Here is a 111416-nt window from a genome sequence, read left to right as displayed (position 1 = left end):
CGGCACCCACGGATTTGACGATCCAGTTGGGCAGACTCAGAGCGTAATCCGACTGCTGATTTTCGCTCATGCGCAATAACCAGCATTCTAGATTATGGCTTTTCCGTCAGAATATTGGTCAGTCTGACCGACGGGATCGATTCGCGGCGGGGCTCATACGACGGTCCTGGCCTGAACATCGTATGTCCGTGAAATCCAGAGCTCAGGTCGCCGACTAGTACTCCTTGTGCCAGCATTGCCAGCAGTGGCTCGAATGGATCGACGGCGCGATGGGATTGGAAGGCTTGGAGAAGAGATTGCATCGCGATCCCTTCAACCTTAGAGCCGGCAGCCTCGACGGCGAGGTATTTGACCAACGGATCAACGACTGTGCGCTTGTGCGCCCAGATAGCTCTCGCGGTAGAGTGCAGGGGTTCAGTAGTCAGTTGCGAGCGCCTGACCTTGAGGACCGCATGTCCGAACCGGTCTACCGGCAATCTGCCGTTCAGCTCGGTTATCACTAAAGAGAAAGTCGCGGTCGCGATGGTGACCCTGAACGCGAACTCGATGTCTGGCATCATCCAGATTGTCGGATCAAGGGGGCCGACGGCCGTGACCGTCGGGTCCAAAGCCGCTTGGATCAACGCATCCCTCTGCCATCGGCGCGGGTAATGGATTGGCTCGCTACTCTTGAAGCAAACGAAGCCAGGGAATTTCGACAAATCTGGTGGATTGGCGGAAGCAATGTACATCAGCAAACCTCGAAAATTACGAAAGCGCAAAGATCGAAGGCCTGCTGCATAGGCCTTGGCCCAATATAAGTACCCGACACGCAAGTCAGTCAACAGATATCTAGATATCTTGGCATCCCTCGGACTTAAATGTACCCATGTGGCGATGACAAACGGCGGCACCGCCTTGACTGCGCCTTGCGATAAGAGGCGGGCGTGCTATGAAGTGATATGCAGTCGAAGTCCGAAGCGAGTGTGGCGAAGGCACGTCCCGACGGCCGCAAGCCCTTGCTGCTCTACATTGATCCCGCCGTCATCCAAGCGCTAAAGGTCGAAGCGCTCGGAGCGAACACTCATGCCTACCTGATCGTCGAGAAGCTTCTCAAAGAGCATCAGGCAACCCAGGCACCCAAGAGCCGGTAGGGTCATCTCCAACACTGACGGTCGTAGCGTAACCAGCTCGTTCCGCATTGCGACGTTCGACCCGTTGTAACCTTTTGTGATGCGCAGCGGTCAATGTTGTAGGGATTTGAGATCGGACCGCTATCGGCCGTTGTAACCAATTGAGATGACAAGGCTCACTGGTTGTAAGCATTTGAGGTCGGGACCGAGCGCTGCGGTGTAAAATTCAGGGATAGGTTGTATGATTTTGGGGTAGGCGACAGGAGTCACAATCTCAGCCAAGCGCGCCATAGAAGCGTCGTTCGCATAATATATATTATGGAACTTGTGCGTGAGTGGCTTCTTTATTTCAGCTCGTCGTCGTTCGTGGAATCGTGTGCGACCGGGATTCCGCAGCAATGTCCGAGGATCAGTGCTGCCTCGGGTCGAACGTATCATATGCTGACGGATGGCACATGGCGCAGCACCTCTCGCATCTGTGCAGCATATCTGCTGCTGCATCTCAGACCAAGGTCTGCCCGTTTCCGTACGTCTCATCTGCGATCATAGACTGCAATCTATGCGCGAGGATAACTGCGATGTTTCGTTACATGATAGCTGCTGCAACCGTCTTTGGGTTGAGCGCCACGGTCTCCGTACAAGCACAAGCCCCGACCGATTATCTCGGTGTTCCGGGTCCCATCACCGTTGCCGGCACAGATTATGCGCTAGCCTGGTCATCCAACCCGAACGAGGATTACTTTAAGCAGGAATATCTGCCGGCCGGCGCGTCTGCCGAACAGTACGAGAGCATGGTCCTGGTGGAGTTTCTAGGCACCGACATGGCCCTGCGGGATGTGGTTGCCGCTCAGGTCCAGATGATCGAAGCGCGCAAGGCTACGGATCCGGTCGCCAATTTCGCCGTCCTGCAGAATGACAGCACTGGAGAATATGTACTCGACTTTCTTCTATCCACTAAGGACGAGAACGGCGAGTTTATCCTCGAATGGAACGCATATCGCTACATCGAGGATAAATTGGACGGCACCCGCGGCACCGCGATTTTCGCGATTAGTGAGCGCGCTTACGGCGACGAAGCTTCTGAGGCGTTCTTGCGTGGCTTGGGTGAGTTCAAGTCCCAGCGCATCCTTGATCTGACCCAGACCGCGCTTCCGGATATCCAGTGATCGGATTGATAATGATGCAGTTTATGACCAGAACATCAAAGCTGTCCTTCGTTGCCTTTGTCCCCCTCGCCCTGTTGGTGCCCCCTGCTCTTGCCAGTTGGGAAGGCACGGAGTGGGACATGTCTCCTTCCGAAGTGCTCGCTGCCGTCGATGGGGCAAGAGAGCACAGTCCGGCTTCGTCCGAGGCCTTCGTCTATGATGGGCGGAGTTTCGCGCCTCTGGTGAAGGCCGAGCACGAGATTGCCGGCATCGCAGGAGAGGCAGCGTTGCTGTTCGATGCAAACGAGGCGCTGAGATTTGTCGTGTTTTCTCCGGCGCAGATCGACGCGTGCGCGACACTCGGCGAGGCACTGACGGAGCGCCATGGGGCAGTTGAGACAACCGGCTTTGGCTCGACCGAGATCTTCAATTGGGAAGACACCGAGAACACGATCAGCTTCACCAGTTCAGCCGATCTCGGTATCTGCAATCTCTCATACGCTGCGCCGTGAGCGCATGGGTCGAGGCAAATGCCTCGACCCACTGCGAGGTGCTTCAGCTTTCCCCAATCTGCAGCGGTCCGGGTTCGCCGCGGACGAACGGCTCGATCAGGCTGCGATAACTGGGATTGTGCTCCGGGGCGTCGGCGCTCGTAAGGGCGTTGATCGTTGCAGCACAGAGGCCACTTTCTCCTTCCACCGTGCCCGTCGTGATATCGCCCCCGCTCGTTTCTTCCCAACGCTGCGCGACCGCTTCGGCGGCCTGCTCAGCCATGGCGCAATCAGGATAAGCCAGCGCAATGGTCGCGCCGGGGCTATCATGCTGCACATCGGCAATTATGCCGCCGAGGTAAGGCGGAATGCCCTCTGAGAGCGCCGCCATCTGCTGCTCGGCTTGCTCGCGGATCTCTTCGACGCTTGCCGAAGGCGAGATGAAGGCTGCGGGGTCGAGGCCCGCCATGCCGAAGAACGGAGAGATGACGACGGCCTGCATGATCGAACCCTCGCCGACCGCTTCACCAAGCCCGGCAACGGCCATCTGGACGATCTCGTTTTGGCCGATAGCAGGCTGATCGACAGCCACCAGCATCGCCGATTGTGGTGTGCCGGTCTGCACGACAGTGCTGCCTTTCAGCGCTGCGAATTGCGCTGCGCCGATCCTGGTCCGCCAAGGGTCGGTCGGGTCACGCATGTCTAAGGCAGCGGCCATGGGTTCGCCGTTCCCGACAACGCCTGTTTCGCCAAATGGCTCGAAGCCCTGCGTCTCGAGTGAGGCAATTAAGTCGGAGGCTGCTGCTTCATCGCTCAGGCCCCAAAGACTTACCCCATTTGGCGGGCGGCCATAACTGGTGAAATAGCGCAGTTGGTCGAGGCTTGTGCCAGACTTGGCCTCCCAATCAGATCGCTCGGAGCGAAGCAGGGTTTCGAGGCCATTCATGTCCGCACCCAGCATGAGGCGCGTTCCCGGCATTTGACCGTCATTGCTTTGGGCCAGCGCCGTGAGCGCCTGCACATCCACGAAATAGGCGAGATCGCCATGCTCTTGTACGAAGATGGTTGCGGGCAAATGGTCGAGGCTGTCGCGCAATGCGTCGAGGTTTCCGGCGAGTGTTGAGGCTGACGTGGTGAGCAACAGACTGGCGGCTAGAACGCTACGGCGCATGGAGGTCTCCTTTTAGTTTTCCCTCATTGGACGACAGGCGCATCCGGAACCTTGGTTCGAACTTGGCGATGCGGTCTTTTTCACACCGGCACCAAGGTATTCCGATCCCCGCGCGTCGTATGGAAATAGTTTGAGAGGATCACGGCCATGAAGCGACTGCTGCTGTCCCTTTTCTGCGCAACGGCGTTGTTGTCACCGTCCCTGGCTCAGGACGCGACTGACGTCGCCGATATGAGCAATGCTCAAATCGCGGCGCAGGCCCGGGATCTTCACCCCGCCGCGCTCTACTTGCTGGCTTCGCGCCTTCTTTATGAAGGTAAGGGGCAAGAGGCAGCGAACTGGATGTATGCAGGTCAGCTCAGATATCGCTTTTCAATCACGGCGGGTGGCGACGAAGCGCGCGACGATCAGATTCTCTTCAGCGCTCTCAGCGAGCAAGTTGGACGTCCGGTCAACGAATATATCGCGGGCGATGTCGACGAATGGCTTGCAGCCATGGCCTGGGCGCTCGAATGGGACGCGCAGACCCCCAACAATGTCACGTCGAAGTCGGAAAATGCCGAAGCCCTGGCGAATGTGCGATCGGGCCTCGAGCGGCTCATTGCAGACGTTGAAACCAATCGGGAAACGATCCCGCAAGAGCGCGAAGCCAACGGGCTGGAGAATCGGTGACGAGACCTGCTTTCGGAGTCCTACGGTTTGGCTCGACATACAGCGATAACAACAGAAAGATGTGGGCAGGGAAATCCTGGGAGGATTGTCGTGACAGCGTCTCCGGCGCTGGTCTTCGCAAATGTTTCCACCCGCTCAGGAAAATCTCAATTTCGCCACAACCATTCTGCTTCTCTAGCATTACTGCTGAGGGCAATGGGGGAGATTCCGACAGGGTGCGACTTGTTGACGGGGAGATATCCGAACCGTCCGACACGACCGAATATCTCATCAAGGAGGTCAAGGCGGGCGATACGAGAGCATTCGAGAAACTGATCTCGGAGCACTATCGCTTTATCTACAAGACCGCATTTCGGTGGCTTGGCCACAAGAGCGATGCCGAAGACGTCACACAATCGGTGTGTATGCGGCTGGCAGATGCGCTGATCCGCTTCGACGGCCGATCCAAGTTCACCAGCTGGCTTTATGCGGTGACGCTGAATGCGGTGCGTGACCTGCAGCGCACGCACAAACGACACGGCAAGCATATTGAGGCGGCATCTGCCGTAGCGCGCGACGAGGCATTCCCTGATCAGGAAGACCAGCTTCGCGTCGACGACATCTGGCGGATCGTTCGTCAATTGCCTGATAAGCAGCGCGATGCTGTGCTTCTGGTTTTCGGCGAACAACTTTCGCAGGCTGAAGCTGCGACAATCATGGGGTGCAAGGAAGTCACGGTTTCCTGGCACATCCACAATGCGCGCAAGTCGCTGAAGGACTTGCTATGACAAGGGAGCGCGACCCGTTCGATCGTCTAAGCGAATTCGTGGACCCCGAACCGGATCCTGTTGTGATGAAAGCCACAATCGCTCAGAGTCGCGGAGCATTCATACGGCAACGCGTTGAGCAGTCCGGAAGGGCTGGTTCACCTGTCGGCAGGTGGTTGAGACAATCACGTGGTTGGTTCGTGCCTGCGGGAGCGGGCGCTTTCGCGCTCGTTCTGGCCGTTGCCATCGGATTGGGTGTGATGCGCCCCGTCCATGAGGGTACTGCAGGGCGTGATATGATGGCTGACCGGCCCCAAGTCGATGCGCCGGCCGAACCCACAACTGAGTTGTCGCGAGCCCCCTCCCCCCAATCCAGCACCGGCACGCGTCTGGGTGCTCAGCCCGCTCCTGCAGATCAGCCGACAAACGCGGCGCCTGGCCCTGTCTCGATCGTCGAGGGTGATGGCGTGCGGGTGGAGACTCGTGCGAGCGGATCTGAGCTTCAATTTCTCCTGCCGGACATTTCAGGCGAGCAAGTTATAGACTCCCAACTGCTTTTCTCAGGGGAAGAGTTGACGGTGATAGGTGCATTCCGTCTGCCTGAGGCGGACATGATCGCGGTCGAGTTCGAGACGGCTGAAAGTCGCTTCTGGCGCATCTACCAACCGGCAGATGGCGTCTACGCGCGAGATCAGGAGCTTTCCGCATTGGTGTCAGGCGCAGTGGACAGAACTGATATAGAGACACGCTTGCGTCTTCACGGTGCTTTCAACTGATGAGGATTAGCGCACCGGCGCCCGGTAGTCGCCCATCAAAGTGTCGATGAGACGGTGGGTGACGGTCATGTCCCACCAGCGCTGATCTGCGTCATCTATCATTCCCGTCAGGGCAAGGGTCTCTCGGCACGCTGGCGCAGGTATCGGTCAAGCAAACCGGTCAGCGGGCTGTGCAGCAGATTTCCGTTGAGCCTTGGTGGCGGGTCGTAGCTAAACTTGAAGTCATACTTGCCGCTTCGCTCGACAGTGAGATCGAGGATCGTCCAAGGCCCCTGCACTTCGTCCGCCATGGCATCACGCAATGCAAGGATGGCTTCCTTGCTTTGCGGGCTCAGTCTGAAACTCAAACCTTCCAGTTCGCCGTCAGGTAGATGGGCCAGCACCGAGGTTTGGCTGCTCGACCTGCGGCCCTCCTCCACAAGCACCTCGTGGTTGACGGCAAGATAGACCCATTCCCTTCCCTCCCACTCTCCATCCGGTAGGTCGGTGATATCCCCGGCCACACTCTTGACGATCGCCTCCTGAAGCGCCACGCGGTCAGGCACTGGCTCGTTGCGCTTGAAACCTGAAAACAATTGCTTGAACATTGGCGTCTCACTTGAGTTCGGGTGAGCGTTTGGGGTCGGGGCGGCACACGCAAACATCATCAGCATTGCAGCGACGAGCCATGCGGACACTAGGAGTCCGTCGCTCCCTCGGCATAGACCGTTTCCAGCCGGTCAAGCGCTGCATCCAGGGTTTCCCGCAGGGCTGTCGTGGATTGCTCGTGGAATGTCAGCATTTCAGGGGTTGTGATCGCCTCGACAAGCTCACTCATCTGCTCATCGTCCAGCGCACTGTAGATGGCAGCAGTGACCGCGAAGGAGTTTTCGACGTAGCCGCTACGTACCTCTTCGGCACTCGCCGCCCACTGCCGGGCGCCATCCATGCCGAGCGCAGGCTCGGCAGCGATCAGCATCGCACGATGATAAACGTCCACGGTGTTATGCGCGACAGCAGGACCGGAGAACGCTTCGAAGAGGTCGACCAAAAGGGCTCTTTCCTCGGTGGAGGCGTTTTCGATCAAGGATCTACCGGAAGCGATCACGTTCCCCTGGTCGAGCGGATGAGCCGACGCCAAGACGGCTCGGCTCTGCTGCCCAATGGGCGTTTCGAAGAAGTCCAGCGCCGATTGTCTTGCCTCGTCCGAGAGATGCTCATCGAGGTTGGCTAGAAAATCAGTCTCAAGCTGCTCCGCCTCGAACGCTGCATCCACAGCGGTCGCCCACTGGTGAACCGAATCCGATGAAAAGCCATATTGGGGATCAACAAGCACCTTTAGCTCTCGTGCCATGGCGGTCAGGCTGTCGACGCCCCTCAGCTTGTCAGCAAGGTCCGCCGTGGTGCTCTCCATTGCCACAACGGGTAAAGCTGTCATCATCAGCCCGGCCAAAGCTGTAGCGGCACAAAGATGCGGACATTTCAGCGCAATCATCGGAATCTCCCAACGTCCAGTTTGACTATGAGACGTCAGGAGCGGCGCGGACCTTGGTGCGAAGTGCGTTTCAGCACCCGGCGCTCGGGCGCCGGGGCTCATTCTAGCGCAACCGCCCCGGCATATTTGCCACGGCCGCCTGGCTGTCGCTCACCGATCCCGCAGCGTCGCGGCGACCAAAGGCAGCCTCAAGCGCTGCACTACCAAGATTGGCGCCGAACTGCGCGAGAACCGAAAGGGCGCCGCGGTGCGACGGCATGAACCAGGCAAAAAACAACACGCGGATGACCCAGGCAAGCCGTCCGGTAAACTGCAGGCCCCAGAGCTCGGTGATCCCACTTTGCCCAGCAAGGCCAGCGGCTTGACCCAGACCACGGAAGTTGAACGCCTTGAGAGATTGCCCCCTGAGCTGCCGGGCGATATTGCGGCCAACGCAATCCCCCTGTTTCATCGCCCAGAGTGCATTGGTCGGGCAAGGCTCGCCGGTTCCGGGATGCGCGGCCGCTGCGATGTCACCTGCAACCCAGATATTGTCGAACCCGCGCACGCGCAGATTGCGGTCGGCAACGATCTGCCCCGCCGCGTTGCGCGGCAAGGCTTCGGTGCCCTGTAAGGTTTGGAAGCTCACGCCGGCCGCAACGATCGACAGATCCGAACCTATCACCTGTCCATCATCTAGAACGATATGGTCGGCTTCGATCATGGCAACGCGATTGCCTGACTTGATGGAAACCCCCTGCCCTTCAAGCGTCTGGACCGCGCGGTCGGCAATGTGGCCGAATGCAGGTCGAAGCGCCGGCAGAAGCTCTTTGCTCGACGACACAAGCCGCACATTGACCTTGCGCCCGCCAAGCCTGGCATAGCGCGCAGCGAGCGCCGAAACAGTTTCCACCCCCGCTAGTCCACCGCCGATGACGACCACGTTGCGAGGCCGCAAGTTCGAAGCGTCGAGATCTTCAAGCCAGGTGACCAGCTTTTGCATGTCGCGGGTGTTTTTGACGCACCATCCATTCTGCGCCAGACCGGGAATGCGGTCGAACGGATCTGTGGATCCGGCAGCCATCACGAGGTGATCATACGCGATCACCTGATCACCGTTTTCGGTATCAACCGTAAGCGTCCTGCCCTCGAGATCGGCAGAAAGCACATTCCCCTTGATAAAGGCGTTGCCAAGCAGCGGCTGCAACTCGGTCAGCGTGCTGCGCACTGGCAGATCGCCTGCCAACACCTCTCCGGTCCAGCCGTGATAGGTGTGATGCCCGTCGCGGGAAATGAGGGTTAGCCCAATCTCCCCGCGCTTGATCTGGGCACCCAACCGCGCACGCAGGTTCGAGAAGGCGTGAAGGCCAGCATAGCCGCCGCCAAGGACGACTATGCTGCGCATGAGACCTGCTCTTGGACAATGGCTGCACTGAATGCGTGTTCCTTTCCGATCTTGCGTCCGAAAGAGCGGAATGGGGCAAGATGAAAGCCAAGATGCTGATGATCACGGGCAAGCTTGAGAATGTGCTCCGCCTGCTCGACCTTTGCATCGCCCATGCAGAAGTGCCCCTTGTGACCTGAAAGCGCGAGAAGCATGGTTTCGGCGAGGCACGCATAAGCAAGCTTGGGCGCAAGCGCGATCGAGCCGCGAAGATGAAAGCCTGGAACTTCGACAAGTCCGCCATCGACAATGAGAACGTCGGGCCGCTCGGTAAGGAGGCGTTCGTCGGTATTGCGCGGCACAGTGTCGTCGAGAACGATTGCTCCTGGCTTGAGGTGCTCGCTGCGCAGCAGCGCGTCAGGAGAAGAGGTCAGCAGAACGACCAGATCCGCCGTTGCCACGTCGGCCATGTCGGTGCTGATCGTTGCCTCCACACCGTCGCGACGTACGTCGCTTGCAAGCGCCTGCAACCGCATCTCATTGCGCGCAACGAGCAGCAGACGGCCCGAATGCTGACGAGCGTAGAGCCGGGTGAGACACGAACCGACACTGCCGGTCGCGCCAACGATAGCGATCAGCGGATCACGTCCCAGGGTGGGGACGAGTTTCTCGATCGCCTGGAGTGTCATCGCGGCAGTGAACGCGTTGCCATTGGTCACGCCAATATCAGTGCGCTTTGCGAAGGCCTTGCCGCCCACCGAGGCCGGCGCGGTCAGGGCGCCCAGACCGACCACCGATGCGCCGAGATCGCGCGCCTTGTCGATGGCTTGCGAAATACGGCCTTGAACCTGGTTCCGGGGCATTGTCAGCAATTGCGTCGGCGTCAGCGGCACAGTGATGATCCGGCCGACAACTTTACCAGGAGCATCGAGAAGCGACATCTTGCCGGTGACCATCGGGGGCACCGGCAAGTGCTTAAGCGCAGAGCGCCAAACCGTTTCGGGCACGAGCGAGAACGGCTGCCCGAAAAGGATGCCCATATCTTCGCGCAGTGTATTCCGTGGATGTACGAGAAACGCAAATTCAGACTGCATGATAACCCCAACCCTTCGCGTCGCGACCCGCAACGCCCGCAGGATGGGATTTAACACAATTTTAAGGAAAGTTTAATCAAGTGTTAGCAAGTCTTTAAACTTGGTTAACGCCCTGGGTGTGCTTTAAGGCCTTGGCGGCGGTCAGTCAAAAGCGCCGGGGCTCTTCAACCATCGTTTAAGTGTTTGCCCTTATGGTGCTATTTTGGAGCAAGTCCGTAGCACGTCGTGTGTCTGTCGTTGGCAAGTGGCAGAGATCTCTGCCTCTCGCGAAATGTTCAAACCGCTCGGCGAGTTGGGAGCTGGGGTAACATGAGCGCAGGCGACGACCGTTTCGACATCAAAGGCCTTACCAAAGCCTTGGACGAAGGCGCTGACTCCTCGCTTCGGCGAGCGCTTGAAGCTGTGCGTGAGCATCTTGGCATGCAGGTTGCTTATGTCTCGGAGTTCGTTGGCGATCGAACGATCTTCCGTGAGGTCGATGCGCCGGGGCTAGAGCATGTGGTCAAGCCTGGCGACTCCATGCCCCTCGACTATGTTTATTGCCGCCACATCCTAGAAGGCCGACTGCCAGAGCTGATGCCTGATGTGCTCGGCGTACCCTTTGCGGTCGACATGCCATTTACCCATGACATGGGCGTCCGCGCGCACATGAGCGTGCCGATCAAGCTCCGGGATGGCAAGGTTCATGGCATGTTCTGCTGCATCAGCACGGAGCCGCAACCCTCGCTTAATCCGCGAGATCTGCGGATGATGCGCGCCGTTGCCGAACTGGCCGCTATCCTGATCAGTCGCGAGATCGACGCAACGACGGAACAGCGCGTCAATTTCGACCTGATCCGGCGTGTTCTCGACAATGATGAGCTTGCCGTTGTGGTTCAGCCGATCTTTCGCATCGCCGACAACCGACTGCTTGGTTTCGAGTGTCTCTCGAGGTTCTCGGGCCCCGAGCAGTGGACACCAGATGTCTGGTTCACCATGGCAGCATCGGTCGGGCTTGGAACGGAGCTTGAGATGCGGGCCGTCGAAAAGGGCCTTGCTCTGCTCGATATGTTCCCTGACGATATCTACCTGACGTTCAACGTGTCTCCGGACACGGTGATCTCCGGCTCTTTGGCAGAGGCCCTGCCCGCCAAACATGCTGGGCGTGTCGTCGTGGAAATCACCGAGCATGCCAGCGTCCAAGACTATGGCACTCTCGTGGCAGCTTTGAACGACATGAGAGAAAAAGGCGTTCGGCTGGCTGTCGACGATGCCGGTGCAGGATATGCCAGTCTCCGTCACATCCTCACGCTTCAGCCCGACATCATCAAGCTCGACATCAGCCTGACCAGAAACATTCAGGACGATCTTGCCCGCCATGCGCTCGCTGCCGCGCTGGTTCACTTCGGTCGCGAAACTAAGAGCCAGATCCTCGCAGAAGGCGTGGAAACGGCCGTGGAACTCAGCGTGCTTGGCGAGCTGGGCGTAGAGACGGCACAGGGCTATTTCCTCGGTCGCCCCATGCCGACAGCTGAGGCTTGCCTGCTTGTGGCTCAACGTCAGCTCGCCGATCGGGCTCGTCCCAAGATCGTGGCGTCTAACGCGAAGGTTTCCGGCCGATAACGCAGCATGACCTGGGCAAGATTATTTTCTTGCCTCTGTCTGGAACCGGGCGCTTCATCCGTCGCCAAGGCATAGTCCTTGGAGGATGGTCGGGATGGAACGCCATTACGGTTGGGTTATCGTCGCTGCCGGTGCAGTGATCACATGTCTTGCCATGGGCGCGATGTTCGCCTTGCCCGTCTATCTCCAACCTATAGCCGATGAAACCGGTTGGACCCGCGCGGGCATATCAGGCGCCATGACGGTGGGATTCATTGTCATGGGCGTCGCCGGTTTTATCTGGGGTACGCTGACTGACCGGATCGGCGCGCGGCCTGTGGTGTTGATCGCCGCCATTATGCTCGGATTAGGTTTGTTCGTCGCGAGCCGCGCCACGGATCTGATTGTGTTCCAGCTCGCCTATGGCGGACTGGTGGGCGCTTCCGGCGGAGCTTTCTTCGCGCCTCTGATCGCCACTACACTGGGCTGGTTCGACAAGAACCGTAGCCTTGCAGTTTCCCTTGTGTCCCTCGGTGGCGGCATCGCGCCGATGATCGTCACCCCTTTGGCAACGGTGTTGATTGCTACCTATGGCTGGCGCAACGCCATGCTGATGACTGCCGTCGTCGCCGCCGTGCTGATCATCCCTGCTGCCTTCCTGATCCGCCGCGCACCGGCAGCCGTTGCTGCGGCACCTACACCGGCGAGCGACGTCGCGCCGGCCGAGCCGCAGCCTGCAAATGTGGGCGCCATTTTCCGCAAGCCGCAGTTCTTCATTCTGGCTGGTGTCTTCTTTCTGTGCTGCGCGGCGCATTCCGGGCCGATCTTCCACACGGTGAGCTACGCGATGCTGTGCGGCGCTTCGGCTCTTGCGGCCGCCAGCATCTATAGCGTCGAAGGCATTGCAGGCCTCTTCGGACGAGTTATCTTCGGTGTGCTGGCAGACAGGATAGGGGTCAAGCGCATCATCGTCGCTGGTCTCGCGCTGCAGGCGGTCGGTATCTATAGTTATATCTATGTCAGCCAATTGCCTCATTTCTACGCTCTGGCGGTCGTGCTTGGACTTGTCTATGGCGGCGTGATGCCGCTCTATTCGGTGCTTGCGCGGGACTATTTCGGTCCAAACGTCATGGGCACCGTGCTGGGCGGCATCACCATGACATCCTCGATCGGAATGGCCTTTGGTCCCGTGGGCGGGGGATGGCTCTACGACACTTATGGGGACTATCACTGGCTTTACGTCGCTTCCGCCGCGGTCGGATTGGCGGGTGCGGCACTTGCCTTGGCTTTCCCGCCGAGAACCGTGACCCAGCCGCCCGCAGACGCAGTGGCAGCGTGAAAGCGTTCAGGCGGGGTGCGCCACGCTCGCCCCGCCGCTGCTGTCATCATCGTTATTGGTTCTATAAGCCTCGGATAGTGCCCGATATTGCCGTGAGTTAAAGGCGATGATCGTCACCATCAGGCCAACAAAGCCCGCGATCGTGAAAACCAAGGCCATGCCGCGTGCCGGTCCCGTGCCGAACCACGAACCAATTGATCGCGCCCCTGCTCCATCCGTCATGAACGGGATGACGACAAACTGGGTGAGCGGGCCGATCAGAAAGGCAGTGAGCGGAGAGGCCGACTGCTCGACCGACTGAGCGAAACCGAAAACGCGCCCCTGCCGCTCGAGCGGAACCACCTTCTGTAACGTCGTGTGCTCGGCTGCCTCGGCATAGGGCCCAAGAAGCATCCAGACAAAGCACCCTGCGGCAAGCAGCCAGAACGACGCCTGAACCGTGAAGAGGCAGCAGACCGACCAGGTGATGGCATTGACAAGTAACAGCGTGCGTAGCGGATTCTTGCCGAGACCGGTTTTCGAAATGACGATGCCGCTCAAAATGAAGGCCGTCGACAAGACACCAAAAGTCAGCCCCCAAACCTCGACGGACACGAGCGAGAGCCCATAGGCATCGAGCAATGCCATGAAGATCCCGCCCAGGAAATTGTTGAACGTGGCAAAGAAGATCAACGCAAAAAGGCCGGGCACAGCACTGACGACCCTGATCGTGCCGGCGAGATCGACGCGTTTCGGCTCCGACGGCGCTTGCGGATCAGAGGGTGCCCTGCCCTCATCGACCTGAACCGTCATCAAGTGGAAAAAGGCAAGCAGCGATGCGCTGAGAGCCAGCACGAGGACGCCAAGCATGCCTGTATAGGCCACCAGAAATCCCGATAGCACCGAGGTCGTCAGAAAGCCGATGCCGGAAACCATGCCAACCAGGCCATTGGCACGGTCGCGCCTATCCTCAGGAATAAGAATGGTCACCAGCGTCGGCAAGGCGATAGAGCGGATATTGCCGGCGATCACGCCGAGCATGATGACGATGACAAAGACCCAGAGATAGGCTCCGTACGGGTTGAGGAAGGCACCGTTGGGTTCAAGCAGCAGCAGCACCAAGCCGGTTGCGTAACAAAAGGCTGACGCAATGCTGGAGCCGAGCATGGCGAGTTTCTTGCTGTTGTGGTCCACGATTGAGCCGAACCAGATGCCGAAACTGGCAGTGAAGACCAGGAAGATTCCGGCAATCATGCCCGTGGCAAAGACCGAGTCTGTTTCGAGGAATATCCAAAAGGTTACCGCAAACCACACTGTGAAATTGACGACGTTGGCAACGAGGTTGTTGGCGAGTATCTGGTGGAATGGGGTCATGAGACGATCCTCACACGTGGCCATCAGGAGCCGTCTCGCGTGGAAGGTGACCTCCCATCGCCCGTCAGGTGTCCTCAGCCGGTTTCCACTCTAGAACGTTTGGCGCCGCTCGTCTTCGACATGCTTGCAAAGAAAAGGCCCCACTTGGGGGCCTGGTTTGGGAGGTCGCTTTAGTTCAGGCAATGGGTGCCAGCAGCGCCTGACCAGTTCGATCAAAGAGGATCGCCTTGGCGGGGTCTGCAGCGAGCGCGATGCTTTCTCCCACGCGCAGCGCCTGGTCGCCGTCGAGAACCGCAAGCCATGGAATGCCGGAAGCCAGTTCGATATTGACGATGGTTTCATTGCCCAGCCTCTCGACAAGACTGACCCGGCCCACCACAGCGCCATTTGTCGCGGGCGACAGATCATGCGGGCGGATACCGAGGGTGAGCGTATCACCCACCTTAACGCCTGCGACAGTCGCAGGAACGCCGAGCCGCGCAACGTCCTTGCTCCCAACCATGATGTTGTCCTCGTTGACCGCTTCCACGACCACCTCGACGAAGTTCATCTTCGGCGAACCGATAAACCCGGCCACAAACAGGTTTGTGGGTCGTTGATATAGGTCGATAGGGCTGCCCACCTGTTGCACGACGCCGCCATCCAGCACGACGATCTTGTCCGCCAGGGTCATGGCTTCGACCTGATCGTGCGTGACATAGATCATGGTTGCACTCAGGGTTTGGTGCAGCTTGGAGATTTCCATCCGCATATCGACACGCAGCGCAGCATCGAGATTGGATAGCGGTTCGTCGAACAGAAAGACCTCCGGCTGGCGCACGATAGCGCGGCCAATGGCAACGCGCTGCCTCTGGCCGCCCGATAGCTGCCCTGGCTTGCGATCCAACAGATGCTCCATCTTGAGGATCTTTGCCGCGTTGCGGATCTTCTGGTCGCGGACATCCTTCGGGGTTCGGGCAAGCTTCAGTCCGAACCCCACATTGTCGTAAACCGTCATGTGCGGATAAAGCGCATAGGACTGGAACACCATGGCGATGGACCTGTCCCGTGGCTCGACAGCATTGCAGAGCTTGTTGCCGATAAAGAGTTCGCCACCTGTAATATCTTCAAGCCCAGCAATCATGCGCAAAAGGGTGGACTTGCCACAGCCCGAAGGCCCGACGAACACGACGAATTCGCCGTCGTCGATCGAGAGGCTTACGCCCTTGATGACCTCGACCGAGCCATAGCTTTTCTGGATGTTCTTCAGTTCCAAACCGGCCATCGGTCAGATCCCCTTGAGTGAGAATTTTGTGGTGTTACCCATCGGCTAGCCCTTCACCGCGCCAGCCGTCATACCGGCGACGATCTGCCGATTGAAGAACATGAAGACGATCAGGGGCGGGATAGTGATGAGCAGGATATTGGTGAACAACAGATTGTAGGCGGTGCTGAACTGGCTCTGGAAATTATAGAGCGTCAGCTGCACGGTCGCGTTCTGGTTGCCCGGCAAATAATAGAGTGGATTGGTGAAGTCGTTGAAGATCCCTACAGACTGCACCACGATATTTGTCACGGTGACAGGCCAGAGCAGCGGCAGCACGACGCGGAAGAACACATCGAAGGGTCGCGCGCCGTCGATCACCGCCGCCTCGTCCAGCTCACGCGGGATAGTCGCAATGAAGGCGCGGTAGAGGATAATGGAGAACGGCAGATTATAGGCGACCTGGATCAGGATCATGCCATGGAGCGTGCCGAAGAGTTTGAGGCCCTGCAGCAGCCAGATGGTGGGGACGACCGCGGGCGGGATCATCAATCCGGCAAGGATCAGGAATTCGATCAACCCATTGAACCGGGTCTTGCGGCGAGCCAGCACGAATCCGACCATGGCCGCAAACACGATCAGCAGGGTGACACTGGCGACAGTGATGATCGAAGAATTGACGAAGGCTGTGATCATCATCCAGTTGCGGGTGCGCACGACCTCGAAGACATTGTCCCAGAGATGGAAGCCGGTGGGCCAGGAGAAGTCGCGCAGCGCCGATTGCTGGCGATCCTTGAAGGCCATCAGAATGATGAACAGAAACGGGATGACAAAGACCACGAAAGTGGCGGCGATGGCGGCGGAACCGCCAATGATGGAAGCGCGCGACCGTTTCATTCGTGGCCCTGCTTGCGATTGAGGAACATGGTCAGCGGCACGACGAGCACGGCGATCAGGATGAAGAGGACGACGTTGCCGGCGGTCGAGAGACCATAAAATCCTGCCTGGTACTGCTTGTAGATCACCGATGCGATCGTGTCGGACGCGAAGCCCGGCCCGCCCTTTGTCATGGCCCAGATCAGATCGAAGGTGCGCAGGCCGCCGATAAAGGACAGGGTGATGACGGTTGCTGTGGCCGGCCGGCTCAGCGGCAGCGTCACGTAGAAGAAGTTCTGCAACTTGGTCGCCCCGTCGATGCGGGCGGCCTCATAGTAATCGCGCGGAATGGCGACCAGACCAGCAATATAGATCACCGTCGCAAGGCCTACACCTTTCCAGACATCGACAAGCGCGACCGAAAAGAGCGCCAGCCTGGGGTCCACGAGCCAACCTGGACCTGCCATACCCAAAAACGCTAGCGTCTGGTTGATCATCCCCTGGGTGGGATGCATCAACACTGTGAAGGTGATGCCGACGCCCACCGTAGACACGAGCACCGGGAAGAAGATGACGGAGCGCAGATAGCCGCGCGCAATGATCTCACTGGTCAGCATCAGCGCCAGGAGCATGCCCACCACCACCTTGAGGCCAGATGTCACGACCGCGTAGATAACGGTGTTGACCAAGCCCTGCACGAGAAACGGCTCGCGAAAGAACTGCGCAAAGTTGTCGAAGCCGATGAAAGTCGCGTCGAAAAGCGTCCAACGCGTCAGGCTGAAATAAAGAGACGCAAGAGTCGGCGCCAAGAACAGCACGGAATAAACGGCTGCAGCCGGTGCATAGAACCAGCCAGGATAAAGGGACCGGCGCTTTGGAAGCGCTGGCGCAGCAACTGCTGTCATGAAAGCCTCGCGATGCAATCGGCTCCGGAAGGATCAGTCCTCCCGAAGCCGAAGCGGGTCAGAAATGATTACCAGCCGGCAAGGCCCAGCTGCTGAGCCTGCTTGCGTACGTCCTCATCATAAAGTGCCGCGCCATCGGCAGCCGAGCGGATGCCCGATCCGACCTCCACGGTGATCTGCTCGAGGGCAGGCCCCTTGACCGGTGAGAGGAATTCAAGCGCCGGTGCGTTGTTTCCACCTTCCTGGAAGTAGGGCAGCATGTCGGAAACGGCGGGTGGCACATCCGACGGAAGCTCACAGCCGGCGATCATGTATGGACCGGTCGCACCGACGGCTTCGTTGCGGATGTCGCAGCCTTCAGGCGAGCCGATAAAGCCGACGAAGTCCTTGGCGAGATCCGGGCTCGAGGTGCTCTTAGCGATATAAACAGAGTCCGGCATCCAGGTGGTCAGGCCATTGCTGTCCGCGCTGTCACCGGGCTGTGCGAAGAAGCCGACATCATCGAGATTGTCCGGCAGAGTTTCTGCAATCGCGCCGATGCCGAAGGTTAGCATCGGATAATGAGCGCCCTCGCCCGTTGCAACCATGCGCAGACCGTCGGGATATGTTGCAGCGCCGAAATCGGCATTGAGGTAGCCGGCTTCGTAGACCTCTTGAAGTTTCTCGAAGCCACGCAAGGCTGCTGGCGAGGTCGCGAACTTGGCTTCGTTGGCAGTGAACTTCTCCGCAAAGTCCGGCTCAGCAGCCAGCACGTTGTAGAAGTCAGCAAGGACGAACAGCTGGCTGGTCCAAGTCTCGCCATAGGTCTGGATCACGGCTGTTTTGCCGGCTGCCTTGATCTTTTCGTTGTTCGCCATGAATTCTTCCCAGGTTGTGGGAATCTCCAGGCCGAGCTCTTCATAGATGCCGCGATTGTAGAAAATGCCGCCGCCCATAGCCGGCGCAAAAGGCGTTCCGTAGACTTCGCCACCTGCGGAAACCACGGATTTGAAGCTCTCCTGCACGCCTTCTTGCCAAGGCTCATTGGTCACCGGCAGCAGGTTCTGGGTCGGGTTGATCGCTTGAAAGAGCGAGCCTGAATTGTAGAAGAAGACGTCCGCCATGGCGCCTGTCGCGAGACGGGTCTTGACGATATTGTCGCCCTCGCCACCACCGGGCCGCACTTCGATGTCGATTGTGACATCGGGGTTCTTCTCGGTGTAAGCGGCCACCCACGCTTCGGCGACGGCAACCGACTGGGGGCCATTGTCGATGAGGAACGACAGATAGCCCGATTGCTGCGCACTGACCGCGTTCGCCGAGATCATCAGCCCGAGTGTGCTGGCGCCCATCAGGGCAAAAAGTTTTGTTTTAGTCATGGTCTACCTCCCTTGGGGGCCCGCCTCCTGCGGGCCGCAATAATAACTGTTGTCCGAGCCTTATGGCGTATTGGCGTTGACCCGCGACTTTGCGCGCTCGGTGCGCTTGGGTGCGGTATAGTTGAAGGTCACGATATGCTTGCCTGGCGAAAGCGTCGCCTCATGGCTGGCGAGCGCCTCTCCATCGAGCGTGGCATCACGATAGCCTGATGCAAGCTTGAGAATGCCCCGGCTCTGTGCCGGCACCTCCAACTCGTAGCGAACGGCCTCACCCGAGATCGTCCAGGCGGCCCGGATCTGCCCAGCGGGACTGTCGTGCTCGGCACTGACCGGCGACAGGTCAGGCAAAATGAGCGGCTCGAAGATGACCGTCTTGAACGCCGGATCCTTTTCGTCCGGGCGAAAGCCGGCTACGCCTTCGATCAGCCACTGGCACACCGCACCGTAGGCATAGTGATTGTAGGAGTTCATCTGCGGATTGTAGATGGTGCCATCAGCCTGGATCGCATCCCAGCGTTCCCAGATGGTGGTTGCGCCCATCTTCACCTGATAGAGCCAGCCGGGCACTTCCTCCTGCAGGAAGACTTCGCTGGCAAGGCCCCACTCGCCGATCTTGATCAGAGCCGGCAGAAGGGCCGGTGTTCCGATGAAGCCGGTGCCGATTCGGCCTTCGGTCCGCGCGATGGTGTTCTTGAAGTATCCTTTCGCTGCCTCCAGCTTTTCGGCTGGAACGAGGTCGTGAAGGATCGCCAGCGCGTAAGAGGTCTGATCGTCATAGGCCAGGCGACCGGATGCGGTGATGAATTCGCTGACAAAGGCGGACTTCACCTCTTCAGCCATCTTGCCAAGGCGCTGCGCCGTTGCTGCATCGCCCACGATCTCGGCAATCTGCGCGACTTGCTTTGCGGCGATATGCAGGTAAATCGTCGCGGCGGCATCGTCACCGATAGTGGGGAGCGGCTTGGCACTTGGTCCCTTGGGTTGCAGCCAATCGCCGAAGGAGAAGCCACGTGCACCCCATTCGCGCGGCGGCGAGACAATTGGGCCATCGCTGATCGACCAGACAAAATCGACCCATTTGACCATGTTCGGCAGAACCTCTTCGAGGAACGCCGTGTCGCCATAATGCAGATAGACCTGCCATGGCACCTGATAGATAGCGTCGCCCCAGCCGGTCGAACCAAAAAAGCCTGGATAATGCTCGGGCTGCATCCTTGTGGGATCGGGACAGACATGGGGCACAGCCCCATCATCGCGCTGATCGACCATGAGGTCGCGGACCCACTTCTGGAAAAAACCATGCACCTCGCCCAGATAGGCGGCGGTACCGGCAAAAACCTGAGCATCGCCCGTCCAGCCCAGGCGCTCGTCGCGCTGCGGACAATCGGTCGGAACTTCGATGAAGTTGCCGCGCTGGCTCCAGAGCGTGTTGAGAAACAGGCGGTTTACCAGCTCATTGCCCGAAGTGAAGCTGGCCTTCTGCTCGGTCACTGAACTAATGGGAATTGATCGAATGTCGACGAGCTTGGCGTCACCCTCGACAGCGACGCGGGCGTAACGGAAACCCTGAAAGGTAAAGTGTGGCCGGTAGCTCTCCGTCCCCTGCCCCGAAAGCGTATATGTGACTGTTGCTTCGGCGGTGCGATAGTTGACGTTGTAGAAATTACCGTCCTTGTCGAGCACCTCGGCATGTTCGATCACGACGGTCGCACCAGCTGACCCGCTGACCGAAATCGCAACATAGCCGCCGACGTTCTGGGCGAAATCGAAGACCTGGCGACCTTCGTTATCCGTCCAACTCTTGATGGCTTTCAGCGGCTCAAGCTCGCGCACCGGCGTCGTTTCGTGCGCAACGAGGCGATCATGATTGAAGTCGATCGCTTCCGTGCCCGCAGACACGGTGGGCTGGATCTGAGCGTCGTAGGTCTCGCCGAAGTAGATGCCGGACTTGCGGATCGGCAACTCGCCGCTTTCCCAGCTTGCGTCCGTGACAAGCACGGGATTTGCGTCACCCGGAGCGGAGCGAAGCTCGGCCAATGCCGCGATCTGGCTTCCCCAGGTGTTGTAGATCGGGAACTTGCCCCACATCAGCTGCGACCGCAGCCAACCATCCCCAAGCCAGATTTCGATGCGGTTCTCGCCTGCGACGAGCAAGGAAGAAACGTCATAGGTCTGATAGCTGAGCCGCGCATCATAAGCGGTCCAGCCGGGAGTCAGCACATCTGCACCCACTCTCGTGCCGTTGATGAAGCAGAGGTAGAGGCCCAGTGCCGAGATATCGAGAACCTCTCGGCCGGAGATCTTGTCTAGGATAAACGTCTTGGCAATGAAACTCGCCGGCGTGCCCACTCCACGATCAGCCTTCGGACGGACCATCTGAGCAGTCCAGGTGCGCGCATGGGTACGCGAGCTGGAGGGCAGCTCGGCGGCAGTTTCATTCAACACGTCGGAATCTCCTCACCCCGCTTGAGCGGGTGTAAACTGTTCTACGTGTAGCGTTCTACATTTCTCCGCTCTTCGCAATAGGCTTTTTTTGGAATAGGTGCGAAAAGCTTCGGGGGGAGAACGAGAATGCAAAAGAAAGCCGCAGCAAGAACGCCGCGCATCACTATAAGGGACGTTGCCAGCGATGCTGGTGTGTCGGTCGCAGCAGTCTCGAAGGTTTTGCGCGATGCTTACGGGGTCAGCGAAGCTCTCAGGGCCAAAGTCCAGGCTTCGATGGACAAGCTTAACTACCGCCCGCTTGCCTCGGCGCGTGGCTTGCGCGGACGCACCTATACCTTGGGCTTGGTCTTCCCTGACCTGCGCAACCCCTTTTTTGCCGACATTTTCGCGGGGGTGAATGCTGCGCTGGAACGGACGCGGTATCAAGCGATGCAGGGCATTAGCACCTCTGCCTCGGCGCTGGTCGAAGCCATGATCGATCGGCAGATGGACGGATTGATTCTGGTCGGCCCCAACGAAAACAACGAGAGGCTCAATGACATCGCCAAGCGCACGCCACTCGTCGTGATCGGCCATCACGATATTGACGGCGCGAAATTTGATGCGGTGAACAATGATGACCAACTCGGCGCTCGCCTTGCCGTTCGCCACCTTTGCCAGAATGGCCATAGTAAAATTGCCATGCTGAGCCTCTCGGCTCCCGTGTCGACGGTCATCAATCAGCGCGAGCTGGGCTATCGTCTGGAGATGACGGAACAAGGGCTAGGAGGCGCCATAAATATCCTGCGCGCACCGCAAGTCCTGCGGGATGTACAACTCACCATACGCAAGCTTCTTGAAAGCAAGGACAAGCCCGACGCAATTTTCTGCTGGACCGACCTCATGGCGTTCGAGGCCATCAGCGTTGCAACCGAACTCGGCCTTTCGATTCCAGACGATCTGGCAGTGGTCGGCTATGACAACACCATCTTCTGCGACTTCTCGCAAAACCGCCTGACAAGCATTGATCAATCCGGCGAAGTCCTGGGTCTCCAGGCGACGCGTCTCCTCATCGAGCGCATTGACGGACGGATGCAGCCGGACCATTTCGTTGTGACGCCGCGTGTCGTCGCGCGAGCCAGTTCCGCCAGAAACGACTAATTCTTCGCCAGCACCTAAAAAGCCGGCAAGACCGTTGACACGCAAGGGGTTTGCGCTATGGTCCGCGCCGCAAGGTTTGGCAGGAAATGCTTGGCTTTCGAGTTCTATGGCGCCTTATCTGATGGTGGGCGACATAGTGGACGGCACTAGCCCGTCGCACGAATGCAGCACTTCCGCCGTCCAGTCGACTTGGGTCGGGCCACAGAACCAAAGCAAGGGCCTTGCGATTGACTTCCGGCACGCCCGTCGAACACACCCGTTCGGCCCGCACCGGGCGACCCGCTGAGTGGAATTTCCGACCTTGACCGACGATTTTTCTGGCCTTGGCCTTTCGAGCAAAGTTACCGAAGCTGTTACAGCTGCGGGCTACACGCGACCGACTGAAATCCAGTCTCAGGCCATTCCACACCTCTTGGAGAAGAAGGATCTGATCGGCATCGCCCAGACCGGTACAGGCAAGACCGCTTCGTTTGTCTTGCCCATGCTGACCCTGCTCGAAGCCGGTCGCGCGCGGGCGCGCATGCCGCGCACGCTCATTCTCGAACCCACGCGCGAGCTTGCCGCGCAGGTGGCAGAGAACTTCGAAAAGTACGGTAAGAATCATCGCCTTTCCATGGCGCTGATCATTGGCGGCGTGTCCTTCGAAGACCAGAACAAGAAGCTCGACCGCGGCGTCGATGTCTTGATCGCCACTCCCGGACGCCTCCTCGACCAGTTCGATCGCGGCAAGATCCTGCTGACTGGTGTCGAAATCCTCGTTATCGACGAAGCTGACCGCATGCTCGACATGGGCTTCATCGACGACATCGAAAAGATCTGCTCGCGCCTGCCGCCCCGCCGTCAGACCATGCTTTTCTCCGCGACCATGGACCCACAGATCGAGCGCCTCACCAAGCGCTTCCTCAGGGATCCGGTACATGTTCAGGTGTCGCGTACGGCGTCGACGGCCGACACGATCGACCAGAAATTGGTCAAGGTGTCCTCGCGCCCCGATCAGAAACGCGCAACCCTGCGCTCGCGGATTGATGCTGCCGAGGGGCTGACCAACGCCATCATCTTCTGCAATCGCAAGCGGGATGTCGCGACGCTGGCGCGTTCCCTTGCCCGCCACGGCTACAGCGCCGGCGCTCTCCATGGCGACATGGATCAGAAGAGCCGCATGGAAACGCTGGACGCCTTCAAGTCCGGCAATCTCACGCATCTGGTGGCGAGCGACGTTGCGGCCCGCGGTCTCGACATTCCCGCAGTCAGTCACGTGTTCAACTTCGATGTGCCCGTCCATGCGGAAGACTATGTGCACCGCATCGGCCGCACCGGACGCGCGGGTCGCACAGGCACTGCCTACACTTTCGTGGGTCCTGGCGACGAGAAGCACCTCGATGCTATCCTCAAGCTCATCCAGAAACCGATCGACTGGCTCGATACTGGCTCTGCAGCGACTGACGAGCCAAGCTCGGAAGATGACGAAGCACCTAAGCCGGCCCGCAGCTCACGCCGTCGCGGCCGCGGACGTATAGGCGCGGGCGAAGCTGATTCGGCTAGGGAAGAGGCAGCGCTCCCAAAGCCTCAGTCAGCTCGGGGCAATGCATCCTCGCGCCGTCGCGAGCGGCGTGAAGAGGATGATATGCTCGATGCGCCATCCGATTCTCCGTTTGGCGATGCAGGCCCTATTCCGGCGTTCCTGCTCAGGCCAGCTCGTCTCCCAGAGCAAAAAACCTAGCGAGCTGCCCGTGATCCGCATGAATTTGCTGGCCTGACCACTCGGCAGGCTGGCATACTAGCCTGAAATTGACTTCAATGTCAGAATGGGATGCCGGTGGTCGGCGCAGTAAGGCGCAGGTGGTAGGCAGTGTCGGATCACGAATTCAAGCGCGCGCTTGGTTACGCCAATGCGGCACTCGACCTTCTCAAGAAGAGCAGCATTCCGCCCTACCCCCAATTTTATGAGTTGCTCTACACCTACGCCACGGGCGTAAACCCATCGCTCAATCACCGGATCAACGCGATCTTCTCGTCGGGCGATTCTCCGTCCGCCAGCTTAGCCGAGACGCTTTACAACGAGTTCCTGAAGTCCGATGTCAACGATCGGATTACCAACGTGTCCGAGCGAATGCAGGCGCGCATCGAGGCCGTTCACTCCGCGATCGATCAGGCCATGTTCACGGCCAATGCATATTCGGGCTCTCTCCAGTCAGCGCAAGGCGATCTCGAGCGTGAAATCGGTCCGGATGCGATCAAGGCACTCGCAGGACGGCTCCTTGCGGAAACGCGCCGCATGCAGGATACGAACCGCCTGCTTGAGCAAAAGCTTGACGCTTCGCGAGAAGATATTGCGGCACTTCAGCGCGACCTGGACGATGTCCGCAGGGAATCGCTGCTTGATCCGCTGACCAAGATTGCCAACCGCAAGAGCTTCGACGAAGGCCTGCGAGCTGCCATCTCAGAAGCCCGCCAGAACGGCAGCCCGCTTTGCCTTGTCTTGATCGATATAGACCACTTCAAGACCTTCAACGATACCTATGGTCACCAGACCGGAGACCAGGTGCTGCGCCTTGTTGCCATGACTCTCAAGTCCAACATCAAGGGCCGGGACCTCGCCGCTCGCTATGGCGGAGAAGAGTTCGTCGCCATCCTCCCGTCAACCGACCTGAAGGGGGCGATGATCGTGGCGGAAAATGTTCGCCAGGCCATCCACGGCAAGGAACTGCTGAAGCGTTCGACCAATGAAAAGCTCGGTCGAATCACTGCTTCTTTTGGCATTGCCGTGTTTCATACCGGCGACACGGCAGCTTCACTCATCGATCGTGCGGATCGCTGCCTCTACGCGGCCAAGCATGCCGGCCGAAATCGGGTGATTAACGAAGAAAACCTGATGGAAGCCATGCGCAAGTCCGCACAGGGCTGATCAACTGGTGGGCACAAGTTCGACCCCGAGCGAAGCGAGCATGTCCCAGTATTCGGGATAGGTCTTGCCGGTGCATGCCGGATCAAGAATCGTCACATTCCCCACTCTTAAACCGGCGAGCGCGAAACTCATGGCAATGCGATGATCGTGATAGGTTTCAATCCGCGAAGTTTCGGCGCGGTTCGCTGCCTGCATTAGCGCCGGATCTGAAGCGACGATCAGATCATCTCCATCTTCCCGGGCCAGTCCAGGACGAATGCGGTTCAGCTCGTTGGCGACCGCACGAATCCGATCGGTTTCCTTGACCCTGAGGTTGGCGATGCCAACGAAGCGCACGGGATGATTGTTGAACGCTGCGACCACTGCCATGGTGGGCACCGCGTCCTGCATCTGTGAACCATCAATAACGGCCGGCATATGGGGGAATTGCGCGAGGACCGCCTGCGCAGCCGCATCGGGCTGGGTGAAGGCGTCGGGCGAGACGCCGAGATCGATGGTCCCACCAGTCAGCGCCTCGATGCCCCAAAGATAGGTCGCAGCGGAGGCATCGGGCTCGACGTGAAAATCGGTGGCGGTGTAGCCTGTGGGCTGAACCAGCCAGGTCCCGGGCAATGTTTCCTCGACCTTGGCGCCGAAGGACCGCATGGCGGCCAGTGTCAGGTCCACATAGCCGCGCGCGCCGATATCGTGCCCGGCCAGCGCAACCTCGATCGGTCCCTCGCCGAAGGGTGCGGCCATCAGCAGGGCCGAAACATATTGGCTCGACAACGATGCGTCGATTTCCACCCTTCCCTTGCCGAACCGGCCAGTGCCAAGGATCGTCACCGGCGGGCAGCCGGTGGGTGCGTTTGCCTCGATTCCCAGGGATCGGAGAGCTTCAACGAGGGGACGAATGGGACGAAGGCGCATGTCTTCATCGCCATCGACCACAACCGTACCGTTGATGGTCGCAACAGCCGCCGTCAGAAAGCGTGTAGCTGTGCCGGCATTACCAAGGGACAGAGGTCGTGCGGGCGAAGTCAGACTGCCGCTGCTGGTAACAAGAAAGCTCTGCACATCCGGCTCCTCGACGACCACGCCCATTTGGCGCAGCGCCTCTGCCATCAGCACGGTATCCTTGCTCTTGAGCGCCCCCGTCAACCGGCTGGTGCCCTTGGCCAATGCTGCCAGAAGCAGCGCTCGATTGGTGATGGACTTGCTCCCTGGCGGGGAAACGCGGCCAGAAAGCGGACGGCCAGGGGGAATGACGGTGTAGGCAGGCGGGAGCGTCTTTGGCATGATGCCGCCGTGTTAGGACAAAGCGCGATCCGACGCAATTGCCTCCAGGCGATCAGATGGCCCTAGCGCGCGCTTCTGCGATAGCCCTGAGGTCTGCCGCCTTCAGCGTGACGCTTTCGCCGCAGCCACAGGCTCCCGTCTGGTTTGGATTTTTGAAAGTGAAGCCGGATGACATCTTGCTTTCCTCAAAATCCATGACCGTGCCGAGCAGGTACATGGTCGCCTTCGGGTCCACCCAGACATCGACGCCACGATCGGTAACATGATCATCACCGGTCAGCGGCTCGGTGACATAGTTCATCGTATAGGCGACCCCGGCACAGCCGGCGTTTTTGATCCCGACGCGCAGGCCGATCACCGGCTTGTCGGAATCTTCCATGATTTCTTTGATGCGCTCTGCAGCGGCTTCACTCAGGGACATGATTTTGAAGGCCATGGACTTCTGCCTTTATCGGTGTTTTGCGATATATAGCGCTAAACGCCGGAGATTACCACCAGTTCAGCGCAACCTGTGCTTCCTCGCTCATGCGGGATGCATCCCATGGCGGATCGAAAACCATGTTGACCGTCACGTCCTGAATGCCTTCAACGCCACGAGCTGCGTTCTCGACCCAGCTTGGCATTTCGCCCGCAACCGGGCAGCCGGGAGCGGTCAGCGTCATGTCAATCGTCAGGTTGCGATCGTCGTCGAGGTCGACCTTGTAGATCAGGCCCAATTCGTAGATGTCGACCGGAATTTCTGGATCATAGACTGTCTTGAGGGCGCCGATCAGGTCCGAGGTGATACGCTGCACCTCTGTTTCACCAAGGCTTTCCGGCATCGTCGGGGCGACGCGAGTATCGATAGCCGTGTCGGCCTGCACTGTCGTGTCTTCGCTCATACCATATCTCTCAGGCAAAAAATTTACGGGCGCGCTCGATGCCATCGACCAGCGCATCCACATCGTCTTTGCCGTTATATAGTGCGAAGGAAGCCCGGCAGGTAGAGGTGACGCCGAAACGTTTCAGCAAAGGCTGGGCGCAATGAGTTCCCGCGCGGACGGCGATGCCATAGCGGTCAAGAATAGTAGCGATGTCATGGGCATGCGCGCCGGCAATCTCGAAAGAAAAAATACCGCCCTTTCCAGGCGCGGTTCCGATCAGCCGAAGTGAATTGATCTGGCTCAGTTTTTCGTAGGCATATTCGGCAACGGCATGCTCATGCGCCACGATCTCCTCGCGCCCGAGGTCACGCATATAGTCGAGCGCGCTTCCAAGCCCGACAGCCTGGACGATGGGCGGTGTACCCGCCTCGAACCGATGGGGCGGCTCGTTATAGGTCACACCGTCAAGAGTGACAGTTTCGATCATTTCCCCGCCGCCCTGATAGGGCTGCATTTCCGCGAGGAGATCATATTTGCCGTAAAGCACGCCGATGCCGGTGGGGCCATAAAGCTTGTGGCCTGTCATCACATAGAAATCGGCGTCGAGATCCTGCACGTCGACTGCGGTGTGCACAGCCCCCTGCGAACCATCCACCAATACGGGAATGCCACGAGCATGCGCGATCTCGACGACTTTCTTGATCGGAGTGATCGTGCCGAGCACATTGGACATATGCGTGAGGGCGACGATACGGGTGCGGTCGGTCAGCGCCGCTTCGAACGCGTCGAGATCGAAGCTGCCATCGTCACGCACATCCACCCACTTGATGATCGCGCCCTTGCGTTCCCGGTGGAAATGCCAGGGTACGATGTTGGAATGGTGCTCCATGATCGTGGTGACGATCTCGTCACCCTCAGCAAGCCGCGGACCGGCAAAGGACGAAGCCACCAGATTGATCGCTTCGGTCGCTGACCGGGTAAAAATGATTTCCTCGATCCGCCTGGCATTAAGGAAACGCCGCACGCTGTCGCGGCCGCCTTCGTAAGCCTCGGTCGCGCGATTGGCGAGCGTATGAAGCCCCCGATGCACATTGGCATATTCATGCCGGAACACATGATCCATGCGATCCAGCACCTGCACAGGCTTCTGCGCTGAAGCGCCACTGTCCAGAAACACCAGCCGATGACCGTGGATCATTTCCGAGAGGATCGGGAAGTCGGCACGCACTTTTTCTAGGTCGAAAATCATCTGGTCCTGCCAACCGCCCTTTTACTTCGAGGGTCGCTGCGCTCCCACCTCACCATGAGGGCTATCTCGGGAGCTGAGGAGAAATCCTCATGGTGAGGTGCGCAAAGCGCCTCGAACCACGAGGATTTCGAGTTTTATTGTCCAGTCAGAAGCCAGCCGTCGACGATCCCCTGCAGCGCCTCGTTGAGCGCATCGTCTTCAATCGGATCGATTAGTTCGGCGATGAAGCCACGCACCAGCATTGTCTCGGCTTCAGCCTTGGGGATGCCTCGGCTAAGCAGATAGAAGAGACTATCCTCGTCGAGCTTCCCGCAGGTCGACCCATGGCCGCACACCACGTCGTCGGCGTAGATCTCGAGCTCGGGCTTGGAGAGGACTTCCGCTTCGTCTGACAGCATCAGACCCTGATGCATGAACTTGGCATCGGTCTTCTGCGCGTCGCGCGCCACAATGAGCTTGCCCTGCACCACGGCCTTGGAGTGGCCACGGGTGATAGACTTGAACAAAGGCTGCGACGATGTATGCGCAACCGCGTGGCTCGTTTCCATGGTGATATCGGAGTGTTGTCCGTCAGAAACGAGATTCAGTCCGGTCACGTCGGCATGCGCGCCGGCCCCGCCAAGACGCGGAAACAAATGCGTGCGCGAAAGGCCGGCACCGGCATGAACGATAAGCGTGCGAAGTTTCGCCCCGTCAGCCAGATGATACTCATTGGTCGCGAAATGTGAGGTCTCGCGTCCGCTCAGATCGATGGTGACATGGGTCACCACGGCATCCTTGCCGAGCGCCAGATAGGTCGCATGGTTACCCACATGCGCAGCCTTGGAGCCGGTAAACGTCTCGACGATGGTTGCCTTCGCACCATCGCCGACAAAGATCTTGACGGCATCGGCGACGTGAGCCGCCTCTCCCTCGATCCGGCGGGCGATCTGCACGATCTGCTCGGCGCCAGAGGCGACATCGAGCGACAGTGCCTCCCGGGCAAGACCATTGTTCACGTGAACAAGGATATCATCGCGAGTAGTCAGCACTCCGCCCGTGACAGTGCCCACCTTCAAGCCAGCCGGGGCCTCGCCCTGCTGGAACACCGCGCCGTTGATCAGGGTGAGATTGTAGGAACCCGCGATAGCCAGCGCCGGTACATCTACCTGATTGGCCGGCTGGCCCATAGGCGGCACGGCGCGCAACAGCGTCTTGAGATCGGTATAATGGTAGCTCTCGACGCGACGGGTCGGCAGACCTGCGACGGTGACGCGTTCGGCAGCCTGATCGGCACCGGCGGATTTGAGCTGGGCGATCAGCGCTTCCTCGGCAGCACCGAGGCGTACGGGAAAGTTGGGACGAACCATCAGGCGGCCTCACCACCGTAGTTGGCATAGCCCTCGGCTTCGAGCTTGAGCGCCAGGTCCTTGTCGCCGCTTTCCACGATCCGGCCATCGGAGAACACATGCACCACGTCCGGCACGATGTGATTGAGCAGCCGCTGATAGTGGGTGATCACGAGCATGGAGCGCTTGCCGTCACGCAGGGCATTGACGCCCTTCGAGACAACCTGCAGCGCGTCGATGTCGAGGCCGGAATCGGTTTCGTCCAGCACGGCCAGCGAAGGCTTCAGAAGCGCCATCTGCATGATCTCGGCGCGCTTCTTTTCGCCACCAGAGAAACCGACGTTGAGCGGACGCTTGAGCATGGCGCTGTCGACATTAAGCTGGGCGCCGGCTTCCTTGACGGCGCGCATGAAATCGGGCGTCGAAAGTTCGCCTTCGCCGCGGGCCTTGCGCTGGGCATTGATGGCCGCCTTGAGGAAGGTCATGGTCGCAACGCCGGGGATCTCGATCGGGTATTGGAACGCGAGGAAAAGGCCAGCCGCAGCACGCTCATCGGGCTCCATCTCAAGGATATTTTCGCCGTTGAGCAGGATCTCGCCTTCGGTGACTTCATAGTCTTCCTTGCCGGCGAGCACATAGCTCAGCGTCGACTTGCCCGAGCCGTTACGGCCCATAATGGCATGGACTTCGCCCTGCGGGATGACGAGGTTCACACCTTTGAGGATTTCGCGTTCCTCGATGCGGGCGTGCAGATTGCGGATTTCAAGAACGGGAGTGGTCATAATTTTGGTCTCTTCAGGAAGGGAATGCTGCGGCCGGTTGCGCGCTATTCCGCGGGTTCGGTGAGATCGAGGCGACGTTCAATGCGGTCAAGGCGGACCTTGACTGTCGCGATGTCTTCGAGTGTCTGATCAACGCGAACAGAAATTGCGCGCAGCTCGTGTCGCGTCGCGGTCTGTTCCGATTGCACGCTGCGGATATCGGCCTTCATCGATGCGATGTCGGCGCGGATCGCCCGCAAATGCTCTAACACCAGATTGGTGGTTTCGTCGGTCATCCCACACTACCTTCGAGCGAAATCGAAATCAGTTTCTGGGTTTCGACCATGAACTCCATCGGCAGGTGCTGCAAGACATCGCGGACGAAGCCGTTGACGATCAAAGCCACAGCTTCTTCCTCGTTGAGGCCGCGCTGGAGGCAATAGAACATCTGGTCGTCGGAAATCTTGGAGGTCGTGGCTTCGTGTTCGAACACCGCGGTGCCGTTGCGGCTCTCGATATAGGGAACCGTGTGGGCGCCGCACTTGTCGCCGATCAGCAGCGAGTCGCACTGGGTGAAGTTGCGGGCATTCTTGGCCTTGGCATGAGCCGAGACCTGTCCGCGATAGGTATTGTCCGAGAATCCCGCCGCAATACCCTTGGAGATGATGCGGCTTGACGTGTTCTTGCCCAGATGGATCATCTTGGTGCCGCTATCGACCTGCTGGTAGCCGTTGGAAATGGCGATCGAGTAGAACTCGCCGCGCGAACCATCGCCGCGCAGGATGCAGCTGGGATATTTCCAGGTGATGGCCGAACCGGTTTCGACCTGGGTCCAGGAAATGTGCGAATTCACGCCACGGCAATCGCCACGCTTGGTGACGAAATTATAGATACCACCCTTGCCGTCCTTGTCGCCCGGATACCAGTTCTGGACGGTGGAGTACTTGATTTCGGCATTGTCGAGCGCCACGAGTTCGACGACCGCTGCGTGCAACTGGTTCTCGTCGCGCATCGGCGCCGTGCAGCCCTCGAGGTAAGACACATAGCTATCGTCGTCCGCAATGATCAGCGTGCGCTCGAATTGGCCGGTATTCTTCTCGTTAATGCGGAAATAGGTGCTCAGCTCCATCGGGCAGCGAACGCCCTTCGGGATATAGACGAACGACCCGTCGGTGAAGACGGCCGAGTTCAGCGTGGCATAGTAGTTGTCCGAAACAGGTACCACGGAACCAAGATACTTCTTGACGAGCTCGGGATGCTCACGCACGGCTTCCGAGATCGAACAGAAGATAATGCCGACCTTGGCCAGCTCTTCGCGGAAGGTCGTCACGACCGAAACCGAGTCGAACACGGCGTCAACGGCGACATTGGCGCCAAACGGTGTGCCGACAGACTCTGCTGCACCCTGGACGCCGGCAAGGATCGCCTGCTCCTTGAGCGGGATTCCAAGCTTGGCATAGGTCTTTAGAAGCTCCGGATCGACTTCATCAAGGCTTTTGGGGCCATTGAAGGATTTCGGAGCTGCATAGAAGCTGATGGCCTGCAGATCGATCTTGGGATAGTGCAGCTTGGCCCAATTGGGCTCTTCGAGGGTCTGGAAGCGACGAAACGCGTCGAGACGCCATTCCAGCATCCACTCCGGCTCTTCCTTCTTGGCAGAGATAAAGCGAACCGTTTCCTCGGTGAGACCGGGCGGAAGCACGTCGGACTCGATCTCAGTCTCGAAGCCATACTTATACTTGTCGACGTCGAGCGCCAGCACCTGCTCGACCGTCTCCCGATCGATTTCTTCCTTGAGCGTCGGAATATCGTAGTCCGCCATCAGGCTTCTCCTTAAGTGTCCATCGACGGGTCAAGGCCGCCGCGAACCATCATCCGTTCCAGCAGCTAGGCTGCCTGCCCGGTCCGCCGGTGGCGGGCCAGGATTGTTTCAAATGCGCCAAGGAATGCCGCAGCATCCCCAGCTTCAGAATTCCAGCCGAAACTGACGCGCAATGCGCATTCGGCGAGGGTCCGGTTTATGCCCATGGCGATAAGAACATGACTGGCACCAACCTTGCCCGAGGAGCAGGCAGAACCGGCCGAAACCGACAGGCCCATCAGATCAAGGCTCATCATGGCAGTCGCGTTTTTCACGCCAGGCACGGCGAAATTAACGACATTGCCGATCCGAGGAGCCGCCTCGCCGAAGATCACGACATCTGCTGCCAATGCCCGCAGGCCCTTTTCGACCTGAGCTGCCAGATCCGAAGCTCTGGCGATATCGATTAAGGGCGCCGCAGCCGCCGCGCCGAACGCGCTGATCAAAGCCGCCGATTCCGTACCCCCGCGCCGCCCCTGCTCTTGCCCGCCGCCTGGAATGAGCCGGATAGTGTCGCAGTGACCTTTCACCAGAAGAGCGCCGATGCCTGCTGGCGCACCAATCTTGTGTCCGCTGATGGCCATCATGTCGGCAGCGGAGGAGGCAAAATCCAGATCCAGCTTGCCCAACGCCTGCACGGCATCGATCACCAGCGCGTGACGCGTCGGCCCGACAAGAACAGATATCTGGCCGATCGGCTGAACCACACCGGTCTCGTTGTTGACCCAGTGAACAGCGACCAGCAGCGAGATCTCTTGATCATCCGCCTCCTGGAGGAGAGCCCTGAGTTGATCAAGATCAATGCGGCCATCTGCGTCCAATGCGACAGTCCAGACCGGTAGGCCAGTCGCCTCGGCGGCCTTGGAGACGGCAGCATGCTCGCCTGCGCTAACCACGATGGCGCCTGCCGAAAAGAACTTGGCGCCACCTACGATAGCCTGCGTCAGTGCCTCGGTGGCCGATCCAGTAAACACCACCTGGCGTGGTTCCGCACCGGCCAGCTTTGCCACCTGCGCGCGCCCAGTCTCGATCAGGTCGCGCAGCTTTCGCCCATGAGCGTGCACGGAAGAAGGATTCCCGGTCAGTCCGAGCGCATCAAGAAGCGCAGCACGCGCTTCGGGACGAAGCGGTGCAGTGGCGTTGTGATCGAGATAGATACTCTCTTTCGCCATATGCTTTCTTGATACTCTCGTAGCCGACTTATTCCTGCGTCCGGTCCAGAGCCTCGAATTGACCCGAAAACCAAACACTTCTTGAAATTTGCCGCCCAACTTCATTACAAGGGGCGCACATGCCGCAACTCGCGGGCAAAAACAAATTTCGAACCATTCTAAACTGGTTTTTTCGACCCATGTTTTAGGGACGCTCCCGCCCATAGTCAAGCGGCGCGAAAGGCATTCCTGACAAGTCGGATCAACTTAGCCACAGAGCCGAAAAAGGCCGGAAAAGAGACCATGCCTGAAGTTATCTTCAATGGCCCCGAGGGGCGCCTCGAAGGCCGCTACCAGCCGGGCAAGGAACCCAACGCTCCGGTGGCGATCGTCCTTCATCCGCATCCGCAGTTCGGCGGAACGATGAACAACCAGATCGTCTACAATCTCTTCTATATGTTCGCCGAACGTGGCTTTTCCGTGCTGCGCTTTAATTCGCGTGGCGTCGGCCGCTCGCAGGGCGTGTTCGATCATGGGATCGGTGAACTGTCCGACGCGGCCGCCGCGCTCGACTGGCTGCAGATCATCAATCGCGAATCTCGCGGCTGCTGGATTGCTGGCTTCTCGTTCGGCGCCTGGATCGGCATGCAGCTTCTGATGCGCCGGCCGGAAGTCGAAGGCTTCATCTCGGTGTCGCCGCCGGAAAATCTCTATGACTTCTCTTTCCTCGCCCCCTGCCCGTCTTCGGGCCTGATCATCCATGGCGACAAGGACCGCGTGGCCCCGCCCACCTCGGTGCAGAAGCTCGTGGACAAGCTCAAGACGCAGAAGGGCATCACCATCGAGCAGCAGATCGTGGAAGGCGCCAACCACTTCTACGAAGGCAAGATCGACGAACTGACCACGGCCTGCGCCGAGTATCTCGACCGTCGCCGTCAGGAGATCGCGGACGGCGGCGGGCGCTGAGAACAGCAAGAGCGCACCAGACTGCGATCATATCCTCTGCGTTGTCATCCCCGCGAAAGCGGGGATCTCCGTTCAATACCGCCGCCCTCAAACAGGGGTTCCCGCTTTCGCGGGAATGACACTGTGGGTAGGGCGACATCTGGATCGCACCAAATGACCAAATTCAAATCCGACTTCCTCCGTACGCTCGACGAGCGCGGTTACATTGCTCAGATTTCCGACCCCGAAGGACTCGATAAGCTGGCCAGCGAGGGCCAGATTACGGCCTATATCGGCTACGACCCGACCGCCGCGAGCCTGCATGTGGGGCATCTCACCCAGATCATGATGCTGCACTGGCTGCAGGCCACTGGTCACCGCGCCATTGCCCTGATGGGCGGCGGCACGGGTATGATCGGTGACCCCAGCTTCAAGGACGAGGCACGCAAGCTTCTCGGCGTCGAGGGGATCAAGACCAATATCGAGGGCATCAAGGCCAAGTTCGGGAATTTCCTCAGCTTCGAGGAAGCCGGTGGCAATGCCATCATGGCCAACAATGCTGATTGGCTGCTGGGGCTCAACTATGTCGAGTTCCTGCGCGACGTAGGCCAGCACTTTTCGGTCAACCGCATGCTCAGTTTCGATTCGGTGAAGCTGCGCATCGATCGCGAACAATCGCTGAGCTTCCTCGAATTCAACTATATGATCCTCCAGGCTTTCGACTTCGTTGAGTTGAACAAGCGCTATGGCTGCGTGCTGCAGATGGGTGGCTCGGATCAGTGGGGCAATATCGTCAACGGCATCGATCTTGGTCATCGCATGCTCGGCAAGCAGTTCTATGGCCTGACCTCGCAACTGCTCACCACAGCGTCAGGCCAGAAGATGGGCAAGTCGCTCGGCGGCGCCATCTGGCTCAATTCCGAGATGCTGAGCGTCTATGATTTCTGGCAATATTGGCGCAACACCGAGGACGCCGATGTGGAGCGCTTCATGAAGCTCTTCACCACGCTGCCACTCGATGAAATCGCCCGTGTCGCTGCCGGCGACATCAACGAGGCCAAGAAGCGCCTGGCGACGGAAGTGACAGCGATGGTCCACGGCCGTTCGGCAGCGGATGAGGCTGCGGCGACTGCGCGGGCCACGTTCGAGACTGGCGCCATCGATCTGTCGCTGCCTACGGCCGAGGTGACACATGCCGAACTCAATTCCGGTATCGGCATCCTTGCTGCGTTGGTTACTGCCGGTCTTGCTGCATCGAACGGCGAGGCACGGAGGCACATTCAGTCAGGTGCCGTCCGCGTCAACGATGCAACGATCGAGGACGACAAATTGAGCCTCGCCGAAAACGCGCTTCTGCCCGAAGGCGTGATCAAGCTCTCCGTCGGTAAGAAGCGCCACGCGCTGATCAAGCCGGTCTGAGGCACTGGCTCGAGTTTGAAGCCATCCTCACAGCAGGCGTCCGAACGGGCGCCTGCTTCTTTATGCGCTCACTGTCGCCGTAAGCTAGGCGCCAAGCAAGCCCGTCTCGCGAACAGTTCCACAGTTCGCCTATTGTGCCGGAGCCTCACGCGCCCGGAACTCGAACAGTTCCCGGAAGGCGCCTGGCACCAGTAGCGAAAGCGGATTGATCTGGAACTGCGGATCGTCGAGCGGCCCTCGCACCGCGAAGGTCACACCCACAAGTCCCTCCCCATCCCGCCCACCAAGGATCGGCCCGAGAAGCGGGATCTGCTGGAAGGCATTGTTGAGCCCAAACAGCGGCACATAGGTGCCGGTCAGGTCGTATTGCCGGCTGCCGGTATAAATATAGCCGCGCATTGTGCCGCCAACCGTGCTGCCGGAGAGCACTGCGCGCGTGACTTCGACACGATCTGTGCGGCGAATGAAATCCACCTCTCCCGCCTCGAAATCAAGCCGGTTTTGCCGGGCGATTGCGGCGCGGGAGTCAGAGTGATTGCCCAGGACCTGAGCAACATTGGCCTCGTCCACAATCGAGAACCCCCGCATGAGCAGCCGCCCCGCTTCGGCGTCGGCATCCCGGTCGGTGGTCAGCACCAGACTCCCACTTCCACCAGCAAGCTGCGAATAGACACCAAGGAAACGCAACAGTGTGCCGGCATCGTTGAACGCAACGGACATGGTCCGGCCGCGCGGTGCGGGATTGGTGGTTATGGAGACTGCATTACCTTCGTTGAACTGAGCGGAAAGCGTCGCCCGCCGCAGGTCGCTGCCGCGTAGGCTGAGCTCCAGATCGACGTTGAATGCGGTCGTAGCGTAGTATCCAAGGGCCCGGTCCAACTGGACATCAAGGCTGATGGCCTGGTTGATCTGCGTCGTTTGCACCCCGCCGCTGCCGCTATCCAGGCTGAAGAAGTTGCTGAGCACCGGCTTGAGATCGAGCTGCTCTCCGCGAATGCGCACGGCAAATCCATTCTCGACAGGGCTGAGGCTGACCTGCGCGCTATCCCCCTGGCTCAATGCAAACTGGTCGAACTCCGCTGAAACCAGTCCGTCAGTGGCATGGAAATCGAGTTCACCAGCCAGTTGAACCGAGCCGAAACCCAGGACGATTTCCTCCAGATGCGTCACCTCGCCATCGGGACGTATGGTGGCGGTAAGGCTTCCGGGCGTGCCCGATGCTTTTCTCAGCCCCAGATCCTTGATCGTCAGCCCGGCATCGGCAAGATCGATGGACATCTTGAGCGAACCATCCGCCGAAGGCTCGGCAACGAAACGCACGCTCCCAGATAAAAACTCGGATGCGTCAAACCCGAACTGTGCAAGATCGGCCACTTCAAGCGTAGAACCCAGCTTCAGCACTGGAGCCGTCGCAGATGTACCCTCGACGGCTAGCTCAGCCTCGATGCCGCCGATCTCGGCCGTGCCACCCAAAGTGTAGCCGTCTTGGGTAGCCGAAAAGCTCAGTTGCCCATTGCCCACGGTGTAGCTTTGTATGGGTTCGCTGCTGGCAAAATCCTTGACCGTGCCCGTCACCACGTAGTCGACATCCGTTTCGCCCTCGGCTCCTTCAGGGGGAAGACCGATCGTGGCAACCAATCCCAGATCCAGATTGCCACTGATCGAGGATGGATCGATCGGCAGGTCCACTTGGCCAAGTGCTCCTGGCTGGATCTGTTCGGCAATGGCAAGCAGCGCAGGAATAGGGGACGCCAGATTGCCCGAGACCTCGAAGATGCTTTGATCAGGGTTGGCCGTGTCGAAGATCATGGCAGGACGGCGAACTGCAATGTTTCCTTGCGCGGTTTCGATCGTACCCCCATCAGCGGAGATAGTCGTCTTGCTGCCGCGCACTTGAAGTCTGGTCAGCCCATCGACCGCAATCGGGTCCATGGTGTCCGTAGCCCGCACGACAACACCCTCCCCGACGATGTTGATGTTCATCGCGTCCTCGGGCAGGTCCACAGCCTCGCCGTCGAGCGACAGCGCGCCAACCGGGATATTGAACTCGAGCCGGCTGCCCTTGGCGACTTTACCCTCGGTGACATTGGCGACGAACCAGTCTCGCGTTTCCCCGCCCATGATATAGGGCCAGATCCGCTTGACGTCGTCAGCGGTGACGCCTTCGCCGGCCACCGTCATGTCGACGCCCATTCCCGTCTGCAGCATGTCGATCCGTCCGGTCGTCTCGATGACAGCGTCGCCCCGCCGCGCAACAAACCGGTCAATTCCCATTGCACCATAGAGCGGGGCCGACCAACCGGCGAAGTCCATCGTTTCGAAAGGCGCGGCCGGCGCATCCATGTCATTGGGGTGGATGGCAATTTTGGTGGCCCTCACCGACATACCGATGGTCGGACCATAGGTCGCATCAAGCCCCATGGCAAAGATGCCCGAGAGACGAGCCGTGCTCTGGCCGATCTGCAAGGCCGAATCGGCGAGGCGGAATTGTCCGAGTTCCGGGTTCCAGGCGATTTCCATGATCGAACTGACCACCGGGAAATAGTCGCGCCCTACGCGCAGATCGATCCCCGTCAGATCGACCCGGAACATGCCGTCGATAACCTTGCCGGTCTGGCCGTTAAATGCCACGTCGAGCGAGAGCGCGCCAGCGCCGCGCATCGCGGCCATACTGCTCGCATCGTCAATGAACGGCAACGCGGCCGCAAAATCCAGATTGGTAGCATCGATCCTGAGCCGGGTATCGCCCGCATCGGATGCTACTCGCTCGACGGAACCTGTGACAGCACGGCCGCTTACAAGTGCAGAAAACGTGCCGGCGACATTCCCTTCCCGGTTGGTGCCGATTTCGATGTTGGCATCCTCGAAGCGGCGATACAAACCGTAGACTGAATCGGTCATATCGATGCGTGCATCGCGAACGGTGAACCTCGAAAAGAGCCCCTGACGCGTCAGGTCAACAAAATCCCGTAAGCTTGTTTCCATGCTTTCGAAATTATAGACCAGCCAATCGTTATCAGAACGAACCGTTTTGCCATCGATCGGCTTCGTCAGCCCTTCAGGCCGGATATCGACGGGAGAAAACGCGGTCTCCCCCTCGAGCACCCGCAAGGTCGGCATACCACCATTGGGATCCTCGACGATCTCCATGCGCGCCAGCCGCGGCCCGTAAAGATCCTGTACGACCTGCAGGTGCGGACCCACGACGGTAACGCTCGCGCCCGGCTGCCCGATCAGAATACGCCACGGCGAGAACCCAACTTCCAGCGCGTCCATAGCGATCCGCGCGCCCGACTGGGTATCGGTGAGCACCACAGGTGAAAACTGGATGACCGGCCAAACCCCGTTCTCGACCGCAATCGCGAGATCGCCCATCTCGATGCCGAAATTCTCCGGCAAAGCCGACTGCACGATGCCCCGCACCGTTCCGCCCGAAAACGGTAGCCGGATGGGTGTAATCAGCAAAACAAGGTAAAGGACGGACAGGATCGCGAGGGGCACACCAAGGACCCAGGCCAGTGTCCAAGCGCGCTTTTTTCGCGATCCTTTCGGCTGTGCAGGCTCTGGTGTGGCGGGCCGATCCGTGGAAATTGTCACTCGCTCACATGCATCCAGATCGGGTTCACCCGTGACAGGCCAATCAGCCCCAGAATCATTTATTCTGGGCGTGCTTGCCCAATGATACCGGCTGGATTGTGGCGCTGACAGCCTCTATCTAACCCTAACTCAAGTGAGCCTATCATGACTCAACTAAGTATCGGCGACACGGCTCCCGACTTCACCCTTCAGCTCGACGATGGCAGCACTTTCACGCTGTCCGAGCACCGCGGCAGGCACATCGTTCTGTTCTTCTATCCCGAAGACCTTACGGGCGGCTGCACAGATGAGAACATCGAGTTCAGCGGCCTTTACCAAGAGTTCCTCAGGCGCGGCGCAGTGCTTGTCGGGATCTCGCCCGACGCGATCGAGTCTCACCGGAAGTTTCGCAGCAAACACCATCTCTCCGTACCACTCGCCGCAGACCCCGACCACCTCGCCATAAGAGCCTTCGGCCTTTGGCAGATGAAGAAGCTCTACGGGCGTGAATTCATGGGACTGGTGCGCACAAGCTTCATCATTGATGCCGACGGACGTATCGCCCGCTCCATCCGCGCCACACGCATCAAGGGGCACGCCGCCAAGATGCTGGCAGCACTCGATGAAGTCATCGCCGCGGGCTGACCCCTAGAATAGTTTTTCAGCTTTCTTAACCATCCCGGCTCATAGTCTGCTTACCATATGAGTGCAGGTGCGTGAGGGGAAACATGGTTGGCCACAGGGGCGGCTTCGAGCGGCGCAAGACCCAGCGACCACCTGCAAGAGGCATCCATCCCAGCCTATTCTACGGGATGTTCGCGCTTTTGTTCTCCGGCAACATCATGGCCGGAACGGCGCTCTATATGGCACCTGACATTGCTGGCATCTTCAACGGCCAGACTGAGGAGATCATCGGTGCCTACGAAGATCGTATCGCCCAGCTTCGGGTGGAAATCGACCGTCTGAATTCACGCAGCTTCGCCCAGACCGGTGACATCAATCTTCAGCTCCAGGAGTTGAGCCAGCAGCAGGAAGTGCTGTTCGAGCAGCATCAGCTGGTCAGGGTTCTGGTTGAGAAAGCCGGCTCTCTTGGCATTGCCGCATCAGACATCATGCCCAGTCCTGCGGCTGACGTTGCGGTTCTCAACCAGACGACCGGCAATCCCGACGTCGATGCAACGGCCGTCAGCCTTGAACGCATGATGGGCGAAACGCAGGTCGCCATGCAGGGGATCACAACCGCGGCAACAAGTCGGGCCGAGAACATCGCCTCGGAGATGCGTCAGCTGGGCCTCGATGTTCCCGCACCTGAAATGCCGCTTTCCGGTATAGGCGGCCCTCTTCTCCCGGCCAAGGACGAGTTGAGCGGCACGCCGATGCTCGACGATGCCAACGCCGTCATGGCTGCGCTTTTGCGCTACAAGGCGGCTCGCGACAGCCTCGAAGCAGCGCCAGTCCATATGCCGATCTCAGGCAATTTCCGCCAGAGTTCGAACTTTGGAAACCGGAAGGACCCATTCACCGGCGGCCGTGCCTTTCATGCCGGTATCGACTTCGCCGCCCCGACGGGAACTACAGTTCTGAGCGCTGCTGCCGGCGTGGTCTCGTTCGTGGGCACCAAATCAGGCTATGGCAAGGTCGTCGAGGTGACCCATGAGAATGGTCTTCTCACCCGTTACGCGCATCTGAGCGGATACCTTGCGCGTGAGGGCCAGGCTGTCAACGTCGGAACCCCGATCGCCAAGGTCGGCTCCACCGGCCGATCCACCGGACCTCATCTTCACTTCGAAATCCGCAAGGCGGACGAAGCAATCAACCCCAAGGCATTCATCGATGCCGGCAAACGCCTCGGGGCAATGTTGAGCTGAAGGGCGCGCGCCCTTCTATGCGTCGTCGCCGGCAACGTCGGTTGCGACGCCCACTCGCTGTGCGAGAGCCGCTTCCATGAAACCGTCGAGTTCTCCATCCAGAACCACGGATGGCTGACCGCTTTCGACGCCCGTCCGCAGATCCTTGACCATCTGGTAGGGCTGTAGGACATAGGAACGGATCTGGTGTCCCCAGCCGATATCGGTCTTGTTGGCCGCCTGAGCGTTCGCGGCTTCCTCGCGCTTTTGCAGTTCCATCTCGTAAAGACGGGACTTGAGCATGGCCATGGCCGTTGCACGGTTTTTGTGCTGGCTGCGTTCCTGCTGGCACGCCACGATGATACCGGATGGCACGTGCGTGATGCGGATTGCCGAGTCGGTGGTGTTGACGTGCTGGCCGCCTGCACCCGATGCGCGATACGTGTCGACCTTGAGATCGCTTTCGTTGATCACGATGTCGATGGAATCGTCCACCACTGGATAGACCCAGCAGCTTGAAAAGCTGGTGTGCCGGCGTGCCGCCGAGTCATAGGGGCTGATCCGGACGAGGCGATGCACCCCGCTCTCGGTCTTGAGCCAGCCATAGGCATTGTGCCCCTTGATAAGGACAGTCGCCGATTTGATGCCGGCTTCTTCCCCATCATGCATTTCGAGCACTTCCACCTTCATCTTCCGGCGCTCGGCCCAGCGGGTATACATGCGCAACAGCATGTTCGCCCAATCCTGGCTTTCCGTACCGCCGGCGCCCGAGTGGATTTCGACATAGCAGTCATTGCTGTCGACCTCGCCCGAAAGCAGGGTCTCGATCTGCTGCCGCCGTGCCTGGCCCTTGAGTTCGATCAAGGCGTTTTCAGCATCGCGCACGATATCGGCATCGCCCTCGGCCTCGCCGAGTTCGATCAGTTCGACATTGTCGCGGATCCCGGCTTCGAGTTCGCGCACGGCCTTGACGGCCACGTCGAGTTCGTCGCGTTCGCGCATGGTGACGCGCGCTTTTTCCGGGTCGCTCCAGAAGTCGGGAGATTCAGTTTGCGCTGTCAGCGCGTCGAGACGGAGTTGAGCTGTATCCCAGTCAAAGATGCCTCCTCAGCAGGGTCAGAACCTGCTCGATTTCGGCGACGGTCTTTTCGATTTCCGTGCGCATTGATCATTCCTTATTTGCCCGCCCCGTTTATCCAAGCCAGGCCACAGGATCAACCTTTGCGCCCGACGACCGCCGAAATTATCGCCCCTGCACCTTGTTGAAGCGCCGGATGGCTGCGTCGCGTTTGAGACGTGAAAGCCGGTTCAGGAAGAACACGCCGTTCATCTGGTCGATCTCGTGTTGCGCAACTCGCGCCGCAAAGCCGCTCAGCGCCAGCTCCTGCCCTTCTCCGCTTTCATCGTCAAACCGCAGTCTTGCATCCCTTGGCCGGGAAATGGCCACCTCGATGCCCGGCATGGACACAGAACCCTCTAAGCCAGTTTCCTCTGGTCCGACTGTCGAGAGGACCGCAGGATTATAGAGCACGCGATAATCCCGCGCCTCCGAAGCTGCGACACTCACCACCACAACCGGCTCAACCACCCCAATATGCACGGCGGCCAATCCATAGGCATTGACCCGCCGCGCCGCCGCAAGCAGACGTCGTCCCACTTCGAGCAGCGCATCATCCACCGGTCGCCGATGTGCCGACATGCTGAGTCGGGGATCTGGAAAAACAATGAAGTCAGACGACACGCGATCCATCCCAGATTCCCAATCAGTCCGCCTTGCACAATACATGAGGCGCTGCTACTTCGAACATGGCTGGTCCCGTAGCTCAGCAGGATAGAGCACAGGATTCCTAATCCTGGGGTCGTGGGTTCGAATCCCGCCGGGATCACCAGTCTTTTCTCTGCATTCAATAGGCTTCTGGCATACCGGCCTTATTCCGGCGAGCCTATCGCGGCGCGTAGGGCCAACACTCACCGCATGGTCATCGCCCCTCCTCGCACTCGTGATGGAACGGTTGGCGGGACAAACCTTTGCTACACAGTTCCATTAGTGTCTGTGGTTCCATGCGATCAGAGTTAGAGCTTGCCCTGGAGGAGTTCGTCCGGGCCCCGTCTTTCCCCTGTGTTGGTGCAAAATCTGCTTTGGGAAAAGGTCAGTTGACCACCTATGTGGCGCGAAGCATCGAGAGTGCCTGGAACGATGTCGATATCCAGGATCAACTGATGCAGTTTGCCTGGCGCTACCAGAAGGAGCCGACGCTTTTTACAAGCTTCGCGGTCATTTTCGAAGGACCCGGTGACCTTAATGAGTCACAGTTCGAAGAACGCATGTGGGAGCGCATCCAGTCCCTGACCGAAAAAGACAGCTGGCGCGGACAGACTGTCGATCCGCGGGTCAGCGCCGATCCCGATGATCCGCATTTTTCGCTCAGCTTCGGTGGTGAAGCCTTTTTTGTCGTTGGACTTCACCCCAGAGCCAGTCGCCCTGCCCGTCGCTTCGCCTACCCCACGATGATCTTCAATCTTCATGATCAGTTCGAGGCGCTGCGAGCCCAAAACCGGTACGAGAAGCTGCGCGGCTCGATCCTCGAAAGAGACCTTGAGCTGGCGGGCAGCATCAACCCGATGCTGGCGCGACACGGCACCGTTTCAGAGGCCCGGCAATATAGTGGGCGAAACGTGCCCGATAGCTGGAGCTGTCCCTATCACCGCGAAGACAAGCCAGCAGCAGCCAATCCCTTGGGTGGAGCAGAGAAGCAAGCATGAAGCCGAACAGCTTTGAAATACCGCCACGCTCCGGAGCTGCGTTCGAGATCAAGGCCGGCCAGGTCCTGACCGTTATCGATCCCCTTGGAGGTCAGGTGGCCGACCTCCTCGCAATCGCGCAAAGCGATCGCCGCGAGATGATCTCCTCTGGTCGCACCCTTGATTATGCCGAAACCATCTATCTCACGACTGGCAATCTACTCTATTCCAACCGATCAAATGTCATGCTGGAGATCACCGGGGATACGGTCGGCCGGCACGACTTCCTGCTCACCCCATGCAGCGAAGCCACGTTCCGCCTCTGCTACGACGATGAGCCGCCACACCAGGGCTGCCTCGGCAATCTCCACCAGGCACTGAGCCCCTATGGGATTGCCGAAGACGATATCCCCGTCGCCTTCAATTGCTTCATGAACGTGCCTGTCGATGGCGCCACCGGCAAACTCAAGGTCCTGCCGCCTCTGAGCAAGGCGGGAGATCACATCAGCTTCCGCGCGCGTATGGATCTTATCATCGGGCTCACCGCATGTTCTGCCCCCGCCAGCAATGGAGGCAGTTTCAAACCCATTCATTATCGGGTCGACTAGAAAAGGGAGGCCACATGAACGATTATGACGTAAATCCGGAGGAGCTGAAAACGCTGGCTCTTTTCCAGAGCGAGCAAGCGCCTGACGATGTGGACACCCACCACCTTGCCAAGCTCTTATCTCTCGCTCTGCTGGTCCAGCGCGAGGGAGGAACGATCCTGAGCGACTCCGGCCGCCGATTGCTGTCGCAGGCTGGCACCTCTGAAACGGTGCATGTCGAAGGTTCGGGACGAATTTGACTGGCTGGCGAAGGGGCGCCGTAATCCCCATCAGCCTCCAAACTTCGCACCACGGCTCGCGTTGTCTCGACGGACACTCGGCAGCGCTCCGACAGCCGCCTGCCTGCCATATAGACCTGAGGAGGACAAGCGATGACAAAGGCTCCGACGACTGATCAGATCCGCGCCGAGATCGACAGCGGCCAAACCGGAGAAAAGGTGGGCTTCCCCGACCCAGCCGCAGCACCGCTCGGTACGGATGCCGAGGCGGGCGGGCATGCGGCGACAGCCGCGGACCGGAAGCTGGAAGCACGCACCAAGACACACCATGTGGAACGCCACCGTCCCATCGGGTTCTGGATCTATGGCGCAGTTATCGGGCTGATCGCCATCGCCGCGCTCTGGATCGTCCTCGGCGCGCTGTAAGCCTGACCCTTGGCGACTATCCCGCCAAGTCAGATATAGCTGGCTTCGAACAAGGTCGTTGAATAGGGGTGATGGGTCGTGCCAGAGGCAAGATCCTCCGAGCTGAGCTCGTCGACGAATTCACCTTCCTTCATCACCAGCACCCGGTCGCACATGTGAGCGATCACCGAGAGGTCGTGGCTGACGAGGAGATAAGTGAGCCCCCTCTCCTCCCGCAAATCCGACAACAGGTTCAGCACTTCGGCCTGCACCGAGACGTCGAGCGCCGATGTGGGCTCGTCGAGCAAGAGGATCTGCGGCTCGAGCATTAGGGCACGAGCAATAGCGACGCGCTGACGCTGTCCGCCCGAAAGCTCATGCGGGAAGCGCTCGGCAAAGCTTGCCGGCAGACCGACCTGCTCGAGTGCAGCGGCAACCCTGTCCCAACCATCGCCGATCTTCATCGCGCGTACCGGTTCGGCCAGCACGCGCTCGATCCGGTGACGAGGGTGGATCGATCCGTAGGGGTCCTGAAACACCATCTGCGCGAGCTTGAGATGCTCGAGGCTGCGCTCGCGGTCCACAGGCTTGCCGTCCAGCCGGATATCTCCGGTCCAGTGGCGGTCGAGCCCTGCAAGCGAGCGCAACACCGTGGATTTGCCGCAGCCGGATTCACCCACGATGCCCAGCGTCTCGCCGCGCGCAATGGAGAAATTGACATTCTTGACCACCTGACGGCGCTTGGCGTCGCTGCCGAACGAGACAGATAGATTTTCGACCGCGATCATGAACGGGCCTCCAGGCTGTCGATGGCGCTTCGATCAAGCGTTTGCAGGCGGCGCACGGGGCGGCGTGGATCCGGCATGGCGGCAACGAGACCCCTGGTATAAGGGTGCTGGGCATCTTCGAGCCTGGTCAGCGTTTCCACTACCCGGCCCTTGTACATCACCAGAATGCGCTGGCAGAACGCGGCCACCATGCGGATATCGTGGCTGATCAGCATGAGCCCTGAATTGTTTTCGCGCACCAGTTCGTCGAGCAGCTTGAGAACGTCGCCGCGCACGCTGACGTCGAGCGCCGAAGTGGGCTCGTCCGCCACAACAAGGCGCGGCCGCGCGAGCAGCATCATGGCGATCATCACGCGTTGACCCATGCCCCCGGAGATCTGGTGCGGGTAAAGGCCCATGACGCGCTCGACATCTGAGATGCGAACGCGCGCGAGCATTTCTGCGGCCTTGGCAGTCGCATCCTTCTTGCTGATCCGCTGATGCAGCAGCGCCGCTTCAGAAACCTGTTTGCCCACCGTCAGCACGGGATTCAGTGAGTAGCGCGGATCCTGCATGATCAACGCCATGCGATTACCGCGCAGGCTGCGCATCTCGCGTTCCGGACGCGTCAGCAAAGGCGCACCGTCGAAATCGAGTTGGCTGGCTTCCACATTGGCGGCCGGCGGCAGCAGCCGCATGATGGCGCGGCCAAGCGTGGACTTGCCCGAGCCGGATTCCCCGACAATGCCGAGCCGTTCGGCACCGAGATCGAAGCTCACGCCATCGACAGCGCGAACGCCTGACCGTCCGAAGCGTACGGCGAGGTCACGAACGGAAAGGATGGTTTCAGGAGCGGGCATGGCGAGGATCCAGAATGTCGCGTAGCGCGTCACCGACGAGGTTGAAGGCAAGGCTGGTCAGAAGGATGGCAAGGCCCGGCATCACCGCAACCCACCAGCTATCGAGCATGAACTGGCGTCCGCTCGAGATCATCGCGCCCCATTCGGGTGCCGGAGGCTGGGCGCCGAGGCCGAGGAAGCCAAGCGCGGCTGCCGTGAGGATGATACCGGCCATGTTGAGCGTCAGGCGAACGACGACCGAGGGAATGCACATCGGGGCGATATAGAGAAACAGAAGCCGCATCGGCGAGGCGCCATAGAGACGGGCAGCTGCAACGTAATCGGTATTGCGCACGATCAGCGTTTCGGCGCGCGCAAGACGCGCGATCGGGGGCCAACCGGTCAGCGAGATGGCAACGATCGCTGTTTCCAGCCCGGCCCCGAGCGCAGCGGCAAAAGCAAGCGCCAGGATCAGCGAGGGGAACGAGAGCACGATATCGGTGAAGCGCATCAGGATCGCATCCGTCCGCCCGCCGACGAACCCGGCAATGATGCCAACCAGCATGCCCACCGGCCCCACGATCAGGGTAACCGCCATTACAGTCTGGATGGTGATGCGCGTGCCGTAGATCAGGCGCGAAAGGATGTCGCGGCCAAATTCGTCTGTCCCGGCAAGATGCTGCCAGCTTGGCGGCTGCAGCGTGTTGGACAGATTTTGGGCGGTGGCGCTATAGGGCGCAAGAAGCGGCGCAAAGATCGCGACGATGACGAGGATCGCCAGAACGATGAAGCCGAAGAGGCCCACCGGTTCGCGCGACAGCTTAGAGAGCGCGCCCTTGAGGCCGCGCCCCGTGCGAGAAAGCACGAGCGAAGCCTTGTTTTGCTTGCCAGCAGAGGTCGCAATGCTCATGCGGTCACCTCACGAGTACGCGGATCGAGCACCAGATAGGCGAGGTCCGACAGGAAATTGAGCATCATGAAGATGAAGCCGATGATGAGAGTGCCCGCAACGACCGCGTTCATGTCGCCGATCATCAGCGCACTGGTCATATACTGACCGATGCCGGGCCAGGAAAAGACCACTTCGGTGACGACCGCGCCTTCAAGAAGGCTGCCGTAGGAAATGGCGAGGACCGTAACGAGCTGGACCGCAATATTGGGAAGAAGATGGCCCGAAACGATCCGCCAGTTCGATGCGCCCTTGGCCCGGGCGGCGATCACATAGTCCTGGTTGAGCTGTTCGAGGGTGAAGCTGCGGGTCATGCGGGTGATGTAGGCCATGGCCGAATAGGCCAGGATACAGGCGGGCAGGATGATGTGATTGACCGCGTTCCAGAACACTTCCTGATCGCCGGCAAGCAGCGAGTCGATCAGCAGCAAGCCGGTTTGCGGCTCGACGAGGCCTTCAAGATAAACATCGACGCGCCCCGGCCCGCCAACCCAGTTGAGGGTGGCATAGAAGATGACGAGGCCGACGATGCCGAACCAGAATACCGGGATCGAGTGACCGACAAGCGAGATGACGCGAGCGAACTGGTCGAACCAGCTATCGCGGAAGAACGCCGCCGTCATCCCCAGCGGCACACCAATCGCCGTTGAAAGGATGATGGCGAGGGTTGCGAGTTCCAGCGTCGCCGGAAAGGCGGAGGCAAGATCGTTGACGACCGGATTGCCGGTCAGGATCGCGGTGCCGAGATCGCCCTGCAGCAGCGAGGTCAGGTAGACCCAGAACTGCTGGTAGATCGGCAGATCGAGACCCAGCCGCGCCCGCATGGCGGCGTAGGCGGCTGGGTCGGCCAACTCGCCCACAATTGCGCCGACGGGATCGGTGGGAAGCACACGACCGATCACGAAGGTGACGACGAGCAGGAGGAAAAGGCTGACGAGCAATTGCCCGAGGCGCTTTCCCAGCTCCAGGAGAGTGAATTCCTTCATGATCGGTCGTTCAGTCCAGTCTGGTTTCAGTCGGTCTTGGTAACGTCGTCGAGGCGCGTGAGCGACCACGGATGGCCCTCATAACCCACGACGCGGGCGTTCACGACGATAGGCTCGAAGCGCTCGAAGAGCGGCAGCACGGCGGGAGAAGCCGCGATGAACTTTTCCTGCAGTTCAACGGCCATTTCGAGCCGCTTTGCGGCATCGCGCTCACGGTTGGCTTCTGCGCGCAGGTTGTGCAGCTCGGGGATATCCCAAGCCGAACGCCACACGAAGTTGCCGGCATTGTTGGCTTCGAGCGAGTTGTCCGGATTGTTGGTGAAATTGTCCAGAGCGCCGATTGCGGTTGGGTCTGCAGCCGAGTTCTGCGGCAAAAGCAGATCGAAATCGCGCGCACGGTGCGAGGCGACGATGTCGGCGCCATTGCCCTGCTGGATGCGGACATTGATGCCGATTTCACCCAGATTTGCCTGGATGGCAGTTGCAAGGTCGACACGCGGCGCCTGTGCGATGGTCTTGAGCGTCAGCGAGAACCCATTGGGATAGCCGGCTTCAGCAAGAAGCTCGCGAGCTTTTTCCGGCTGGAACGACCAATCCGGGTTGGCAATTGCGCCTTCCCAATCTTCCGGCACCGGCACGTTGCGGGCGCGGCCATAGGGGCCAAGCACGGTCTGGCCAATGCCTTGGTAGTCGATGCCATAGGCAATTGCTTCGCGCACCAAGGGGTTGCTCAGCGCTTCGTGACCGGCATTCATCGCCAGCACGTAGAAGCCGCCGGTCTTGACCTGGTCGATAACGAAGCCGTCCTTGTTTTCAAAGGTCCGGACGTCCGGAGCGCTCAGGGCATTGGCGATATCAATATCGCCGCGCTCGAGCATAAGGCGCGCAGCCTGGCTTTCCGGCGCATGGCGGAACACGACGCGGCGCATGGCCGGCTCACCGCCCCAGAACTGGGCATTGGCTTCGAGGATGACAATGTTGTTCGGCGTCCAGCGGTTGAGCGTATAGGGACCGGAACCGGCCGCATTGGTGCGCAGCCACTCATTGCCGTAGTCGTCGTTATTGATGTGCTTTTGCACTTCGACGCTGTCGACGATGCTCGCAACGCCATTGGTCAGGCGATAGAGCAGCGCGTCGGGCGTGATGGCATCGGTGGTTTCGATGCGGAAGGTCTTGTCATCGATTGCCGAAACCAGGCCTTCGATCGTGTCTGCGTTGTAGCCGAAGGTCTTGAAACCGGCGGCAGCGGACTGATCGAGCTTGAGCAGGCGAACGAGGGAAAACACAACGTCATTCGCTGTCACGGGATTGCCGGACGAGAACGTCGCATCGCGCAGGTGGAAGGTGATGCCGGTATCGTCGATATCCCAGCTTTCCGCCAGCTGACCCTTGACCGCGAAATTGTCTTCGCTATCGAAATGAACCAGGCGGTCGTAAGTATTGGCCAGGATCTCGAGGGTCTTGGGCTCAGTGCCCTGCTGCGGGTCGAGCGAGAGCAACTGCGCCAGCGAGGTGCCGATGACCAGCTGGTCATTGGGCGTGGCGGCAAAAGTTGCTGGCACGACAGCGGTCATGGCCAGGAATGCAGCACCGATCATCAGGTGCTTTGAAAAATGCTTCATTAAACGTCCTCCGCGCGATACCATATAGACGTACGATGTCGTTGGTATGTCGTAATATGAATATGGCCTTTCCTCGCGGAAGGCAATAGGTGTGGAAATCGCCGCTTCGGAGGAGAGCAGAATATGGAACAGGTCCCGACGCGCCGTCGTCAACGCCTCGCACAAACCCTTATCGACGAACTGAAAAAACAGATCGAGAGCGGCGCATTGGCAGTCGGCGACCGCCTCCCGACTGAACCACAACTTGAAGCGCAGTTCGATGTCAGTCGCACGGTTGTGAGAGAGGCGATCGCTGAATTGCGCGCTTCGGGCCTCGTCACTCCCGTGCAGGGAAAGGGTATGTTCGTCACCGAGGCGCTCGGCAACACCATTCTAGCTCCCCTGACGCCCACTGAAATCCAAAGCATCCCACAAACCCTTGAAATGATTGAGTTTCGGATTGCCGTCGAGGCCGAGGCTGCCGCGATTGCCGCCTACCGCCGGTCTGCCCAGCAGGAATCCGACATTCGCACCGCCAATCAGTATCTTGCCGCCAAAGTCGAGGCTGGCGAGGCCACGATAGACGCCGATTTCGCCTTTCACGAAGCGGTCGCAAGGGCGGCCAACAACCGCCACTTCATCGATACCCTCCATCGGTTCGGCGCCCGCTCGATTCCCCGCAGCCAGTTCCCTACCCTGCCCGACACCGAAAGCCAGAAATACCTCGCCAAAGTCGTCAGCGAGCATCAGCTGATTCTCGAGGCCATTTCGGACCAGGACCCGGACGCCGCACGGCAGGCGATGCGCGATCATCTGGCTGGTAGCCAAAAGCGTTATCGGCAGCTTGCGCGCTAAAGAACGCTCGACACACACAGCAAGTCATATTATGTCATATGTCTGAGACGAACGGCGCGTATGTCGCAGCCGTCGGCACTCAGCCTCTATTCAACTTGCCCATTAGGACTTGTTTCATGACGCCCAACGAGCTCAAGGTCGCACTTGGCAGCGGACTGCTTTCTTTCCCGGTCACCACCTTCAAGCCCGACTTGAGCCTCGATGAAGAGGCCTATACGGCCCATATCGACTGGCTCGATGGTTTCGGCGCCGCAGCGCTCTTCGCTCCCGGCGGCACGGGCGAAATCTTTTCGCTGACCCCGGCAGAAGTCGCCAACGTCACCCGCATCGCCAAGTCCCATGCCGGCAAGACCCCGATCCTGGGTGGCGCGGCCTATGGCACGGCCATGGCCGTCGAAATGGCCAAGAACGCCGAAGCCGCCGGCGCCGACGGCATTCTCCTGCTCCCGCCCTATCTGATGTTCGCTGAACAGGATGGTCTCGTCGCCCACGTCAAGGCCGTGTGCGATGCCGTGGGCATCGGCGTCGTCGTTTATAACCGCGACAACATCATCCTGACCGCCGGCAGCATCCAGCGCCTGGCTGACCAGTGCCCCAACCTGATCGGGTTCAAGGACGGTCACGGCGAGGTCGACCGGATCATCGAGATCACCGCCAAGCTCGAAGACCGCCTCGTCTATATCGGTGGCATGCCCACCCACGAGCTTTATGCCCAGGCCTATTTCTCGGCCGGCGTCACCACCTATTCGTCCGCAGTCTTCAACTTCATTCCCGAGCTGGCGCAAAAGTTCTACTCCGCGCTCCGTTCGGGCGACAAGGCGACCACCGACGGGATCCTGAAGAACTTCTTCTTCCCGCTCGTCGAGCTGCGCAACCGCAAGAAGGGTTATGCCGTCTCGATCATCAAGGCAGGTCTTGAAGCACGCGGCCGCCAGGCTGGCCCGGTCCGCCCGCCATTGACCGACCTGACGGCCGGTGAAATGACTGAGCTCAAGGCCCTGATCGCCAAGGTCGCCTGATCACCCCATCGCTTTAGGCAACAACGGGTCTTGCCGCCAAGGCAAGACCAAGGGAGATGACAATGTTCGTAGGAACACAATTGAGCGGCGGCATGGTCGAAGAATTCGGCGATGCCCATCTGCGCCAGCTTGCCCAGCTCGGGCTCTACCATGTCTGTATCGATCCGCCCGGTTCGCCGCGCGAGTGGACGCGCGACCAGCTGGCCCGCCACATCGAGCGCGTCGATGCCGCCGGCCTCAAGCTCGACATGGTGCAGCTGCCGCTCGCCTCGCTCAACATCGACACCAAGGACATCGACAAGGTCAGCTCCCCTGCCATCGTCCTCGGCGATGACAACGACCGCGACCGTCAGATCGACGGCATCTGCAAGCTAATCGAGAACCTGGCTTCGCTCGGCGTCAATTCGGCAAAATACAATTTCAGCTATCTCGGCGTGCCGCGCACCAAGTCTGAACGCGGCCGCGGCGGGGCTCTCGTTCCCACCTTCCGTGCCGACGAGATCACCAATGCCGACGAGTTGACCTCGGCCGGCCATGTCAGCCCGGATCAGTTCTGGGAGCGCATCACCTATTTCCTCGAGCGCGTCGTTCCCGTTGCCGAGGCCAATAAGGTGCGCATCGCCTGCCACCCCAACGACCCGATGACCCCGCCCAATTATCGCGGCATCGAGGAAAGCGTCATCTCCCACGTTGAGGGCCTCAAGCGCTTCGTCTCGATCTGCGAGAGCCCCTATCACGGCCTCAATTTCTGCCAGGGCACGATCGGGGAAAGCCTTGAAAACCCCCGCGAGGAAATCGGCGACGTCATTCGCTGGTTCGGTTCGCGCGGCAAGATCTTCAACGTCCACTTCCGCAACATCAAGGGCAAACGCTTCTCGTTCACCGAAGTGTTCCCCGACGATGGCGACATGGACATGCCCGCCGCCTTCAAGATCTACAAGGAAGTCGGCGTCGATTGCATGATCATGCCCGACCACGTTCCGACCATTGACGGCATCTCGCCCTTCGAAACCGGCTTTGCCTTCTGCTACGGCTATATCATCGGTCTTTTCCAGGCCAATGGCTGGGACGCTTACGGCCGTCCCTGACCCGCGTTCAGGCTTCGCTTCCTCCCTTGCTGAAGCCTGGTGGCTCCCCGGTTTGCGCCGGGGAGCTATTTCGTCTCTTTTCTCAGGACATTCTCATGTTTTCGCATAAGCGCGCCGATTTCGGCCCGGATTTTCTTTTCGGCGTGGCCATGGCCGCCCATCAGATCGAAGGCGGCCAGACCGATGGCCGCGGTCCCTCGATCTGGGACACATTCGCCAATACCCCCGGCAATACCCGCAACTTCGACAATGGCAACATCGCCTGCGATCACTACAATCGCTGGGCCGAAGACCTCGATCTTATCCGTGACGGCGGGTTCGATGCCTATCGTTTCTCGTTCTCCTGGTCGCGCCTCATCCCCGAGGGCACCGGCGCCATCAACCAGGCCGGCGTCGACTTCTACGATCGCCTGATCGACGGCATGCTCGAGCGCAACATCAAGCCACTGGCAACGCTTTATCACTGGGATCTGCCAAGCGCCCTGCAGGATCGCGGCGGCTGGATGAACCGCGACACGACCTCCGCCTTTGCCGACTATGCCGCCTTTGCCGCCGAAAAGTTCGGCAGCCGGCTCGAAAGCATCGCGACCTTCAACGAACCCTGGTGCATCACCGTCCTCAGCCACTTCCTCGGTGCGCACGCCCCGGGCTATCGCGACGTCCGCGCCACCGCCCGCGCCATGCACCACGTGCTGCTCGCCCACGGCCTCGGCATTAAGGCGATGCGTGAGGTCGGCACCAACAAGAACCTCGGCATCGTGGTCAACATGGAAAAGTGCGACCCAGCGAGCGACAAGCCCGAGGATATCGAAGCGGCAGCGCTCGGCGACGCCATCTTCAACCAGTTCTTCCTCGATGGCGTACTCAAGGGCAGCTATCCCGAAAAGGTCACAGACATCCTCGAGCCGCACCTGCCCACCAACTGGCGCGACGATATGGCAACGCTCAACCAGCCTCTCGACTGGGTCGGCATCAACTACTACACCCGCTTCCTTTATACCGCCGACCCCAAGGTTCCGGTTTTCCCCTTCACCCAGGCCCGCGGCCCGCTTGAGAAAACCAATGTCGGCTGGGAAGTCATCCCCGAAGCTCTGACCGAGTTTCTGGTCCGCGTGTCCAACCACTATCCGGGCCTGCCGATCTACGTTACGGAAAACGGCGCCTCGGAGACCGACGAAGCCAAGCGCATCAGCTTCTTCGACCGCCACTTCGCCGCTATGGTCGAAGCCAAGAAGCAGGGCGTCGACCTCCGGGGCTACATCGCCTGGACACTGATCGACAATTTCGAATGGGCCGAAGGCTTTACTCCAAAATTCGGCATCGTCGGCATGGACCCAGAAACCCTCGACCGCCAACCCAAAGACAGCTACCGCGCTTTCCAGCAAATGCTGCAATCCTCGCCGGCCTAATCCCAGGCGGAACCTTCGGGCAACCACAGAGCTGCTGGGCTTCAGGGCTTGGCAGCACCCCCCATCACGAGCGTCTTCGGGAACCGCATGGCATCCCACAAGGCTTGCTGACGCCACTCGATCGTCTGACACCAAGCCTTCCCCCTGCTCTCTCCCCCTTCGCCTCCGCGAATAAAATATTCGCATTATGCCCCCGCAAATGAGTGGGGATGCCCTAAGGTGAATTAAATATTCCTCGCCGCCATCAACCGCCCCTGAGGGCGTTTTTTGGAGCGAAGAAGATGAACGTTCTGATGCGAGTGGGAGCGGCCGAGACAAGCAGAGCCTTGGCTCCCGCCATCGAAGTCCTAGGCTCTCGCCTGGCTGGCCAGTTGGTGCTGCCCGGTGACGAGGATTACGAGATCGCGCGAGCTCTGCCCCATCTTAATTGGGATCACAAGCCGATCTTCATCGCGCTGGTGCGTGACGCCGCCGATGTTGCCGACGTTGTCGATTTCGCTCGGCGAAATGGGCTTGAGATTGCAGTGCGCAGCGGCGGCCACTCGGTTTGCGGACACAGCAGCGCCGATCGTGGCATCGTCATCGACCTGCGCGAGCTCAAGGGCCTCGACATCGATACGGAGGCCCGCACCGTCTGGGCCGGATCCGGCCTGACAGCCGGAGAAGTCTCGCGAGCGCTCGATGAGCACCAGATGGTGGTCGGCTTCGGTGACACTGCCTCGGTAGGGATCGGTGGCCTGACTCTGGGCGGCGGCATGGGCTATATGTCACGCCGGCTGGGGCTGACGATCGATGCACTTCTCGCCGCCGAGATCGTGACGGCCTCTGGCGATATCCTGTTTGTCGACGAAACCCATGAGCCCGACCTTTTTTGGGCAATCCGGGGCGGCGGCGGCAATTTTGGCATCGTCACGCGCTTCATGTACCGCCTCCATCCGCTCCCGGACTTTGTGGGCGGCCCGTTGGTGCTGCCGGCGACGGCGGAAATCCTCGCGGGTTTCGTCAACGCAGCCAAGGCAGCGCCCGACGAACTCACCGCCATCCTGATGGTCATGCCTGCCCCGCCAATGCCATTCCTGCCGGAGGCGATCCACGGCCAGACGGTTCTTTTCGCAATGATGGCCTATGCCGGTTCGCCGGAAACTGCTGCCCACGCGCTTGCTCCATTCCGATCGCTTGCCATGCCGCTTGCTGATCTGGTCCGGCCGGGCCCCCTATTCGAGCATGTATATGCCCGAACAGCCCGGCATGCGTCCCGCAGTTTCAGTGCGCTCCACCTTCATGGACAGCATGACGCTCGAACAGGCCCGCGAGATCCTTGCTCGTCTGGACCTTTGCCACGCCCCAATGCACATGGCTCAGATCCGTGTGCTCGGCGGCGCGGTGTCCGCCCGGGACAACACCGCGACCGCCTATGCTCATCGTCGTGAAACCATCCTGACTGGCTTTCTGGCAATGGACCTGAGCACCGAAGCCGCGTCCCGGCACGATAGCTGGGCCGCCGAAAGCGTTGCTGCGCTTCGGGGTGTAAAGGGCGCCAACTATGTCAATTTCCTCGCAGATGAGGGCCTTGAAGCGCTCAAGGCCAGCTATCCCGGCGAGATTTGGACCCGCTTGCGCTCCATCAAGCGCCGCTACGATCCCGGCAATCTTTTTCGGCTGAACCAGAACATTCCGCCGGCTTGAATTTAATGCGCAGCATACCAGCTGCGCCTCAACTCTCCTCACAAGGCACTTCAATGACACAGCGTAATCTCTTGATCTCCGGCCTCTATGTGCTGGCCATAACTCTCCTAGCCCTGCCCTACGGGCTCTCCCTTTGACATGACGATGCGAGGCCATCATGCACTTTTCAGACCCTATCGATTTCGACGAAGCCGCCCATCCCGAACTCAGCGATATTTTCCGCGGGATCGACATTGGCATAGCAGCCATCATTGCCAGTGATCCGACGCTCAGGCGGAAGTCGCCGGCCCGCCGCAAGCGCGCTGCTGTTGCTTCGAAAGCGCCTTCCAAGCGCCCTGTAGGCAAGTCGCGGCGCAGCGCGGCATGACCCACTCAGGCTTCGCTCAGGTTGACCGGATTGGCAATGAAAAGGCTGATCAGGTCTGCCTGGCGATCCGTCTCGGTTTTGCGGAAGAGATTCTTGAGCGTGTAGGTCACCGTGTTGCGCGAAAGGCCGAATTCTTCGGCGATCTCGTCGATCCGCAACCCCCGAACAAGCGCAAGTGCCAGTCGCGTTTCTGCCGGTGACAGACCATAGAGCTGGGCCACGGCTTCCGCCGCATCGCTCGATCGCCATTCGGGGTCGGTAACGAAGAGGCTGACAACTGCTTCGCCCGTCTCGCCTGCCTTGCTCCCGAGCGGACAGGCAACTGCAAAGAGCGGCCGCCGGCCTGAGGCGCGAGAAAGCGGCACCGTATCCGTCGCGCGCCTGTCCGCCTTGCTGTCCCGCGCGATCGCCAGCTCGATGATGTCGCGCAAGGCCTGCGTATGCTGCGGTTTCTCCCCGCGTAGCATTCCCTCATGGGAGAGGCTGATCCCCTCGCCTTCAGCCAGCAGTTCTCCAGCGCGGCGGTTGCGGAACACGACCTTGCGTTCGCGATCGATCAGGAACACACCCGCCGCGATCCGGTTCAGCGCCTCGTCCGCTCCCACCAAAGTCATCCGGCCTGCCGGCTCGGACACCGCTGCGCGACTGCTCGCGCCCTTAATCCGCGCCACCTGATCGAGTCGGGCTGCGATCGTAATCAGCATCAGGTCGAAATCGATCGGCTTGGTGAGATAGTCGTCCACCCCCGCCTCTTTCCCCGCGATGATGTCATTGCGGCCGGCGAGCGCAGTCAGGAAGATAAACGGCAGGTCGGCAAGCTGCAGTTCGAGCCGCACCTTCTTCAAAAGTTCGATGCCGGACATCTTGGGCATGGTGATATCGCACAGCACGAGGTCATATGCGCCATCGAGCAGCAGTTCCAGCGCCCGCATGCCGTTGCCAGCCTCATCCACCTCATAGCCGGCAGCCACCAGCTCCTCGCAGATGTCGGTTCGTAGATCAGCTTCATCTTCGACGCAAAGAATCTTGGCAGTCATGGCTGGGCGGTGACCTCAGGATGTGAATGGGTGGTTGGTTTGTCGCTGCTGTGCGGCAAGCGCGCTGGAAAACTCAGGGTGAAGGTGGACCCCAGCCCCTCTACGCTCTCAACCGAGACACGGCCGCCATGCAGCTCCATGATCTGCGCGACAAAGCTCAGGCCGATACCTGTCCCGGGTATGCTTTCTGCCGTTCGCGCGCGGAAAAACCGGCGGAACAACGAATCGACCTCGTCGGCCGGAACGCCGACGCCCTGATCGGTCACGCTGATCTCGATGGTGTCGCCCGTCCCGCGCGCGCGCACGATCACCGGCTGCCCCTCTGCGGAATATTTGACGCCGTTGGAAACCAGGTTCTGCACCGCCTGCTCCAGCAGCACCGTGTCTGCCAGGATTAGCCCGGGCAGATCTTCCGTCACAATCTCGATGCGCCGCTGATCGTTTTCCGGTTGGTTCTCGATCACGTTCTGAAGCAGGTCCGGCAAGCTGCAGACGCGCAGATTCAGTGTCACCTCGCCCTCGTCGAGCCGCGCCGCGTTGAGCGTCGACTCCATCAGCCGGGTCAGGCGCTGGCAGGCCACACGGATCTTCTCGGCGCGAGACGTGATCTCGTCGCCGCTCATTTGCAGCCCGCGCCGGATCATGCGCTGTGCGCTCGCATCGATAATGGCGAGCGGGGTGCGAAACTGATGCGACACGATGGAGATAAAGGCCCGATGAAGCCTCGAAACCTGCCGTTCACGTTCGAGCGCCGCCTCGGCGCTGACCATGTTCCGGTGATCGCGGACCAGCACAGCCACCAGGATCAACCCTGCCACCATTGTGCCCATCAGTGTGCCCAGCACCTCATACAGCGTGTGCCGCCGCTCGGCCCGCGCCATCGCATCCCGCTCCCGCTTGGCGAAAAGCGCTGCATTGGCAAGGTCGCGTAATTCCGATGCGAGCGTAAGCGCTTCCTGGTGCAGCGCAGAAATCTCTGCCCGATCTTCAGGCTGCAGCGCCGCTAGCCGGACCGTTGCGTCCTCCACCACAGCCCGGAAACCCTGCAGGCGATCGGCCAGTCCGAGTTCCTCGAGCTGGCGGTAAGGCTCTCCGTCTTCGAGAACCACAATCCGGCTTGCCGTCAGATCGAGCGAGAGTTGCACCTCATCGAGCCCGATTTCGTTTTGTCCGTAGCGGGACAAAGCATCCCCGAAGCGTACGGCCTCATATTGACCTTGGCTGGTCAGCCACACCAAATCCTCGGTGATATAGTCCCGGTTCTGGTTTTCTGATGACAAGAGGCGGAGACAGGCGGCAACGAGGAGAATGAACAGCAGCCCCATGGCCAGAAGAGCCACGAGAAAGCGCCGTGTCATCCAGGGCCGCAAGCTCATTCGACCCTGATTTCCCGCAACTGCCACACCCAGCGGTCATTGAAAAGCGGCTCCATCAGCACGGGATAGGCGTCGCGCGGATAGACCACCCAGAGCGGCCCACGGTCCCGCACCGTCATCTCCGTGCCGTTCATCTTGGCAGCCAGCAGCACCTCGTAAGTCGCTGCATCCTCGAATGGAATGCGCGCTTCGTAGTCGTTGATCGCCGTAGCCGTGATTGTCGTCCCGTGCGCGCCCACCCGGTCGAGCACAGCGCTGAGCAGCACTCCCTCGAACGCCTGCACACCATCCGTCCAGGCCGTCGTCGTGTCGACCGCGGTCAGCCCAAGCCCATAAAGCATCTCGCGATCGAACTGCGCCCCGTGCGGGGAATTGGTAACCTCGAGATTGCCGCTGACCACCAGCAGTACGGGCCCCTCTGGGGGAGGCAGCGGCTCAGCTGCCACCACCACTCCTGCCTCAAGCGCGCCAACGGAAAGCGCGAAGGCAAGCGGCGCCCACACCGAAGTCCAAGCTGCCCGCATCTCAAGCACACCCCCGCCTGTCCGCATAGAAGTCGGAATAGAACCCCATATTGCGCCTCGCCAATGCTTTGGTCCAGCGGCTGAAATGCTAAAAACGAGCTAGTCTTGCTGTTTTTTCTCATTTGGGTGGGGACAGGCAAATAAGGACAGCAAGCAACTTGATCAGCGCTCCACCACCCATACGGGTGGCGACGTCACCGAGCCAGCTATGGTCTTAGAGGGCTCAATAAATGCTGTGCCCGCTGATGCCGCGGCTTGGTACTGAACTAGACGGAAAAGTTAAAATGCGCCGGGACTTTAATCGCGATCTTTCCATTGGCACTTATGTGCTTATCGGCTTTGCTGTCGTAGGCGAAGAGGCTGTAGGGTTCAACGCCATGGCCTGGACGCTGGCCGGCCTTTTCTGCGCCTTTCTCGCGCTCTGTCTCGTTGCCGCCATTCTGGGCGCCGGGCAGGGGGCGGAAAAGCAACCCCGCTCGTTTGAGTGGGGTCAGGCCTGGCCATCTGGCGTAAGCCATCGCGGTCAGAGCCGCTTGCGGCGGAACTGATCTCCAAACCCCACTGCCGCCCGCGTGCTGCCGGGCGGCTTTTTTTTGTCCCAGGATGCCGCCGAGCCCAGACGTGAACGCAGTCTTTACCACGCCTTAACCTTGCCGACGCAGGCTTGTGGCGGCTTAGAATGGCTTGGAGAGAACCAGAATGCAGGACGAAATTCAGCGCCGCGCCTACCAGCTCTGGGAACAGGATGGCCGTCCCGAAGGTCAGGACCAATCCTATTGGTTCAAGGCTGTCTCAGAACTGACCGCCCAGGCAGCCAAGACGATCAAACCCGCTCGCAAACGCGCGCCCCGGGTCAAGAAGGCCGCCTGAAACAAAAAAGGAGTTGCCCCGGCAACTCCTTTTCTCTTTACCAGACCCGCGGCCAGTAAACGTCGTCGGCAAAGTCTGCCGGAATGGGAGACAGGCGCCCGATCGCCTGCGCCGCAAAGTCGATCTGCAGGGCCAGATGACGCACCGTGTCCGGCATCGGCACCCCCGTCACGAACTCGCGCACACGCCATTCCTCGAGCTTTATCACAGAGAGCCTGCGTCGCGCTTCCGCCTGCACATCATTGACCTCGATCGAACGGGGCGGAATGGCCGGCGGAGGACTGGCCTCGGTCCATTCTCTTGATCCGGAAATGACGGCGAAGCGCATGACATCCTTCCTTGTTGCTGGTCGGTCAACGGCTGGCATCAATATGTCATGGTTTCGTTACATATCTGGTAAGGTCCACGCCTTGGCAGGCATGGCAGCCATGCTACTCTAGCCCCATGTCCATTCTTTATTTCATGGCCGCACCAGCCGAATATGGCCCGCATCTCCGCCGACGCATTGATCCGGTTCTCACAGGCATAGGTCCGATCGAAGCCGCCATATCCGCCACGCGCACCCTCGCTGCGAGAGCCGGCAGCCTGCCCGATCTCGTGGTCTGCCTCGGCTCTGCCGGTTCGCAGAGGCTTGAGCAATGCGGCGTCTATCAAGCCATCTCCGTGTCTTACCGAGACATGGATGCGTCCGCACTCGGCTTTCCCAAGGGCGAAACGCCGCTGCTCGATCTGCCGCCCACCCTGCCGCTTGTCCCGGCCCTGCCCGGCCTCCGACACGCAACGCTGTCGACCGGCGCCAATGTCGTCTCGGGTACTGCCTATGACGCGATCAGCGAGGACATGGTGGATATGGAGACCTTTGCTGTGCGACGCGCCTGCCAGGGGTTTGGCGTGCCGCTTCTTGCGTTGCGCGGCATCTCTGATGGCGCAGACGAGCTCGGCCGGCTCGAGGACTGGACGCAATATCTGCACATCATCGACGAGCGGCTGGCCGAGGCGGTTGATCGGGTTGAAACCGCCATGGCAGCCGGTGAAATACTGCTCAGCTGACGCGGCTTTTCCGCTTGTCGCGGCGTGAGCGCTGCCAGCTCGTCCACTTACGGCCGCCCCGCAAAATGGCGCTGTTGACCGGTGTCTGCAGCACCACCAGATCGAGCGCCAAGAGCAAGAGACCGAGCGGCAGCATCCAGATGCCCAAAACCGGCAGGAAGCTGAAAATGCCTCCGAGCACCAGAAGGATGCCCAGCGGGATCCGGTAAAGACGAGCCTCGGGCCGCCGGATGCGCGCCAACCACCCAGCAGCCACTGCGGGTATCTTGCGTTCTAGCCGGTCGAAGAGCCTGTTGAGGCGTTGCGCGCTCTTGCTCATTCATGTGCTCCTTTGCACTCAGCGGTGCGCCAAGCCTGTGGCGTTTCGAAGGCATAAAACCGCGACGGAACCGGTAGAGTGCCCATGGCGTTCCGCACGCAACCATGGAGCAAAACATGTCCCTTGCCGATCTCTTTTCGCCCCGCCGTCACAAGCCCGATCCTCTTGATATGCTCGCCAGCCAGATCAGCGATCTGCGTCGCCAGACTCGCCAGATCAGCAAGGTTGTTTCCCATCGTGCCGAATCCGCTTCGCACCGTGCCGGCGATACGATCGAGGACTGGAGCGATGCGGTGGCCGATCTGGGACGGGAAGCGGCGCAGCAAGGCGCCTGGCTCGCCGGTCTTGCGAGCCGCAACATGGTCAAGGGCGCGCGCGCCGTGCAGCGTGATCCCATTCCGTTGATCGCTGTGGTCGGCACTGCGCTTCTGGCCGTCAGTCTCATCACCCGCCGCCGCTAACACTTCGCTAACCCTCCTTCTGAGGTCTTCCTTAAGCCTGCTAGCGCATTTTCGGAGCGAGCCGCAACGCGGCAACACTCCGGAGATGCACCATGAAACCGCTTACCAAACTCGCCCTCCGGATGGGCGTTCTTTCCCTGGCTGCAGTCAGTTTAAGTGGGTGCAGTTTCCTCGGCATCAATTTCGCCATGAACCAGATGAGCGAAAAGGAATGCATGATGCGCGCCATGTATTTCGAATCCAATCGCTCGAGCGCTGAAGGCATGCTGGCCGTCGGCACGGTAGTCATGAACCGGCTCAACGATGCACGTTATCCCAAATCCGTCTGCGGCGTCGTCGGCCAAAAGAACCAGTTCGCCAGCGGCGTTCTCACCAAACCCATGACAGACAGCGGCGCTGTCCTTGCCTCCCAGGTCGCCGATCAGGTGCTTCGCGGCTCCCGCCACCCTGGCGTTCAGAGCGCGCAGCATTTCCACACAGCCGGCATGCGCTTCCCCTACAACAACATGTACTATGTGCTCGAAGCGGGCGGCAACGAGTTCTACGAAAAGCGTGATCCGCGCAGCGGACGGCTCCTCTAGAAATCACCGCCGACGTCGAAGTCACCGAAATCGTCACCGCCGTCATCCATCGCGGTGTCATCGGCGGCGGTATCGGGCGGCGTTTCCTCGGCCCGCACATCGTCGGCAAACATGCCGGCTATGGCGCTGCCAAGCAGTAACCCGCCCGTTACCCCGAGCGCCGTCTGCGCCGCTCCTGCAAGAAAACCTCCCCCCGCGGCCTGGCGTCGGATCCCCTCGTCCTGAGCCGAACCCCATGGACCGCGGCGAGAGGCCTGGGGGGCACTGGGCCGATCATTTCCGAATATCCCGCCGAGAAAGCCCCGGTCGCCGCCGCTTGCCTGCGCCTCCAGTGCCTCTATCCGCTGCTGCGCCTCGCGCAGCGCCGCCTCCTGCACGATGATCGTTTGCGCCATGTAGTAGGCTGCAACCGGATTTTCACTCAGGCGTTGGCGGATCAGCTGCTCGGCATCCGCATCGCGCGGCCCGCTATGGCCCTCGACATTGCGCAGGCGCTCGAAAAGATCCTCAATGGCGCTCTCGTCTTCGGGTCTAAGCATGCCGGTCTCCCTTGTTCCATCTCACATGGGATGGCCGCTAGGCTGTTGCAATCCCTGGCCCATCACCCGGACCGCTTTCTTGGTACTCACTGCTGTTGTGACGGGCATTTTGCTTCAGCACAAAGCCGATCACCGCAGCCACGGCCTCATAGAGTTCCACGGGAATAGTCTCGTCGAGTTCCACATGGCTCAACGCTTCGGCAAGCACCGGATTGGCTTCGATGACGATGCCGTTCTCCTCGGCCAGCGCGACGATCCTGTCGGCAATCACGCCCCTGCCCGTGGCAACCACCCGGGGTGCCTGGTCCTTGTCTTTCTCATACTGCAGCGCCACGGCAAGGCGGCGGTCACCATCTTCGCTCATCGGATCTCATCCAGAAACTGGCCCGAACTGGCTGGCGCCTGCATTTCGCTCGGTCCTCCGTTTCGGACAACAAGGGCGCCCAGATTGAGCCCGGCTTCTTCAAGCGCCTGTTTCAGCTCGCTGATCCCTGCGGAAAACTGCGCTGCCGTATCCTCCCGATCTGCCCAGAGCATGATGCCGGTCTGCAGGCCGCGCAGCGAGATCTGTGCACCCACCTCACCCAGAGACGCCAGGTTGACGGCAAATCGCACCTGCCAGCCCCTATCCTCCGGCCGCGCCTCTTCGCTCTGCGGGTCCCTGTGGATCTGCAAGTGCACGATCGCTTGCTGACCAGCGTAAACAACCGGCAGGTCGAGGCTCCACTGGCTGTCCGCTGTCCGGCTCCCGTCATGCAGCGAAGCGTTTTGATGCAGCCGGAGCCGGGAGAGTGCCCCTTCCGTGCGCTCGAGCAGCAGCCTTCCCATATCTTCAGGATCGGTCGGCAACAGGGGAAGCAGCAGCTCCGGTTGCCGCGCACGCGGATGGACGTGCCGCATCGGCGGCGGCAATTGCGAAATCTGCGCAATGGCCGCCTGATTGCCGAGCCACTGCCCAAGGCTTTGACGCAGCGCAAGGAGGCCGGACTTGGTATCCAATGCCGCCTCCCCGGCCATCCCCTTTGCGATCATCGCCTCCTGGAAAATGCCGGATCTGCCGATCGCTCCCTTCAGCGCCGCTCCCTCGATCTTGCCATCCCGCGCTACAAGCTGGTTATCGAGGATCTGCCGCGCCGCCTTGAGCACCGGTTCTGGCACCGCAAGCTGGCTGATCGTTGCGCTGAGCACGCCCGTTATTGCGCCCAGGCTAGCTTGGGCAGGCAGCGCGCGCTGCACCATTTGTGCCAAGGCAACCTGCGACGGCGACACCGCTGGTCCGCCCCCTTGCGTCACCGTACTATTGCCGATGCCGCTCACTGGCATGCCATAGGGGTTCGGCACCGCTTTCTGCATGGTCTGCCCCGCCGTTGCGGATGGTGCCGGCCCGACGGGCGCAATCGCCTGCTGGGGCGTCCCCACCGTCCCTGGCACGGCTGTACCTGGCGCCGTCGCGGCGCCAGCAACAGGTGCACCCGCCACGGGCGCAGCGGCTGGCCCATAAGTCAGCGGAGCCGCCATTGGAGGCTGTCGCGAGATTTCGACGGATGTCGCAGGAGCGCCTTGCGCTACCCCCTGCGCCGGAGGCACCAACGCCAGCCGCAATTGCCCGTCGGCGTTCTGCACCGCCAATGTCAGGCTTGTCACGCCCGCAAGCCGGTCTGGCAGGTTCAGCGACAGTGTATGCCGCCCCACCTGCACCATGGTTGCGCCGTCTAGCCCCGGACCGAGCACCTTCGCTTCAAGCTGCTGTCCCGGCACGAGAGCGAGCGTGCGCAGCGCCGAAGTAGCCTGCGGCTGTGCGACAACGGGAAATTGCGAAGCAATCGACATCCATTGCATGTCCGGCCACCCAATGCAGCCAAGACTTCACTCTAGGAGCGATTCTCGAAAAAGTGGAGCGAGCAAGTCGCCTGCCCGATCAATCCTTGCGGACGTCCTTGTAGTCCATGGTCGCCGGCTTACCGCGGAAGGTCACCCAGAAGAAGTTGAGCGTGTAGGTCGCCGCTGTGCGGAACACGCCTTCCTTTTCCAACCGCCGGCCGGAGGTCTTCATCTTGAGCGCATAGGTCCACTTAACCCCGCCCACCCGCGACAGGCGCACGGCGACATCGGTGTCCTCACCGAAAAATTCGATGCTACGGTCATACCCGCCCACATCGACCCAGGCCTGCCGCTTGAACACGAAATTGCCGCCCTGCACCACCGAGCCAACCCGGAGGATGAAGCGATTGACCACATAGATCAGGTAGGTTAGCCCATAAAACAAGCTGATCAAGAAGCGATTATGCGGCGCCATGTCGTAGTAGATATAGGGGCCGCTAAGGCAGACGAGCTTGCGATCGGCATCGAACTCGCGCATCACCGTCGTCAGCCAGCCCTCGGGCACCATTGTGTCGCTGTCGATATTGGCGATCAGGTCATAGCCCTCGCTGGCGGCAAAACCGGCATCGCGGGCGTTGACGAGCCCCTTCTTGGGTTCGTCCACCACGCGCACCCCGGCAAAGGAGCGAGCGATTTCCCCGGTGCGGTCGGTCGAAGCATTGTTCACCACGATCACGTCGGCCGGCACGCCCGAGCGCGCGATTTCCGCCATCACCGATTCCAGACACTTCCCGATCAGCGCCTCTTCATTGTAGGCGGGGATGACGAATGCCAGCTTCATGAACTTCCTTCCGCCGGTGCAAGCCCAGCTTTTTGTGGCGCTGCTCATAGCGCGTCAGGCAAAGACGAGCAACATCTTGGCCCGCCCCGCATTATCGCTTGAGCTTTCCAGGTGGCGCTCAAGGGCTGTTGTCCTTGCCGGGAGCCGCGGGCTAAAAAGGCAGCGCTCACGCTCGTTCGGCCGACACCGCCGGGCGAGTCATTCCCGGTCGACCCAGCCCAAAGAGGCGTGAACTGTCCCACGTAAAGATAGAAGCAGAGCTGGATCGCTCGAAGCTGGGCTGGTTCAAACGCCTGCGCCGCAGGCTCCGCATCCTTTATCACAGCCAGGCCCCCGCCGCCCTGCGATTCCAGGCGACCGTCCTTCTTGTCGATCTCGCCATCATCGCGTTCTTCGTCGCAGCCCCCGTGCTGCGCGGCCAGGAAGCCTTTTTGTGGATCGACTACTCGGTAGCCGCTCTCTTGTTCATCGAACTTGGCGCGCGCGCTCTTGCTTCGACCGACATTCCCCGCTGGCTGCGGCAATTGCCCGTCATTGTCGACATCTTCATCCTCGCAACTCTGCTGGCTCCGACCGTCTTCTACAATCTGGGCTTTCTGCGCATCCTGCGCCTCTGGACCATCAGCCAGTCCAGCATCGTGTGGCGGCCGTTGCACAAGCGCAAGCTCGGCGCCTATCAGGAGACGATCCAGGCAGTCATCAATCTGCTCGTCTTCATCTTCGTCGTCACTGGATTTGTGTATACCGCCTTCGTCAACCAGGATTCAGGCATCGTAGGCTATGTCGACGCGCTCTATTTCACCGTCACGGCCATGACGACCACGGGGTTTGGCGACATCGTCCTGCCCGGCACCTTCGGCAAGCTGACGGCCATAGTCATCATGATCATCGGCATCTCGCTTTTCGTGCGCTTGGCCCAGCTGATTTTCCGCCCCGCCAAGGTGCACTTCCCGTGCCCGCAATGCGGCTTGACCAAACACGATCCTGACGCCGTGCACTGCAAAGCCTGCGGCCATATCCTCAACATTCCCGACGAGGGACGCTAAGCCCGGTTGACCGGCAGCCGCAGGCGGAAGCATGCGCCAGGCAACGGCCCTGATACAAGCTCCAGCGAGCCGTCCATCCGTGTCACGATCTGCCGGCTGATGGCGAGGCCAAGTCCAGCCCCAGTCTGGTCCGCCGAGCCGCGCTTCCCGCGCGCGAACTTCTCGAAGATCAGTTTTCGATCGGTCTTGGCGATGCCCGGCCCGTTGTCTGCCACCTCTGCCACGAACGCCCCAGATCGGATCGTCGAAGATATGCGCACCACGGGCGCCGCGCTGTCATTGTAGCGCACGGCATTGGAAATCAGATTGATGAACACCTGGCAGAGTCTGTCGGCATCGCCCTGCACCAGCGTTCGGCCCGAACGTTCCCCATGCTCCACCCGCATGCCGCGCTGGCGCAGCAAGGCGTCGCAGACCAGCAGGGCCCGGTCGAGCGCCTCGTCGGCATCGACTGGCTGGTTTTCCCAGGACCGCTCCCCCCGCTCCAGCGCCGAAAGATCCAGGATCTCGTCGAGCAGCTTCGTGAGCCGCAAACTTTCCTGATGGATGGTGGAAACAAAGCGCTGCCTTTGATGGTCGTCGAGATCGCGCGGGTCGAGCAGAATTTCGGAAAAAGAACGGATGGAGGTCATCGGCGTGCGCACTTCATGGCTCACCTGGCTCAGAAACTCGTCCTTCTGGCTGTCGAGCTGCCGCAGCTGCGCATTTGCGTCCTCGAGCTTTTGCGCCGTCAGCCGCAACTCCGCCGAGGTCTTCTCGAGCTCCTGCGAATATTCGATCACCTGCTGAGTCTCGTCCGCCATCTGCATCATTTCTTCAAGGGAAACGTCGCTGCCCGCAACGACCTTGGAGAGCATGACATGGGCCGATGCAGCCCCGATGGAGCCGGCAAGCTCGCGTTCGAGCCGGCCGACGAACTCGGGCGTCGGCTCGAAATGTACGGGCTCGACACCCCGATCCCGTGCCGCAGCCTCGAACAAGGACGCTGCCCGCTTCTCCCCCAAAACGCGCTCCGCCACGAAATAGAGATCATTGGCCGTTGCCGAACCGGGGCCCAGCGTCACCTGCGGCATATGCCGACGCCGGAACACATCGACAAAGGCGGTTGCCTGGATGCGCTCGAGCACGGAGGTCGTCGTCACCAGCGATCCCAGGGTCAGGATCGCCACATTGGCCGAAAGGCTCCAGAACGCTGCATGGGCCAGCGGGTCCCATCCATCGAGACCGAACATCGCCTCGGGCCGCAACCAGCCGATCCCCCAAGGCCCCTCCGCCAAAAGCTGGGATACCGATGGTGAGACCGATTCGAAGGAAGGCAGGAAACAGCACCAGGCCCAGATCACGAACCCCACGAAAATGGCTGCGGACACCGCCTTGAGCGAAGCGTCGCGCCAGAAGATTGCCGCTAGTAGCGCTGGAAAGAACTGGGCGATAGCGGTGAACGAGATCAGCCCGATCGGCGCCAGGGCATCGGAATCTCGGGTAAAGAAAAAGTAGAAGAAACCCAGCGACAGGATCAGCATGATCGAAAACCGCCGCGCCACCAGCAGCTGCCGGCTTACCCCCTTGCCGTCGCCAAATTGCGGCGCTGGCGAAAACCGCAGCACCAGCGGCATGATGATGTGGTTCGACACCATGATCGAAAGCGCGATGGATTCGAGAATGATCATCGAGGTCGCCGACGAAAATCCGCCGATGAAGGCAAAGAGCGCCAGCCCGTTTTGCCCCGCTGCAAGTGGCAGCGTCAGCGCGAACATGTCGGGATTGGAGTCCGCGGGCATGACGGTCAGCCCATAAACGGCAATGGGCAGGATAAAGATGCTCATCAGCAGCATGTAGGCGGGGAACGCCCAGCCCGCGACGCGCAAGTGGTTCTCGTCCGAGTTCTCGACCACCGTCACCTGAAACTGGCGCGGCAGGCAAACGATCGCTGCGATCGAGAGCACCATCGTCGTCACCCAGCGGCTGTCAAAGCTTGCCGATGTATCGACCACCACGCCCTTGGCCGCTGCTTGCGAGAAGATGCCTTCAAAACCGCCACCGATGAAGAGGACGAACACACCCACGGCCACCAGCGCTGCAAGTTTGACCATGGCCTCGAAGGCGATGGCGGCCACGACCCCGTGATGCTGCTCCTTGGCATCGACATGCCGCGTCCCGAAAAGGATGGTGAAGAGCGCCATGCCTGCCGCCACGCCCAGCGCCAGCCCCACATCGTCGATCCCCCGCAAGCTGCCCTGCCCGAACTCCGACGATCCGGCGACCGCCTGGATCGATGACGTCACAGCCTTGAGCTGGAGCGCGATATAGGGCGCGATGCCGATAACGGCGATGCAGGTCACCAGCACCCCCAGCCGGCTCGATTTGCCGAAGCGCGACGACAGCAGATCCGCGACTGAGGTAATACGATGGATGTGACTGATCCTGACCAGCCGTCGCAACAGGAAATACCAGCCGACGAAAACCACAGTCGGTCCAAGATAAATTGTGAGGAATTCCAGGCCGCTACGTGCGGCATTTCCCACAGCGCCGTAAAAGGTCCAGCTTGTGCAATAGACCGAAATCGAGAGCGTGTAGACGCTCGCGGAGTTGAGCCAGGAGCGCTTGTTCGCCTTGGCCCGCCGATCCCCGACATAGGCCAGTACAAACAGCAGCCCGACATAGGCGACAGCCGTTGCAATTACGAAATCTGCCGACAGCATCTAGGCCGCACCCTTTCGGGTGTCTGGATTTACCGGCGATTGTGAGGCGATCTGCTGCATCGCCTAGCTTTCAACTGAACCGTTTTCAGCTGACGTGTCCTTGCCCAGACGGCGCGTCAGCACAGCTGTGCCAACGATCAGCAGCAGCCAGACACCGAAGAGGTAGAACACGATCTGCGGCACGCCAAAGACATCGGCATCGTGATTGAACAGATGAACCAGCGGAGGCAGCAGCATGAGCAGCCCACCCACGGTGAGCACGAACATGCCACCGACAAGCTTACGCCGGTCCTGCATTTTCGCCCAGCAACTGGCGCACCGCGCACACCACTTCGGCATTGGAATAAGGCTTGGTCACAAAGCAATTGGCGCCCAGTTCCTCGGCGATCCGGCGATCCTGCTGCTGCCCCTTGGCGGTCAGGATCAGGACCGGTAATTGCTTTGTTTCCTGTTCTGCCCGCAAGTGCTTGAGCACGTCGAAACCGCTGCGTTTGGGCAGCATCACGTCAAGCACCAGCATTCGCGGTTTCAGCCGCCGCACGCTTTCAAGCGCCGCCTCGCCATCCGTCACCGACCCGATGCTCCAGCCCGCGCGGCGCAGGATGAAATCGAGTGATTCAAGGATCGACGGCTCATCCTCTGCAATCAGGATATCTATAGCCAACACTCCCCCCAGGCTCGCGGTCTCCCCTCCGCGAGCCGACGCAGTAGAGCGCAATCAGCGTCGATCGCCAAGGCCGAATTCGCTCGGCACCAGAGGCAGTCGCGTTGCAGTCTGCGGACCGCCCGGCGCGAGCATCTCCTCCTGGCGCGAAGGACAGGCCCGCCGCGTGCACAATCTGCAGGTCGGCCCCACAGGCACGTCGCCTTCGGCATCTTCGAGGTCGAGCCCTGTGGCATAAACCGTCTGGTCCGCATGCAGGATATCGCAGGCCAGCATGATCGAGATGTAAGTCGGGGGCTCACGAAAAGCGCCGGCACGTCTTTGCAGCGACCGTGCGAGAAACAGGTAGCGCGATCCATCCGAAAACCGCACCGTCTGCCGCACAAGGCTGTCGGGTTGCCGAAACGCGCCATAGATCGCCCAGAGCGGGCAGGCGTGACCCGAATTGGGCAGCAAAAGCCCCGGCAAGGGAAAATGCTTGGTCAGCCGCCCCGCGGGATCGGAACGGAGAAAGCCGAAAGGAATGCCGTCCTCTCCCGGCCGCCTGAGCGAAACGAGCCTGTGCGCCACCTGCTCGAAACTGCCGTTGAAACTCTGCCGGAGCTGATCGATGTCGTACCGGCAGGTCTCTGCCGCGGCAAGAAATGGCGAATAGGGAAACACGATGGCGCCCGCCAGATACGAGCCGAGCGCCCGCGCCGCGAGTCGCCGCGTCGTCTCGTTCGTCAAAGCCGCAGCATCGAGCGTCAGGCGCAACACGTCGTTCGCCGCCAGTTCCCCGAGAAGCCGCGCCAGCTGAAATTGCCGCGTCGCTAATGTCGTCGCCCCTTGAAACCATATCGTGCGCGTTTCCGCATCGTATCGATACTGCCCCGGAAACTCGTCTACCCCGGGGGAGCCGCCGATACGCGTCATGACCCCGAACCGGCTTTCAAGCGTTTCGATCAACAGCGCTGGACCGAACCGACCCTGCGCGTCCAGTTCCCGCCGCAGCTCCTTCGCCACCGTTTCGAGCTGCGGGAAGTAATTGTGCTGCTCGATGATCAGGTCATCGATCTCACGCAGCGCCGAGGCTTTCCCCGCCACTCGGCTGCTGACCTCGAACTGACCGATGAGGCTCCGCGCCACATCGCCTAGAGCCTTCGACTCGCGTCCGATAGCCGCGAGAAATCGCTGGCGCTCACCTTCGTCGAGATCGGCCACGTCTTCGAGGATTTCCGCGCTTGACCGTACCGCCGTGATCCCCGACAGGATCTGATGCAGCAATTGGCTCAAGAGCGGATCGGACCGCAGCCGGTCGGCATAGGCATCGGCGCTCGCGACCGCACCTGAATAGGCCCGGTGCAGCCGGGCGATGGCATGCGCACTGGCCGGATACTGCGCCACCAGCGAGCGCCGCTCATCGGGCTGGAAATCAAGCGATTCGATGATCGGATCGGCATAGGCTTCTTCGAGATCCTGCAGCAATTTCTGTTCTGCATCGCCCGTCAGGTCCGCCATTTCGATCTGCAGATGCTGCGCTACCCGCTGCAGCAGCGTCCCGCCGATATCGCGCTTGTTGTTCTCGATAAGGTTCAGGTAGCTCGGTGAAATGCCGATCACGCGCGCCAGCGCCGCCTGAGAAATCTTGAGCGATTTCCTGCGGTTGGAGATTCGAAACCCGATCGGCGCGCGCATGACCGCTCCCTTCCCCGGAACTGCCGTTGCAAACGAATTTACAGAAGCTGCAGCTTCTCAGATAAAGTATTTACAGAATTGTTGTGCGTTTACAAAGGGATATTGCGAGCGTTTTCAATTGCGGCAAATATTGGTCACCGCTGAGGCATTGGCAAAGCACCAAAGCCCTTCGGCAAAGGAGGAGACCAATGACTATTTTCAAGCGTGGCGTGTCGCGACGCCGTGTCCTGCAGACCGGCCTTGCCGGCATTATCGGCTCGGGCGTCGCCCCTCTCGTTTTCACCAAGGGCGCCTGGGCCCAGGAGTTCTGCAACAATCCCACCGGCGATACCGTCACTTTCGGCCTAAACCTGCCCCTGACCGGCACCTATGCCGAAGAAGGCGCGGACGAGCAGAAGGCCTATGAGCTCGCCATCGCTCACCTCAATGGCGAGGGCGACGGCGGCCTTCTCAATGTGCTCACTCCCTCGGCGCTGAAGGGCAATGGCATCCTGGGCAAGAAGGTCGCCTTCGTATCCTCGGACAGCCAGACCAAGTCCGACGTGGCCCGCGCCGGCGCTACCCGCATGATCGAGCGCGATGGCGCCATCATGATCACCGGCGGTTCGTCCTCGGGCGAAGCCATCGCCGTTCAGGGCCTCTGTCAGGAAATGGGCGTCATCTTCATGGCGGGCCTGACCCATTCCAACGACACCACGGGCAAGGACAAGCGCCGCTACGGCTTCCGCCACTTCTTCAATGCCTACCAGTCCGGCATCGGCCTTGGTCCCGTGCTTGGCCAGGAATACGGCGCCGACCGTCGCGCCTACCACCTGACCGCCGACTACACCTGGGGCTGGACCCAGGAAGAATCGATGAAGGAAGCCACCGAAGCCCTGGGCTGGGAAACCGTCGCCGCCGTCCGCACCCCGCTCGGCGCCACCGACTATTCCCAATATCTGACGCCGATCCTTAACTCCGGCGCCGATGTGCTGATCCTCAATCACTACGGCCTCGACATGGTGAACTCTCTCACCCAGGCCGTGCAGTTCGGCATGCGTGACCGCCAGGCCAACGGCAAGGACTTCCAGATCGTCACCCCGCTGATTTCCGAACTCATGGCCAAGGGTGCAGGCGAAAGCGTCAAAGGCATTTTTGGCACGTCGAACTGGCACTGGAATCTGCAGGACCCCGGCTCGGTCGCCTTCACCAAGTCCTTCGGCGCTGCCTATGGCACGCCGCCTTCGCAGGCCGCGCACACCGCCTATGTCCAGGCCCTGCTTTATGCAGACGCTGTCGAGCGCGCCGGCACCTTCTATCCGCCCGAAGTCATCAAGGCGCTGGAAGGCTTCGAATTCGACGGCATGGGCAATGGTCGCACGCTTTATCGCGCCGAAGACCACCAGTGCATGAAGTCGATCCTCGTCGTCCAGGGCAATGAAAGCCCCACCAGCGAGTTCGACGTGCTCAACGTGGTCCAGGAAGTCGATCGCGACGTCACCACCTACGACCCGAGCATTTTCGGTGGCGATCTCGGCCCGGCCGAACCGGTCCCGATGTGCGCTTGATCGGTAGCTGCCCCGCGAGCGGGGCAGTCTTTCCTCAGCAGACCTCATCCTGAGCCCGTCGAAGGACGAGGTCGTGCCTCCAGAGCCTGTCGTGCCACGCATCTTGGCTTCGACGGGCTCACCATCAGGCTACTATTCTTTCGGTCGCCCCGGAGCATCCGATGTTTGAAGTCATCTTTCTGCAATTCCTCAACGGGCTCGATAAAGGCGCGGCCTATGCCCTGATCGCCCTTGGCCTAACGCTGGTGTTCGGCACCCTTGGCGTCGTCAACTTCGCCCATGGCGCCCTCTTTATGCTCGGCGCCTTTTGCGCCGTTACCGTGCGCATGTTCCTCACCATGGAAACCGTCACCGTCGATCCCGAACGCCTATCACCCTGGGGCACGCCGCTCGAGGTGCGCGAGCCACTGGTCCAGGCCTGGCTGGGCGATTTCGGCGCGGTGCTCGTCAATTATTCCGTGCCGCTCTCGATCCTGATCACCATTCCGATCATGCTTCTGGTGGGCATTGCGCTCGAGCGCGGTATCATCAAGCACTTCTACAAACGCCCCCATGCAGAACAGATCCTTGTCACTTTCGGTCTCGCCATCGTGGCGCAGGAGGTTATCAAGTCGATCTTCGGGCCCAACCCTATTCCCCAGCCCATGCCTACTGATCTGCGTGGCGCGGCCGATATCGGCGCCTTCCTCGGCATGCAGGCCAATGTCATCACCTATCCGCTCTGGCGCCTGATCTATTTCGTTTTCGCCGGTGTCGTGATTGGCGGCGTATTCGCGTTCCTTCAATTCACCACCTTCGGAATGGTGGTCCGCGCCGGCATGGCGGATCGCGAGACCGTCGGTCTCCTGGGCATCAATATTGATCGTCGCTTCACCATCATGTTCGGCCTTGCCGCCGTCGTCGCCGGCATGGCCGGGGTCATGTACACGCCCCTCCTCCCACCCAATTACCACCTGGGCATGGACTTCCTTGTCCTTTCCTTCGTGGTGGTGGTCGTGGGTGGCATGGGTTCCCTGCCCGGCGCCGTCGCCGCAGGTTTTCTCCTCGGCATCCTGCAAAGCTTTGCATCCATGAACCAGGTCAAGGCCATCATCCCCGGCATTGACCAGATCATCATCTACCTCGTGGCCGTCGTCATTCTCCTGGTCCGCCCCCGTGGGCTCATGGGCCGGCGCGGTGTGATGGAGTCCTGACATGAACAATCTCATGCCCCGCAACGACCTCTTTCTTCTTCTCGGCTTCACCGCCGTGGTCCTGACCATGCCGATCTGGCTGGCTCCGTTCGGCGCCGGTTACCCCGATCTGCTGCAGCGCTTCATGATCTTCGGCATCTTCGCTGTCGGCTTCAACATCCTCTTTGGCCTCACCGGCTATCTCAGCTTCGGCCATGCCGCCTTTTTCGGCGTGGGCTCCTATGCCGCCGTCTGGTCGTTCAAGCTTTTGACGCTCGACGCCATCCCGGCCATGATCTTCGCCGTCCTGATCTCGGGCCTTTTCGCCCTGCTGATCGGCTTCTTGTGCCTTCGCCGCTCCGGCATCTACTTCTCGATCCTGACGCTGGCCTTCGCGCAAATGAGCTACAACCTTGCCTATTCGGTTTTGACGCCTATCACCAATGGCGAAACCGGCCTTCAGCTGACCATCAACGACCCGCGCGTCCTCGATGCCGCCATGGGTCAGGGCTTTGCCGGCCAGCCGGTGCCCACCCTTCTTGGCCAGCAGATGTCGGGCTATGCCGGATTCTACTTCTGCGCCGGCTTCCTCATCCTGTCGTTCTTCATCGCCCAGCGCATTGCCGGCTCACCCTTCGGCATGATGCTCAAGGCCATCAAGTCCAATCAGACCCGCATGCAGTTCACCGGCTTCAACACCCGCCCCTATGCGCTGTCGGCCTTCGTTATCTCGGGCATGTATGCCGGTCTTGCCGGTGCCCTGCTTGCCGTCACCGATCCGCTTGCCGGTGCCGAGCGTATGCAGTGGACCGCATCCGGCGAGGTCGTGCTCATGACCATCCTCGGCGGCGTCGGCACCCTTGTCGGCCCGGTGATCGGCGCCTGGATCATCAAATATTTCGAAAACATTCTGTCCGCGCTCAACGACAACATCCTCGCTCGCTTCTGGAGCTTCCTGCCCGACGGCGTGGCCGATGTAGTGGTCAAGGTCACCAGCAAGTTCGTGGGCGATGGCTGGCACCTTACACTGGGCCTTGTTTTCGTGATCATCGTGATCTTCCTGCCCGGCGGCATCATGGAAGGCGTGCGCCGGCTGGCAGCGCTGTTCCGCCGCTCCGGCTCCTCAAGCGCCAAGCCCAGCGCCCGCACCCAACCTGCAGAATAGGACGAACGAAAATGGCACAACCAAATGTCGTCCTGCACGTCGCAGATGTTCACAAGCGCTTCGGGGGACTTCACGCCCTCGCCGACATCGACCTTCAGGTGGAAGAGGGCAAGACACACGCCATTATCGGGCCTAACGGAGCCGGCAAATCCACCCTGCTCAACGTCATCATCGGCAAGCTCCCGCCATCGAGCGGCCAGGTCGTGTTCGATGGCACTGTGCTCACCGGCCGCAAACCCTTCCAGATCAACCAGCTCGGCATTGCCCGTGTCTTCCAGACGCCCGAGATTTTCGCCGACCTGTCCGTCCTCCACAATGTCATGATTCCGGCCCTCGCCAAGCGCGACGGCATGTTCACCCTCAACATGCTCCGTTCGCTCGATAGCGAAACCGGCATTCGCGCCGAAGCTGAGCACATGCTCGAAGATGTGGGCATGATCAATCGGCGCGATATGCTCGCCGGCAGCTTGAGCCGAGGCGATAAGCGCCGCATGGAATTGGCCATGTGCCTCATCCAGCACCCGCGCCTCTTGCTCCTCGACGAGCCAACCGCCGGCATGAGCCGTCACGACACCAACACCACCATCGAGCTTCTCAAGAAAATCAAGAGCCGCGGCATGACCAAGGTCATCATCGAGCACGACATGCACGTCGTCTTCTCGCTGGCCGATAAGATTTCCGTGCTCGCCCAGGGCCGCATCATCGCCGATGGCTCGCCCGACGACGTTCGCGGCAATCCCAAGGTCCAGGAAGCCTATCTCGGAGGGGCGCATTGATGAGTGCCATCGCCATGACATCGGAAACGACCGTCAGCCACGCTGCGACACACGATACCACGCGTCCCTTCTTCTCGGTGCGCGACATGCACGCCTATTACGGCGAAAGCTATATCGTCCAGGGCGTCTCGCTCGATATCCGCAAAGGCGAAATCCTCGCCCTTCTGGGCCGCAATGGCGCGGGCAAAACCTCGACGCTGCGCACCATTGCCCGCACCGACAATCCCCAGATGCGGCAGGGTGAGATTTGGCTCGATGGCCTGCCCGTCCACCAGATGAAGAGTTTCGAAGCCGCTCGTGCCGGCATCCAGCTCGTCCCCGAAGACCGCCGCATCATTCAAGGCCTGACGGTCGAGGAAAACATCGCCCTCGCCAAGGTTTCTCCTGGAAATGGCTGGAGCCTTGAACAAATCTACGAAAGCTTTCCACGCCTTGCCGAGCGCCGCACCCAGGAAGGTGTCACCCTTTCTGGCGGCGAGCAGCAGATGCTCGCCATCGCCCGCGCCCTGGCCCGCGATCTTAAATTGCTGCTGCTCGACGAGCCCTATGAGGGCTTGGCCCCCGTCATCGTTCAGGAGATCGAGCGCATCCTCCACTCCATCAAACCCATGGGCATCACGACCATCATCGTCGAACAAAACGCTGTCGCCGCCCTCAAGCTCGCTGATCGGGCCGTCATCCTCGACACGGGCGAAGTGGTCTTTGCCGGCACCGCCAAGGAGGTGCTCGATAACGCCGAACTGCGGCACGAATACCTGGCGATCTGATCGCCTGTCTGTTCGCGGATCTCCCACCCTCTCAGTGACAGCCGGTCAGTGAGAAAACACCACGTAATCCCGCGAAAGCGGGAATCCCCCGCCACCGAGATTCCCGCTTTCGCGGGAATGACATCGTGGGTGCGAAAAGAATTGGCCCTCCGGCCTCTGAACTACCCTGGATCCTTCGAATCTAAAGGCATGATGCCGATTTCACCCTCTCCCCTTTGGAGGGTCCAGGGTATGTCCCCCTCAGGTTCGCTGACGGCAATGGTCACGCCTTCGCCTTCCAGCACATCCCGCACCTCGCGCGCTAGGTCCACAGCGCCCGGCGTATCCCCATGCAAGCAGATCGAGCGCGCCTTCGACTTCAGCACCGTCCCATCGATTGCCACGATTTCACCCGACATCGCCAACCGCAGGCAGCGCGCGATCACCGCTTCGACATCCTCTATGACCGCGCCTTCCGCCGTGCGGGGCACGAGGAGTCCCTCGCCCGTATAAGCTCGGTCGGCATAGGCCTCTCGGATCAACGGCGCGCCCACGGCCTTGGCCGCCCGCACCTGCTCACTATTTTCGAGCGCCAGCACCGCCATTTTCGGATCCATGGCCTGCACGGCGGCAAACACCGCAACTGCCATGGCGCGCTCTTCAGCCGTCTGGTTCGCCAGCGCTCCATGCAGCTTCACATAGGCGAGCGGCACATCGACCTCGCTCGCAATATGCCGGATCAGAAACATCTGGTTCCGCACCTGCCCGATCAGTTGCTCGAGTGGCAGGATCAGCCTGAACCGTCCGAAGCGCGGTTTGTCCGCATAGCCCGGATGAGCGCCCGCCCGCACCCCACGCGCCTTGCACAGTTTAAGCACATGCCGGATCGTTCCGGCATCTCCGGCGTGCCCGCCGCAGGCGATCGAAGCGCTCGACACGATTTTGAGCAGATCCTCGTCCGTGCCCATGCCTTCGCCAAGATCGGCATTAAGATCGATGCTGTTCATACCGTCCCACCCCGCAGCAGCGCCTGCGCATGCTCGAGGCGTACCGGCGCGAAAGCAACTTCGCTATTGGGCCTGAGCTGGAAGAACCGGTCAAGATCGGCAGAAATCACGGTCCCGATCCGCGGATAACCCCCGGTCGGCTGATGGTCCCGTCCCAGCACGATCGGGGTACCGTCGCCAAGGACCTGGATGTCCCCGCACACCACGGGATCGGACACGAGCGACAGGATCCCGGCCGTACCGAACACGCCCGCTTCGTCACGCAGCCTGACGCCCATGCGGTCCATCATCGAGGTGACCCGAAACCGTTCGGTGACGAACATCTGCCGCACCGCATCGGAGAAAATCTCCGCATGCAATCCCCAGATAAAGCGGATCGGCCCCTCCACCACCTCTGCTACATCGTCGACCAAAGGCACCGCGCCATTTCCCAGGATTCCGATCTCGTCTCCTGCCTCAAGCACCCGCCCACCCAACCCTCCGATACGCGCCCTCAAATTCGTTGCGCGGCTTCCGAGCACCGGCGCGATGTCGAGTTCGCCCGCAAACCGCACATAGCCGTAATTTCCCGCCGGTCCGGGCAAAATCGTCAGCTGGTCGCCCGCTCTCAGAAGTCCATTGCCCGGCCAAGCCTGCGCCGTCTCATTCACCGCAACAGCGAATTGTCCCCCTGCCCAGCCCACCGAAACCTCGCCTTCGAGCACCGAAAACGCGATCCCCAGCATCGAAAACTCGATTCCTGCGCCCGCCCCGTCTCCAGCTAGAGGCCCCGCCTCGCCGAAAGCGACGCGATCCATCGGCCCCGAGGCGCTGATGCCAAGTTCGAGCTGACCGAAACGGCCGCTATCCTGCACGCTCGTTATCGGCCCGCTCCGATCGATCCTGATCCGCGCCGCCATCACCATGTCTCGAACCGGATTGTATCGCCCGCCCGCACTGCAGTGGGCGGAGAGGCTCCAAGCTCGAAATTGCGCAGATCCGACCTGCCGATCACATGCCAACCTGTCGGAATGTCGGTGGCAGCAATCGCCGTTTGTCCCGCCGCAAAAAGCACAGCTCCCGCCGGCACCACCGGCCGAACGGCGCTGCGCCGCGGCACCACCATGCCCTCACCGTGGAAACCACAATAAATGAAGCCGGGGGCAAAACCCGTCGCGAGCACCCGAAGCGGCGCCTCATTGTGTCGCGCGGCAAACCTCTCCCGCGAGAGCGCCAGCGTTTCGCAGACCTCCGCCAGATCCGCCCCATCGAAGCGCACGCGCACCAGATGCTCCCGGCCCTCGCTATCCTGACCCAAGCCATGAACGATAAGCCGGATTTCACCTGCAATATCTGCAAAGCGCGTGCTGGACGAATCGTAGCGCACGAGAACCGAAACCAGGCTCGGCACCACCTCGATCACGCCGCCCATTTTAGCCTGCTGCGCGGCGCGGGCAAAGGCGACAGCCCTTCGGTTCGCCACATCGTCCAGTCGGTTGCCGAAGCGCACCACAAGCGCGCTGTCGCCCAGCGCCTGGATCATTGGACGATCGTGCGAAATGGAAATCTGGCCGGCCATACCCCCTCCGGTCTCGCTACCCTGCCGGAGCCGAGTCCTTGCGGACTCGCTCTGCCCCGTCAAGGCGAATTGGAGGTGCGGCGCAGGGCCGGCAAATCAGGCGTCAGAAAAAGCGACGCCCATCAACAAACGGAGTACTGGCACTAATTGGGATCGCGACCCTCCTGCTCAACCACCGCTTCAAACAGTTCGCGAACCTGGCCTGCGCCGATGGTTTCGATTGCCACGGCCGCAATGGCCGCAAACAATTCTGCGATTTCCTGGGGATCGGTGATTTCGGCGTCGTCTTCGTCGGCGTCAGCGTTGATCAGGGTAAACACGGTACGCGCCTCCAGTAGAGCGCTTTCGGGAAAAGTGAGAACCACTTCTCTGATCCGAAAACGCGATCCAAGAACCTGGGGCTGTCGAGCGTTTCAGAGAAACGTCATCCGTCCCCAGTGCCTAACACAACCAGTGTGAGACGATTCCCGTTACGGAATAAATAACGGAAAGTTCCATGCCGGGACATTCGAGCGATTGCCAGAAGCGTCAGCCTCTCTTACTCTTCCCCGGCCTCGAGCTTGTCGAGATAGGCCTCGATGTCGTCGATCGTTGCCGAAAATGGTTTGGGCACATCACCATAGACGATCGCAAAAGTTTCGTCGTGCCGCAGCGCATGGCCGCCGGGCTGTCCCAGTGTCTTGATCTTTTCCGAAGTCAAAATGGTCAGACCATAGCGTGCCGCAAGGCGCTTCATGCGCCGCATGCGCGATGCGTCAAATTCCTTGCGGCTCATGCCAGTCTCCACTTTGCTTGCAGCACCCGCTCTAGCCCTAGTCGCCCGGTGCGTCAATTTGCAGATCGACAGGGGCGCCCCGCTGGTCTTGAACCCTTCTGGCATCCTCTCCGGAGAAGTTGGTCTGCATGGATTCTCTCCCCTTTTTCCTCCTCGGCGTCGTCTGCCTCGCGGTCGCACTCAGCGGCGCCTTCATGGCCCGCGGCATCTATCGAAATCGCCATCGTGGCGAGCAGGACGGGCAGGATCAAGTCTGACGCGCCTGACGCAGACCGGAATGCTCCTCGGGCTCGGCCAGCCAAGCAACGAGTGTGCTCCCTGTCACACTGATCAAGCCAGCCGCCATGCTTACCGCTCAGGGCTCGCCAATGTGCCGGCCCAATCGTGCCAATAGGCTGCCACTTCCGAGGTCTGCTTGATGACACGGTCGGGCGCGGAGGGCGCAAGCCAGAGATCGAGGCGATAGCGATCCACTGGTACCTCGGTGATATTGGTGTCGAGCGCGTTGGCCTCCTCCATGTCGACGCCATAACACCGCGCCCTGTACTCGCCGCTCGGCACGGCTATACGCACGCCTTGATCAGCACCCCATTCCATCAGGGTGATCTCGCCTCGCGGTGCACGAAACGACACCTCAACGACCTCTTCCCACTCCTGATCGAGCTCTGGCGCAGCATCGAACAGGTTTACCGTCAGGCCAACTGGGCCGGTGTGAAGACCGGTGACCAGGAACAGAATTTCGGACGCTGCTGCGCCACATAGCCCATTGCTCTGCCCGATGAAGCTGTTTTCCATATTGCCGTCGAACGCACCATCCAGTTCGACATAGGCCTGCCCGTACTGCAGTTGGACTATTCCGGCGAAAAGCTCGATCATGATATGTCTCCCGCTTCCTGGTTGTCGCGCGCGTTCTGCTGCTTGCGAACCCAGCACCAGAACGGGTCCTCGGAACTCTCGTCGAATTCGCCCGGAACGTCCCCCAATATCTGCGCTGCCGTTTCGGGTATCACTACGCCGAAGCGGTCGCTCACCCAGGCGCGGAAGGCCAGATTGCGGCCGGATCTGCGAGGCGGAGCGGTTGGCTGGCTCAACCCTTCGTCGCTGATCTCCTCGTAGCCGATCGCGAGAAGCCGCAAAAAGTCGAGCGGCGTCTGGCCGAGCAGGCACACAAGCCCCTCCGACCCCAGATGCACGATCCGCTGAGTGCCCTCGTCGTCGAGCCAGAAAGCGGCATGGGATCCATCGCTTCCCGTGCGCGCGAAAGGAACAAGCCTCTCTTCGATGTTGCGAACGACATCGCCGAACCAGGCCCTGCCATCGTCTCGCGCCTGTTGCGGTGTAGCGACCCGGAACAAGATCGCGGTGATGAGGCCCGCCTGGACATCGTCCTCCGATCCCAACAGACCCAGCTTGTCGCCCGGAAAAGCTCCGCTTGGCATGAAGAAGTCCTGGGCTTCCATCCAATCGAAGGCCTCACGGAATTCGGACGGCAGAACCATTCCCGGCGGCAACCGACCTGCCATTTCCTGGGCATATCCCATCAAAATCTCCCTTCTTGTCTATATTGGACGGCGTAGTGAACTGCGCAGCGTATATCTATTGCCCGAAGCCGCCCCGAGTTCCCGCTGCTGGACCTTTAAACTTCTTCGGCGCAGGGCGCGGCAGAGGCCAGCTCGACGGCACGAAGCGCGATGGCATTCTTGAATCTGTGGCCCGGCCCGATGCCCGTCATCTGTTGACCAGCGACAAATCACGGCCTACCAATCGCTGCATGAAGATCGGGAACAGCTTTGTCGTAGTAGGTCGGCGCATGGGCACGGCAGCATAGCTGCCAGGCGAAAGCACCCATGCGCGGTAAATTCAGCCCCAAGCGGGGCTTTTTTATTGCCTGTTCACCCTTCATGCTCAGCGGTCATCATTGTGCGAACTGCATCCTCCAAGCCACGGCTTTCGACGCTGATCCTCGTGTCAGCACTCGCCATTCTACCCATCAACTTCTTTCTACCCTCGCTGCCGGCCATGGCCAGCGAGTTCGATGTCCCCTACGGATTGATGGGTCTGTCCCTGGCGGCATACGCCGCAGTGTCGGCATGCCTTCAACTGGTTCTTGGTCCCCTGTCCGACCGGCTCGGTCGCCGTCCGATCGTCCTGTGGGCGCTGGCGATATTCATTGTCGCGACGATCGGCTGCGCCATGGCACCCGATGCGGACACTTTTCTTGCCTGTCGAATGGTACAAGCCATAATTGCTCCGACATATGCGGTATCGCTTGCCGTCATTCGCGATACTACCAGCAGGGATCAGGCAGCAGCCCAGTTTGGCTACCTGGCCATGGCCTGGGCCTTGGCGCCAATGCTTGGGCCAACCCTGGGTGGACTACTGGATCAGGCGTTCGGTTGGAGATCCAGCTTCTATGCCCTGGCGGTCCTCGGGGGTGTGGTTTTGATCTTGTGCTGGACCGACTTGACGGAAACCAACGACACCCCACACAGCACAATAGCCGAACAGTATCGGGCCTATCCCGAACTCCTCGGCTCGAAGCGTTTCTGGGCGTACTGCGTCTGCATGGCTTTCTCGGTGGGTGCCTTTTATGCCTTCCTGGCCGGTGCCCCGCTGGCAGCTTCCGCCTTCGATTTGTCGCCCGCGATTCTCGGTCTTTACATGGGATCGATCACCGGTGGTTTCATGGCCGGCAGCTTTCTCGCCGGGCGGCTGGCCGGCAAGATAGGATCGACGACCTTGTTGGTTGCTGGAAGGATCCTGGCCTGCGCTGGTCTTCTGTTCGGTCTGGCACTCCATTTCGCCGGCGTCTGGCATGTGCTGGCCTTGTTTGGGCCCTGCCTGTTTGTTGGCGTTTCGAACGGCCTGACGCAACCGAGCGCCAATGTTGGTGCGATGTCCGTGCGTCCGAACCAGACGGGAAGTGCTGCCGGCTTGGCCGGTGCGATCACGGTGGCGGGAGCTTCCATCATGGCTGCGTTCGCGGGCGCGGTTTTGACCGAAGAGAACGCCCGGCCTGGCCTATTCGTAGTGATGCTCGCCTCGGCCGCAGCCGCCCTCTGCGCAGCCCTACTCGCCCGAAATCTCGAAAGTCCTAAACCCGTTTCGATCTAGGCGATTGTGGCGACTGCAGCTGTCATCATGTTGCAGGCCGTGCGCATAGGCTTCGATATCGCACTGTCGGCGCATCGGCGCGGCCTCGTCCTCAACCAGTTTCTTACCCAGCACATGGCAAATGCCCGCTGCGAAAGGTCAAGAGGAGTGGAACACACAACGAAAAGCGGGCATTTTCGATCAAGCCATTGGCGGGTGGGGAGGGATTCGAGTTCCCACTGCACCCCCAGTGGATCCGGGCATTTCAGACATGCTGTGTTACACAGTTTGTTGCACAGTTGGCCGTCCAAAAATCGGCTCTGTCTGACCGCACTCACGCTCGTCGGCGGGGTGTGAGATGACGGACAATCTGAACCTGGGCGACGCTATCAGCAAGGCAGTGGCCGCAAAACTCGATGCCGCGTTTGTCGAGAAAGAAGTTGAAGCTCGGGTCGCCAGACTGGTGACCGATGCTGTCGATAGCGCACTGCGCTCCTACAGCAAGACCGGCAAGCTCATTCAGGAAAAAGTGGAAGAGGCCCTCGAAGTGCCCGGTCTCGACCTACCCTCCTACGGGCAAGTCGTCGCGACGATGTTGAAGGCCCAAATCGAAGCACGAGTGGCCGAACTAGTTGCTGGTCGCTTGGCTGAGGATGTGGATGCGCTTCTCAAGCTCGCGCCGAAAACGATCAAGCTCTCAAAGATCGCCGAGGAGATGCTCAAGGAGCACGATAACGAGGCTTGGGGTGATCTGATCACCGTCATTGTCGAGCGCTCGGACTATGGCGGCACATGGATCTCTCTTGATGAGCAGACCCACTACGAGGATCGCCAAAAGTACGAGACGAGACACCGGCTGCTTGTTAGCAGCAACGGGACGATCAGCGCCCTGACCGTCGACAAGCGCGACATCAAGAACACCCAGCACTATGGGCCGATCTATGGCCTGGCCCAGCGTCTGCGCGCCTACTACGCCGCCCAAACGATCATAGAGATCGACGAGGACAACGTCGTCATCGGGCGGGGGGACTACTGATGACCCAGCTCCCCTTTAAGCGCCAGACCGTCGACATGGAAACCGGCAAGGTCACCGCGACCGATACAGTTTCCTTCAACATCCTGCCACCGCCGGCGGACACCTGCCAGGAGTGCGGGGTGAAGCACGATCCCGCACAGCCGCACAACGCCCAATCCCTGCACTACCAGTATTCGTTCTACGCCAAGAACGACGGCCGCTGGCCGACCTGGATTGATGCCATGGCGCATTGCTCTGAGGAGGTGCGCGAACACTGGACGGCAGAGCTCACCCGACTTGGGGTGGACGTAGCCGGCGGGAAGATCGCGCCTTGACCCCCTCCCGCATCATCGTCACCGGCCTCGGCCGCTGCGGCTCCAGCCTTACCATGCAGATGCTGGCGGCCGGCGGAATGCCTTCCGTCGGTAGATACCCAGACTTCGAGGTCGATCGTGCCACTCCAGACAGCATCACCGAAGCCTGGCTCAAAACCCAGACCGGCGCCGTGAAGGTGCTAGACCCCCATCGGATCCGGCCGCACCTTTTGGGACTACCCGATCAGCGTATCATCTGGCTTGCGCGAGATATGCGTGAACAGGCAAAGAGCCAGGCAAAGTTCCTACGGATTGCAGCTGGCCGTGCAGTCAATCGGCAGCAGGCCAAGGGTTTGGAGCGTTTGCTACGCAGCGACACCGCGACGTGCCACCGCCTCCTGTCGACCTTGCCCATTCCCGTCCTGCGCCTGACCTTTGAGCATCTGATCACCCATCCGGAGGGTGCTGCAAGCACCATTGCGGCTTTCGTGGCGCCGCTCTGGCTTGATGTAGGCGCGATGGCGCGTGTCGTCGTTCCAAGATCCGGCGCATGCCTGCCAGACATGCTCGAGCTGTCGCTCCTGGACGGTGCGGCATGACCTACGCCCCCGGCATCTATTTCGCCAACGAGCTCGGCACGCTATCGCGCTGGGAAGTGGTCAACTTTCTTTACTCAGTTCAGGGCTCGGTCTGCCTGATCTGCAACCACTACCTGCGCCGGGCCGAAGCCACCATCGACCATGTCGTGCCGCGCGCCCAGGGCGGTGCCCACCACATCCTCAACTGGGCTTTGGCCCATAGCCACTGCAATAGGTGGAAGGGCCACCGCATGCCGACGTTTGAGGAGTTCAAGCGTCACCGGCAACTGGTAAAGCGCATCCGGAACCAGCTGTTCAAGATCAAGGTGTCGCACTTCGTCAGCCGCGTTCGACGTGTCCTGAGGTGCCGTCCATGAGTCCCCCCGAGCTACCTCCCCCGTTCAGCATCCCGCCCGAGCTCCGAGTTCCGGTCGAGCGCGTAATGCAGCAGATGCGAACTGAAATCATCGATGCGGCCGACATGCTGCAGGGCCTCGGCCTACCTGCCGATCAGGCGTTCACTGTCGTCGTTCATCACAGCGTCCGGACAGCCTGTGCCATGGCAATGGACGTCGCCATCGCTGACGGACGCGAGCCCAACCTTGCCAACTGGCAGGCTGCCACCACCGAGACCTTCAACAAGGTCTTGGAACGGTGGCACCAACTTACCGAATCTGGAGAACCGCCTGATGCGTGACATCATGGTCGACATTGAAACCCTCGGCACCACCGCCGGCAGCCCTATCTTGAGCATAGCCGCGATCGCCTTCGACGCAGAAACGCAAGCTTGGGGCGAAGAATTTCAGGCCAACATCGACCCGGCCACTGCCTTGGCTCCAGGCATGGCGATCGACATCAAGACCGTCGCCTGGTGGATGGAGCAGAGCGAGGAGGCCCGCTCCGCTGCCTTCACGGGCACCATGCCCCTGCGCGACGCGCTCGACGGCTTCGCCCAGCTCATCAAGCAGCACCAGCCTGAACGCGTCTGGGCCAAGCCTCCCTCCTTCGATCTGGTCATTCTGGAAGCTGCCTACCGCGCCTTTGGGCAGGAAGCGCCATGGCACTACCGCACCCCGCGCGACATGCGCACCTTGACCGATTTCGCCATTTTCACGCGCAAGACGACGCCATCGCACATCGCGATCGAGGACGTGCGCGACCAGATCGGCGTGGTCATGGAGTGCTATGCGCGCCGCGCTGATCTCATGGACGCCGCGGGGGTGAAGCTAACATGACCGCCCCCATGACCCTCGATCGCGCGCTCGAGATTGTCGGCGCCATCGCTGACCGATACATCGCCAGCGAGATCAATCCCGACCACGAGCTGGGTTCGCTTGAAGGCGTCAGCCTCCGTGACATGCTCGACGCGTGCGACATCGTCCAGGCCGAGAACATCAGCAAGAGCGGCGGCGCGCGCACTATTCACGTCGTTCCCGATCCCCGCCTGATTGCCGCCGTCTACGCCTTCGAAAACTACCAGCCCTCTCGCACGGCTATCCTCTCGGTGCGCCAGCCGGGCGGCCACCTCAGGATGATGGCGGTCATCAACCAGCGCCCAAACCCCATGCACGCCGCAAACGAGGACGCAGCATGACCGCTCGTTTTGGACGCAACAAGCGCCGTGCTGCGCGCGAAGCTGTGGCGCAGGCGAATGCTGAACTGGAAGAGGCTAAGGCCGCTGCCGAGAGGGCGTCTGCACTGGCCGACCATCTTTATCAGCGAGCCTACAACGCTGAGCGCCTACTTGGAGAGGTCAAGGAGCGCCTGATCCGTGCAGTTGGCGCAGAAAGCGCGTTGCTCCCTCTCGATCTGCAACCCAAGCGCAAGCGGCCTCGAGAGGCCTGGGCACGAAGGCATCCGATTAAGCGGGATCTTGATGGGTTCATGGCCATGAGCGCGGTGCCCGGCCCCTTGTCTCTCGACATGGCTGGGGACGTCGTAGACCTATTTCGACTTGTAACGATCATCGAGCGCCACCCATACGACTTCAGCAAGCTGGTGCGATTCCAAGATAGTGGCGAAGACCACCGACGCGGATTTAGCCGTCGTGCTACCTGGATTTCAGCGCATGCCCTCCGCGACATCGGCATTATGGGAAGCGACTATCTTTCTCTTGTCGAAACCATCGCCCGCGACCTGATTGAACATCCCCCTCAGGAACATCGGGGATGAACGACCTCTTCACCCCCGTTGCAGATCCCGCGACCTTCTCCCCATGCCGCACTTGGCGCTATCGCCTTGAACGCCGCTGGGGCGACGGCGCCCAGGTGGCCTTCATCATGCTCAACCCGTCCACCGCAGACGAGGAGAACAACGACCCGACCATTCGGCGCTGCATCTCCTATGCCAAGCACTGGGGCTTCGGCGGCCTACTGATCGGTAACATCTTTGCCTTCCGCTCCACCGACCCCAAGGGCCTCTATTCCGCGCCTGACCCGATCGGGCCTGAGAACGATGACTGGCTAGACACCATCGCCAACCAGGCCGCAGCCATCGTCTGCGGCTGGGGCGTCCATGGTGCATATCAAGCCCGTGGGCGCGCGGTGCTCGATCGCCTCAGCCACCGCAAGCCTATGGCTTTGAAACTGACCGCCGACGGTCACCCGGGCCACCCCCTTTATCTGCGCAAAGATCTCGAACCGGAGCCAATCCAATGACCAAAGAACCTATTCCCGTAGAGCGGATAGATGAGATGCAGCTCGGCCGTTTCGATCATCACCCCGATCCAGCCATTGATTTCGAGATCGAGGTGCAGAGCCTTGAGGCGCGTCTATTCGATGCGAAAGGTAGGATCAGCAAGCCCGGAACCGCCCCAGAGACCGTCGCTACCGTGCTGGTGGATATTGAGCGAGCAATGGGCTTCCGGGTGGGTGGTGACCCGAGCGCAGTCGCTGCCAAGCAAATCCTTCGACGCCTCGAAAGCGACGCCAAAGAAGCCATCGGCTCCACCGAACTCAAAGAGCATCGCGCTCAAGGGGGCGTGAGGGTGACCGATGAGATGGTCCAAGCGGCCATGATGAAAGCCGATGAGTTAGATTTTCATCTGGATGACACTGACGCTCGCGAGCTCGTCGCTGCCGCCCTTTCAGCCTTGGAACCCGTAGCGGCAGAGCCGGCGGCGTGGGCAGGAAAGATGGTGAAGCTGCCCGATTGGGAAGCATCCCATAACGAGCGCCTATCTGCCGAACACCTAATGCTCGCTGGCTATGTCTTGGGTGATTATGCGTATGGGAATCTTGCCATGGGCTACGGCGTCACGGTGACGGTGCGAGAGGTCGGTCGTCTGATCGACTTCGCCCTATCCCACCCCTCACGCTCTTCCACACCGGTGGTGGAGGGCCTTGAAGTGTTCGCTAAGCACACCAATCACAGTCTCGGTTTTCACGAAAAGGTCTATGGAGACGACGACGATTTGCCGACCCATGGCAAGTGGGTGATCTGGCGCGAAACCGGCGGCATCAATGATCGGGAATGGGACGTTATCGCCACCGGGAGCACGCCTCAGGAGGCCTTTGCAGCCCTCTCCCTCTCCATTGAGGAGGGTAAGCATGCCTGACAAGACCGCATGGCAATACCAGCGCACGCAAATCACCGAGCAGCTGCGCGAAGCGGCCGCCAACGAGGCCTGCGGCGTCTGGCAGCCCTGTACCGGATGCCACGAGACCAACGAAGGCTACGAGACCGGGCACTACGCCTATAGCGACGTTCTCAAATGCTACATCGGTATCGGCTGCAGCGAGTGCGGAGGACTGGGAGCGGTCTGGGAATACTGGACCAAGGAAGCGCTCGACATGATGGCCGAGGAAGCTCGCCACCCACCACGTCCGCAATTCACTTTCGAGCTGCACCCGATGGACACTGCCCCATCCGGCGTGGAGGACATGGAGCCGGCCGAGCTCGAAACCCATGAGGGCTCCTGGGCCATCGTGCTCGGCACGAATGCCAAGCCGCTCGGCTGGATCGACACACACGAGCCGTTCAAGAATCGGGTTTATCTAGATCGGGTCCTGACCTGACAGGCTCGTAAGCCTCCTCATGCCACTTCCAGACCTTCTTGACCGAGGGGCGACAAATCCTGTCACCCCTGTTGGGGAAGCCGAAGCCCTTGCGTGTCGGCCGCCCGCATATCGAGCAATCCCGAAACAGCGTGTGCGGGCTTTGACTTTCCCCGTAAACCTTCACCAGGTCGGCGGTTAGAAATATCCGCGTCCGCCGGCAGCTGCCGCACTTGACGATGATGGTTCGGTTATCTGTTGCCATGCCACCGAGCGTCATTGCCTCGATGGTCCGGCGGCTGGGTGTCATGCTCATGGTGCGCCTCGATCTGCACGAGGGCCGGAGTCCTACGACGAGAACAGAAACAGAACAAGCCGCGACATCTTGGGGGTCGGTCGCGGCTGATCTACTATGCAGAGGGCGGCGCTTTGTCCGTTGGTCCCTTGCCCTTGAGGCGAAGGACCTCTTCCAGCAGCCGTGTCAGCCATTCATCGCTGGACAGCATGCGAGCCGTAAATTCCAGCACAAACCAGGCCGAGAAGCCGGCAAAGCAGCTTGCCGCCATATAGTGCTCAAGCGTTGAGCCTTGCAGGAACCAGAAGATGCCCTGCACGCCTGGCGCAAAGATCACGCCGGCCACCGGGGCCAAGAGGATTCGGTAGAGCCCGTTGGCCGTGCTCTTGGGTGCCACCATCACCATGCTGATCAGCACGCCGACGACGGCGCCGAAGAATTTCGCCGCCCAGATCGATAAGTCCATTGAAGCCGCCTCTTGGGTGCTCATGCGTCACGGACCTTCTTCGATGCCGCGCTTGATGGTGTCGTAGTGCGTTGCGCAAAGCGCGATCCGCCCGTTGGCCTGGTCGAGCTGGGCGCGTTCGCGCCGCAAAACCACCACTGGCGAGTCGCCGAGCCCCGCTGACGCATGCGGGATCTGCTGACGGCACTCGCCGGGCCACACGGGCAGAATGATCTTTGCCGAGGTTCGCCCGAGATCAGCGGCCGCCGCTTGGCGTGCCTGCTGGCTTGGGGAGCACCCCGAGAAACTCAAGATCGCGAGCATCGAGGCCGCAAACCCGATCTTTTTCGACCAGTTCCGCTGCATAGCGGTCAACCTCCTGCTGCAGAATGTCGAGGGCCGCCTGGCGGTCCTGCTCGATGCGCTGGCTTTCGCGAATGAAACTTTCAGTGGCACGCTCGCTGGCACGGAACAGACGCAGCTGCTCGTCTGCACGAGCTTCCGCGGCTGCGGATTGCACCTGACCTGTGCACAGCTCTTGCTGCGTCCGGATGATGGCGGGCCGCTCGAACCAGTCGAACATGACACCGCGCAGGAGCCACCCGCCCGTTCCGGCCGGCACGGCGCCGAGGACAAGGCCAAGGGCTAGGACGGTGCCGGGAGCAATACGGGCGAGGAGGCCGATCATTTACCTGCTAGCCCCTCGAGACACATTGCGTGCTCCGCCTTGCGACGATTGACGAGGCCCTGCACCACCTTGCCGCCGGCGCGATTCCAGACCAGGAGCTGGTCGCAGGCGCCGAGGAAGTCACCCAGGTTCGCCTTGCGAACGAGAGTGCTGCGGCAGAAGGCGCCTGTGCCGATATTGTAGGAGAGAGACACGAAGGCCGCATAGGTCTTGTGGGGCAGCCGATCCTCGACAGTCAGGCACTTGTCCACCGCTGCTGCGAACTCGACAATGCCGTCGCCCAGCATGGTCTTGCACTCTTCGACGGTAGCGGTATCGCCCATCTTTACGCCGCGGGTTTCCCCAAAGCAGATGGTCGGAACGCCAACGATGTCGCGATAGGCCGTGGTGCGCATGCCTTCCCAGCCGCCGACAAACGAAACAACCAGCGCCAGGGCCATCGCCCCGCGCTTCCAGGTCTTACTCATCTCGATCTCCCTTGAGGTCCTTCTGCGCCACAAGGCGCGCGACAAAGGCGCCGGCCGTTGCAAGGCCGATGAGCAGTGCTGTCACCACAGGGGGAAAAGGAAGATGGCCGCCGATCAGGGGCAACACCACCTCGAGGAACGAGAGCAATGCGGCCACCGCCATAAGGCGGATGCTCCACGCGTGCCGAAGCACTGCCTGCCAATCGGCAGCCAACTCGGGCTTCGCTATTTGTGGAAGTCGGGCCATGAACACTGTCCTTGTGGAACAGCACGTTCATGCGCTTTCAGCGAACATAGCCCGATTGCGCTAAAGTAGGAAGGGGCCGTTTAGTTCCATCACGAAGACGGCTGTGTTTTCGTTGGCTGCCCCAGTCTCCCTTCCTGCTGCCACACCGACAGGAGTGGAAACAAGCGATGGTCACTTTGGACTGGAAGATCATCAAATAGCGGCTTCCGCATGGGTTCAGTCTTCGGAAGCACTGGGATTGAGAAACCGTCAAACCTCAGTTCAAAAACGCCATCGGTGGAGAACCAGAGATCCGGAGTTTCAAACAGCAAGCTGGTATCACCCACCCCAGTGGTTGTTGGCATAAGGTAGTTGTGCAAAAGCCTCCCTGTCTCCGTCAACTGGATCGTTGAGGGGGGGAGTTGGTAGTCCGGGCTCATAGCGCGGCTTACATCCGCATTCAGGAAGGGCAGCCTAAAATTCATGCTCGCCGCGAATTCGATCGCACCAATATCTCGAAGCAGACCAAGTTGCGATTCGACATCATCAACGCCTGCACTTGCTATTACAGCTGCAAAGGGTGCTGGACGAACTACCGTGGCGCACCGCATCACGTGCACAAAGAGGTTTGCGCCGGTGGCATCCATTCGTCGTACGAGATCCTGAACAGGCTTAGGTACTCGACCAGACTTCTGCTGTGTCGCGTTTGCGAGCAGCTTAGCAAAGATGTCGACCAAGGCATCGTCGGACACATCCTTTACGCTCTCCATCCACTCGATCGCATAATCAGGATGTATAGGGTGCACGTCCTGCTCATCGTCAACAGCATTGGCATAATGAGTTGCTCGCGCAGCGGCCTCCGCAATGCGCTCGGTGCGAACGAACTCAAGTCCTAAAATCCTCGCCTGAGTGGCCTCGGCGATCTCTGGATTATTTCGATAGAGACTGGCGATCTTGGAAGCGGCTTCGGCGTCCTTAACTGCCACGGCTCGTTTCGCCGCCCCAACCGTTCGCGTCAGGAGATACTGGTGCGCTGGCTCATACAGCGCATAAATGCCCGCCGTAATTCCTTTCACCACTTCAGCAGCTGCTGGCGAACTAGCAACTTTGCCTAGGCCGAAAACATCGTTGAAACTGATAAGCGACTTAGAATTCCCCGATTCCTCGCTCATAATTTACCCTCCCCGCAGAACTACAGATTAGTACATCCTAGCCGGTAGCATGCTCCGCAGCCACCGCGACAATTCGGGATCACTGATCAGCACCCCCTCCTCCCTCTTGGCCGCATTTCGAGCCCCCGCGGCGCCGGAGCCGCTTGCAACTGTCAATGCGCTGAAGCGCCAAATTCGGCCTGGTTCCGCAAACTTCCCTTCGCCGCAGGAGGTCCGTAAGATGCTAGAAAATCTGGGTCTGACGACACACTTGAAGTCAGAAGCGATGTATGGAGAGTGGTATAATAGCGCTGGGAAACGCCACCGCTGGCTTCTTCAAAATAGCCGCGCGATCTTTGATCTCGATAAAGATGTGCACAGCACGTCTTGAGGAAATCGTCGCCTGGACCGGTGTAGAGACATAGCTTCGCAGCACCAACTATCCAGCCAGTGCGAGAGATGAGTCTCTAGCGGCAAGAGGAGAAACACAATGTATCGCACCTATGTCGCAATTAGCTTCCGCTGTCCTAACTGCGGCAGCGCTGTCGGGGAATATTTTGATGGACCACTACCCGACTATACCGCGGAAACGGATGGCGAATCCGAGAACATCGACGACCACTATCTAAGCTGTTCGAGTTGCCATAACGACCTTGAGGTCCAAGTCTACTCGCGCACGACCGGAGCCTTCGCTGAGCTAATTGGTCATCCCAAGGTGCCAGTAGACGCGCATTATGAAGTGGTGGATTGGCCAGACGATGAGGTCGACAACTACGACCCACCTGACAGCCCTATTGATGTTTACATGCAAGCTCGTCGAGAGCTCGACGCAATCATGGCCGCAGGCACCACGGTGGTCGGCGACGCGCTTTACCGGATGATTTTCGTTCAACATTTTTCCGCGATCGAGGCCTATCTGGCGGACAGCCTGATTAGAGCCGCCATGGAAGATGATGTTGTCTTGCTGAAAATGCTCAATGGCATCGATGAACTGAGGACAGTCCAGGTTTCGCTGGCTGATGTGCTCGTGGGCCCGGAGCTGGTGAAGCAGCGCGTACGGGTTTATCTCCGGAAGTTGCTCTACCACAACTTCCAAAAGATCGAGGCGATCTTCCGAGTGACGTTCGGGCGAGGATTGCTGCCGCAGGATTCGCAAACCCGCGCCCAACTCTTTGCAGCCGTAGCCATTCGGCATGATTGCACGCATCGCAATGGCGTGACGGAAGAAGGGGTGCGGCACGAAGACATGAAGGGGAAGGTTCAGTCTCTGGAACCAATCCTCACGCAAATGGCCGTTGACGTCCACAACCTGATCCAGCGGGACACCGCTAGTATACCCGCTCCGGCAACATCGCCCTCAGCCACCGCGACAGCTCCGGATCGGTGATCAAAACCCCGTCCTCTCGCTTTGCTGCCGTCCGTGCTCGCGACCGCAGCGACTGCGTCAGGCTGTCTGACGTGATCGGCACAGCTCGCGCATAAGGCTTGCGATTCCAGTTCCTGATGGCCTCCATCGCAGCCTTTCGGGCGTCAGGGTCTCCAGTTGCTATTGCCAGCGCAAACCGGTTCATCAGCTCGCGCCGTTCGTCGAGCACATGCCGCTCCGCATCCTTCAGCGTGCCCATGCGCTCATACGTTTCGGAGACACGCGCCGGGGTGAAACCAATCAGCTCAATGAAGCCGTCGAGCACCGTCTCGCCATCCTTCGCCAGCACGACGTCGCCGCGGCGGCTCAGCACGCCCTCGTTCCAGTAGCGCCAGGCCTGCATCGCGTCCTTCACTGCCTTGGGCGCCATTACCTCAAGACCTCGCGCAACCTTGCCCTCCATAACCAGACCCGCCCCGTCCACGGTGCTGAGGAAGGTGGCCGGCACAACACCGAAGGCGTTGACCAGAAGGTCCTGGAACCAGTCCTTGCCCTCCGCGCCGCTATTTGGCGCGCGGACGAAGAAGTCCGGCATACCGAGACGGCTGGTCAGGTCCACGCCGGTGAGATGGCCCGGGGCACCCTTCAGTACGATCCCGCCAAGATCCTTGCCGAGGAGATCGATGATGTGACCCTCCATCTCCTCCTTAAAGCTGCGCGGATCATCGTCATCATCAAAGGCGAGCCCTGCCAGCGCCATGAGCACATTGTAGCCGAAGAGTCCGGTCGTGCCGGCGAAGAGCGTCGTCATGCCCATGATACCGGCCAGCTGGTACCGAGCTTCTTTGCGGGCCTGCGGGCTTTCGCCTTTCACGGCCTGGTGTATGTCGCGGAAGAGCCGGTACCACATGTTCACCTGGTGCGACATGAAGACGAAGGCGATTTTCTGCACATCGCCCTGCATGACGCGCGGGCGGCTGGCATTGGAATAGTCGAAATGTGACTGCCAAGTCAGATCATGAGCGATGTCGATCGCTTTGCCCTGATGATGTCCCTGCTCCCGCGCAAGGCGGTAGGCGGCCAGGGCCGTCACTTCGCGGTTCCACACCTCAACATTGTGGTATGCCCAGGAGATGACCGCCATGATCTTGTGTCGGAGGGGTGAATAGGCCAGCCCTACTTCGCCAACGCCGGCGAGATCATGAGCCTGCGTTCGGTCAATCATGCCGCTTTCGTAGAAGGCCTCCATGGCCTTCATCTCTTCGGCGGTCAGGTTTGCATTTCGCGCGGAGCCCTTGCCCCTGATGACGTCAGCCGATGCCTTGGCAATAGCCGCCGTTGCCTTACCCACGCCTCCCATACGGGCGCCCAGCACGGGTATGGCGATCATCGGAGTTTGAGCCATATTGACGATAGCGGCCGCCGGCGATGCGGCGAGATACCAGGTGAACATGGTTGAGGTCACCGCCTGAACAGCCTGGCTACCGGTGGGGTTCATCACCCATGCATGGCGCTTCGACAGTTCATTTGCCAGCTGCATGCCGCGGATCGGATCATCAGCCTCCTTGGCTTGGTCGACCGCCTGGTCGCTCAACTCCTGCAGGTCGATACCGAACTTGAGCCGCGCCATCTGGTGGGCGGCATGAAACTGATTGCTGGCAAAGGTCCGCAGTGCATCCCCGTCGAAACCGGCAATACCCTTACGGTGGATGAAGCGCTTGCGAGCGCTGAGGTCGGGCATGCTCTCGAGGTATCGCTGCCAAATGGCATCCATAACGGAAGCGTCTACGTCGGCATCTCCGAGGAGGCTTTCAATCTCGGCGACGATGCGCGGGTCCATGCGGTCGCGTCCGCTGCTCTTCTCTGCCATCAGGCCGCTCTCAACCCGCAGGTTGGGATAAGCCTGCTTCATGGAGCGCTCGAGCTGGCGGCGTTCAGCATCCGTCTCTCGCTTCGAGAAACTGACCACCGTGCCATCAACATCGCGCACAGTGACAAAATACTGCCCGAAGCGCGCCAAGGGGAAATATGGTGCCGGCACTCGGCTGGCTTCGAAGGCCAGGCGCAGCTTGGTCATGCGGGCCTTCATGTTGTAAGTCGCGCGGCGCATCTCTCCCTGATAGACGTCCTGCGCATCCTTCTCCGCCTTCGATTTATCTAGGCCTTTCAGGTCGCTGGCTTTGATCTCTTCAAGCTTTTCGCGATATTTGTCCTCTGCGCGACGGAATGCCACTTCTTGGGTTTTGCGGACATTGTCGAGGAGGATCGCGTCCAGCTCGTCAGCCTGCTCGCGATAGGTGTCGCGGACTTTCTCAAAGAGCGCCCTACCCGCTGGCGGAATGGCAAGAAAACGCTCGCGAAGCTGCTGGTAGCCCGGCTTTGCCTTTGTGTCTTCATCCGTCTGGCTCGGGTCGATCCCGCGCAGCGTCGCCTCGTGCATGAGGTCGGCGAGCGCGGCCGCCCTCGTCTTTCCTTCGATCTTGCCGCCACCAAAACCCAGCCCCGCATATTTCTGCCACTGCTGCGCCACGGCATCGACGGACGCATGCTTCTCTCCCCGGTAAGCGTCCATCTGGCGCTTGACCTTGAGGTAGTGGTCCACCGCCACCATCCCCGGCCGCTTGAGCTCGGTGAAGTAGTTGAGCGGAATGGCGGCCAACATCGCAGGCTTCAGGTCGGTGAGCTTTCCCGCGAGGTAGTCAGTGATCGCCGTTTTATCGAGTTGTGGCGCTGAAAGGCCTGTGCGCGCGGCTATCGACTTCCGGCGAGACGCCATACCCGCTAACGGTCCCTCGCCGATACTCAGGCCGTCCTGCAGCGCGTACTTGGCAATAGCCTGCAGCTGGGCCGGCGTGATCGCGCCCACCTGGCGGCCGAAACGCTTCAGCACCCAAGCCTTAATGGCACCGATAACCTCGTCCACCCATTTTGAAAGGGCCGCCGGCGCGGAGGCATGCTCCTCGATCGCATAGGCGGCGAACTCCTCGACACGCAGACCTTCCGTCAGCCTGTCGCCTGCTGCCTCAGCGGATTCCACCCGCGCCCGCGCTGCGTCGAAGAAATCGCGTGCCCTACCCTTCGACTGCTCGAACTGCCGATAGAGGCCGGCGAGACGCATCATCAGCTGGCGCCACTGGGTGCTTCCCAGCAGATCGTGAGCGCCCGAGTGAAATGCCTCGTGCAGCAGGACCGCCGCAGGGTCGCTGTCGATCTGATCGGCTACAAGCGTGATTGTGCCATCTGGATCGGTCCAACCCTGCACGCCCTCGCCACCGGAATCTATATCGGCACTGGTGACGATGCGCAGTCGATCGGTCTGCTCAAGAGCATCGACGAGGTGCCCAAGCGCGCTGTCCCGCAGCTGACTGCGGACAGCCTCAGTCGTCCCCTGTTGCTTGCGCGCGGGACGCCAGAAGCCTATATTCATATCCACGGGGGCGCTTTCCAAGCCGACCTCCGCGAGGCTTTGCCTCGCCTGCCCGCCGGGTACACTGGCCCCCGGGCCCCCGTCTTCCCGATCCGTGTTGAAGTCGTATTGAAAGCTGCCGTCGGCCATTCGGTGCACGCTGACCACCAGCGATCGCACGCGTCCAAGCAGCTGAACCGGCGCGCGGATCACGAGACGCTCTTGTACGCGTTCCCGGTCTCCGGGCTCACGGAGCACCACCTCACCTTTTTCGATGATGTCCCGAATTGCAGGCACCGATCGTAACAGGAGGTCGCCCTTGCGGCCCTGCGTGCTCTCTTTCCGACCGCGCTTGTTGAAGTGGACGACGGTTCCGTCCTGCATGGTAGCCGTGGTGCCAATCAGATTGTCATCGTACCACTTCGCAGCCGCTCGGCGGAGCGCGGGCATATTATCCGGCCCTTTGAACTCCACGCCGAGTTCGTTGCCGGTGATCACTGCAACCGGCTCCACCCCTTCACGTGAGTTTCTGCGACTTTCCGACTGCGCAACGCCGAGAGCTTTGCGCTTCTGGCTGTCGCTTAGCCGAGCCCAAGCAATGCCTTGCCCACCTACATCGTCGAGGATTCGGCGCCCGGCGCCGTCAAGGTCTGGGTCACCACTTTCGTCAAGCGGCAACGCCGCTCGGAAGGTAGCAAAGTCAGGCCCAGGCTTGCCGGCATCAGTCGCTTCCGCCGCGGCAAGCGTCTCCTGCGCCACTTCAAGACGCTTCGCAGCATTGGCCGCGGGAGCGGGTTCTCTGTTCATGCTGATGAATGGACGTAGCCGCTCGAGCGCGCTTCGAACCATGAATTCAGCGTCGTCCGCGTCCCGGTAGCGATCGGCAACGCTCTGGGTGGCTTCCATCAGCGTCGCTTCAGCATCTAGGCCGAGGCGCTGTATCTCCGACCCTAGTACGAGGAGACGGCCCACACTGATCTTGCCGTCAATCCCCATGCCCTCGTAGTCGGCTTGGTCCGGCAGTTTAGCAATCGCTCTGGCAAGTTCAGCACGTGCATCGCGCGCATCGCCGATGGGCTCGATCATGTCACCAATCGCATTGAGGGTTTCGCGATCGGTGGGGCCTTCGCCGTAGAAGAGGAACTGCTGCTCCTTTTCGGTCAGCTGCGCGTCTTCTGCCTCCGAAGCGTTGCGGACATTGTGCTTGGCATAGATCGAACGTTCGACGCGACGCGCCGATGTCCGAAGTGTATCAAGCTCTGCCTCGGTCTTCTCGGCATCTCCGATCCACCGTTGCGCCACATCGAGTGGGTCGGCAAAGGTGTTGGCAAGCGACAGCGCGGCCTCGATCCCATCGACCTCGCTGCGCGTACCATCATCCGTTGCCGAGGTGGTGGCGACTGTAGTTTCCGGCACCGTGGTTGTTGCCAGTGTACCAAAGGGCTTGGCTGTCTCGCCTTCTTTCAGCCAGCGCTTGAACTCCCGAAGATCAGTCGTGCCGAGCCCGCCAAGGCCCTCCCAGCCCGTGGTATAGTTCTCTAGGTAAGCCGCTCGCGCCTCATCGAAATCGCGGAAGCCGAGCATGACCTTGTGCTCGTCGAAGCGTCCCTTTTCGTCGACCTGGTCGACCACAAAGACCGGAGCATCTGCATCAAGTGCTTCTGTGCCTGGCTTCACGAAGATGTCGATGTGGTCTTTGTCCCTCCCCACAGTGCCTTTGATGTAGCCGTAGTGGCTCTTCATCTCGACCGACCAGGCCTTGCCGTCCTTGTCGACACCCTTGCGCTCAGATCCGGCAGGGTTCTCGATCGAGAGGTCGAGGCCGCCGACCCGAGCGTGACCCAGCTTGTAGTTGCCTGCCTCCTTCTGCGCCTGCGAGGGTTCGGGGCGCTCATTGGCAGGCGATGTTGCAGCCTCTTGCGCAGCGACATCTAGGGTGACGCCCGATGTCTCCTGTTCTTCAGAAGCAGGAGGCATCTCCGACGAGAACTCAGCAGTCTGGCTGTTATCGGAAGCAACGTCCAATGGCGCGATTTCAGCAGTGCTGGCCAGCGTCGCGGCGTCAGCATCCAAAGCCTGGGATGCGGCTCGCGCCCGATCGAGCCCATCCATCTCCACCCTCACGCCAGCAAGCTTGCGCTGGATGTTTTTGGTGAACTTCTCCCACTCCACCCGTTCGGTGCGTTTCACTCCGGCCGAGGCAAGAGCAGCCTTCCGTGCGCCGGGGCCCAGTTCGCTCCACCAGGTTGCATCGTCCGAGATTGGTGCCGCTGCTTCGCTTTCCTCAACCGCACCCTCTACCGCCGGCACCTCGGAGCGCGCCGCCCGCCATGCCTTCATCCGCTCGGGATTGAGGCCGTGCATCTGCGTCGTGCCGCCGGCGGTCGCGTTGCGCGCGGCCCGCTGCACACGGTAGCGATAGTCGTCGGCGATTTCAGCAATGTCCTCGGGTCGAACCCCAAGAGCATCAGCAATGGGCTGGACCCGTGCCATATCGAGCGGTGCCTGGGCGCGCGCCAGCGCGCTTTCCCCCGTTGCCCGATCGAGGCGCCGTGTTTGTGCCGTTTGCGCGCCGAAGTCATATAGAGCGGCGTGGGTGTCATCGGGGAAGACGACTGTGCTGACCTGACCCTGCTCGTTCGGCAGTTGTCGATTGCGACCGCCGGCCTCTGGCATATTCGGCATAGGCGGAGGTGGATTATCGGCCATCTCCATGGCCTCCACCTCGTGCGATGAAAGGTTGAGCGAGCGCACCGCTTCCCGGGGCACCTGCAGCACCTCGCCATCATCGTCGATGACGATAGCTTCAACGCTGCCGTCCTCGTTGGTGATGAACTGCTCGACCTGTCCATTGAAGGGAGCGAGGCCTTCGGCTTCGACGATCACGCGCTGACCGGCGCTGGGCAGTCCCGGCTCGTCGCGGGCAACCGCGATCGGCGCTGCGGTCGCCTGAGGGTCTGGGCGCAAGGGCGTGCCGTCAGTGCCTTGCAGGAGGCGCTTGGGCACGTCTTGTTCGCTGCCGTCATCGAGCAGGACTCGCAGCCAGTCGGGGTCAGTGCCAGTCTGATTTGGCGCCACCTGCACCGCCTGACCGTGCAATGGTCCGGCGCCCTGCCCCGGCAATGCTGGGTCGTTGACCAGCAGAGTTTCGCCGGCGCCCGTCGCAGGCGCCTGCTCGGCTCCATGCTGACGCGCACGGGTGAGCACGCCACCGGGCGGCTGGGTCTGGGCGGGTGGCGCAGCCATCTCGGCCGCAGGCGCAACCTGATCAGGACTTTGCGCAACCGCCTCGGCCATTCCGGCAACTGGAGCGGCGCTTTCGTCACCGGTATCGGCAGATCCCTTGGAAAATGCCCCGGCCACAGCACCCGGCCCGCTGCCCGCCAGAGCGCCCAGCAGGAAGTCACCGAATGTCCCGTCCGTCAGGTTGAGATTCGTGCCGGCGCCGACATTCACACCGGCATTGGTGGCGACGGTTTCTGCGGCTTCCTGCACGCCTTCTTCGACAGCGGACAAGCCCGCACGGCCAAGAATGCGCGCAACGATGTTCTTGCCCTGCAACACGGCCGTGGCCGGGTCGAGTATCTTGCTGGTGGCAAAGCCGCCGAGGCCGGAAATCGGAGCGGTCATGAGGAAGGCGGATTGTGCCGCAGCTGCCTTGGTGGCGGCGAGTGCCTCCTCGTGTGATCGGCCGGCCGCGATCTGCTCGCGATAGAACGCCGACTCCTTCTCGAGCAGGCCCGGCTCTTCCGCCATTTGGTCGATGATGGCCTCGGCTTGCTGGCCTGCTGCGCCACCTCCCTGCAAGCCGCCGATCACGGCGCCACCGGCGGGGCCGGCCACCACGGCCGCCGCGATAACCGGCGTCATCTGCCCGAAAACGTCGAGCGTCAGAGCTGCGTACCCCGGCAGACTGGGTGCCTTGCCCAGGCTCCAGGTGGACGGATCCAAAAGGTCGCCTTCAGGCGTAGAGTTGGCGATTGCTTCGCGCGTGGCGTAGGACACACCCTCCTGTGTCTTTTCACCAAGATTGTTGATCCAGTCAGCTGGCGCGCCGAGCGGGTTGGCCTGACCGTACTCTGTTCCGAAAATTGAGTTTATTGCGCGCGTCGTGGTCGCATTGCCGAGCGCGGTGATCGCGTTGCCGAGACCCGAGACGATGGATCCGGTGCCCTTGGCGACGGAACCGCCGAAGATTCGCGCGGTGTCTTCAAGCCAACCGGGCTGGCGTGCCTGCCACTCTTCCTGCCATGCGGTCAGGTTCGGTTCGTCCACGGCCTCATACCGGCCCGGCTCGGCGGCATTGAGCCTTTTGAGGGTGGATTTGGTTTCGCTGTTCGCCTGCTCGACCGCCAGGCGCTCGGCCTGAATGGCGGGATCTTCGCCCGGCGCAGTTGCGCTGATGGGCGTAATCGCATCCGCGGGATCTACGCCATTGACCCTAGCGTCCAGCGGGTTCTGGCGGTTGCGGTAGAGACCCATCGGGTCGGAAAATTTGTGACCCGATTTTACGACAATAGCCATGACGTGCAGTGCTCCCGTAAGAGTATGCTGCACGTCCATGCGCGGCGAACGCCATGCTTATACGGGCTATTGAGGAGACTGTCAGCGGCCCGATTGCGTCAACGGGCGGGTCACGCTTTCAGGCCACTTGCTTTGGGGCACGCCCATTGCCTGCAGCTGGCGAGCAATTGCTTGCGGGTCGCCACCATTGACCATCTCGCGCGCGGCCATATCGACCGCCTCGGCAGCACTTGGCGGGGCCGGCAAGCTCGGATCCTCGACACCATTGATCACCGCATTCGGACGCGGCGAGATGCCAACGGCCGGGTTCTCCGTCTGGCTCGGCTTCGGGCTCTGTCCCAGACCCGGTGCAGGTTGTCCGGAGCTTGCGCTGGATGGCTGAACCCGCTGGCCTGTCTGGTTGTCGACAATGACGCGAGGGGTGGGCGCCATTTGGCTTGAGCCGCCCTGCTGCAAGCTGAGCTCTTGCGCGATCAGCCGTTCCTGCTCCTCGCGCGGCATAGCGTCGAAACTGACCTTGCTATCGTCGAACGGGTCCGGCTTGTACTGATCCCGCAGTGCCTTGATAGCATCCGCCCGGCTCCTGTCATTCGTGGTGCTGTAGCGCTGGTCGATTTCCTTTTTGGACTCGTATGTCTCGAGCTCCGTCTGCCGTTCGGCTGCCTTCGCGGCGGCGGCCCGCTCCGCCTCGAAAGTAGCCTGCGGGTTGAGAAGTCCGGAGATGAAGGTGCCGACGTCCTCGTCGTCCATCTCCTGCTGGAACTCATTCCCATCGGCATCGGTGTAGACGGCCGCCCATCCGACATGGTCGCCCTTCTTGGTGGTGAGCTCCTCAACGCGGAAATCCATGCCAGGGCCATATCCAGGCAGGTTGGCGGCCTCGCTGGCAATCTCGAGCGCCTTGGCGTGGTTGCCGGACTGGTAGTGCGCAAGAGCCGTCGCAAACAGGTTTCGACCGCGCGTTGAATTCGTGCTGGTGCTCCAGTCGGCCAGCGCCTTTGCCGAGTCGATGTCGCCCTGCATGATATATTCACCCTGCAGGCGCGGCATGGCGTATTCGACCCAGAACTTGTCGAACTCGCTTTCCTTATAGGTGCCCGCCTCTACGCCTTGGGCAAATTCCTGCCGCGCGTCGGACTGGATGGCTTCGATACGGTTGCGCTGTCCCAACTGGCGTTGGCGCTCCGATCGAGCGAATGCCCGCTCCTCCTGCTGGAAGGCGCGATCTTCGGCTCGCCATTTCCGATCTTCCGCCCGGTCAAGCCGGTTCTGCTCGCGATCTTTCATCTCCTCGCGCAAGCCCATGCCGCGGGTGAACCCATCAACGAAACCACCAAGGCCAATGCCGAACATTTCCGTGTCTCCTTATGCGGCCAGCGGCAGCTGGGCGGGCTTCTTCTTGGCGGGTGGCGCAATGCCGACCGCTTTCGCCAAGCGATCGACCTTGCTGTTGAGGTCCTGCACAGCCTTCATGGTGAGCCCGATCGCATCCTGGGCTGGAATGGTGTGGCCGTCGCCCTTGCCTGTGACCTCCTGGAAGTCCTGGGCATAGGTGCCGACATGCTCGCCCTCGTCGGCGACGCCTTCCTTGTAGCGCCAGCTTTCGACAGGCAGATCGATGACTTTGTCGAGGGCCTCGCCTTCGGGAATGGGGCGCTTGTCCTCTTTGACGTTCTCGTCCGAGAGGAAGAGACCGAGGCCAGTACCGATCGCTCCCATGATGCCGTTGAAGTTGTTGTCTGATCGCTGCTGATTATGCTGCTGGATGCCGACTTGGGTGTTGTAGAAATTGCCGAGCGTCGCGCCCTGCCCCTGCAGTCCGGTCAGCGCGCCGCCAAAGCCTGGGTTCACAATGCTGGTCGAATTGTTGAACATGCTTTGGTTGGTCTGACCGGCGCCAAGAATGCTCGAACGGGTGTCGATACCGAGCCCGATTGCAGAGTTCATGTTTCCGATGGCGGAGTTGCCAGCTTGCAGGCCCAAGCCCGTTGCAGCCGTCGTGCCGCTGGTTGCGGCGCTGCCTGCATTGAGCCCAAGCGCGGTCGCCTGGGCCGATGTGGCCGCCAGCCCCCGCCCGAGATTGGCGACGTCGGCCTTGAGCGCCAGGCCCTTGTCCTTCGCTGCGGTTCGGGCATTGTTCTGCGCGCCGGCGGAGGCGAGAGCTGTACCCAGTTCGCCTGCGCGCTCGATACCGGCAAACCGACCGCTGTTTGGGTTGATGCCCATCGCGGCAGACTGGCGCCGGGCTGCTTCTTTGCTCTGCTCGGCAGCGGTGAGCACGTCGGCTTTCGCTTCTGCGGCCACCTGTGCAAGCCGTTCCGGCGAGGCATAATTGCTCGCCTCGGCAATGAACTGATCCTCGATCGGCTTGAACTTGGTGTTGTACCGCTCGCGGTCTTCTTTCGCGACCTGGAATTGCCAGTCAGCGATCTGCATCTGCTGATTGGCGACTTTGGTCGCCAATGCCAGCTGCGCGTCCGCCATGGCGGATTGCTTGTTGGTAACGCCGCGCGTGTATTCGAGCTGCTGTTTGGTCAGCTCGAGCTGCTCGGCGCTCATCTTCTTGTAGAGCTCGTCGAGCTCCGCCTGCCGCCCAGAGGACAGATTCCACTGATCTTTGGCAAAGTTCAGCCAGTCCGTGCCGAGTGAGGACTGGCTATCTGCGTTGGAAAGGATCCGCTCTTCAAGCGTGGGCGGCTTGGGCGCGTTCGCATCGCCCCCGGTGGTGCCTCCGGAATTGACCCCGCGCGGCGGCTCGCCGCCTTCGACTATGACCGGAACACGTGAGCTGGTGGCTACTTCGTACTGCTGTGCTTCGCGAGACGGTACGACACTAACTTTGGGCTCCAGCACCCGCCCACTTCGACTTGCAGCCATGACGCGCTTCCTTCTTAAGGAGCACGTCCATGCGCTTCATCGGCAAACTATCTCAGGCGCCGTTTTGGGTAAACCACTAAGGTCGGACACGACCCTGCAGGGCGTCCGCCAGAGATCGCATGATGTCGTACAAAGCCGTGAGATCATCAACCAGGGCGTTGAACTCCGCCGGGTCGACTGTCGCGCCAGCAGCCTTCTTAGAGCGGAGGTTTCGCGGGACTTGTAGCAGGGCCTCGATGTCCTCGATCCGCACGGCCGCGCGCGATTTGCCCCGCGCGCGTGAGCCCACCAACAGCTCGAGGTCCTCAACAAGACGCGCATCACGGAAATGGCTCATACGACCCCTCTCAGCTCCTCGACGGTGCGCCCGATCGCGACCTGCGCCACCTTGATGGTGCCGCTCACGTCAATCTCCCAGGTGCGTGCCAGAAAGCCCGCGGGCAGGCGTACCGGCCGGCCAGTGGCCGAGATGGACGCGACGCGCTTTCCATCGGCATAGACGCCGATAACAAGGCTGGGCTCAAATGTTGGAAGCGGCACGAGCTCATGTCCTGCAAGAGGAACATCGTTCAAGACGCTGGCGTTTATCGGACCTTTATGAGTGCCGTTTGCGATCCGCGCTTCATTTTCGGCAATGGCCGCATCGAGCTCGGCCTGGGCTTCCGCCTCTTCATTGCCGGACAACCGCACATCGGTGTCGATCAGGATCGCACCGAACGTATCTGGAGCTCCGAGGACAAAAGGCTTGCTCTTCCAGTACATATTGGCCCTCGGCGCATCCAATGGGTCCAACTGGACAATGTCGGTCGATCCGGTCGCCAGATAATGCAGCTCGCTCTTTTCAACGTCATAGAAGGTCGCGCTGGCGATAGCGCTCGACCGGATCAAAAAGGGCTGCTGACCGACATCGATGAAGAGCGCGCCGGCACGGCGGAAGTCGTCATCGTCGATCGTGTCGTAGAACGCCACATAGCGCCCGGACATCTGACCGGCCACCATCGTCTGAGGTGACAGCCTCTGCCACTCCTCGGTATTGAAGAGTGCCCCGCTGACGAGCCCCACCGATCCATCGGCGCGGATCGCGACGAGGCCTTCTTTGCTGGGATAGCAAAAGGCAAAGCCGAGATCGATGCAGCCGCGGGCATTGATGCACGGCAGGTTCGCTTCAAGCTTCACCTGCTGCATGCTGTCCGGATGCGCGCCTGCCACGATGTAAGGCGTCCCTTTGGTAACAACCATGATCGAGGTCTGGGTCGCCGCAAGCGCCACGATCTCATAGTCCATCGTCAGGATGTATTTCTCGGGCCACGCATGGGGGTGGAATGGCTCGCAGAAGTAGAGGTCCTTGCCCACAAAAGCGGCCATTATCCCGTTCGCCACCGTGATCAGCCCCTGAAGGTTGTCAGGTGGCGCGTTCCAATCGGCCGTCCGCAACGGCTCGTTGAAGGCGTCGACCGGAATGGCGTCGTTGAAGTTGGCGGCCGTGGCATTTCGCTCGGCGATGAAGTAGAGATACGTTCCGGCCGCTCGACCTGTTTGCGTCCGATAGATCCGCTGCTTGATAATGCCACGCCCCGCCGGGGGCGCCGCGAACCCGCTCAAGGTAACGGTGTTTCCCGGTTTCCAGTCGACCGAGGCCGCGGGCGGCGACGGCTCGGATTCCTCACCATATTCTGTCACCCAGGTATAGACATAGGTGCGTGTCTGCACATCGCCTGCGCCAGTCCCTGCCAAAGTGGCAGTCAGTGCACCTGTCGGGTGCGGGACGCCAAGGGGATAGGTGTTCTCGCCTACCCGCATCTTGGGGGCGCCGTCTCCGGTGAAATAGAGGCGATCGGTTGCCACCGGACCCGGCACGGCATGGACTATTCCCGGCCAGCTCAACCAGGCAGAGCCATGCCGAAATATGGTCTTCTGGCCGCTGCTCGCGAGCTTGGCCGTGCGTTTGGAGCGCCGCATGGGGGTAAGGCCACCATCATCCAGGCGCACGTCGACTGCGCTCTGCGCGCCGCTATCGGGCAACAGGCGCGGGATGATCCGCGGCTGCTCGCCGGTGAAGCCCGCAAACTTGATTACCACCATGGCTGGATCTCCGATTCACCAGTCGTCGATACCGAGCACGACTGCCGCCGTGATGGTCTTGCTCTTCCACCTTTGGGCCCGGAGCGCACGCAGTGCCTCATAGAGTTGGGAGGCAGCGAAGGGCTGCTTCTGTGGGCCGAAGGCTTGCAGAATATAGTCATGCAGCACGAATGCCTTAGCGAGCTGGGGGTCGGCAGGATTGATCAGCCATCGCGCAAGTGGCGGAACAGAACCGAGATCGGTCTGGAAGAACGCTGGAACGGTGATTGTGAAAGTCGCCTCGGGCCCGCGAACCTCCCAGGCGAGATCCTCTGCAAGCACCCAGGACCATTCTCCGGTATCGGCCGCCTGAAACGGGTAAACCGCGCCGCTACCGGTGAACAGGCTCATACCGGCCAGCCTTCCTCGATGGATGCCTCAAGGGCTTTGAAGGTGGAGATATCAGTGGCAGACCGGATGGCGTCTTGCTTGGCCCAGGAGGTGGCAAACATCTGTTCCGCCCAATTGGAAAGAGCCGATAAGATGACCACCCCTTGGTTGGGAGTGACCAGAGGGGTGTTGTTTTCAGCCGTCCGCATTGGGGCAACAGGAGCGTCGCCGTAACCCGCTGCGATGGCATCGCGCATCTTATCCTTGGCTGTGAGCCAATTCGCCTTGTCGTCAGCATCTCGAAGCTGAAGATGCTGAACGCCCACCTCGCCCCCAAAGTCGTAGGCGAAACCCTCAGACATCAGACGAGCACCAACCGATTTGATGCGCTCGATAGCTCTCGATTGCGCGCCTTGCAACGCGTGCTTCTGTTCCTCGGGGCTCAAAGCTATGACTTGTGCCGTCGGGCCTACATCATCGACATTCACTGGCCAGTGGGCCAATTCGGAAAACACGACTAAGCGCGAAGTGTGAACGTCATACTGAGGATGCTCCCGAACCGGGAACCAGCCAGGCCGATCTGTCGCCAACAGCTTATTGCCATCAGCATCAAACAGCACTTTCCCTTCGTCGTCGATCTGATAGCCGCCGGCACGAAGCACGGCATCAGAAACCGGCTGGCCGTTTTCATCCTTCCATTTTGGACGAGAGCCCGTGCGCGTTACAATTCCGTTTTCGACAAGAGCGTAAAGGGTCGTGTTCATCAATCTGATCCTGTGTCAGTGCTGGGAAAAGCTCGACCTTCGCCCCAGATAATGCGGATCGCGCCGCTCGCACCTGGCACTATGACGGAGCTATTGTTGCGGGATCCGCTGCCGCCACCAAAATTTCCGCCGCCGGCCAAAGGTGAGTTTTGTCCGCCTGATCCGCCACCGCCTGAAATCAGGCCGTTTTGACCTTCACCATAGATGCCAACACCGCCGCCGCCGCGAGACTGGCCAGCGGTGTTGCTGACGGTATGCTGACCACCCGCACCGCCTCCACCCTGACCCTGCGCAAAATCGCCCAGGAAACCACCACCTCTGCCGCCATCACCACTATAGCCTCCGGCGCCACCCCCGCCTCCTGCACCAGAGGTGACGTGACCTCCCGTTCCGCCGCTACCACCGCCCTGGCGTTTGGTGCCCCCCGAAGTGCCGCCGGTGCCGTCAGTGGTTGGAGGAGCTGGGCCGAAGGAGCCGCCTTTATTGCCACCAGTTGCGATCAGCCAGTCAAAGTGGAGTATGGTGCTGCCAGATCGTCCAGAAGTCGCAGCAGCACCAACAACGATATTCAGTACCTGTCCAGGAGTGACAGGTATATCGTTGCCCCAAGCCAGCCCGCCGCCGCCCCCGCCTTGAGGACTGCCGCCAATATTTGCACGGGACTCGCCAGTACCACCCGCGCCGACACACACAGCACAGATCGATGTGACGCCTTCAGGAACGGTCCAGGTATAAGTGCCGGGGGTAGTCCAGACCATCGCGCCTCGCGGTCCGCCGCGAGCAGTAGCTTCTTTCCAAACCCCAGCGTCTTTAACGTAGAGCATTTCGACTTCCTTCCAGACCCCGGCTTCTCGCACCGAAAGCATCTTCAGATCACTTTCGCCCAGAAATCGCCGTTTGCGCCGGCTGTTGGATCGGAGGTTGAGATTGTGACATTGCGGTAAGCCATTGTTCCACTGCCTACCTTTGTTCGGGCATCTGCCTGGCTCACATTGCTGAGGTTCACCTCGGCCTTGCTGCCAACAGCGCTTGCAACGGCATCGGTGACGGCATCGGCGACAGCTGCCGAGAATACGGCACTTGTCATCCGCAGATCGACACGAGAGCCGGCCCCGAAACTCTTTGCGGTCGTGCCTTCCTGGGCGCGAACCACAGTGATCGTGGCGCCCGCGCGGGCAGTGGCGCGCACGATCTCCATATTCCCAGCCGCATCGAGCAGCGTGAGAGGAAACCAGTCCCCATTGGCAGGCGTGGGAAAGAGCCCTGCCTGGTCGGCATTGATGGTCAGGGCTGTCGCGCCGGCGGTAATGTCTGCGGCGAGCAAAGAGGTGGCATTGTTTCTGAGCAGTACGGCCATGGCTACCTCATTGCGATCCGAAGTTGGAAGGCCACTTCCTTGGTGCGGCCTTGGGACGTGTTCAGGGTGATTGTCACGGTGTTGGTCTCGCCGACGGCGCCGCCGGCGACCCAGACCCGCACCACGCCATTGCTGACCACAGTGTTGTTGATCTCGGCGGTGCCGCCCGAGATCACAGCAGTAGCGGTATCGACGATGTCGCCGGGCTCCAGCCACGCTTGCTGTATATCGACGTCGTAATCGAGGACGTCGTTCGGTCGTTTGGTCTTGACCCCGAGCATCGAGCTCATGTGCCGAACCTCCGGTTCTCGTGCCTTACGAGAGCGCCTCGGCTTTCGGGAGAAACAGCCAGGCCCCGGTCGTGGGCGCGCACGGTCAACCCGCGATCCTCAGCCGCAACGACGAGAATACGCTCGAACTCCGTCGGCTCGAGCTTGGCATAGCTCCCCACGGCTTCGCCGATAATGTCGATAGCGCCGAATGCGCTCGGATGGACGATCCGCCGGGCGCTGACTGCCGACAGGATCGCGACCACGGACGTGGCGCTTGCCAGTCTCATGCGTCGAGCAACGGCTTCGCCCGCGACGGCAACAACGCCATGCGCGGCGCCGCTCCGGAATGCACGCACGAGCCCGCTGCCCGATATGGCAACCTCGCCTGCGGCTCCACTGGCATGCACCCGATTGGCTTTTGCCGTGCCGACGACTTCGAGGGTGGCAGCGCTGATCCCGCGGCGAAGCGCGCGCGCCATGGTAGCCCCGCCCACGGCGAGCCCCGACGCGACTGAGGCGAGGCGCTGCCGCACGGCCGAGGCGGTCCCGGCTGCGGCGATACCACCGACAGCTGCGCCAAGGCGCAAGCGAACAGCGGCAGCTGTGCCGGCAACGGTGATCTCGCCGGCTGCCGAGCCTTCGCGCATCATCCCGCTTCCGTTGATGGGAAGCCGGTTGATGCACGCGCCGTTGAAAACGCCGTTGTCCAGCATCACTCGACCGACCAATCCACTTCGCCAATCTTGAACTTGAGCTGATCCCCCGGTTCCGCCGTCTTTGGCTGGATCAGGGTGCCGATCAGCTTGCAGGTTGCAGCCGTTGTTGAGGTCAGATGAGTGCGGATGGTGACGTGGGTAATCGTCACATTTCCG

General features: G+C 60.6%; 118 protein-coding genes and 1 tRNA gene (2 of these 119 running past the window's edge). 52 read left to right on the top strand and 67 right to left on the bottom strand.

All coding sequences use genetic code 11. The features are described 5' to 3' along the window. Both BM364_RS18415 and BM364_RS07100 read right to left on the bottom strand, forming a co-directional pair. Positions 1-70, bottom strand: the 5' end (the start) of a protein-coding gene (locus BM364_RS18415; protein WP_175528496.1) for a hypothetical protein. The gene continues 80 nt to the left of window position 1, outside the view; only the first 70 of its 150 coding nucleotides appear in the window; it begins with the start codon at positions 68-70; the stop codon falls past the left edge of the window. Positions 71-92: 22 nt separating this feature from the next. Next, the gene (locus BM364_RS07100) at positions 93-731 is read right to left on the bottom strand and encodes a hypothetical protein (RefSeq protein WP_092422786.1); all 639 of its coding nucleotides are present in this window, start codon (positions 729-731) and stop codon (positions 93-95) included. Between the two features lie 210 nt (positions 732-941). Between BM364_RS07100 and BM364_RS07095 the strand changes: the two genes are divergently transcribed. The 3 genes from BM364_RS07095 to BM364_RS07085 all read left to right on the top strand — a co-directional run bounded on the left by BM364_RS07095 (position 942) and on the right by BM364_RS07085 (position 2769). Next, the gene (locus BM364_RS07095; protein ID WP_092422784.1) at positions 942-1133 is read left to right on the top strand and encodes a hypothetical protein; all 192 of its coding nucleotides are present in this window, start codon (positions 942-944) and stop codon (positions 1131-1133) included. A gap of 557 nt (positions 1134-1690) precedes the next feature. Beyond that, complete coding sequence (locus BM364_RS07090) at positions 1691-2278, top strand: hypothetical protein (protein ID WP_139232525.1); 588 nt, start codon at positions 1691-1693, stop codon at positions 2276-2278. Between the two features lie 23 nt (positions 2279-2301). Then, a complete protein-coding gene (locus BM364_RS07085) occupies positions 2302-2769 on the top strand; it encodes a hypothetical protein (RefSeq protein ID WP_139232524.1) in 468 nt (155 codons plus the stop codon). Between the two features lie 43 nt (positions 2770-2812). Here the strand turns inward: BM364_RS07085 and BM364_RS07080 are convergent, their stop codons facing one another. Next, on the bottom strand, positions 2813-3919 hold the full coding sequence (locus BM364_RS07080) for a hypothetical protein (protein WP_139232523.1): 1107 nt from the start codon (positions 3917-3919) through the stop codon (positions 2813-2815). A gap of 147 nt (positions 3920-4066) precedes the next feature. On the opposite strand from BM364_RS07080, the gene BM364_RS07075 reads away from it, so the two are divergent. The 3 genes from BM364_RS07075 (at position 4067) to BM364_RS18590 (ending at position 6113) form a co-directional block, all read left to right on the top strand. Next, a complete protein-coding gene (locus tag BM364_RS07075) occupies positions 4067-4591 on the top strand; it encodes a hypothetical protein (RefSeq protein WP_092422773.1) in 525 nt (174 codons plus the stop codon). A gap of 215 nt (positions 4592-4806) precedes the next feature. Beyond that, entirely contained in the window at positions 4807-5358 is a 552-nt protein-coding gene (locus tag BM364_RS07070; protein WP_092422770.1) for an RNA polymerase sigma factor, read from the top strand. Positions 5359-5804: 446 nt separating this feature from the next. Beyond that, positions 5805-6113: a hypothetical protein gene (locus BM364_RS18590; RefSeq protein WP_139232522.1), complete on the top strand. Its 309-nt coding sequence runs from the start codon at positions 5805-5807 to the stop codon at positions 6111-6113. 107 nt (positions 6114-6220) lie between these two features. Here BM364_RS18590 and BM364_RS07060 read toward each other — a convergent pair whose 3' ends face one another. The 4 genes from BM364_RS07060 to BM364_RS07045 form a co-directional block, all read right to left on the bottom strand. Then, positions 6221-6700 carry an antitoxin YezG family protein gene (locus tag BM364_RS07060; RefSeq protein WP_139232521.1) on the bottom strand — a complete coding sequence of 160 codons (480 nt, stop codon included), beginning with the start codon at positions 6698-6700 and terminating at the stop codon, positions 6221-6223. Between the two features lie 89 nt (positions 6701-6789). Next, complete coding sequence (locus BM364_RS07055) at positions 6790-7587, bottom strand: hypothetical protein (protein WP_139232520.1); 798 nt, start codon at positions 7585-7587, stop codon at positions 6790-6792. Between the two features lie 103 nt (positions 7588-7690). After that, positions 7691-8971, bottom strand: a complete 1281-nt coding sequence (locus tag BM364_RS07050; RefSeq protein WP_092422758.1) for an NAD(P)/FAD-dependent oxidoreductase — start codon at positions 8969-8971, stop codon at positions 7691-7693. Continuing rightward, positions 8959-10044: a polysaccharide biosynthesis protein gene (locus BM364_RS07045; protein WP_139232519.1), complete on the bottom strand. Its 1086-nt coding sequence runs from the start codon at positions 10042-10044 to the stop codon at positions 8959-8961. The genes BM364_RS07050 and BM364_RS07045 overlap by 13 nt, the downstream gene beginning before the upstream one ends. A 309-nt stretch (positions 10045-10353) precedes the next feature. On the opposite strand from BM364_RS07045, the gene BM364_RS07040 reads away from it, so the two are divergent. Then, a complete protein-coding gene (locus BM364_RS07040) occupies positions 10354-11646 on the top strand; it encodes a sensor domain-containing phosphodiesterase (RefSeq protein WP_092422754.1) in 1293 nt (430 codons plus the stop codon). Between the two features lie 94 nt (positions 11647-11740). Next, a complete protein-coding gene (locus BM364_RS07035) occupies positions 11741-12964 on the top strand; it encodes an MFS transporter (RefSeq protein WP_092423967.1) in 1224 nt (407 codons plus the stop codon). Positions 12965-12970: 6 nt separating this feature from the next. Here BM364_RS07035 and BM364_RS07030 read toward each other — a convergent pair whose 3' ends face one another. From BM364_RS07030 to BM364_RS07005, 6 genes are all read right to left on the bottom strand, one after another. After that, positions 12971-14317 (bottom strand): MFS transporter, encoded by a 1347-nt coding sequence (locus BM364_RS07030; protein ID WP_092423965.1) that lies wholly within the window; start codon positions 14315-14317, stop codon positions 12971-12973. Between the two features lie 175 nt (positions 14318-14492). Next, positions 14493-15581, bottom strand: a complete 1089-nt coding sequence (locus BM364_RS07025; RefSeq protein WP_092422751.1) for an ABC transporter ATP-binding protein — start codon at positions 15579-15581, stop codon at positions 14493-14495. A gap of 45 nt (positions 15582-15626) precedes the next feature. Continuing rightward, positions 15627-16457 carry a carbohydrate ABC transporter permease gene (locus tag BM364_RS07020; RefSeq protein WP_092422748.1) on the bottom strand — a complete coding sequence of 277 codons (831 nt, stop codon included), beginning with the start codon at positions 16455-16457 and terminating at the stop codon, positions 15627-15629. Further along, on the bottom strand, positions 16454-17341 hold the full coding sequence (locus BM364_RS07015; RefSeq protein WP_092422745.1) for a carbohydrate ABC transporter permease: 888 nt from the start codon (positions 17339-17341) through the stop codon (positions 16454-16456). The genes BM364_RS07020 and BM364_RS07015 overlap by 4 nt, the downstream gene beginning before the upstream one ends. Positions 17342-17409: 68 nt before the next feature. Continuing rightward, positions 17410-18699, bottom strand: coding sequence for an ABC transporter substrate-binding protein (locus BM364_RS07010; protein ID WP_092422742.1), 1290 nt, complete (start codon positions 18697-18699; stop codon positions 17410-17412). Between the two features lie 60 nt (positions 18700-18759). Then, the gene (locus BM364_RS07005; RefSeq protein ID WP_092423963.1) at positions 18760-21075 is read right to left on the bottom strand and encodes an alpha-L-rhamnosidase; all 2316 of its coding nucleotides are present in this window, start codon (positions 21073-21075) and stop codon (positions 18760-18762) included. A 195-nt stretch (positions 21076-21270) separates the two neighbouring features. On the opposite strand from BM364_RS07005, the gene BM364_RS07000 reads away from it, so the two are divergent. The 3 genes from BM364_RS07000 (at position 21271) to BM364_RS06990 (ending at position 25189) form a co-directional block, all read left to right on the top strand. Continuing rightward, positions 21271-22284: a LacI family DNA-binding transcriptional regulator gene (locus BM364_RS07000; protein ID WP_092422739.1), complete on the top strand. Its 1014-nt coding sequence runs from the start codon at positions 21271-21273 to the stop codon at positions 22282-22284. 301 nt (positions 22285-22585) lie between these two features. Continuing rightward, positions 22586-24004 (top strand): DEAD/DEAH box helicase, encoded by a 1419-nt coding sequence (locus BM364_RS06995; RefSeq protein WP_092423961.1) that lies wholly within the window; start codon positions 22586-22588, stop codon positions 24002-24004. Between the two features lie 129 nt (positions 24005-24133). Beyond that, positions 24134-25189 (top strand): GGDEF domain-containing protein, encoded by a 1056-nt coding sequence (locus BM364_RS06990; protein ID WP_092422736.1) that lies wholly within the window; start codon positions 24134-24136, stop codon positions 25187-25189. On the opposite strand, the gene aroA is transcribed toward BM364_RS06990, so the two are convergent. The 9 genes from aroA to BM364_RS06945 form a co-directional block, all read right to left on the bottom strand. Beyond that, positions 25190-26467 carry a 3-phosphoshikimate 1-carboxyvinyltransferase gene (aroA, locus tag BM364_RS06985; protein WP_092422733.1) on the bottom strand — a complete coding sequence of 426 codons (1278 nt, stop codon included), beginning with the start codon at positions 26465-26467 and terminating at the stop codon, positions 25190-25192. 52 nt (positions 26468-26519) lie between these two features. Then, on the bottom strand, positions 26520-26903 hold the full coding sequence (locus BM364_RS06980) for a HesB/IscA family protein (protein ID WP_210186395.1): 384 nt from the start codon (positions 26901-26903) through the stop codon (positions 26520-26522). A 52-nt stretch (positions 26904-26955) separates the two neighbouring features. Continuing rightward, positions 26956-27288 carry an SUF system Fe-S cluster assembly protein gene (locus BM364_RS06975; RefSeq protein WP_244542834.1) on the bottom strand — a complete coding sequence of 111 codons (333 nt, stop codon included), beginning with the start codon at positions 27286-27288 and terminating at the stop codon, positions 26956-26958. Positions 27289-27358: 70 nt separating this feature from the next. After that, positions 27359-28579 carry a cysteine desulfurase gene (locus tag BM364_RS06970; protein WP_092422727.1) on the bottom strand — a complete coding sequence of 407 codons (1221 nt, stop codon included), beginning with the start codon at positions 28577-28579 and terminating at the stop codon, positions 27359-27361. 134 nt (positions 28580-28713) lie between these two features. Further along, the gene (gene sufD, locus BM364_RS06965) at positions 28714-29928 is read right to left on the bottom strand and encodes a Fe-S cluster assembly protein SufD (RefSeq protein ID WP_092422724.1); all 1215 of its coding nucleotides are present in this window, start codon (positions 29926-29928) and stop codon (positions 28714-28716) included. Continuing rightward, positions 29928-30689, bottom strand: coding sequence for a Fe-S cluster assembly ATPase SufC (gene sufC / locus BM364_RS06960; RefSeq protein WP_092422721.1), 762 nt, complete (start codon positions 30687-30689; stop codon positions 29928-29930). Before sufC ends, sufD begins: the two co-directional genes overlap by 1 nt. Positions 30690-30733: 44 nt before the next feature. Beyond that, positions 30734-30964 (bottom strand): hypothetical protein, encoded by a 231-nt coding sequence (locus BM364_RS06955; RefSeq protein WP_092422718.1) that lies wholly within the window; start codon positions 30962-30964, stop codon positions 30734-30736. Next, on the bottom strand, positions 30961-32490 hold the full coding sequence (gene sufB, locus BM364_RS06950) for a Fe-S cluster assembly protein SufB (RefSeq protein WP_092422715.1): 1530 nt from the start codon (positions 32488-32490) through the stop codon (positions 30961-30963). Before sufB ends, BM364_RS06955 begins: the two co-directional genes overlap by 4 nt. 65 nt (positions 32491-32555) lie before the next feature. After that, the gene (locus BM364_RS06945; RefSeq protein ID WP_175528494.1) at positions 32556-33701 is read right to left on the bottom strand and encodes a cysteine desulfurase family protein; all 1146 of its coding nucleotides are present in this window, start codon (positions 33699-33701) and stop codon (positions 32556-32558) included. A 282-nt stretch (positions 33702-33983) separates the two neighbouring features. On the opposite strand from BM364_RS06945, the gene BM364_RS06940 reads away from it, so the two are divergent. Both BM364_RS06940 and tyrS read left to right on the top strand, forming a co-directional pair. Then, on the top strand, positions 33984-34646 hold the full coding sequence (locus tag BM364_RS06940) for an alpha/beta hydrolase (protein WP_092422709.1): 663 nt from the start codon (positions 33984-33986) through the stop codon (positions 34644-34646). A 153-nt stretch (positions 34647-34799) separates the two neighbouring features. After that, complete coding sequence (gene tyrS / locus BM364_RS06935; RefSeq protein ID WP_092422706.1) at positions 34800-36044, top strand: tyrosine--tRNA ligase; 1245 nt, start codon at positions 34800-34802, stop codon at positions 36042-36044. 129 nt (positions 36045-36173) lie between these two features. Here tyrS and BM364_RS06930 read toward each other — a convergent pair whose 3' ends face one another. Continuing rightward, on the bottom strand, positions 36174-39545 hold the full coding sequence (locus tag BM364_RS06930) for an AsmA-like C-terminal domain-containing protein (protein WP_092422703.1): 3372 nt from the start codon (positions 39543-39545) through the stop codon (positions 36174-36176). A gap of 240 nt (positions 39546-39785) precedes the next feature. Between BM364_RS06930 and BM364_RS06925 the strand changes: the two genes are divergently transcribed. Together BM364_RS06925 and BM364_RS06920 are read left to right on the top strand one after the other, a co-directional pair. Continuing rightward, positions 39786-40265, top strand: coding sequence for a peroxiredoxin (locus tag BM364_RS06925; protein ID WP_092422700.1), 480 nt, complete (start codon positions 39786-39788; stop codon positions 40263-40265). An 83-nt stretch (positions 40266-40348) separates the two neighbouring features. Then, on the top strand, positions 40349-41488 hold the full coding sequence (locus tag BM364_RS06920; RefSeq protein ID WP_092422697.1) for a M23 family metallopeptidase: 1140 nt from the start codon (positions 40349-40351) through the stop codon (positions 41486-41488). 15 nt (positions 41489-41503) lie between these two features. On the opposite strand, the gene prfB is transcribed toward BM364_RS06920, so the two are convergent. Next, positions 41504-42632, bottom strand: a protein-coding gene (gene prfB, locus BM364_RS06915) for a peptide chain release factor 2 (RefSeq protein WP_139232518.1) whose coding sequence is annotated in 2 segments (ribosomal slippage) — positions 41504-42562 and positions 42564-42632 — 1128 coding nt in all. Because the reading frame shifts where the segments join, the coding sequence is not laid out codon by codon here. A gap of 78 nt (positions 42633-42710) precedes the next feature. Continuing rightward, positions 42711-43217, bottom strand: a complete 507-nt coding sequence (locus BM364_RS06910) for a peptide deformylase (RefSeq protein WP_280140628.1) — start codon at positions 43215-43217, stop codon at positions 42711-42713. Between the two features lie 62 nt (positions 43218-43279). Here BM364_RS06910 and BM364_RS06905 point away from each other — a divergent pair. From BM364_RS06905 to BM364_RS06885, 5 genes are all read left to right on the top strand, one after another. Further along, positions 43280-43356: transfer RNA gene (locus BM364_RS06905), tRNA-Arg, on the top strand. Positions 43357-43528: 172 nt separating this feature from the next. Next, the gene (gene gntA, locus BM364_RS06900) at positions 43529-44230 is read left to right on the top strand and encodes a guanitoxin biosynthesis heme-dependent pre-guanitoxin N-hydroxylase GntA (RefSeq protein ID WP_092422688.1); all 702 of its coding nucleotides are present in this window, start codon (positions 43529-43531) and stop codon (positions 44228-44230) included. Then, positions 44227-44817 carry a DUF1989 domain-containing protein gene (locus BM364_RS06895; RefSeq protein ID WP_092422685.1) on the top strand — a complete coding sequence of 197 codons (591 nt, stop codon included), beginning with the start codon at positions 44227-44229 and terminating at the stop codon, positions 44815-44817. Before gntA ends, BM364_RS06895 begins: the two co-directional genes overlap by 4 nt. Positions 44818-44831: 14 nt before the next feature. Beyond that, on the top strand, positions 44832-45056 hold the full coding sequence (locus BM364_RS06890; protein WP_092422682.1) for a hypothetical protein: 225 nt from the start codon (positions 44832-44834) through the stop codon (positions 45054-45056). Between the two features lie 132 nt (positions 45057-45188). After that, positions 45189-45461, top strand: a complete 273-nt coding sequence (locus BM364_RS06885) for a hypothetical protein (RefSeq protein ID WP_092422679.1) — start codon at positions 45189-45191, stop codon at positions 45459-45461. 29 nt (positions 45462-45490) lie between these two features. On the opposite strand, the gene BM364_RS06880 is transcribed toward BM364_RS06885, so the two are convergent. Genes BM364_RS06880 through BM364_RS06860 form a run of 5 tightly spaced genes read right to left on the bottom strand, consistent with a single transcriptional unit; the run spans position 45491 to position 50603 of the window. Continuing rightward, entirely contained in the window at positions 45491-46228 is a 738-nt protein-coding gene (locus BM364_RS06880) for an ABC transporter ATP-binding protein (protein WP_092422676.1), read from the bottom strand. Continuing rightward, positions 46225-47067 (bottom strand): ABC transporter ATP-binding protein, encoded by an 843-nt coding sequence (locus BM364_RS06875; protein ID WP_092422673.1) that lies wholly within the window; start codon positions 47065-47067, stop codon positions 46225-46227. The genes BM364_RS06880 and BM364_RS06875 overlap by 4 nt, the downstream gene beginning before the upstream one ends. Beyond that, the gene (locus BM364_RS06870) at positions 47054-47956 is read right to left on the bottom strand and encodes an ABC transporter permease (RefSeq protein ID WP_092422670.1); all 903 of its coding nucleotides are present in this window, start codon (positions 47954-47956) and stop codon (positions 47054-47056) included. Before BM364_RS06870 ends, BM364_RS06875 begins: the two co-directional genes overlap by 14 nt. Continuing rightward, positions 47953-48981, bottom strand: a complete 1029-nt coding sequence (locus BM364_RS06865; protein ID WP_092422666.1) for an ABC transporter permease — start codon at positions 48979-48981, stop codon at positions 47953-47955. Before BM364_RS06865 ends, BM364_RS06870 begins: the two co-directional genes overlap by 4 nt. Before the next feature lie 26 nt (positions 48982-49007). Beyond that, on the bottom strand, positions 49008-50603 hold the full coding sequence (locus tag BM364_RS06860) for an ABC transporter substrate-binding protein (protein WP_092422663.1): 1596 nt from the start codon (positions 50601-50603) through the stop codon (positions 49008-49010). A 123-nt stretch (positions 50604-50726) separates the two neighbouring features. Here BM364_RS06860 and BM364_RS06855 point away from each other — a divergent pair, with 123 nt between their 5' ends. From BM364_RS06855 to BM364_RS06830, 7 genes are all read left to right on the top strand, one after another. Next, the gene (locus BM364_RS06855; RefSeq protein WP_092422660.1) at positions 50727-51437 is read left to right on the top strand and encodes a FadR/GntR family transcriptional regulator; all 711 of its coding nucleotides are present in this window, start codon (positions 50727-50729) and stop codon (positions 51435-51437) included. 116 nt (positions 51438-51553) lie between these two features. Then, positions 51554-52456, top strand: coding sequence for a 5-dehydro-4-deoxyglucarate dehydratase (gene kdgD / locus BM364_RS06850; protein ID WP_092422657.1), 903 nt, complete (start codon positions 51554-51556; stop codon positions 52454-52456). Positions 52457-52518: 62 nt separating this feature from the next. Further along, complete coding sequence (locus BM364_RS06845) at positions 52519-53544, top strand: mannonate dehydratase (RefSeq protein ID WP_092422655.1); 1026 nt, start codon at positions 52519-52521, stop codon at positions 53542-53544. Positions 53545-53639: 95 nt separating this feature from the next. Beyond that, positions 53640-54953 (top strand): GH1 family beta-glucosidase, encoded by a 1314-nt coding sequence (locus BM364_RS06840; RefSeq protein ID WP_092422652.1) that lies wholly within the window; start codon positions 53640-53642, stop codon positions 54951-54953. Between the two features lie 281 nt (positions 54954-55234). Next, positions 55235-56383: an FAD-binding oxidoreductase gene (locus BM364_RS06835; protein WP_210186394.1), complete on the top strand. Its 1149-nt coding sequence runs from the start codon at positions 55235-55237 to the stop codon at positions 56381-56383. After that, complete coding sequence (locus tag BM364_RS18585; protein WP_210186393.1) at positions 56337-56639, top strand: BBE domain-containing protein; 303 nt, start codon at positions 56337-56339, stop codon at positions 56637-56639. The genes BM364_RS06835 and BM364_RS18585 overlap by 47 nt, the downstream gene beginning before the upstream one ends. Positions 56640-56796: 157 nt before the next feature. Next, positions 56797-57006 (top strand): hypothetical protein, encoded by a 210-nt coding sequence (locus BM364_RS06830; protein WP_092422649.1) that lies wholly within the window; start codon positions 56797-56799, stop codon positions 57004-57006. Positions 57007-57011: 5 nt separating this feature from the next. On the opposite strand, the gene BM364_RS06825 is transcribed toward BM364_RS06830, so the two are convergent. From BM364_RS06825 to BM364_RS06815, 3 genes are read right to left on the bottom strand one after another with little or no spacing between them, the layout of a single operon-like run. Beyond that, entirely contained in the window at positions 57012-58043 is a 1032-nt protein-coding gene (locus BM364_RS06825; RefSeq protein WP_092422646.1) for a response regulator, read from the bottom strand. Continuing rightward, positions 58040-59419, bottom strand: coding sequence for a sensor histidine kinase (locus BM364_RS06820; RefSeq protein WP_092422643.1), 1380 nt, complete (start codon positions 59417-59419; stop codon positions 58040-58042). The genes BM364_RS06825 and BM364_RS06820 overlap by 4 nt, the downstream gene beginning before the upstream one ends. Continuing rightward, positions 59416-59943 carry a putative pterin-binding protein gene (locus tag BM364_RS06815; protein WP_175528492.1) on the bottom strand — a complete coding sequence of 176 codons (528 nt, stop codon included), beginning with the start codon at positions 59941-59943 and terminating at the stop codon, positions 59416-59418. Before BM364_RS06815 ends, BM364_RS06820 begins: the two co-directional genes overlap by 4 nt. Positions 59944-60227: 284 nt before the next feature. Here BM364_RS06815 and BM364_RS06810 point away from each other — a divergent pair, with 284 nt between their 5' ends. Both BM364_RS06810 and BM364_RS06805 read left to right on the top strand, forming a co-directional pair. Next, entirely contained in the window at positions 60228-60491 is a 264-nt protein-coding gene (locus BM364_RS06810; RefSeq protein WP_092422637.1) for a hypothetical protein, read from the top strand. Positions 60492-60642: 151 nt separating this feature from the next. Then, on the top strand, positions 60643-60813 hold the full coding sequence (locus tag BM364_RS06805) for a DUF2934 domain-containing protein (RefSeq protein ID WP_092422634.1): 171 nt from the start codon (positions 60643-60645) through the stop codon (positions 60811-60813). Positions 60814-60850: 37 nt separating this feature from the next. On the opposite strand, the gene BM364_RS06800 is transcribed toward BM364_RS06805, so the two are convergent. After that, positions 60851-61141: a hypothetical protein gene (locus tag BM364_RS06800; RefSeq protein ID WP_092422631.1), complete on the bottom strand. Its 291-nt coding sequence runs from the start codon at positions 61139-61141 to the stop codon at positions 60851-60853. 116 nt (positions 61142-61257) lie between these two features. Between BM364_RS06800 and BM364_RS06795 the strand changes: the two genes are divergently transcribed. Next, positions 61258-61863: a 5'-methylthioadenosine/S-adenosylhomocysteine nucleosidase gene (locus tag BM364_RS06795; RefSeq protein ID WP_092422628.1), complete on the top strand. Its 606-nt coding sequence runs from the start codon at positions 61258-61260 to the stop codon at positions 61861-61863. On the opposite strand, the gene BM364_RS06790 is transcribed toward BM364_RS06795, so the two are convergent. Beyond that, positions 61856-62182, bottom strand: a complete 327-nt coding sequence (locus tag BM364_RS06790; RefSeq protein WP_092422625.1) for a hypothetical protein — start codon at positions 62180-62182, stop codon at positions 61856-61858. The genes BM364_RS06795 and BM364_RS06790 overlap by 8 nt on opposite strands. A 116-nt stretch (positions 62183-62298) precedes the next feature. On the opposite strand from BM364_RS06790, the gene BM364_RS06785 reads away from it, so the two are divergent. Next, a complete protein-coding gene (locus tag BM364_RS06785) occupies positions 62299-62643 on the top strand; it encodes a hypothetical protein (RefSeq protein ID WP_139232517.1) in 345 nt (114 codons plus the stop codon). Positions 62644-62735: 92 nt separating this feature from the next. After that, the gene (locus tag BM364_RS06780; protein ID WP_092422619.1) at positions 62736-63224 is read left to right on the top strand and encodes a cell wall hydrolase; all 489 of its coding nucleotides are present in this window, start codon (positions 62736-62738) and stop codon (positions 63222-63224) included. Here BM364_RS06780 and BM364_RS06775 read toward each other — a convergent pair. From BM364_RS06775 to BM364_RS06760, 4 genes are all read right to left on the bottom strand, one after another. Further along, positions 63221-63763: a DUF2076 domain-containing protein gene (locus BM364_RS06775; RefSeq protein WP_092422616.1), complete on the bottom strand. Its 543-nt coding sequence runs from the start codon at positions 63761-63763 to the stop codon at positions 63221-63223. The two genes, BM364_RS06780 and BM364_RS06775, sit on opposite strands and share 4 nt — an antisense overlap. Before the next feature lie 37 nt (positions 63764-63800). After that, positions 63801-64127, bottom strand: coding sequence for an EscU/YscU/HrcU family type III secretion system export apparatus switch protein (locus BM364_RS06770; RefSeq protein ID WP_092422613.1), 327 nt, complete (start codon positions 64125-64127; stop codon positions 63801-63803). Further along, on the bottom strand, positions 64124-65593 hold the full coding sequence (fliK, locus tag BM364_RS06765; RefSeq protein WP_210186392.1) for a flagellar hook-length control protein FliK: 1470 nt from the start codon (positions 65591-65593) through the stop codon (positions 64124-64126). Before fliK ends, BM364_RS06770 begins: the two co-directional genes overlap by 4 nt. Positions 65594-65681: 88 nt before the next feature. Next, a complete protein-coding gene (locus BM364_RS06760) occupies positions 65682-66425 on the bottom strand; it encodes a glycosyltransferase family 2 protein (RefSeq protein WP_092422607.1) in 744 nt (247 codons plus the stop codon). A gap of 233 nt (positions 66426-66658) precedes the next feature. Between BM364_RS06760 and BM364_RS06755 the strand changes: the two genes are divergently transcribed. Next, complete coding sequence (locus BM364_RS06755; RefSeq protein ID WP_425284878.1) at positions 66659-67471, top strand: ion channel; 813 nt, start codon at positions 66659-66661, stop codon at positions 67469-67471. On the opposite strand, the gene BM364_RS06750 is transcribed toward BM364_RS06755, so the two are convergent. From BM364_RS06750 to BM364_RS06735, 4 genes are all read right to left on the bottom strand, one after another. Further along, positions 67468-70173, bottom strand: coding sequence for a sensor histidine kinase (locus BM364_RS06750; RefSeq protein WP_092422601.1), 2706 nt, complete (start codon positions 70171-70173; stop codon positions 67468-67470). The genes BM364_RS06755 and BM364_RS06750 overlap by 4 nt on opposite strands. Before the next feature lie 63 nt (positions 70174-70236). Beyond that, positions 70237-70470, bottom strand: coding sequence for a hypothetical protein (locus tag BM364_RS06745; RefSeq protein ID WP_092422598.1), 234 nt, complete (start codon positions 70468-70470; stop codon positions 70237-70239). Further along, positions 70454-70837 (bottom strand): response regulator transcription factor, encoded by a 384-nt coding sequence (locus BM364_RS06740; protein WP_092422595.1) that lies wholly within the window; start codon positions 70835-70837, stop codon positions 70454-70456. The genes BM364_RS06745 and BM364_RS06740 overlap by 17 nt, the downstream gene beginning before the upstream one ends. A gap of 54 nt (positions 70838-70891) precedes the next feature. After that, a complete protein-coding gene (locus BM364_RS06735; RefSeq protein WP_092422592.1) occupies positions 70892-72514 on the bottom strand; it encodes a helix-turn-helix domain-containing protein in 1623 nt (540 codons plus the stop codon). Between the two features lie 188 nt (positions 72515-72702). Between BM364_RS06735 and BM364_RS06730 the strand changes: the two genes are divergently transcribed. The 5 genes from BM364_RS06730 (at position 72703) to BM364_RS06710 (ending at position 77941) form a co-directional block, all read left to right on the top strand. Then, positions 72703-74061 (top strand): substrate-binding protein, encoded by a 1359-nt coding sequence (locus tag BM364_RS06730; RefSeq protein WP_092422590.1) that lies wholly within the window; start codon positions 72703-72705, stop codon positions 74059-74061. Positions 74062-74222: 161 nt separating this feature from the next. After that, positions 74223-75254 (top strand): branched-chain amino acid ABC transporter permease, encoded by a 1032-nt coding sequence (locus BM364_RS06725; protein WP_092422587.1) that lies wholly within the window; start codon positions 74223-74225, stop codon positions 75252-75254. 1 nt (position 75255) lies between these two features. After that, positions 75256-76398, top strand: coding sequence for a branched-chain amino acid ABC transporter permease (locus BM364_RS06720; protein WP_092422584.1), 1143 nt, complete (start codon positions 75256-75258; stop codon positions 76396-76398). Positions 76399-76409: 11 nt separating this feature from the next. Continuing rightward, positions 76410-77174, top strand: coding sequence for an ABC transporter ATP-binding protein (locus BM364_RS06715; protein ID WP_092422582.1), 765 nt, complete (start codon positions 76410-76412; stop codon positions 77172-77174). 14 nt (positions 77175-77188) lie between these two features. Then, positions 77189-77941 carry an ABC transporter ATP-binding protein gene (locus BM364_RS06710; RefSeq protein ID WP_244542833.1) on the top strand — a complete coding sequence of 251 codons (753 nt, stop codon included), beginning with the start codon at positions 77189-77191 and terminating at the stop codon, positions 77939-77941. A 161-nt stretch (positions 77942-78102) separates the two neighbouring features. Here the strand turns inward: BM364_RS06710 and BM364_RS06705 are convergent, their stop codons facing one another. The 5 genes from BM364_RS06705 to BM364_RS06685 form a co-directional block, all read right to left on the bottom strand. Beyond that, the gene (locus BM364_RS06705; RefSeq protein WP_092422576.1) at positions 78103-78927 is read right to left on the bottom strand and encodes a LamB/YcsF family protein; all 825 of its coding nucleotides are present in this window, start codon (positions 78925-78927) and stop codon (positions 78103-78105) included. Continuing rightward, entirely contained in the window at positions 78924-79826 is a 903-nt protein-coding gene (locus BM364_RS06700) for a 5-oxoprolinase subunit C family protein (RefSeq protein ID WP_175528491.1), read from the bottom strand. Before BM364_RS06700 ends, BM364_RS06705 begins: the two co-directional genes overlap by 4 nt. Then, positions 79826-80485 (bottom strand): 5-oxoprolinase subunit B family protein, encoded by a 660-nt coding sequence (locus BM364_RS06695; RefSeq protein ID WP_092422570.1) that lies wholly within the window; start codon positions 80483-80485, stop codon positions 79826-79828. The genes BM364_RS06700 and BM364_RS06695 overlap by 1 nt, the downstream gene beginning before the upstream one ends. Before the next feature lie 143 nt (positions 80486-80628). Continuing rightward, positions 80629-80850 carry a hypothetical protein gene (locus BM364_RS06690; protein WP_092422567.1) on the bottom strand — a complete coding sequence of 74 codons (222 nt, stop codon included), beginning with the start codon at positions 80848-80850 and terminating at the stop codon, positions 80629-80631. A 173-nt stretch (positions 80851-81023) separates the two neighbouring features. Continuing rightward, the gene (locus BM364_RS06685) at positions 81024-81260 is read right to left on the bottom strand and encodes a hypothetical protein (protein ID WP_092422564.1); all 237 of its coding nucleotides are present in this window, start codon (positions 81258-81260) and stop codon (positions 81024-81026) included. Positions 81261-81388: 128 nt separating this feature from the next. On the opposite strand from BM364_RS06685, the gene BM364_RS18765 reads away from it, so the two are divergent. After that, positions 81389-81517, top strand: a complete 129-nt coding sequence (locus tag BM364_RS18765) for a hypothetical protein (protein ID WP_280140627.1) — start codon at positions 81389-81391, stop codon at positions 81515-81517. Positions 81518-81608: 91 nt separating this feature from the next. On the opposite strand, the gene BM364_RS06680 is transcribed toward BM364_RS18765, so the two are convergent. Beyond that, complete coding sequence (locus BM364_RS06680; protein WP_092422561.1) at positions 81609-82136, bottom strand: hypothetical protein; 528 nt, start codon at positions 82134-82136, stop codon at positions 81609-81611. Next, a complete protein-coding gene (locus BM364_RS06675; RefSeq protein ID WP_092422558.1) occupies positions 82133-82801 on the bottom strand; it encodes a hypothetical protein in 669 nt (222 codons plus the stop codon). Before BM364_RS06675 ends, BM364_RS06680 begins: the two co-directional genes overlap by 4 nt. A 379-nt stretch (positions 82802-83180) precedes the next feature. Here BM364_RS06675 and BM364_RS06670 point away from each other — a divergent pair, with 379 nt between their 5' ends. The 12 genes from BM364_RS06670 to BM364_RS06620 all read left to right on the top strand — a co-directional run bounded on the left by BM364_RS06670 (position 83181) and on the right by BM364_RS06620 (position 90276). Then, on the top strand, positions 83181-84374 hold the full coding sequence (locus tag BM364_RS06670) for a multidrug effflux MFS transporter (RefSeq protein WP_210186391.1): 1194 nt from the start codon (positions 83181-83183) through the stop codon (positions 84372-84374). Positions 84375-84711: 337 nt separating this feature from the next. Continuing rightward, positions 84712-85389 (top strand): hypothetical protein, encoded by a 678-nt coding sequence (locus tag BM364_RS06665; protein ID WP_092422555.1) that lies wholly within the window; start codon positions 84712-84714, stop codon positions 85387-85389. Continuing rightward, the gene (locus BM364_RS06660) at positions 85389-85703 is read left to right on the top strand and encodes a hypothetical protein (RefSeq protein WP_210186390.1); all 315 of its coding nucleotides are present in this window, start codon (positions 85389-85391) and stop codon (positions 85701-85703) included. Before BM364_RS06665 ends, BM364_RS06660 begins: the two co-directional genes overlap by 1 nt. Further along, a complete protein-coding gene (locus BM364_RS06655) occupies positions 85700-86281 on the top strand; it encodes a sulfotransferase family protein (protein WP_092422552.1) in 582 nt (193 codons plus the stop codon). Before BM364_RS06660 ends, BM364_RS06655 begins: the two co-directional genes overlap by 4 nt. Then, positions 86278-86637, top strand: a complete 360-nt coding sequence (locus BM364_RS06650) for an HNH endonuclease (RefSeq protein WP_175528490.1) — start codon at positions 86278-86280, stop codon at positions 86635-86637. Before BM364_RS06655 ends, BM364_RS06650 begins: the two co-directional genes overlap by 4 nt. 65 nt (positions 86638-86702) lie before the next feature. Continuing rightward, positions 86703-86957, top strand: a complete 255-nt coding sequence (locus tag BM364_RS18405; protein ID WP_175528489.1) for a hypothetical protein — start codon at positions 86703-86705, stop codon at positions 86955-86957. Next, positions 86950-87495 (top strand): 3'-5' exonuclease, encoded by a 546-nt coding sequence (locus BM364_RS06645; protein ID WP_175528488.1) that lies wholly within the window; start codon positions 86950-86952, stop codon positions 87493-87495. The genes BM364_RS18405 and BM364_RS06645 overlap by 8 nt, the downstream gene beginning before the upstream one ends. Before the next feature lie 8 nt (positions 87496-87503). Beyond that, the gene (locus tag BM364_RS06640; RefSeq protein ID WP_139232516.1) at positions 87504-87854 is read left to right on the top strand and encodes a hypothetical protein; all 351 of its coding nucleotides are present in this window, start codon (positions 87504-87506) and stop codon (positions 87852-87854) included. Next, the gene (locus BM364_RS06635) at positions 87851-88432 is read left to right on the top strand and encodes a hypothetical protein (RefSeq protein WP_092422540.1); all 582 of its coding nucleotides are present in this window, start codon (positions 87851-87853) and stop codon (positions 88430-88432) included. The genes BM364_RS06640 and BM364_RS06635 overlap by 4 nt, the downstream gene beginning before the upstream one ends. Continuing rightward, positions 88429-88917, top strand: a complete 489-nt coding sequence (locus BM364_RS06630; protein ID WP_092422537.1) for a DUF1643 domain-containing protein — start codon at positions 88429-88431, stop codon at positions 88915-88917. Before BM364_RS06635 ends, BM364_RS06630 begins: the two co-directional genes overlap by 4 nt. Then, positions 88914-89816 carry a hypothetical protein gene (locus tag BM364_RS06625; protein WP_139232515.1) on the top strand — a complete coding sequence of 301 codons (903 nt, stop codon included), beginning with the start codon at positions 88914-88916 and terminating at the stop codon, positions 89814-89816. Before BM364_RS06630 ends, BM364_RS06625 begins: the two co-directional genes overlap by 4 nt. After that, on the top strand, positions 89809-90276 hold the full coding sequence (locus BM364_RS06620) for a hypothetical protein (protein ID WP_092422531.1): 468 nt from the start codon (positions 89809-89811) through the stop codon (positions 90274-90276). Before BM364_RS06625 ends, BM364_RS06620 begins: the two co-directional genes overlap by 8 nt. A 389-nt stretch (positions 90277-90665) precedes the next feature. Here BM364_RS06620 and BM364_RS06615 read toward each other — a convergent pair whose 3' ends face one another. From BM364_RS06615 to BM364_RS06595, 5 genes are all read right to left on the bottom strand, one after another. Continuing rightward, positions 90666-91016 (bottom strand): DUF6107 family protein, encoded by a 351-nt coding sequence (locus tag BM364_RS06615; protein WP_092422528.1) that lies wholly within the window; start codon positions 91014-91016, stop codon positions 90666-90668. Between the two features lie 235 nt (positions 91017-91251). After that, complete coding sequence (locus tag BM364_RS06610) at positions 91252-91683, bottom strand: hypothetical protein (protein WP_092422525.1); 432 nt, start codon at positions 91681-91683, stop codon at positions 91252-91254. Continuing rightward, positions 91680-92150 carry a lysozyme gene (locus BM364_RS06605; RefSeq protein ID WP_175528487.1) on the bottom strand — a complete coding sequence of 157 codons (471 nt, stop codon included), beginning with the start codon at positions 92148-92150 and terminating at the stop codon, positions 91680-91682. The genes BM364_RS06610 and BM364_RS06605 overlap by 4 nt, the downstream gene beginning before the upstream one ends. Beyond that, positions 92143-92397, bottom strand: coding sequence for a DUF7940 domain-containing protein (locus BM364_RS06600; protein ID WP_092422522.1), 255 nt, complete (start codon positions 92395-92397; stop codon positions 92143-92145). The genes BM364_RS06605 and BM364_RS06600 overlap by 8 nt, the downstream gene beginning before the upstream one ends. Positions 92398-92486: 89 nt before the next feature. Next, positions 92487-93548, bottom strand: coding sequence for a hypothetical protein (locus tag BM364_RS06595; RefSeq protein ID WP_092422519.1), 1062 nt, complete (start codon positions 93546-93548; stop codon positions 92487-92489). Between the two features lie 469 nt (positions 93549-94017). On the opposite strand from BM364_RS06595, the gene BM364_RS18175 reads away from it, so the two are divergent. Beyond that, complete coding sequence (locus BM364_RS18175) at positions 94018-94914, top strand: hypothetical protein (RefSeq protein ID WP_139232514.1); 897 nt, start codon at positions 94018-94020, stop codon at positions 94912-94914. Here the strand turns inward: BM364_RS18175 and BM364_RS06585 are convergent. The 12 genes from BM364_RS06585 to BM364_RS06530 all read right to left on the bottom strand — a co-directional run. Next, the gene (locus BM364_RS06585) at positions 94856-102823 is read right to left on the bottom strand and encodes a PLxRFG domain-containing protein (RefSeq protein WP_175528486.1); all 7968 of its coding nucleotides are present in this window, start codon (positions 102821-102823) and stop codon (positions 94856-94858) included. The two genes, BM364_RS18175 and BM364_RS06585, sit on opposite strands and share 59 nt — an antisense overlap. Before the next feature lie 81 nt (positions 102824-102904). Further along, positions 102905-104176, bottom strand: a complete 1272-nt coding sequence (locus BM364_RS06580; protein ID WP_092422510.1) for a hypothetical protein — start codon at positions 104174-104176, stop codon at positions 102905-102907. A 12-nt stretch (positions 104177-104188) separates the two neighbouring features. Next, positions 104189-105700 carry a tail fiber domain-containing protein gene (locus tag BM364_RS06575; protein WP_092422507.1) on the bottom strand — a complete coding sequence of 504 codons (1512 nt, stop codon included), beginning with the start codon at positions 105698-105700 and terminating at the stop codon, positions 104189-104191. A 76-nt stretch (positions 105701-105776) separates the two neighbouring features. After that, a complete protein-coding gene (locus BM364_RS06570; protein ID WP_092422504.1) occupies positions 105777-106037 on the bottom strand; it encodes a hypothetical protein in 261 nt (86 codons plus the stop codon). Further along, positions 106034-107782: a hypothetical protein gene (locus tag BM364_RS06565; protein WP_092422501.1), complete on the bottom strand. Its 1749-nt coding sequence runs from the start codon at positions 107780-107782 to the stop codon at positions 106034-106036. Before BM364_RS06565 ends, BM364_RS06570 begins: the two co-directional genes overlap by 4 nt. A gap of 15 nt (positions 107783-107797) precedes the next feature. Further along, positions 107798-108172 carry a DUF1353 domain-containing protein gene (locus BM364_RS06560; RefSeq protein ID WP_092422498.1) on the bottom strand — a complete coding sequence of 125 codons (375 nt, stop codon included), beginning with the start codon at positions 108170-108172 and terminating at the stop codon, positions 107798-107800. Then, positions 108169-108915, bottom strand: coding sequence for a DUF4376 domain-containing protein (locus tag BM364_RS06555; RefSeq protein WP_092422495.1), 747 nt, complete (start codon positions 108913-108915; stop codon positions 108169-108171). Before BM364_RS06555 ends, BM364_RS06560 begins: the two co-directional genes overlap by 4 nt. Then, positions 108915-109673, bottom strand: coding sequence for a glycine-rich domain-containing protein (locus BM364_RS18865; protein ID WP_425284871.1), 759 nt, complete (start codon positions 109671-109673; stop codon positions 108915-108917). The genes BM364_RS06555 and BM364_RS18865 overlap by 1 nt, the downstream gene beginning before the upstream one ends. Before the next feature lie 110 nt (positions 109674-109783). Beyond that, positions 109784-110272, bottom strand: a complete 489-nt coding sequence (locus BM364_RS06545) for a hypothetical protein (protein WP_092422489.1) — start codon at positions 110270-110272, stop codon at positions 109784-109786. 2 nt (positions 110273-110274) lie between these two features. Then, positions 110275-110562: a phage fiber-tail adaptor protein gene (locus tag BM364_RS06540; RefSeq protein ID WP_092422486.1), complete on the bottom strand. Its 288-nt coding sequence runs from the start codon at positions 110560-110562 to the stop codon at positions 110275-110277. After that, entirely contained in the window at positions 110559-111260 is a 702-nt protein-coding gene (locus BM364_RS06535; protein WP_139232512.1) for a hypothetical protein, read from the bottom strand. Before BM364_RS06535 ends, BM364_RS06540 begins: the two co-directional genes overlap by 4 nt. Next, on the bottom strand, positions 111257-111416 hold the end of the coding sequence (locus BM364_RS06530; RefSeq protein ID WP_092422480.1) for a phage tail fiber protein. 269 nt of this gene lie beyond the right edge of the window; the window shows 160 of its 429 coding nt (coding positions 270-429); its start codon lies beyond the right edge, outside the window — the gene reads right to left on this strand; the stop codon is at positions 111257-111259. Before BM364_RS06530 ends, BM364_RS06535 begins: the two co-directional genes overlap by 4 nt.

It is taken from the genome of Devosia crocina, assembly GCF_900116545.1.
In the GTDB taxonomy this organism is placed as follows: domain Bacteria; phylum Pseudomonadota; class Alphaproteobacteria; order Rhizobiales; family Devosiaceae; genus Devosia; species Devosia crocina.
This window is presented reverse-complemented; position numbering and strand designations above follow the sequence as displayed.

What these genes read in the sequence shown, in the direction of transcription:
- BM364_RS06605 (WP_175528487.1), bottom strand. Translation starts at nt 92,150, where the DNA reads ATGAGTAAGACCTGGAAGCGCGGGGCGATGGCCCTGGCGCTGGTTGTT.
- BM364_RS18405 (WP_175528489.1), top strand. Translation starts at nt 86,703, where the DNA reads ATGCAGCAGATGCGAACTGAAATCATCGATGCGGCCGACATGCTGCAG.
- BM364_RS06795 (WP_092422628.1), top strand. Translation starts at nt 61,258, where the DNA reads ATGTCCATTCTTTATTTCATGGCCGCACCAGCCGAATATGGCCCGCAT.
- BM364_RS07055 (WP_139232520.1), bottom strand. Translation starts at nt 7,587, where the DNA reads ATGATTGCGCTGAAATGTCCGCATCTTTGTGCCGCTACAGCTTTGGCC.
- BM364_RS06730 (WP_092422590.1), top strand. Translation starts at nt 72,703, where the DNA reads ATGACTATTTTCAAGCGTGGCGTGTCGCGACGCCGTGTCCTGCAGACC.
- BM364_RS06790 (WP_092422625.1), bottom strand. Translation starts at nt 62,182, where the DNA reads ATGAGCAAGAGCGCGCAACGCCTCAACAGGCTCTTCGACCGGCTAGAA.
- BM364_RS07085 (WP_139232524.1), top strand. Translation starts at nt 2,302, where the DNA reads ATGACCAGAACATCAAAGCTGTCCTTCGTTGCCTTTGTCCCCCTCGCC.
- BM364_RS06815 (WP_175528492.1), bottom strand. Translation starts at nt 59,943, where the DNA reads ATGCGGGCAGCTTGGACTTCGGTGTGGGCGCCGCTTGCCTTCGCGCTT.
- BM364_RS06885 (WP_092422679.1), top strand. Translation starts at nt 45,189, where the DNA reads ATGACAAAGGCTCCGACGACTGATCAGATCCGCGCCGAGATCGACAGC.
- BM364_RS06575 (WP_092422507.1), bottom strand. Translation starts at nt 105,700, where the DNA reads ATGGCTGCAAGTCGAAGTGGGCGGGTGCTGGAGCCCAAAGTTAGTGTC.
- BM364_RS07030 (WP_092423965.1), bottom strand. Translation starts at nt 14,317, where the DNA reads ATGACCCCATTCCACCAGATACTCGCCAACAACCTCGTTGCCAACGTC.
- BM364_RS07100 (WP_092422786.1), bottom strand. Translation starts at nt 731, where the DNA reads ATGTACATTGCTTCCGCCAATCCACCAGATTTGTCGAAATTCCCTGGC.
- BM364_RS07020 (WP_092422748.1), bottom strand. Translation starts at nt 16,457, where the DNA reads ATGAAACGGTCGCGCGCTTCCATCATTGGCGGTTCCGCCGCCATCGCC.
- BM364_RS06805 (WP_092422634.1), top strand. Translation starts at nt 60,643, where the DNA reads ATGCAGGACGAAATTCAGCGCCGCGCCTACCAGCTCTGGGAACAGGAT.
- BM364_RS06980 (WP_210186395.1), bottom strand. Translation starts at nt 26,903, where the DNA reads ATGGCCTTCAAAATCATGTCCCTGAGTGAAGCCGCTGCAGAGCGCATC.
- BM364_RS06565 (WP_092422501.1), bottom strand. Translation starts at nt 107,782, where the DNA reads ATGGTGGTAATCAAGTTTGCGGGCTTCACCGGCGAGCAGCCGCGGATC.
- BM364_RS06860 (WP_092422663.1), bottom strand. Translation starts at nt 50,603, where the DNA reads ATGAAGCATTTTTCAAAGCACCTGATGATCGGTGCTGCATTCCTGGCC.
- gntA (WP_092422688.1), top strand. Translation starts at nt 43,529, where the DNA reads ATGCGATCAGAGTTAGAGCTTGCCCTGGAGGAGTTCGTCCGGGCCCCG.
- BM364_RS06625 (WP_139232515.1), top strand. Translation starts at nt 88,914, where the DNA reads ATGACCAAAGAACCTATTCCCGTAGAGCGGATAGATGAGATGCAGCTC.
- BM364_RS06660 (WP_210186390.1), top strand. Translation starts at nt 85,389, where the DNA reads ATGACCCAGCTCCCCTTTAAGCGCCAGACCGTCGACATGGAAACCGGC.
- BM364_RS07050 (WP_092422758.1), bottom strand. Translation starts at nt 8,971, where the DNA reads ATGCGCAGCATAGTCGTCCTTGGCGGCGGCTATGCTGGCCTTCACGCC.
- BM364_RS06640 (WP_139232516.1), top strand. Translation starts at nt 87,504, where the DNA reads ATGACCCTCGATCGCGCGCTCGAGATTGTCGGCGCCATCGCTGACCGA.
- BM364_RS18175 (WP_139232514.1), top strand. Translation starts at nt 94,018, where the DNA reads ATGTATCGCACCTATGTCGCAATTAGCTTCCGCTGTCCTAACTGCGGC.
- BM364_RS07010 (WP_092422742.1), bottom strand. Translation starts at nt 18,699, where the DNA reads ATGACTAAAACAAAACTTTTTGCCCTGATGGGCGCCAGCACACTCGGG.
- fliK (WP_210186392.1), bottom strand. Translation starts at nt 65,593, where the DNA reads ATGTCGATTGCTTCGCAATTTCCCGTTGTCGCACAGCCGCAGGCTACT.
- kdgD (WP_092422657.1), top strand. Translation starts at nt 51,554, where the DNA reads ATGACGCCCAACGAGCTCAAGGTCGCACTTGGCAGCGGACTGCTTTCT.
- BM364_RS07045 (WP_139232519.1), bottom strand. Translation starts at nt 10,044, where the DNA reads ATGCAGTCTGAATTTGCGTTTCTCGTACATCCACGGAATACACTGCGC.
- BM364_RS06800 (WP_092422631.1), bottom strand. Translation starts at nt 61,141, where the DNA reads ATGCGCTTCGCCGTCATTTCCGGATCAAGAGAATGGACCGAGGCCAGT.
- BM364_RS06745 (WP_092422598.1), bottom strand. Translation starts at nt 70,470, where the DNA reads ATGCAGGACCGGCGTAAGCTTGTCGGTGGCATGTTCGTGCTCACCGTG.
- BM364_RS06780 (WP_092422619.1), top strand. Translation starts at nt 62,736, where the DNA reads ATGAAACCGCTTACCAAACTCGCCCTCCGGATGGGCGTTCTTTCCCTG.
- BM364_RS06610 (WP_092422525.1), bottom strand. Translation starts at nt 91,683, where the DNA reads ATGATCGGCCTCCTCGCCCGTATTGCTCCCGGCACCGTCCTAGCCCTT.
- BM364_RS06725 (WP_092422587.1), top strand. Translation starts at nt 74,223, where the DNA reads ATGTTTGAAGTCATCTTTCTGCAATTCCTCAACGGGCTCGATAAAGGC.
- BM364_RS06855 (WP_092422660.1), top strand. Translation starts at nt 50,727, where the DNA reads ATGGAACAGGTCCCGACGCGCCGTCGTCAACGCCTCGCACAAACCCTT.
- aroA (WP_092422733.1), bottom strand. Translation starts at nt 26,467, where the DNA reads ATGCCAAAGACGCTCCCGCCTGCCTACACCGTCATTCCCCCTGGCCGT.
- BM364_RS06705 (WP_092422576.1), bottom strand. Translation starts at nt 78,927, where the DNA reads ATGAACAGCATCGATCTTAATGCCGATCTTGGCGAAGGCATGGGCACG.
- BM364_RS06835 (WP_210186394.1), top strand. Translation starts at nt 55,235, where the DNA reads ATGAACGTTCTGATGCGAGTGGGAGCGGCCGAGACAAGCAGAGCCTTG.
- BM364_RS06945 (WP_175528494.1), bottom strand. Translation starts at nt 33,701, where the DNA reads ATGGCGAAAGAGAGTATCTATCTCGATCACAACGCCACTGCACCGCTT.
- BM364_RS06570 (WP_092422504.1), bottom strand. Translation starts at nt 106,037, where the DNA reads ATGAGCCATTTCCGTGATGCGCGTCTTGTTGAGGACCTCGAGCTGTTG.
- BM364_RS06580 (WP_092422510.1), bottom strand. Translation starts at nt 104,176, where the DNA reads ATGTTCGGCATTGGCCTTGGTGGTTTCGTTGATGGGTTCACCCGCGGC.
- BM364_RS06925 (WP_092422700.1), top strand. Translation starts at nt 39,786, where the DNA reads ATGACTCAACTAAGTATCGGCGACACGGCTCCCGACTTCACCCTTCAG.
- BM364_RS07095 (WP_092422784.1), top strand. Translation starts at nt 942, where the DNA reads ATGCAGTCGAAGTCCGAAGCGAGTGTGGCGAAGGCACGTCCCGACGGC.
- BM364_RS06810 (WP_092422637.1), top strand. Translation starts at nt 60,228, where the DNA reads ATGCGCCGGGACTTTAATCGCGATCTTTCCATTGGCACTTATGTGCTT.
- BM364_RS07000 (WP_092422739.1), top strand. Translation starts at nt 21,271, where the DNA reads ATGCAAAAGAAAGCCGCAGCAAGAACGCCGCGCATCACTATAAGGGAC.
- BM364_RS06650 (WP_175528490.1), top strand. Translation starts at nt 86,278, where the DNA reads ATGACCTACGCCCCCGGCATCTATTTCGCCAACGAGCTCGGCACGCTA.
- BM364_RS06635 (WP_092422540.1), top strand. Translation starts at nt 87,851, where the DNA reads ATGACCGCTCGTTTTGGACGCAACAAGCGCCGTGCTGCGCGCGAAGCT.
- BM364_RS07040 (WP_092422754.1), top strand. Translation starts at nt 10,354, where the DNA reads ATGAGCGCAGGCGACGACCGTTTCGACATCAAAGGCCTTACCAAAGCC.
- BM364_RS06720 (WP_092422584.1), top strand. Translation starts at nt 75,256, where the DNA reads ATGAACAATCTCATGCCCCGCAACGACCTCTTTCTTCTTCTCGGCTTC.
- BM364_RS06675 (WP_092422558.1), bottom strand. Translation starts at nt 82,801, where the DNA reads ATGGGATATGCCCAGGAAATGGCAGGTCGGTTGCCGCCGGGAATGGTT.
- BM364_RS18765 (WP_280140627.1), top strand. Translation starts at nt 81,389, where the DNA reads ATGGATTCTCTCCCCTTTTTCCTCCTCGGCGTCGTCTGCCTCGCGGTC.
- BM364_RS07015 (WP_092422745.1), bottom strand. Translation starts at nt 17,341, where the DNA reads ATGACAGCAGTTGCTGCGCCAGCGCTTCCAAAGCGCCGGTCCCTTTAT.
- BM364_RS06710 (WP_244542833.1), top strand. Translation starts at nt 77,189, where the DNA reads ATGACATCGGAAACGACCGTCAGCCACGCTGCGACACACGATACCACG.
- BM364_RS06715 (WP_092422582.1), top strand. Translation starts at nt 76,410, where the DNA reads ATGGCACAACCAAATGTCGTCCTGCACGTCGCAGATGTTCACAAGCGC.
- sufC (WP_092422721.1), bottom strand. Translation starts at nt 30,689, where the DNA reads ATGACCACTCCCGTTCTTGAAATCCGCAATCTGCACGCCCGCATCGAG.
- BM364_RS06890 (WP_092422682.1), top strand. Translation starts at nt 44,832, where the DNA reads ATGAACGATTATGACGTAAATCCGGAGGAGCTGAAAACGCTGGCTCTT.
- BM364_RS06600 (WP_092422522.1), bottom strand. Translation starts at nt 92,397, where the DNA reads ATGGCCCGACTTCCACAAATAGCGAAGCCCGAGTTGGCTGCCGATTGG.
- BM364_RS06830 (WP_092422649.1), top strand. Translation starts at nt 56,797, where the DNA reads ATGCACTTTTCAGACCCTATCGATTTCGACGAAGCCGCCCATCCCGAA.
- BM364_RS06775 (WP_092422616.1), bottom strand. Translation starts at nt 63,763, where the DNA reads ATGCTTAGACCCGAAGACGAGAGCGCCATTGAGGATCTTTTCGAGCGC.
- BM364_RS06760 (WP_092422607.1), bottom strand. Translation starts at nt 66,425, where the DNA reads ATGAAGCTGGCATTCGTCATCCCCGCCTACAATGAAGAGGCGCTGATC.
- BM364_RS06735 (WP_092422592.1), bottom strand. Translation starts at nt 72,514, where the DNA reads ATGCGCGCGCCGATCGGGTTTCGAATCTCCAACCGCAGGAAATCGCTC.
- BM364_RS06920 (WP_092422697.1), top strand. Translation starts at nt 40,349, where the DNA reads ATGGTTGGCCACAGGGGCGGCTTCGAGCGGCGCAAGACCCAGCGACCA.
- BM364_RS06620 (WP_092422531.1), top strand. Translation starts at nt 89,809, where the DNA reads ATGCCTGACAAGACCGCATGGCAATACCAGCGCACGCAAATCACCGAG.
- BM364_RS06875 (WP_092422673.1), bottom strand. Translation starts at nt 47,067, where the DNA reads ATGCCCGCTCCTGAAACCATCCTTTCCGTTCGTGACCTCGCCGTACGC.
- BM364_RS06975 (WP_244542834.1), bottom strand. Translation starts at nt 27,288, where the DNA reads ATGCCGGAAAGCCTTGGTGAAACAGAGGTGCAGCGTATCACCTCGGAC.
- BM364_RS06870 (WP_092422670.1), bottom strand. Translation starts at nt 47,956, where the DNA reads ATGAGCATTGCGACCTCTGCTGGCAAGCAAAACAAGGCTTCGCTCGTG.
- BM364_RS06895 (WP_092422685.1), top strand. Translation starts at nt 44,227, where the DNA reads ATGAAGCCGAACAGCTTTGAAATACCGCCACGCTCCGGAGCTGCGTTC.
- BM364_RS06695 (WP_092422570.1), bottom strand. Translation starts at nt 80,485, where the DNA reads ATGGCCGGCCAGATTTCCATTTCGCACGATCGTCCAATGATCCAGGCG.
- BM364_RS07025 (WP_092422751.1), bottom strand. Translation starts at nt 15,581, where the DNA reads ATGGCCGGTTTGGAACTGAAGAACATCCAGAAAAGCTATGGCTCGGTC.
- BM364_RS06585 (WP_175528486.1), bottom strand. Translation starts at nt 102,823, where the DNA reads ATGGCTATTGTCGTAAAATCGGGTCACAAATTTTCCGACCCGATGGGT.
- BM364_RS07090 (WP_139232525.1), top strand. Translation starts at nt 1,691, where the DNA reads ATGTTTCGTTACATGATAGCTGCTGCAACCGTCTTTGGGTTGAGCGCC.
- BM364_RS06555 (WP_092422495.1), bottom strand. Translation starts at nt 108,915, where the DNA reads ATGAACACGACCCTTTACGCTCTTGTCGAAAACGGAATTGTAACGCGC.
- BM364_RS06785 (WP_139232517.1), top strand. Translation starts at nt 62,299, where the DNA reads ATGTCCCTTGCCGATCTCTTTTCGCCCCGCCGTCACAAGCCCGATCCT.
- BM364_RS06700 (WP_175528491.1), bottom strand. Translation starts at nt 79,826, where the DNA reads ATGGCGGCGCGGATCAGGATCGATCGGAGCGGGCCGATAACGAGCGTG.
- BM364_RS07075 (WP_092422773.1), top strand. Translation starts at nt 4,067, where the DNA reads ATGAAGCGACTGCTGCTGTCCCTTTTCTGCGCAACGGCGTTGTTGTCA.
- sufB (WP_092422715.1), bottom strand. Translation starts at nt 32,490, where the DNA reads ATGGCGGACTACGATATTCCGACGCTCAAGGAAGAAATCGATCGGGAG.
- BM364_RS07005 (WP_092423963.1), bottom strand. Translation starts at nt 21,075, where the DNA reads ATGGTCCGTCCGAAGGCTGATCGTGGAGTGGGCACGCCGGCGAGTTTC.
- BM364_RS06825 (WP_092422646.1), bottom strand. Translation starts at nt 58,043, where the DNA reads ATGACTGCCAAGATTCTTTGCGTCGAAGATGAAGCTGATCTACGAACC.
- BM364_RS06630 (WP_092422537.1), top strand. Translation starts at nt 88,429, where the DNA reads ATGAACGACCTCTTCACCCCCGTTGCAGATCCCGCGACCTTCTCCCCA.
- BM364_RS06615 (WP_092422528.1), bottom strand. Translation starts at nt 91,016, where the DNA reads ATGGACTTATCGATCTGGGCGGCGAAATTCTTCGGCGCCGTCGTCGGC.
- BM364_RS07035 (WP_092423967.1), top strand. Translation starts at nt 11,741, where the DNA reads ATGGAACGCCATTACGGTTGGGTTATCGTCGCTGCCGGTGCAGTGATC.
- BM364_RS06940 (WP_092422709.1), top strand. Translation starts at nt 33,984, where the DNA reads ATGCCTGAAGTTATCTTCAATGGCCCCGAGGGGCGCCTCGAAGGCCGC.
- BM364_RS18865 (WP_425284871.1), bottom strand. Translation starts at nt 109,673, where the DNA reads ATGGTCTGGACTACCCCCGGCACTTATACCTGGACCGTTCCTGAAGGC.
- BM364_RS06560 (WP_092422498.1), bottom strand. Translation starts at nt 108,172, where the DNA reads ATGAGCCTGTTCACCGGTAGCGGCGCGGTTTACCCGTTTCAGGCGGCC.
- BM364_RS06970 (WP_092422727.1), bottom strand. Translation starts at nt 28,579, where the DNA reads ATGATTTTCGACCTAGAAAAAGTGCGTGCCGACTTCCCGATCCTCTCG.
- sufD (WP_092422724.1), bottom strand. Translation starts at nt 29,928, where the DNA reads ATGGTTCGTCCCAACTTTCCCGTACGCCTCGGTGCTGCCGAGGAAGCG.
- BM364_RS06840 (WP_092422652.1), top strand. Translation starts at nt 53,640, where the DNA reads ATGTTTTCGCATAAGCGCGCCGATTTCGGCCCGGATTTTCTTTTCGGC.
- BM364_RS06820 (WP_092422643.1), bottom strand. Translation starts at nt 59,419, where the DNA reads ATGAGCTTGCGGCCCTGGATGACACGGCGCTTTCTCGTGGCTCTTCTG.
- BM364_RS07080 (WP_139232523.1), bottom strand. Translation starts at nt 3,919, where the DNA reads ATGCGCCGTAGCGTTCTAGCCGCCAGTCTGTTGCTCACCACGTCAGCC.
- BM364_RS06680 (WP_092422561.1), bottom strand. Translation starts at nt 82,136, where the DNA reads ATGATCGAGCTTTTCGCCGGAATAGTCCAACTGCAGTACGGGCAGGCC.
- BM364_RS06595 (WP_092422519.1), bottom strand. Translation starts at nt 93,548, where the DNA reads ATGAGCGAGGAATCGGGGAATTCTAAGTCGCTTATCAGTTTCAACGAT.
- BM364_RS06750 (WP_092422601.1), bottom strand. Translation starts at nt 70,173, where the DNA reads ATGCTGTCGGCAGATTTCGTAATTGCAACGGCTGTCGCCTATGTCGGG.
- BM364_RS07060 (WP_139232521.1), bottom strand. Translation starts at nt 6,700, where the DNA reads ATGTTCAAGCAATTGTTTTCAGGTTTCAAGCGCAACGAGCCAGTGCCT.
- BM364_RS06645 (WP_175528488.1), top strand. Translation starts at nt 86,950, where the DNA reads ATGCGTGACATCATGGTCGACATTGAAACCCTCGGCACCACCGCCGGC.
- BM364_RS06545 (WP_092422489.1), bottom strand. Translation starts at nt 110,272, where the DNA reads ATGGCCGTACTGCTCAGAAACAATGCCACCTCTTTGCTCGCCGCAGAC.
- BM364_RS06845 (WP_092422655.1), top strand. Translation starts at nt 52,519, where the DNA reads ATGTTCGTAGGAACACAATTGAGCGGCGGCATGGTCGAAGAATTCGGC.
- BM364_RS06955 (WP_092422718.1), bottom strand. Translation starts at nt 30,964, where the DNA reads ATGACCGACGAAACCACCAATCTGGTGTTAGAGCATTTGCGGGCGATC.
- BM364_RS06665 (WP_092422555.1), top strand. Translation starts at nt 84,712, where the DNA reads ATGACGGACAATCTGAACCTGGGCGACGCTATCAGCAAGGCAGTGGCC.
- BM364_RS06910 (WP_280140628.1), bottom strand. Translation starts at nt 43,217, where the DNA reads ATGGATCGCGTGTCGTCTGACTTCATTGTTTTTCCAGATCCCCGACTC.
- BM364_RS06685 (WP_092422564.1), bottom strand. Translation starts at nt 81,260, where the DNA reads ATGAGCCGCAAGGAATTTGACGCATCGCGCATGCGGCGCATGAAGCGC.
- BM364_RS06540 (WP_092422486.1), bottom strand. Translation starts at nt 110,562, where the DNA reads ATGAGCTCGATGCTCGGGGTCAAGACCAAACGACCGAACGACGTCCTC.
- BM364_RS06770 (WP_092422613.1), bottom strand. Translation starts at nt 64,127, where the DNA reads ATGAGCGAAGATGGTGACCGCCGCCTTGCCGTGGCGCTGCAGTATGAG.
- tyrS (WP_092422706.1), top strand. Translation starts at nt 34,800, where the DNA reads ATGACCAAATTCAAATCCGACTTCCTCCGTACGCTCGACGAGCGCGGT.
- BM364_RS06880 (WP_092422676.1), bottom strand. Translation starts at nt 46,228, where the DNA reads ATGATCGCGGTCGAAAATCTATCTGTCTCGTTCGGCAGCGACGCCAAG.
- BM364_RS06865 (WP_092422666.1), bottom strand. Translation starts at nt 48,981, where the DNA reads ATGAAGGAATTCACTCTCCTGGAGCTGGGAAAGCGCCTCGGGCAATTG.